Consider the following 113,810-nt stretch of genomic DNA (forward strand, 5'->3'; position numbering starts at 1 on the left):
ACCTGATCCCGCTGCGCTTCGGCATGTCCGAGAACACCCACTACCACGTGCCCCTGCTGCTGTCGCCGTTCGGATACTCGACATATCGCGGCAGCTGATTGGAGCTCGAAAATGGCGCAACCGGGGCCTCGGATGCACCACCTATCGAAGGCACGGACAGGGAAAAGTGTAGCTTAGTTTGCGTTATGCACAACAACCTGCTGGAACGGAATTTCGATGCGATCTTTGGCAAATTGTTCATAGATTGCCTGTGGGAGGGCGTATTTTACGTCGAAGTAATCCGCGCCAGTCACAAAGGGACGCACCAGAAGATCGACGCTGCTGGCCCCCAGGGTCTCGACCTCGACAAACGGGGCGGGGTCACTCAGAACCTGTTTGTTTGCCTTCAGGACCTTCGCGATCGATGCTTTGGCTTTCTTGATGTCGGTGCCATAGCCGACCGACGCGATCATATCGACGCCGCGCACCGCATGGTGTGAATGGTTGGTGATCTTGGTGCCCCAGATTTCCGAGTTCGGGATGATGATCTGCTGGTTGTCAAACGTGATCATGTCGGTGGTAAACAAGGTGACTGCCTCAACCTTCCCAAAGGTGCCCGCGGCCTCGACAAAGTCACCAACCTTGTAGGGCCGGAACAGAATGAGCATCACGCCGGCGGCAAGGCTGGACAGGGTGCCTTGCAGGGCAAGGCCGACGGCCAAACTGGCCGCACCCAGGATTGCGACAAGCGATGTCGTCTGAATGCCGAACCGGTCGAGGATGATGATGCCAGCAAAGATCATGACGCCGTAGCGGGCAATCGATCCCAGGAAATGGAACAGCGTTTCGTCCAGCGAGGGCTGCGATTTTCCGATGCGAAGGATCACAGACTTGACGACGCCTGCGATCCAGTAGGCGATGACGGCGATCACGATGACAAAGAGAATGTTGATCAAGTTGGCCTGAAGCCAGCCAAGTGAGCTTGTAACGTTTTCCATCGTGGTCCCTTTTCATGCAAATGCGATTGTGTCCGAGGGTGCCTGTTTTGGTGTTGCGGGAAATGGGGAAAAACCTGGTGGCTTTCCCAGTGTGACGACCCAAGCCCGCCCGCGCCACGTCAGCGCGAATGGTTTTGCGGCACTGATCTGATGGGAAAAGACAGCCGTGTGTTCGCCTGGGTGAAGCGGGAAACCGCACGGCTAAATCTTGCCGATATCAGGTTCCGAGAGGACCGATTGGAGGCATGCTTGGTGGTTCTGAGCATATCCCCTCGAGCTTATTGGGCACCCAAATGCACCTGTTTTGCGTGATGGTTTCACCTATGCACGACGCCGTTTTCCCAGGGGGACAGGCGTGGCTTGTTCGGGGCGGGCGTGGGTGTTAGACCCCACATGACATTTCTCCTGAAAGCGAGGGCAAACGTGAGCACCCCGACAATTGGCAGCGAAAAGAGTTTTGGCCTGGTTTTCTGCGCCGTTTTCCTGATCATCGCGTTTTACCCGCTTTTGAAGGGCGGTGACCTGCGGCTTTGGGCCTTGATCGTGGCGGGTCTTTTCGGGGCTGTTTCTTTTCTCATGCCCAGGCTCTTGAAGCCACTGAACCATGCGTGGTTTCGCTTCGGGCTTGCCATCAGCGCGGTGATGACGCCGGTCGTGATGGGTATCCTGTTTGCGCTTGTCGTCACCCCGACCGCTTTGTTGATGAAACTGTTTGGCAAAGACCCGTTGAAACGCGGAATTGATCCGACGCTGGACAGCTATTGGGAACCGCGCGATACCCCGCCGGGTCCGATGAAAAACCAATTCTGATACCTGGAAGGCTGACCCGATGTCCATCTTGATCGAACTCGTCCACTTTCTTGTCGCGCGCAAGAAATACTGGCTCTGGCCCATGTTGATCGCGCTGATCCTGATTGGTGGTCTGATCGTGTTGACCCAGGGGTCTGCCATCGCTCCGTTCATCTACACGGTGTTCTGATGGCGGCGATCCTTGGCATTTCGGCCTTCTATCATGATAGTGCCGCAGCCCTTCTGGTGGACGGGGAAATCATCGCGGCAGCGCAGGAAGAGCGGTTTACCCGGCAAAAGCACACGCCCGATTATCCACGCCAGGCGATCGATTATTGTCTGGCCGAGGCGGGGCTTAAGATGGCTGATCTGGATCAGGTCGTGTTCTATGACAAGCCGTTCTTGAAGTTCGAACGCCTACTGGAAACCTATGCCAGTTTCGCGCCGCGCGGCTTTGCCTCGTTTCGCAAGGCGGTGCCGGTCTGGATCAAGGACAAGCTGTTTCAGAAAACGCATTTGCTGGAGGAACTGAACCAGCATGACGGCGGCATGGACGGCAAGACCGAGCTTCTGTTTTCCGAACATCACCTGAGCCACGCGGCCAGCGCCTTTTACCCGTCGCCGTTCGACGAGGCGCTGGTGCTGACCCTGGATGGGGTGGGGGAGCGGGCGACGACCGCCGTGTTCTTGGGAAAGGGCAACCAGCTGACCCCGCTGCGCGAGATCAACTTTCCCCATTCCCTGGGGCTCCTTTATTCCGCCTTCACCTACTACCTCGGGTTCAAGGTCAACAGCGGCGAATACAAGATCATGGGGCTTGCGCCCTATGGTGAGCCGCGGTTTGTCGACCTGATCCTGGACAAGCTGGTGGACCTGAAACCGGACGGGTCATTCCGGCTGGATCAACGCTATTTCAACTACGCTACCGGATTGACGATGACGAACCGGCGCTTTGCGGACCTGTTCGGCCAGCCACGCCGAGAACCGGAAACCGAGGACCTGGCCCAGTTCCACATGGACATGGCCGCGTCGGTTCAGGCGGTGACCGAGCGCATCGTTCTGGCCCTGGTGCAGGACCTGGCCCGCGAATTCGACACTCGCAACCTGTGTCTTGCGGGGGGTGTCGCGCTGAACTGCGTCGCCAACGGGAAGGTGTTGCGCGATGGTGCGTTCGACAGGATCTGGATTCAGCCCGCATCAGGGGACGCGGGCTGTGCCCTGGGGGCGGCACAGGTGGCCTGGCACATGGAACAGGACCAACCACGCCTGCCGCAGGCGGACCGGCCGGGCGGCGACGGGATGAAGGGCTCATACCTGGGGCCGGAATTCGAGCAGGCCGACATCGAGACGCGCTTGCGCGCCGCGGGTGCGGAATTCCATGTGCTGGCGCCCGCCGCGTTGAGCGACCGGGCCGCGACCGACCTGGCGGAAGGCAAGGCCGTGGGCTGGTTCCAGGGCCGGATGGAATTCGGTCCTCGCGCCCTGGGCGGACGCTCGATCCTGGGTGATCCGCGCTCCCCGACAATGCAGAAGACCCTGAACCTGAAGGTCAAGTATCGCGAAAGCTTTCGCCCCTTCGCACCGTCCGTTCTGAAGGAACGTGTGTCCGAGTATTTCGACCTGAACGAACCCAGCCCCTACATGCTGATCGTCGCTGATGTGCAGAAGGCGCGGCGCAAACAGATGAGCGAGGCGGACCAGGCGCTGTTCGGGATCGACAAGCTGAACGTGCAACGCTCGGACATTCCCGCGATCACCCATGTCGATTACTCCGCTCGGGTGCAAAGCGTGGATCACGAGACCAACCCGCGCTACCATGATCTGATTTCACGGTTCGAGGAAAAGACCGGATGCGCGGTGCTGATCAACACCTCGTTCAATGTGCGTGGCGAGCCGATCGTGTGCACGCCCGAGGACGCGTTTCATTGCTTCATGGGCACCGACATGGACACACTGGCGGTCGGAAACTGCTATCTCGTGAAGGGTGAACAGGATCCGGCGCTGGCCGAGGATTACACCTCAAAATACGCGCTGGACTGACACGACGCCGGGAGGGCGGGATGAGAATTTTCGGAAAGATCTGGCGTGGGTTGAAGACGGTCTTCCTGTATACGGTCATGACCCTTGTCTTCGTGGAGATCGGGCTCCAGGTGGTCGTGCGCATGGGGCTTCTGGACATGTCCTTGCCGACCTACAAGGCGTCGAATGCCAGGGGCTACGTCGCTGAGGTCGATCCTGACTACGGCATTTTTCACCTCGCCGGTGTCGAACGCGACCATCTCACCAGCTGTTTTAGGGTGATCAATCGCACCAACAGTTTCGGGATGCGCGACAGGGAAACCACCCTGGAAAGCGATGGATCGCGCGTGGTGGTTCTTGGCGACAGTTTCGCCGAGGGTTTCGGCGTGATGCTGGAGGACACGTTCCATGACAGGTTGGAGCGCATGACCAGCCGCGAACACCTGAGCTTTGGCTCATCCGGTGGGGTCGGGCCGACGCAATACTGGAAGATCTACGAAAAGCTGGGGTCACGGTTCGACCATGACGCGGTGATCGTGATGATCTTGCCGAACAACGATTTCTGGGACGATACGCCCCATTCCGTGCGCCTGTCCTCGGTCGCACCCTGGCGTCCGTTCCTGGTCGGGGAATACCCTGACTATACGGTGACGTATCCCAACAAGGAATTTGAACCGTCTAAGGTGGGCACCCTGACCTTTCTGACCACCCTGGCCAAGCAGAATATCCTGAGCTTCCGGACGCTGGATCACTACTGGCTGATGCTGCGCGCGCGCCTGGTCACCGGCATGTTCGGCGTGGACGAAGGCGATGATCTTACGGAAAGCTCACCCTATTTCAACTACACCAGCGCCGAGTTCGACAGGATGCGATACGCGCTTGAGCGGATCGTGGAGATCGCCAGCCCGCGCCCTGTCGTGATCGCGACCATTCCGCGGCATCTGGATTTCGAGGTTGCCATGACCAAGACCAACCTGCCGCTTGTGAATGCGCTTGAGGATCTGGCGAGTGGCCTGGGGGCGGAATACATCGATCTGACTCGTCCGATGCTGGCGGCCGGGGGCGGCACCTATGAGCAGTTCTTCCACGAATGTGATGGGCATTGGTCCCCGGCAGGCCATGCCGCCGCCGCCGAGATTCTGGCCGGTACGTCGATCTATCGTCCCTGAAGGGGGCAATCACGCATGGCCCTTCGGCCAGGAACACACTACATCATGCAGGGTATGTTCGAAAGGCCCGGCTGATGCAGATGCCCCATCCCCTGACCCGTGACCTGGTGTTTGTTGGCGGTGGCCATGCTCATGCGCTGGCGCTGCGCATGTGGGCGATGGATCCACTGCCGGGGGTGCGGCTGACATTGATCAACCCCGGCCCAACCGCCCCGTATTCCGGCATGCTGCCGGGGCGGATCGCGGGGCACTATGGGCGCGCGGAACTGGACATTGACCTGGTGCGGTTGGCGCGCTTCGCGGGGGCACGACTGATCCTTGCACCGGCGACCGGGATCGATCCGCTGGCCCGAACCGTCACAGTCGAAGGGCGCGGCGCGATCGGCTATGACGTGGCCTCGATCGATGTCGGTATCCACGCCGAGATGCCGGATATCCCGGGCTTTCGCAAACACGGCATCGGGGCCAAGCCGCTCGACGTCTATGACGCGCGCTGGCAGGGCTTTCTGACGGATGTCGCCGCCGGGCAAGCAGCGCCCGAGGTCGTGGTGATCGGCGGCGGTGTGGCCGGGGTCGAACTGGCGTTGGCGATGCGTCATGCGCTGGCGGGGGTCTGCGACGCCCCCCGTGTGACGGTGTTGGAGCGCACGCCCGATATCACCGGCCCTAGTGTTCGCGCTCGCAGCCGGTTGCACCAGGCGATGTCGGCGGCAGGGGTTCAGTTCCGCGGCGGCGTCACCGTGGCGCGGGTTACGGCGGACGCGGTGCAGCTGTCGGACGGCGCCGAAATGCCCTCGGCCTTCACGGTTGGCGCAGCAGGGGCCTTCGCGCATCCCTGGCTGGCGGGCAGTGCGCTGCCCGTGACCGATGAAGGTTTTGTTACCGTTGACGACACACTGCGCGTGACCGGGGTCGACGATCTGTTTGCTGTCGGCGATTGCGCCCACATGCCCCATGCACCGCGCCCAAAGGCGGGCGTGTTCGCGGTGCGCGCGGCCCCGGTCTTGCGCGACAATTTACGCGCGGCCCTGTCTGGCGGCACGCTGCGCCCGTTCCGACCGCAACGCAACTACCTCAAGCTGGTATCGCTGGGCAGCAAGGTGGCGCTGGCGGAGAAGTGGGGTGTTACGGTGCAGGGCGCAGGCCTGTGGCGCTGGAAAGACAGGATCGACCAGAAATTCATGGATCAGTTCCGCGACCTGCCCGCGATGACCGCCCCCGCGCAACCCGCCGTGGTGGCGTTGGGATTGGATGAGGCTGAGGCCAGTGGGGCCAAGGCGCTGTGCGGCGGCTGTGGGTCGAAAGTGGGTGCAGACACGCTGCGCAATGCGCTAAAGGCGTTACCCCCCAGCACCCGTGACGACGTGCTGTCAGGTCCGGGCGACGACGCGGCGGAGCTTGAGATTGGCGGACAACGGCAGGTGATGACGACCGACCACCTGCGCGCTTTCACCCATGATCACGGGCTTTTGGCGCGGATCACGGCGGTGCACGCGTTGGGTGATATCTGGGCGATGGGCGCAGCCCCACAGGCCGCGCTGGTATCGGTGACCCTACCGCATATGACCCCGGCGCTTCAGGAACGCAGCATGGGTGAAATCATGGCCGCCGCGCAGGACGTGCTGGGTGCAGCCGGCGCTGAGATTGTCGGCGGTCATTCCACGATGGGTGCGGAGCTTACGATTGGTTTCAGCCTGACCGGGCTTTGTGACGACGCACCGATCACCAACACAGGTGCGCGGGCAGGGGACGCGCTGATCCTGACCCGCCCGATTGGCACCGGCACGCTCTTGGCCGGGGAAATGGCCGGGCAGGCGGATGGGCGCGACGTGGCGCGAATGCTCACGGTGATGGCGCGGCCACAAGGCGACGCGGCGGCGATCCTTGGCGTGGCCCGTGCGATGACCGATGTCACCGGGTTCGGTCTGGCCGGGCACCTTCTGGCGATCTGCAAAGCGTCCGGTTTGGCCGGGGTTTTGGACCTTGAGGCTGTTCCGACCTATGACGGTGCCCTTGCCCTTACCGACGCCGGCGTTCGGTCAACGATTTTTGCGTCCAACCGGGACGCAGCCCCTGTGGCTGGGGCGACGGGTGCGCGGGGCGATCTGCTGCATGATCCGCAAACGGCGGGCGGTCTGCTTGCGGCGGTGGCGGTGGAGGAGGCCGAGGGTCTGCTGGCACAGCTGCGCGCCGCCGGGCATGACGCTGCCCTGATCGGCCAGCTTGAGGTTGGCCCTGCGACGCTGCGCTGTCGCTAATCGGCGGTTTCGGTGATCCGAGCGGCGGTGTCGGCCAGGGTGGCCTCGGACAGATCCGGCAACTCCAGCTGCATCAGCGGCGGGCCTTTGCGGCGTGACACGCGGGCATAGCGCGGGTCGTAATGTGTGGCCACCAGAGCGCGCGCCAGCGCCTCGTACTGCCCTGCGTCGGCCAGGGATTTCCAAGCGCTCACTTGGTCATGCCCGTGATAGCGCCGCAGCTGGTCCAGGGTTTGCGTCAACCGCGCAGGGTCTTGAAGAAGATCCGGGTAGGCGGTGACAAGGAACCCCGCGCGCGCGGACAGAGGGGCCGACAGGCGGATCTGCTCGGCGCCGATCATCGCGGCCCACAGCGACGGGGGCAGGGTGATGCGGCCGATCTTGTTGCTTTCGGCTTCGATAAACACCGGCCGGGTCGGGTCCAGCGTGGCCATCGCCATCGCCAGCGTGCTTTCAAAGCTTTTCTGCGACGGTTGTCCACCTGCAACGGGGCCGAACAGCGACCCGCGATGGGCTGCCATCGCCTCGAGGTCCAGAACCTGCGCGCCCTGATTTTCCAGATGCTCCAAAAGCCGCGTCTTGGCGGTGCCGGTGCCGCCGTCGATCAAGATCAGGCGGAGCGCCAGCGGCTGCTCATACAGCGTTTCCACCACCAGCCGCCGGAAGGATTTATAGCCGCCATCAATCAGATCGACCCGCCAGCCGACCTGCGCCAGGATCGAGGCGAAGGAGCCAGACCGCTGCCCGCCGCGCCAGCAATAGACCAGCGGACGCCAGCCACCGGTGCGGTCGGCAAGCGGGCCCTCAAGATGGTCAGCGGCGTTGCGCGCGACCAGGGCTGCGCCGACCTTGCGGGCCAGAAACCGGTCCTCCTGCACATAAATCGTGCCAACCCGCGCGCGTTCAGCGTCCGACAGCACCGGCAGGTTGATCGCGCCGGGGATGTGATCCTCGGCGTATTCGGCGGGCGCACGCACATCGATCACCTCATCAAACGGCAGTTTGCTCAGGTCGCGCAGCGATGTCAGAATGTGTGCCATGGGGGCCCCGATGGAAAAACTGCCCCCGTGGTATCGTGCTGGGCAGGCAAGCGCCAGAGGCGGATCAGAGTGCGACCCGCGCCCCGCCCTGCCAGACACCGCAAAGCGCGCCGGTGGTATCCAGATGCACAAGGTCCGCGCGCGCGCCTGGGCGCAGGTGGCCCAGTGAGGTCTGTTGCCCGATCAGGGTCGCGGGCACGGAGGTGGCCATCGCCAACACCTGGGACAGGGGCAGGCCCGTGACCCGCACCACGTTTCGCACGGCCGTAGCCAGGTCCAGATCAGCGCCCGCCAATGTGCCATCCTCCAGCGTCAGGCGGCCGTCCTGGCGGTTGATGCGCCGCCCGTTCAGAGTGAAATGGGTGATCTCGGACCCCGCAGTCGCCATCGCGTCGCTGACCAGATACATCCGCCCCGGTCCGCGTTTCGCGCGCAGAGCTGATGCCAGCGTGGCGGGATGCACGTGGATCAGATCGGCGATCAGCCCCGCCGAAAGCCCAGCCTGATCCAGCGCCGCGCCAACAAGGCCCGGTTCGCGGTTGGTCAGCTGGCTCATCGCGTTGAACAGGTGGGTGACGCAACGCACGCCGTTTTCGGCGGCGGTCACGCAATCCGCGTGGCTCGCGTCACTGTGCCCAAGCGCAAGCAGCACGCCAGCGTCGGCCAACCTGCGCATCTGCACGGGCGTCACGCTTTCAGGCGCAACGGTGACTTTCAGCACCGGCAAGCGGCGCACGGCCTCCAGCAGAAAGGCCAGATCGGCGTCTTCCATCGGGCGGATCAGCGCCGGGTCATGGGCGCCCTTGCGCGCCAGCGAAAGGTGCGGGCCTTCCAGATGCAGCCCGGCAATGCCCGCAACGCCTTCCGCCACTGCTTGTTCTACAGCCTCAACCGCGGCCCGCACATGGGCGGGTGTGTCGGTGATCAGCGTGGGCAGGATCGACGTTGCACCCAGCCGTGCGTGGGCCTTGGCCATGGCGCGCAGGGTGTCGAGCGAGGGCGCATCATTGAACAGGATCCCGCCGCCACCGTTCACCTGAATATCGACAAATCCGGGGGCCAGTGTGCCGCCGTCAATCGCCACCCGCGCGGCGGTTTCGGGTATGTCACCCAAGGGCAAGACGCCCGCCACCTTGCCGCCGTCCAGAACAAGGGCGCGGTTCGTGTGGAGGGCGGTGCCGTCAAAAATGTCTGCGCCTACAAAGGCCTGGGCCGTGTTCGTCATACCGTTTCCGTCACTTTCTTCAGGTGCCGGGGCGTGTCGGGGTCGATGCCGCGCCCGGTCGCCACCTTTTCGACCATGGCATAGAACGAGGTGATCAGGCTGATCGGATCGGTCAGCGGATGATCGGTGCGCCGGTGGGCGATGGTGCGCGCCTGCGTGGCCCGATCCGAGGTCACGAACACATTCGCACCCTTACCCGCGATCTGGTCCGCGATGCCAACCAGCGCGTCCTCGGCGGCATCACCGGCGGCGAAGGCCAGCACCGGAAATCCTTCGTCAACGATCGAAACCGGGCCATGCAGTACCTCGGCCGAGGAATAGCTTTCCGCGTGGATCTGGCAGGTTTCCTTGAACTTCAGCGCCGCTTCGTTCGAGATTGCCCAGGCCGGGCCGCGGCCCAAGGTGAACAGCGATTGTTCGTCACTGATGGCGGCGCGCACGTCGGGCCAGTCGATCGCGGTGGCGTCTTCCAACGCGCGGGGGAGGGCGCGGATCGCGGCGGCAAGCTCGGCGTCGCCCTTCCAGTCAGCCAGCAGCATCAGCCCTGCCACTGCCGAGGTGACGAAGGTCTTGGTGGCCGCAACGCTCAGCTCGGGCCCGGCCTGCATGTTCAACGTGTGATGCGCGGCCTCGGCCAGCGGACTGGCGGCATTGTTGGTGATCGCGACTGACAGTGCATCGCCACGCCGCGCGGCGCGCGCCATTTCCACGATGTCGGGGCTTTGGCCTGATTGCGAGACCGACACGCACAGGCTTCCGGCCAGGCGCAGCGGCGCGCCGTAGATCGAGGCGACCGAGGGGCCGACCGAGGCCACCGGCACGCCCAGCATCAGCTCGGTCGCGTATTTCAGATAGGTGCAGACATGGTCGGAGGACCCGCGCGCCACGGTGATGACATAAGCCGGGTCCAGGGCGCGCACGGCTTCAGCGGCGCGGGCGATGTCGGCGGCACCCAGCGACAGCAGGCGGTCGACCGCCACGGGGATTTCTTCGATCTCGCGGCGCATCTGGGTGGTTTTGGTGGTCATGTCTGGTCCTGTCTGTCGGAAAGGCGCAACTCGGCCACGAAATCGTAGGCATCGCCGCGGTAAATGGAGCGGGTAAACTCGGCGACGCGGCCACCGGGCAGGTAGGATGTGCGTTCGATCTTCAGCCCCGCCGCGCCGGTCGGCACACCCAGAAGGGCGGCGTCCTCGGCGTCCAGATTGATCGCCGAGATCTTCTGGATCGCGCGTTCGGGCCGGTTGCCGTCGCGCCCCAGCACCTCATAGAGCGAGCGGGTGACCCCGGTGGGGTCGGGCAGCAGGTCAGGCGGCAACGAGGCGCGTTCGATCGCCATCGGGCGCCCCCCGGCCACGCGCAGGCGGGCGATGCGGGCGACAGGGGCGTGGGGGTCCAGCGCCAGCGTCACGACCTCCTCGGGCGACGGCATGAACATGCCGCGCTCCAACCACTGCGATTCCGATTTCAGCCCGCGTCGCGCCATGTCCTCGGTGAACGAGGTGAGGCGCGAGAGCGATTGTTCGACCCGTGGCGCGATGTCGGCGATGAAGGACCCAGAGCCCTGTTTCTGAACGATCGCGCCCTGTTCGACCAGCGCCTGCATCGCCTTGCGCACGGTGACACGCGACAGGCCGGTCAGCGCGGCAATCTCACGTTCGGGCGGAAGCGGCGCGTTGGGGGGCAGCAGGTCGGTGCCGATGCCCTCCTCGATCCGTTTTTGCAGGCGGCGATAGCGCGGGCCAGAGCCTTCGTCGAGCCAGCTATCGGGCGTGAGGAAGGCGATGACGCTCATGGCGCGTGCCGGGCTTGGCTGGCGGCCAGGCGTTGAGCCAGCATCACCGCACCGTCCAGCCCGCTGCCTTTGGGCGGTACAACGGCGGCGCGGGTATCGTCGCCCAGAAACGGGGCATAATGCGGGCCGACGCCACCGGTCAGGCACAGGGGCGTGTCCGGAGTCCAACCAACCGCGCGCAAGCCATCTTCGATATAGCGCGCGCCGCGTTCCATCAGGTCCAACCCCGCCGCGTCGCCCTCATTGGCGGCGGCGACCACGCGCGGGGCGAAGGTGCCGAAGTCTTCCGGCGTGGCGCGGGTGGCGAAAGCCACGATGCCGGCGGCGCTGCCGCCCAGCTGGTCAAGGATCGCATCGGTCAGCGGCGTGGCCGGGTACAGGCCATCGACCACGTGCAGGGTGCGGATCAGCGCGCCGCGCCCCAGCCAGGCGCCCGACGCTTCGTCGCCGACACGAAAGCCGTGGCCGCCGATCAGCCGTGTTTCGTCACCGATCCGGCGGGCCAGGAACGACCCGGTGCCGATGCCTGCCACCGCGCCGTCGGCGCCGTCCAGGGCGCCGGTCAAGGTTGGGATCGGGTCCTCGTCGACCTGGGCTGTGTCAAAGGGCAGCGCCTTTGCCACCCGCGCCGCCACCGCGTCATCCAGAACGCCCGCAAGGCCCAGGTAGGCGGGCAGGGCGAACAGGGTGCGGGGCGCGACCTCAAGCTGGTCGGCAAGGCTGTTCACCCCGGCGCAAATGGTCTCGACCGCCCCGGAGAAGTCGCTGTTTACATTGGCGCGACCGGTTTTCAGGCTGGCACGTGCTCCACCCAGAACCACGGCAATCCGGCAGGATGTTCCGCCCCCGTCCACGCCAATGGCGTCGTATGTGTTCGAATCGCGCATATAAATACCTTTATGATACCTTTGGGCGTTAGGGAAGGGTTTCAGCGGCGCATCGGCCAGTTTTGGCCTGCAATTTCAGGACATATTAGAAAATCATGGACAAAAGGTATCACAAAGGTATCATTCGGGTTGAATGGGGGAGAATCACATGGCCTTGCCTCGCACAGAAGCAGCGCACGATGCGGCTGAAGGTCTGGACCTTCGGGCCGATGGTGAGATTCTGTCGGTTCTTCTTGAGGCGCAGCGTCAGGCGCTTGAGGGGCTGGCGGACGCGCATGCGGCGCTTGGGGAAGGCGCGGCTTTGATGGCCGACACCGTGCGCGCGGGCGGGTGTCTGACGTATGTCGCGGCCGGATCGTCGGGCCTGATGGCCTTGGCGGATGCTGCCGAGCTGGGCGGCACTTTCGGGATTCCCGCAGCGCAGGTGCGCATTCTGATGGCCGGTGGTGTGCCGACCTGCGCGAACATGCCCGGCGACACCGAGGACGACGCGCAGGACGCCGCGCGCACGGTCGAAAGCCTTGGTGCCGACGACACCGTGATTGCGGTTACAGCCAGCGGCACCACGCCTTACCCGAATGAAATCGCCCGTCTGGCACACAGCAAAAGTGCGCGGGTGATCTGCATTGCGAACAACCCTGAGGCCGCGATTTTCGACCATGCCGACGTGGCAATCTGCCTGCCCACCCCGCCCGAAGTGATCTCGGGTTCGACCCGGATGGGGGCGGCGACAGCGCAGAAGGTGGCGTTGAATGCGATGTCCACGCTGATGGGCATCCGGCTGGGCCATGTGCATGATGGCATGATGGTGAACCTTGTCGCCGACAACGCCAAACTGCGCGCGCGGGCCGCTGGCATGGTGGCACGGATCGCCGGGGTCGATGCGGCCACGGCACAAAACTGCCTGGGGCAGGCGCAAGGTGCAGTGAAACCGGCGGTGCTGTGTGCGGCCGGGGTCAGCGCGGAGCGCGCGGCCCAGATTTTGACAGAGACAAAAGGACACCTGCGCGCCGCTTTGGCGCGTGTGTAATCCCGGTGAAACCCACCGGACAATGAAGACCAGAAAAGGGAGAGAGACATGAAGACGAAGACATTTGGAATGGCGCTGTTGGCGACCACCATTCTGGGCGGGGCTGCGATGGCCGAAGACGTCACCCTGACGATCGAAAGCTGGCGCAATGACGACCTGACCCTGTGGCAGGACACGATCATTCCCGCGTTTGAAGCCGCCAATCCCGGCATCAAGGTGGTGTTCAGCCCCTCGGCCCCGGCCGAATACAACGCGGTTCTGAACTCCAAGCTGGACGCAGGCTCCGCCGGTGACCTGATCACCTGCCGCCCGTTCGACGCTTCGCTGGCTCTGTATGACGCCGGTCACCTGACCGACCTCAGCGACCTGGGTGGCATGGCCAACTTCTCGGACGTCGCGAAATCCGCGTGGCAGACGGATGATGGCGCGGCCAGCTTCTGTGTGCCGATGGCGTCGGTGATCCACGGCTTCATCTACAACAAGGACGCGTTCAAGGAGCTGGGGCTGGACGCCCCCGTCACCGAAGACGAATTCTTTGCCGTGCTTGAGGCGTTCAAGGCCGATGGCAACTACACCCCGATGGCGATGGGCACCAACGACCAGTGGGAAGCGGCCACGATGGGCTACAACAACATCGGTCCGAACTACTGGAAGGGTGAAGAGGGTCGCCTGGCGCTGATCGCCGGTGAGCAGAAGCTGACCGACGCACAGTGGGTTGCGCCTTATGCGACGCTGGCCAAATGGGCGCCGTATCTGGGCGACGGGTATGAGGCACAGACCTATCCCGACAGCCAGAACATCTTTACCCTTGGCCGCGCCGCGATCTATCCGGCAGGCAGCTGGGAGATCTCGGGCTTCAACGGTCTGGCCGATTTCGAGATGGGCGCGTTCAAGCCGCCGGTCGCCGCCGCAGGTGACGACTGCTACATCTCGGACCACACTGACATCGCGATGGGTCTGAACGCTGCCAGCCCGAACGCGGAAGCAGCACGCACCTTCCTGGACTGGATGGGCACGGCTGAGTTCGCCTCGATCTATGCCAACGCGCTGCCGGGCTTCTTCTCGCTCTCAAGCCATGAGATCGCGATGGAAGATCCGCTGGCCCAGGAATTCGTGTCCTGGCGTGGTGAGTGTAGCTCGACGATCCGGTCCACCTACCAGATCCTGTCGCGCGGCACGCCGAACCTGGAAAACGAGACCTGGGGCGCATCCGCCGCAGCGATCAAGGGCACCAAGACGCCCGAAGAGCTGGGCGCCGAGCTGCAGTCCGGTCTGGCCAGCTGGTACAAGCCGCAGATGTAAGTCGCGGTATCTGACAATTGTCCGGGCGGCGCAGATCGCCCGGACATGACCAACCACCGGGGAGGGTGACATGAGCCAAGCCAACAGGAAACCGCGTTTCAAGTGGCACATCGTCGTGTTTCTGGCGCCTGCGGTGCTGGTCTATACCGCGATCATGATCTTTCCACTGTTCAACACGCTCAGACTGGCGCTGTTTTCGGAAGTGGATCAGGTCCGCGTGTTCACCGGGCTGGACAATTTCCGTACCCTGTTTGGCGACCCGCGCTGGTCCGAAAGCTTTTGGAACGCGCTGGGCAACAATTTCTGGTTCTTCGTGATCCACATGGTCGTGCAGAACCCCATCGGTATCCTTCTGGCCGCCATCCTGTCCCACCCGCGCCTGCGCTTCGCGACGCTTTACCGCTCGGCCATCTTCGTGCCGACGATCCTGAGCTTCGTGATCATCGGCTTCGCCTGGAAACTGATCCTGTCGCCGATCTGGGGCATTGCGCCCGACATGCTGGACGCGATTGGGCTGAAGTTCCTCTATGCCCCGTGGCTGGGCAAAGAAGAATACGCCCTGACCACGCTGGCGCTGGTGTCCGTGTGGCAGTTCGTCGGCATCCCGATGATGCTGATCTATGCGGCGCTTCTGTCGATCCCCGAAGAGGTGCTTGAGGCCGGAGAAATCGACGGCGTCACCGGCGCCTCGGCGTTCTGGAAGATCAAGCTGCCGCTGATCCTACCGTCAATCGGCATCATCTCGATCCTGACGTTCGTGGGCAATTTCAACGCTTTCGACCTGATCTATGCCGCCCAGGGCGCGCTTGCCGGGCCGGATTATTCGACAGACATACTGGGCACTTTCATGTATCGCACGTTCTTTGGCTTCCAGCTGCAACTGGGCGATCCGCATATGGGATCAGCGATTGCGACCGCGATGTTCGGCATCATCCTGATCGGTGTCTGCATCTACCTGTTCGGCATCCAGACGCGCATGCGTCGGTATCAGTTCTGAGAGGCCCGTCATGAACAAAGCCCGCAGAAATCCATTTAACGTCGCAGCGTCCCACGCGATCCTGCTGACTTATACCGTCATCGCGCTGTTCCCGGTCTTCGTGATCCTGATCAACAGCTTCAAGACGCGCAAAGCGATCTTTCGCGAGCCGCTGGCCTTTCCGGACGCCGACAGTTTTTCCCTGATCGGGTACCAGACGGTGATGAAGCAGGGGGATTTTTTCCAATACTTCCAGAACTCGATGATCGTGACCGTCGCGTCGCTGTTTTTCGTGCTGCTGTTCGGTGCGATGGCGGCCTTTGCGCTGGCCGAATACCGCTTCAAGGGCAACACGTTGATGGGGCTTTACCTGGCGCTGGGCATCATGATCCCGATCCGCATCGGCACCGTTGCGATCCTTGAGCTGATGGTCTCGACCGGGCTGGTGAACACGTTGTGGGCGCTGATCCTGGTCTATACAGCGCAAGGCCTGCCGCTGGCTGTGTTCATCCTGTCGGAGTTCATGCGGCAAGTGTCCGATGACCTGAAGAACGCGGGCCGCATCGACGGGCTGAGCGAATACACGATCTTCTTTCGCCTCGTGCTGCCGCTGGTGCGCCCCGCGATGGCCACGGTCGCGGTGTTCAACATGATCCCGATCTGGAACGACCTGTGGTTCCCGTTGATCCTGGCCCCGGCCGAAGAGGTGAAAACCCTCACGCTCGGCTCTCAGGTCTTCATCGGGCAGTTCGTGACCGACTGGAACGCGGTCCTGTCGGCGCTGTCGATGGCGATCCTGCCGGTGATGGTGCTTTACGTCATTTTCTCGCGGCAATTGATCCGCGGCATCACGTCGGGAGCGGTGAAATGACACGTGTTCTGATTGCAGGTCTGGGCAACATGGGGATGAGCCACGCGCTGGCCCATCACCACCACCCCGACGCACAAATCGTCGGCCTGGTGAACCGCTCGGGCACAACCGACCGGGAAGAGCTTCAGGGCTATCCAGTCTTTACCGACTATGCGGCGGCGCTGGCCGAGACGAACCCTGACCTTGTGGTGATCGCCACATATTCTGACAGCCACGCCGATTTCGCCGTGGCCGCGATGCAGGCGGGCGCGCATGTGTTCGTTGAGAAACCGCTGGCGACCAATGTGGCGGATGCCGAACGGGTCGTCGCCAAGGCGATTGAGACCGACCGCAAACTGGTCGTCGGCTACATCCTGCGCCACCATCCCAGCTGGGTGCGGCTGATCGACGAGGCGCGGGGGCTGGGCGGGCCATATGTGTTCCGCCTGAACCTGAACCAGCAAAGCTCGGGTCCTGAATGGGAGACGCACAAGGCGCTGATGCAGACGACATCGCCGATCGTCGATTGCGGCGTGCATTATGTCGACGTGATGTGCCAGATCACCGACGCGGCTCCGGTGCGCGTGCACGGCATGGGCCTGCGTCTGTCCGATGAAATCGCGCCGGAGATGTACAATTACGGCCAGTTCCAGGTGATCTTCGACGACGGATCCATCGGCTGGTACGAGGCTGGCTGGGGCCCGATGATGTCGGAAACCGCCTTTTTCGTGAAGGACATCGTGTCGCCCAATGGCTCGGTTTCAATCACCGACGCCGCCACCTCCGGGTCGTCAGATGTTGAAGGCCACACCAAGGTCGGCGGCATTCTGGTGCACACCCCTGAGGGCGACCGCAAGGTCGATATGCCGGGCGAACCCGGCCATCAGGAGCTTTGTGACGCCGAACAGGCCTTCGTCCTGCGCGCGATCGCCGAAAACATCGACCTGACCCGCCACATGACCGACGCCGTGCAAAGCCTGGCGATCTGTTTGGCCGCGGATGAAAGCATCCGCACCGGCCAGCCCATCGACCTTACAGGAGCGACCGAATGACCGCCCTCAAACTGACCAATGTCTGCAAATCCTTCGGTGCCGTTAAGGTTCTGAAGAACATCGACCTTGAAGTGGAGGAAGGTGAGTTCGTCGTCTTCGTCGGCCCCTCGGGTTGCGGCAAATCCACCCTTTTGCGTGTGATCGCGGGGCTTGAGGACGCGACCGAAGGCACCGTCGAGATCGACGGCGATATCGTGAACCAGACCCCGCCCGCCAAGCGCGGGATCGCGATGGTGTTCCAGTCCTACGCGCTGTATCCGCACCTGACGGTGCACGACAACATGGCGCTGGCCTTGAAACAGGAAAAGCAGCCCAAAGATGAGATCGCAGGGCGGGTCGACAAGGCGTCGAAGATGCTTTCGCTCGACGACTACCTTGACCGGCGCCCCTCCGAATTGTCCGGCGGTCAACGCCAGCGCGTCGCCATCGGCCGTGCCATCGTGCGCGAACCCAAGCTGTTCTTGTTCGACGAACCCTTGTCCAACCTCGACGCAGCCTTGCGCATGAACACGCGGATCGAGATCGCCAACCTGCACAGGTCGCTGGACGCCAGCATGATCTATGTGACCCACGACCAGACCGAGGCGATGACTTTGGCCTCCAAGATCGTGGTGCTGCGCGACGGCATGGTGGTGCAGGTCGGTAGCCCGATGGAGCTTTATAACAACCCCGCCAACCAGTTCGTCGCGGGCTTCCTTGGGGCGCCCTCGATGAATTTCTTTCCCGCGCCCGTGGTGGGCGGCGCGGACGGGATGAGCGTCGGCATCCGCCCCGAACACCTGCGCATCGCCAGCAAAGGCGGACGCCTCAAGGGTGAAGTCGTGCACGTCGAGAAGCTGGGCGGCGACACCAACGTGTTGGTAGACGTGGCCGGGGCCGGGCGCATGACTCTGCGTTTGTTCGGGCAGCACCCGATCGACAATGGCGCAACGCTGGAAATGGACTACGACGACGCGGACAGCTTCCTGTTCGACGCCGCTGGACACAGGGCCTGACGCTCTGTTCGGGGCGAGTGAACAGATCCTCCACCGCCTGGGGTTGGCTGCAGGGTGCGTTTCATGACACTGTAGCGTGAAGCCGCCGGGGACCGGAGGTTTGTGCCTGAAGGAGCCCTCGCGCGTGATCCATCCCCGTAATTCTGTGCGGCGGTCAGGGAACCCGGCTCTGGCCTCTGTCGCGCAAAAGCTATCCCAAGCAGTTTGCCACGCTGACGGGTGACGACACGCTGTTTCAAGTCACCGCGCGGCGTTTGTCCGGCGCGGGTTTCGCGGCACCATTGGTGGTGACCGGAGCCAACTACCGCTTCATTGCACCACAACTGCTGGCTGAGGCGGGCATCGTCGCGGTGCCGTTTTCGCGAGCCTGGTCCGACCTGGGCAGCTGGGATGCGGTCTGGCGCGCGGAAGATACGGATCCTGCCGGGGTGGCAACTTCGATCAAAGCCTGCCCCCTGCTTGAGATTGGCAAGACCGAGGTTTGAGTATACCAACAGGGCAGATGGACACGGAGCGATTTCGCATGAGAATACTGGTCACCGGCACGGCGGGATTTATCGGCTTTCACTTGGCAAAACTGCTGCTGGATGAAGGTCACGTGGTACATGGCTTCGACGCGATGACGGATTACTACGACGTCAATCTGAAGCGTCGCCGCCAGCAGATATTGCTGCAATCCCCCGGATTCGACACGACCGAGGCCTATCTGGAAGAGGGAGACGTGTTTCTTGAGGTCGCCCGCCAGTTCAAGCCAGACGTGATCGTGCACCTCGCCGCCCAGGCCGGCGTGCGCTATTCGTTGGAGAACCCGCGGTCTTATCTGGAAAGCAACATCGTCGGCACCTTCAACGTGATGGAGGCCGCGCGGGAGCTGGAGGTGGATCACCTGCTGATGGCCTCAACCTCGTCGATCTATGGCGCCAACGAAGTGATGCCGTTCACCGAGACCGAGAAGGCCGATCACCAGCTGACGTTCTATGCCGCCACCAAGAAGGCGAATGAAAGCATGGGCCATTCCTATGCCCACTTGTGGAACCTGCCGACGACGATGTTCCGGTTTTTCACCGTGTACGGCCCATGGGGCCGACCCGATCTGGCGTTTTTCAAGTTCACCGACGCGATCCTGAACGACCGCCCGATCGACGTCTACAACCACGGCGACATGTATCGCGATTTCACCTATGTCGAAGATCTGGTGCGCGCCATTCGCCTGCTGATCGACGTGCCTCCGGTACGCCCGGCCACGCCGGAGGATATCGCCCCGGGCGACAGCCTGTCCCCGGTCGCACCCTACCGCGTTGTGAACGTGGGCAATTCCGAGAAGGTGAAGCTTCTCGATTTCGTCGATGCGATCGAAGAAGCACTGGGGCAGAAGGCCAGCCGCAACTATATGGACATGCAGAAAGGCGACGTGCCGGCCACTTGGGCCGATGCCAGCCTGCTGCAATCGCTGACCGGATATCGCCCCGCGACGGACCTGCGCGACGGGATCGCGAAGTTCGTGGCCTGGTACCGGGATTACTACGACAAGTGATGAGATCCGCCTTCGGATTTACACCCAAGAGAATAATAAGCCCCCGTTAAGACAAGTTAAGGTTGTGTCGCCCTTCTGATCGTGTACTCTACCCTCGGTTGCGATCCGGTTTGCGCCGGTCGGAGAGGGGACCATGACGACAATAACGGCAGACACATGCGATTTTACCGCGCGAGTCCAGGAAAGAACGGCGGTCGTCGGCATCCTTGGACTGGGTTATGTTGGTATTCCCCTGGCCCTGTCCGTAGCGCGAGCAGGTTTCAAGGTTGTCGGTTTTGACGTGTTGGAAGCGCGTGTTTCGCAGCTGAACAATGATGAAAGCCCAATCAAGCATATTTCCGGGACCGAAATCGCTGGTTTGCGCGCGGCGGGGTTCGAGGCGACGACGGATTTCGCGCGCAGCGCGGAGTGCGATGCGCTGATCATCTGCGTGCCGACACCGCTGAGCGAACACCGCGAGCCGGATCTCAGTTTTGTCATGGCCACGATGGACAGCATCGCGCCTTACCTTCGGGCGGGCCAACTTCTCAGCCTGGAAAGCACGACCTGGCCAGGCACGACGAAAGAGGTCTTGCTTCCCTATGTCGAAAACGCGGGTTTGAATGTGGGGCAGGATTTCTACCTGGTCTATTCACCCGAACGCGAAGATCCAGGCAATCCGCATTTCTCGAACCAGATGATCCCGAAGGTCGCGGGTGGCCATTCGAAAGCCTGCCTTGAAGCCGCTGTCGCGTTTTATGGCTCCTTCATCGACACCATCGTGCCGGTCAGTTCAACTGAAGCTTCAGAGATGGTGAAGCTGCTGGAAAACATCCACCGCTCGATCAACATTGGCTTGGTGAACGAGATGAAGATCGTCGCCGACCGTATGGGGCTGGACATCTTCGAAGTGATCGACGCGGCCAAGACCAAACCATTTGGCTTTACCGCCTATTACCCCGGTCCGGGGATCGGAGGGCACTGCATACCGATTGACCCGTTCTACCTGACCTGGAAGGCGCGGGAATACGGGCTTCACACGCGCTTTATCGAACTGGCGGGCGAGATCAACGCGGGCATGCCGCAATACGTCGTCAACAAGACAGTGCGCGCGCTGAACGAAGCGGGAAAATCGCTGAACGGCGCCAAGGTGCTGGCGCTGGGCATTGCCTATAAACGTGACGTGGATGATATGCGCGAAAGCCCCTCGGTCTTCGTGATGGAGCTGTTACGCGACTGGGGTGTTGACGTGGCTTATTCGGACCCGAACGTGCCGGTTTTCCCGGAAATGCGTGAACATGATTTCGACCTGTCATCGGTCGATCTCAGCTCGGAAACACTGGCTGGGTTCGACGCTGTGATCCTTCTGACCGACCACAGCGAATTCGACTACGACATGATCAAGGAACATGCGCCGATCCTGGTGGATACGCGCGGGAAGTATCGTGGCGACGATGCAGTTGTGCGCGCCTGAGGAGTTCACGCCATGACCAAGAATTACGCTCTGATCGGTGCGGCCGGATACATCGCGCCCCGTCACCTGAAGGCCATTAAGGAAACCGGCGGCAATCTGGCAGTGGCCTATGACGTGAACGACAGCGTCGGCATCATGGACAGCCATTTCCCCGATGCGGCCTTTTTCACCGAATTCGAACGCTTCGACGCCCATGTCGCCGACCTGCACCGGGCCGGGCAGGGGATCGGCTATGTCGGGATCTGTTCGCCGAACTACCTGCACAAATCGCACATGTCCTTTGCCTTGCGCGCAGGGGCTGACGCGATCTGTGAAAAACCGCTGGTGCTGGCGCCGTCGGACATCGACGACCTTGAGGCGCTTGAGGCGGACACTGGCAAGCGCATCAATTCGATCCTGCAACTGCGTTTACACCAATCCATCATCGCGCTGCGCGACAAGGTCGCCAATGGGCCCAAGGACAAGGTCTATGACGTCGACCTGGGCTACTTCACCTCGCGCGGGGCGTGGTATCATGCGTCCTGGAAGGGGCTGGCGCACAAGTCCGGCGGCATCGCCACCAACATCGGCGTGCATTTCTATGACATGCTCAGCTTCGTCTTCGGCCCGGTGCGCGATAACATCGTGCATCACCGTGGCCCGGACGCAGCAGCGGGATATATCGAGCTGGAGCAAGCGCGGGTGCGCTGGGTGCTGTCGATCAACCGCGATCACCTGCCGCCACATACCCCGGCGGGTCAGACCACGCACCGGTCGATCACCGTCGAAGGCGAAGAGATCGAGTTTTCGGGCGGCTTCACCGACCTGCACACCGCAAGCTATCAGAACGTGTTGGACGGGAACGGCTATGGTCTGGACGTCGTGCGCCCGTCGATCGAGCTGGTCAGCCACATCCGCACCGCGCCGATCGAACTGGGCCGCGGCGAACAGCACCCGGATATCGCAAAGGTTCTGTGCTGATGATCGACCCGACCGCCTTCGTGCATGAAAGCGCCTATGTCGACATGCCGAGCGTGATCGGCGCCGGCAGCAAGATCTGGCATTTCGTGCATGTCCTGCCGGACACGGTGGTTGGGAAGAACTGCGTGCTGGGTCAGAACGTGATGGCCGGGCCGAACGTGACCATCGGCGACGGCTGCAAGGTGCAGAACAACGTCGCGCTTTATAAGGGTGTGACGCTGGAACAGGACGTGTTCTGTGGTCCCTCCTGCGTGTTCACCAACGTGCTCACGCCCCGCGCTCATGTCGAGCGCAAGGACGAGTTCGGCGAGACCTTGGTCAAACGCGGCAGCACGATCGGGGCGAATGCCACCATCGTCTGCGGCAACACGCTGGGGCAATACTGCATGATCGCGGCGGGCGCTGTCGTGACCGCCGACGTGCCCGATTTTGCCCTGATGGCGGGCATCCCGGCGCGCCGGATCGGTTGGGTCAGCCGGGCGGGGGACCGCCTGGGCGCAGACCTGGTCTGCCCGCGCACAGGCGAGCAATACGAAGACGTAAACGGCACACTTCGGATCGTCGGGGGTTAGCCGCATGCAGTTCATCGACCTCGCAGCCCAACAGGATCGATTGCGCCGAGAAATTGAAGGCGGCATTGCCCGCGTTCTGGCGCATGGCAAATACATCCTTGGCCCCGAGGTTGCCGAGCTGGAAGAGAGGCTGGTCGATTATACGGGTGCCGCCCATTGCATCACGGTTGCCAACGGCACCGACGCGCTGCAAATCGCCTTGATGGCGCTGGGCGTGGGGCCGGGGGATGAGGTGATCACGCCGGGGTTTTCCTATATCGCCACCGCCGAAACCGTAGCCCTCCTGGGCGCAAAACCGGTCTATGTTGATATCGACCCGGTGTCCTACAACCTGGACCCAGCTCTGTTGGAGGCCGCGATCACCGACAAGACCCACGCGATCATCCCGGTATCGCTCTATGGCCAATGCGCTGATTTTGATACGATAAATGCAGTTGCGACGCGCCATGATCTGCCGGTGATCGAGGATGGCGCGCAAAGCTTCGGCGCGACCTACAAGGGGCGCAAGTCCTGCAATCTGAGCACCATCGGCTGCACCAGTTTTTTCCCGTCCAAACCGCTTGGCTGCTACGGCGACGGCGGCGCGATCTTCACCAGCGACCCAGAGCTTGCCCTGCGCCTGCGCCAGATCGCCCGCCACGGCCAGGACCGACGCTACCACCACATCCGCGTCGGCGTGAACAGCCGGCTGGACACGATCCAGGCGGCGATCCTGTTGCCCAAACTGGCGATCCTGGACGACGAGATCGAGAAACGCCAGGCGGTCGCGGCCCGCTACATGGATGGGCTTACGGGGCTAAACAGGCTGCAACTGCCCCAGATCGCCGACCACAACATCAGCGCCTGGGCGCAATTCACCGTGCGTGTCAAAGACCGCGCCGGGGTTCAGAAAGCCCTGACCGAAGCCAGCATCCCGACCGCCGTGCACTACCCCCTTCCGCTGAACCGCCAACCCGCGGTCGCGGACGACAATTCTGTGCTGCCACGGGGCGAGATCGCCGCGCAGGAGGTCATGAGCTTGCCGATGCACCCGTATCTGTCGGAGTTTGACCAACACCATATCGTTGCAGCGCTGCGCGCGTCGTGTTGAGTGGCGTGCTCCATAGGCTGACGGATCCGTTCCGTCATGGTTTTGTTCGAGACGTAGGCATTTTGACCGGGGGCACAGTCGCTGCGCAAGCCATCGCTGTTTTGGCCTTGCCGATCCTGACAAGGCTGTATGCACCAGACGATTTCAGCCTTTTCGCGGTATATCTGGCGTTGGTTTCGATTTTTTCGACCATCGGATGTCTGCGTTACAACATTGCTGTTCCGCTGCCCAAGGAAGACACGGACGGAATGAATGTGCTGGTGGTCAGCCTCCTGTCTGCGACCGGGGTCAGCATGATACTGGCCCTTCCGGTGTTGATTGCACCCAGAAGTGTTGCGGAGCTGTTGGGGTTAACTGATCTTGCCCCCCTCCTGTGGTTGGTCCCGATCAGCGTCTGGGCGGCATCGATTTACACGGGATTGCAATACTGGGCCTCTCGGAAAAAGCAATTTGGGTTGATCACGAAAACCCGCATCACCCGGTCTGCGGGGGGCGTTGGGGCTCAGTTGAGCCTTGGCGCGTTCGGCAGCGGTGGTTTGGGTTTGTTGTTCGGTCAGACCCTGAATAACTCTCTGGGAATTGTTGGTCTGGCCCGGTCAATTTTGCGTCGGGATCAAACGGCGTTGCGCGCTGTCAACCGCGAGGGGTTGCGTCGCAACGCACGAACGTACCGGCGTTTTCCACTTTTTTCGGTGCCCGAGGCGCTTTTCAATACCGCTGGCCTACAGGTTCCAATCATGATCATCGCAGCAATTGCTGCCGGCCCCGAGGCGGGGTTCGTGCTTCTGGCGATGCGCGTGATGGGGCTACCGATGGCCTTGATCGGAAGTTCGGTCGCGCAGGTCTTTCTGACCGAGGCTCCGCAAGAGCTGAACAAGGGCAGATTGGGCGACTTCACACGAAAAACCATGAAAAGGCTTCTTGGCATAGGGGCGGCGCCTCTGTGCCTTGTCGGGGCGGTTTCACCTTTCCTGTTCGCACCCCTGTTTGGCGATGAATGGGGCAGGGCCGGGGTGCTGGTCGCATGGATGACGCCGTGGTTCATCCTGCAATTCGTGGCCTCGCCCGTGTCAATGGCGCTGCATGTGACCGGGCAGCAATTCGTCGCGATGTTTTTGCAGGCCTTCGGCCTGGTCTCGCGGGTGGGGGCCGTGCTGTGCGCGATGGCCTATGCCCCCGATTACATTGCGGAGATCTATGCTCTGTCAGGTGCGGTGTTCTACGGGGTGTATCTTTGGATTGTCATTCGGGTGGTGAAAAAATGAGGAACCACAAGACGGCATTTCAAAACGCAAGTTACACGTTCCTATTGCTGTTCATTGTTACAACTGCGGCGTCTCAGGCAACCACAAGTTTTCATTACTCTGTAATGGTTCTTGTTCGGTCTGTCGGCCTTGCCGCACTTACCGTCATTCTTGTTTTATACCTCTTGAAGGCATCACAAACTCTGAGAGTCTCACGGCAAGTGTTCGCTTTGGGAATAGTCTATTCTTTCCTGTTGTTTTGGGGCCTTGGTTTTAGTCTTTTCACGGGTGGGTTTTCATTCTTTGTTGAAGACAGGAACCTACCAGTATTTCTCGCGATATCAGTCGTCTATGGGTTCGCCCTTTTGGCGCTGCTCACCGGTTTTCAGAAACAAGAGGGTGCAACCTCAAACGTAATATCCCCCCTGCTGCTCTACTTTTTTACCTCGTTCCTAACAATGGTCGCGGCTGGTGGTGTCTCTCCAGGATTTCCCCCCAGGATAATGTTCGGGCAGGTGAACGATGTCGCGATTTCGTACTCGCAAGGGTTCTCTGGCTTTTACGCGATGGGGGGGGTTTTTCTCTATTCCCTGGCGAATGATGCAACGCGTGGCGTCAGTTTGTTTTTTTTCACATCCTCGGTTGTTTTCTTCTCACTCTCGATGCTGGGGGGGGCACGAGGAGACTTCTTAGCCGGGATTATCGCGCTCGCCTTTTTCGTTCTACGAAACCCAAGATTTCAAAACATCGTTGTGATCGGCGGGGCCGCTTTGTTGGCCCTCGTATATGTATTTCAGAGCGGAATCTGGGAAGATATAGTTGTTTTCAAGAGGTTGTTGGTCTTGGCGGATGGCAACTTTGGACAACGCGATATTCTGGCGGATCAGGCGATTTCTTTGTTGCGAGAACAGCCAGTTTGTTTGGCATTGGGCTGTGGTTTCAACTTTTTCCAATCCTATTGGGGCTTCGAGTACGGACTTTACCCCCACAACGCATTCCTTGAGGCTGTGGTAACGTTTGGCTTGCCGGTTGGCGGAGGCCTGGTTCTGTTGTCTTTACTGGGGTTGGCAATCTCGTTTCTTGGGTGGGGTGCAAGAAACCCAGTCTTCTACCTTTTGTTGGTGCAATACCTGACAATGCTGAAAAGCGGCAGCTTGCTTGGATTCACAAGTCTACCCTTGCTCGTCGTTTTCGCGATGTTTGGGTTTGACTGGTTGATCCGGCGACCGGGCCTTCCTGTGGAAAACCATTTTCGGCAAACCGCGTCTCCCGCACTCGGCAATGATCACTCATCTTAGGGTCCGACCTGTAATGAACATCATCCATTTCACTACCGTTCACCCCCGAACCGACACGCGTATTCGGCTCAAACAGGCGGTCTCACTGGCGCTAGCCCTTGACGCCGATGTCGCGCTGTTTGTGCAGGATGGAATGGGGGACGAAGCTGATATTGGCCATGGGATACGGATTGTAGACACTGGCCCGCGCCCGCCGGGGCGCCGTATTTCCCGAATGACCCGTGGAGCGTGGAGGATGTACCGTGCCCTACGTCAGGCCAGACCCGATGTGGCCCACTTCCACGATCCCGAATTGATCCCTGTTGGAATCTTGCTGCGCCTTTCCGGGACCAAGGTCATCTATGACGTCCATGAGGACCTGCCCCGGCAGATTTTGAGCAAGCCATACATTCCCGCGCCGCTGCGGCGTCCAATTGCTGGGTTTGCGAGGGCCCTGGAATGGCTCGCGGGGCGCCTGTTGACTGGGATTGTCCCTGCCACACCAGCCATCGCGGAGCACTTTCCGGCAGGTTTGTCGGTTCTGGTGCAGAACTTTCCATTGCCGGGGGAACTGACGGCGCCAGCGTCATCCCACTATGCAAAACGGCCTCCACATTTTGCCTATGTTGGTGGAATTTCGGAAATCCGCGGGACGGGTCAAATGGTCGAGGCGTTACAGATTGCGACAGCGGACGGGATCTGTCTAAGAATGGCTGGCGTTTTCCTACCGGCCGCACATCGTGCTGATGTCGAAGCTTTGCCGGGTTGGCGGAATGTCGATTTCATCGGCTGGGCAGACCGACCGACCGTCGCAACCATGCTTGGTGACGTGCGGGCGGGTCTTGTCCTCTTTGGTCCTTACCCCAACCACATCAGTGCGCAACCCAACAAGCTGTTCGAATACATGGGCGCTGGCCTGCCTGTCATCGCCTCGGATTTTCCGCTCTGGCGTCAGATCGTTGACGGGGCAGGGTGCGGCCTGTTGGTCAACCCCGAAGACCCGAAAGCCATCGCGGAGGCGATGGACTGGTTGTTGAACAATCCGGACGAGGCGGAAGCCATGGGAAAGCGCGGCCAACGTGCTGTTGAAGAGATATTCAACTGGCCCTCGGAGGCTAAAAAACTAGTGGCCTTCTATCACGAACGACTGGGTGTTCCTCTCAAACCTGAGCATTCGAAAGGCATCACATGAAGAGGATACTGACCGTCATTGGCGCCCGCCCGCAATTCATCAAGGCTGCGGCTGTTTCCCGCGCAATCAGTGCCACCAAGGGGGTGAACGAGATCCTTGTGCATACCGGCCAGCACTATGACGCAAACATGTCTGACATTTTTTTCCAGGAAATGGGAATTCCGACGCCCGCTTATCAACTCGATATCTCTGGCGGGTCTCATGGTCAAATGACAGGTCGGATGCTTGAACAGTTGGAGGCCATCATGCTGAAAGAACAGCCTGATGCTGTTCTGGTCTATGGCGACACCAATTCGACGATGGCGGGCGCCTTGGCCGCAGCCAAACTGAACATCCCCTTGGCACATGTTGAGGCCGGCTTGAGATCGTTCAACTGCCGTATGCCTGAGGAGGTAAACCGCGTGTTGACCGATCATTGCGCGTCCCTCCTTCTCACACCCACGGACACGGCCACGCAAAACCTGGCGGAAGAAGGCATTACTGGTGATCAGGTCGTGCAAGTCGGTGATGTGATGTACGATGCGGCGCTGTTTTTTGGGCGTCTCGCTGGCGAACACTCCAACCTTCTTGAAACAAGCGGTGTAGACGTCGGGCGATTTGTGTTGGCGACGATTCATCGCCAGGAGAACACGGATGACCCGGAACGATTGAGAGCCGTTTTCGAAGGCCTTGAAAAGGTTGCCCGCACCTTGCCAGTCGTGGTGCCGCTGCACCCGCGAACCAAAGGGCGGCTGGAAGACGCTGGCATGCTCAACTTAACGGACAATCTCAAAACGGTCGCGCCACTGGGTTACATCGAAATGGTGGCCCATGAGCGTGCTGCGGCAGTGATTGTCACCGATTCAGGTGGCGTGCAGAAAGAAGCGTTTTTCTATGGTGTGCCCTGTGTCACGCTACGCGATGAGACCGAATGGGTCGAGCTGGTCGAGGCAGGCTGGAACCGTCTGGTTCCACCACTGAATGCCGCGATCATTGCACAAGCTGTCTCACAGGCGGTGGGGACCAAGGGTCAGAATGTCACGCCCTACGGGGCGGGCGACGCTTCGGAGAGAATTGTTTCGACCTTGCTACGGTTTTTGCGCAAATGAGCTGCATTTGGATCATCAACCAATATAGCTCGACACCGGAGACCGGCATGGGGGGGCGGCACCACTATTTTTCGCTGGAATTGGCAAGACGTGGACATAGCGTGACATTGGTCGGGGCACAGAGGCATCATCTGTTGCTCGATGGGGCCGACGCGGCGCCGGGGATCGAGATGCGTGACGGATATCGTTTTGTCCGGGTTCCTGTCCCAGGCTATGCGCACGCGCATGACAAGAAGCGAATTCTGAATTGGCTTCTTTTCAGTAAGAGGTTGCGTCATCTGCCGAAACGCTTGGGTGAAATACCTGACACGATCTTGTATTCTTCCCCGTCTCTTCTGGGGTTCCGTGGCGCAGAACGTCTTGCGCGCAAGGTTGGGGCACGCCTTGTGTTCGAAGTCCGGGACATTTGGCCCCTGACCCTACAGGAGGTCGGAGGCAAACCACCGAGCCATCCATTGATCCGCTGGATGCAACGGGTTGAGGATCGTGCCTATCGCGTTTCTGATGCCGTCATCTCAAACCTTCCCAACGCAGTGGACCATATGGAAATGCGTGGCCTGGACCGTGAGAAGTTCACCTGGGTGCCGAACGGCTTTAGCCTTGAGGAAACCTCCAATCCTGAACCGCTTGGCGTCGAAATCTCAGACGCGCTCCCCAAGGGCAAATTCCTGGTTGGGTATGCTGGAACAATCGGAGCGGCCAATGCGCTTGATACGATGCTAGACGCCGCCGCGATGCTCAAGGAACACGAAGACATTGCCTTTGTTGTTGTGGGCAGCGGGCGCGAACGCCGTCGTCTTCAAGCCGAGGCTGAGCGGCGAAAGCTGCGCAATGTGAATTTTTTCGACCCCGTCGCGAAACGCCAGATACAGTCACTCCTGACCCGGTTTGATGCGTGTTTTCTGTTGTGGAACGATACGCCGCTCTACCGCTTCGGCACCTCAGCGAACAAGATGTTCGACTACCTCTTTTCTGGGCGCCCCGTTTTGAACGGATATTCGGGTCAGGCGGACCCGGTGATCGAATATGGCGCTGGGCTGAGTTTCGCAGCAGGGGATGCCCGAGCCTTTTCCGAGGCGGTTCTGACGCTGAAAAACCTGCCCGGCACCGAACGCGCCGCGATGGGCGCGCGGGGGCATGCGGCAGCGCTTGAATATCACGAATATGGGATGCTTGCACAAAAGCTGGAACCCGTTCTCTGCCCTTGGCAAATGCAGGTGAATGACCTGAAACAAAAAGGAAGGGCAAGCTCTTAGCTGCTTCACGTGGGCGCCGGGATCCCGGTGGCTTTCTGGTCCCTTGGCTTCAGCGCCCTGTTCAAATGCGACCCTGATACACCCCGGTGTTACGGCAGCCCAAAACCGAGAGAGATTGCGGAAAGATCATGACACCTCTTAAGCGCATTTTTGACCTGCTCGCTGCCACGTTGTTGGCAATCATGTTGGCCCCCTTTCTGCTAACATGTGCTGTCGTTGTTTTGATCCTGGACGGCCGTCCCGTCCTGTACCTGTCAGAACGCATGAAAACACCAACGCAGGGCTTCACTTTGATCAAGTTTCGCACCATGAGGCCGGACCCATTTGATAGCGGCCCGTCGGGGGGTGACAAAAGCAACCGGATCACGAAAACGGGCGCGCTTTTACGAAAAACCCGGTTTGATGAAGTCCCTCAGCTATGGAACGTGTTGAAAGGTGATATCAGCTTCGTCGGCCCGCGTCCGCCCTTGCGAGAAATCGTAGAGCGATTTCCGAAGCTGTATGCGCAGGTCCTGCGTTCTCGCCCAGGAATTACCGGGTTGGCGTCGGTTTATTTTCACGCCCACGAAGAATGGCTTTTGAAAAACAGTGGCAGCCGAGAGGAAACTGATGCGATCTATTCCCGCGTCTGCGTGCCTCGCAAGGCAAAAATCGACTTGATGTATCAGCGCAATCGCAATTTGTGCTTCGATATGAGCATCATGCTGAAAACTGTTTTCAAGTCGCTCAGGTAGAGGGCGTCTAACACCCTGCGCACCGCCTACGCCTTGTTTCGGAAGCGTGCCGGAAGTCTGCCTGCCTTAACATTGCGGAGTTCCCTTCTGTGTAGAAGTTGATATAGCATTGGCGAACGATGTAAGCGGTCGGGGGGCTGAACGTGCGGTTGAAATTTGGCGGATTGGTTGTCGGTCTTGCAATGTGCAGCCAAGTCTTGCCCGGTGCAGCATGGGCTGAAAGATCGACGCTGTCTGAATCCTACTCGATGTTTGGCATGCCCGGCCTGGTCGAGATGCCGACCGCAGAGGCCGCACCATCGGGGCATTTCTCTTTCACCTACGGAACCTATGGCCCGTTTGGGCGGGGGACGATGGCGTTCCAGGTCACGCCACGGCTTACCGCGAGCTTCCGCTATTCAAGCATCGCGGGCTACCTTCCCGCAGATCCCGATTACGTGAACTATGACCGCAGCTTTGATCTTCGGTTTCGTGTGCTGGATGAAAGCAAGTACTTGCCAGCCGTGTCGATTGGTTTGCAGGACTTCATGGGCACCACGCCGAGTTCAAGTGAATACATTGTCGCGACCAAGTCGATTGGCGACCGCCTGCGTGTGACAGGTGGGATTGGATGGGGGCGCCTTGGCAGCCTGAATGCGATTGGCGCGACCGGGGTGCGCCCCCCGCGACGACCCGGGCCGAGTGGATATCCCAACTACTATCAATGGTTTCAGGGTGATTTCGCGGCTTTCGGCGGGGTGTCGTACAAGGTGAACGACAAAATAACGCTGAAGGCCGAATACAGTTCGGACGCTTATACGCTGGCGGGTGATCGTGGCTACTACACTCGCAATTCCCCGTTCAACTTTGGCGTTGACTACGCCTTGGCACCGGGCTGGAACCTGGCCGCGTATTACATGTACGGCAACCAGATTGGCCTGCAGTTCTCCGTGGCGATGAACCCGAACCGTCCGACCTCGCATTCGGGCACCGAGGAAGCGCCCCATTTCGTGCGCCCGCGTCCGTCGCGCAGCGCTGATCCAGAGGCATGGGGCACGGATTGGGTGAACGAACCTGAGACAGGACCGGGGCTTCAGGCCGCGCTTGCCACGGCGCTGGGCAAGACCGGGATAACCCTGAACGCCATGGCCCTGACGGCCACGCGGGCCGAATTGAGGGTAACCAACAATCGCTATAATTCCGAGGCTCAGGCGCTTGGACGCACCTTCCGGATCATGACGCGAGCCTTCCCTGCCTCGGTCGAGACCTTCGTGGTGACGCTAATGCGCAACGGCACGCCGCTGTCCTCGGTTACGATGAGCCGGTCGGATATAGAACGGCTGGAACACGCCCCGGCGCCGGAAGCCTTCGCGGCTGCACAGATCACCGATGCCGCGGGTCGGCCTGACGGCATGACGTTGACCCCGGGCCTGTATCCGCGGTTCAACTGGTCGCTGGCGCCCTATTTTTCGATCGGCCTGTTTGGCGGGGAACAAGCGGTTTCCGCTGAACTCGGCCTGCGTCTGGCTGGAAGTTACGAGATCACGCCGGGGCTGGTCCTGTCGGCCTCCCTGAAAAAGACGATCCTCAGCAACTTTGTCGAAGCGACTTCACCAAGCGATTCCGTTCTGCCGCATGTGCGCTCGGATGTCGGGCTTTACAACGCGCAGGGCGACCCCAGCCTGGAGCACCTGACCCTGGCCTGGTACGCGCGTCCGGCGCGTGATCTGTATTCACGGGTGACCTTCGGGTATCTCGAACCGATGTTTGCCGGTGTGTCCGCCGAGGTTCTGTGGAAACCGGTTGATAGCCGCCTCGGCCTGGGGGCCGAACTCGCCTATGTGGTGCAGCGTGACTATGACCAATTGCTTGGTTTGCGGGACTACAGCACCGTTACCGGGCACGTATCGGCCTACTACGATTTCGGCAATGGTTTTGAAACCCAGCTGGACGTCGGTCGATACCTTGCCGGTGATTTCGGCGCGACCGTGTCGATTGATCGCACCTTCGCCAACGGGTGGAAAGTCGGGGCCTATGCCACCTTCACAGACGTGTCAGCCGAAGATTTCGGAGAGGGCTCGTTCGACAAAGGGGTTCGCTTCTCGGTGCCGATGGAATGGGCGCTGGGCAAACCGTCCCGGACCAACACGCAAACGACGATCATGTCGCTGGCCCGCGATGGCGGCGCGCAGTTGAGGGTGGAGGGCCGGTTGTTCGACTGGGTCAACGAAGGTCACGGCGATGCCCTTGCAGCGCGCTGGGGACGGTTCTGGAGATGACGATGTCGAAACGTAACCTGTCTTCGCCCCCCTCTTCGCCTTTGGCGCGCGCGGCCGCGCTTTGCGTCTGCCTGGCCTTGGCGGCCTGTGGCACTGACACCTCGAAAACAGCGGGCAGCCGCGCAGCGCTGGGCGCTGTAAAAAGCGTCACCGGACTGTTTGCCGGGGGCGGGGGCAAGGCGCCTGCCAAGGCGGGTCCTGACCTGGCTGACCTGGCAACACGGGCCTTGGCCGCAACCCCTGGGCCGGTCATGTTGGGCGTCGTCGAAAAGTATGAGGCCACCCTGGTCATCGCACCGAATGCCAGCAATGGCGATTACGTCACCTGGAAGACCCCGGACCTCAGAACCTTCAGCTTCAAGCAGGGTGTTTTGACCTCGACGCGGGGCTTTGGTGACGACCTGATGTCCTCGCAAGCGGATGATGCGATTGCGATGATTACCCAGCGCCGAACCGGGAGCGCCACCCGCACCTGGTATTTCCTAAGCGGCGTCGGCAACACCACGGCGCTGAAGATGAATTGCAGCTATGCCACCGGCGACCCGGTTCACCTGAAGATCGGCGCCATCGACGCTCGCACCACGCCGGTTGTCGAAACCTGCCAGCGCGGCGGCGTCAAGGTTCAAAACCTCTATTGGGTCGATCGCGCCGGGAATGTGGTGAAATCCCGCCAGTGGATCAGCGGTGCGATGGGGTATTTCGTGACCCAGATGCTCAGGCAGTAAGCTGAGCCGCCCCCCGTGCGGGGTGACGGCCACGTTCTGTCCGGTATCAGATCTCGGTAACAACACGCGCGGGTGCGACAAGGGTGATCGTTCCGGCATCAAAGTCGCTGTAAGGCACTTTGATCAGTTTGCGTCCTGCATATGCGCCGCTGGCTTCCTCTTTCTGAACTGCATGTGGCTCCGGCACGACGGAGGTGCCGGTGAACCAGACCCGATGCGCGGCGCCGGTGTCGGGGAAGCCTGAATACCCTCCCGAACGGTTCGAGTAGTTCGGAAGCCAGAAGACCTGCACGCGCGATGTGCCCGGCGCGAAATTTGCGCTTTGATTGGTGCCCGACAAGTCGATGCCCCCGGTGTAATTGTTGATGCGATACCAGGTGTCGGTTTGATCCAGCACGGTCGCGCCGAAGAAAGAGTATTTCAGCGCCCCCCCCTTCGACGCATTGGCCAGTGGCGTTCCCACAGGCCAGGTGCCCGATCCGTCGGCCGGATTGCCAAGACTTGCCGGCAGGGGTTGGTTCAGCGTGATGGTGTGGCTCGTCTTATTGACCTGACCCAGATCGAACAAGCCGGTCCCGACAATGCGGCTGTAGTGCGAATAGAGTGCGCCCGCTGCATTTTTATAGCCGAAGATGATAAGGCCGCGATTGTAGCTTTGCGAAGCCGTTTCGTTCCACCCACTGGCATCGACGACCTGTACGGACGTGTCACCGGGCGTCAATGGCGCCGCCAGGGTGGTGAGGCTGTCCGTGCCACTGTGGTGGTAGCGCATATGGTGCTGAGACTCGATTGTGTTGCCGTCCTGATCCTCGCAGGCCAATCCCATGTAGTGCCGATGCCGTTCTTCGTTGGCATAGGCGGACCAGTCGCCGCTCAACCCTTCCTGGCGAACATAGCAATTCAGTCGATAGACTTGGTTGGGGTCGACCGGGATCCGCTCTTGCATCTTGACGACGCCGGGGTAGTGCCCGGAACAGCTGAAACTGGCGGGCAGGTTCGGCGTTTGGATCGGGTCATAAGTGAACTCGGCCGGATGGTTGTAGGCATTGCCAAGCAGTCCGGTCCCGTTGGCGATCAGGTCCACGCCTTTGGCGGCCATGTAATCGGTCGTGATCAGCGACCCATCACCGAAATCCGGCGATGCCAGCCCGTTGATGCCAGAAGGGAACGACACCTCGCCACTGTTTTGGTCAACGGTCATCGCCTGGTGAAAGGTGCTGCCATCCGGGCTCACCTTGATTTCGAAGTCATCGCTGCCGGTCGTGCCCATCTCGGCCCGACCAGACCAGTTGGTCTGGAACAGAAGGCTTGCAGTGTCGCTGTTGGCGGCTTTGTTCAACTTCAGCTGATGCCCGGCCCCGGCATGGGTCAGAAGGGTGGCCGCCGAGGCCACTGAAAGCCGGTTGCTGGCATCCGCTGTGGTCTGAATCCCAACCATGTCCAGGTTCTGAAGTTCCGGCACACCAGCGGCCACGATCCAGTCGGTGCCATCGAACACGCGATGCTCATCAATGTCCTGGACCCAGGCAAACAGCCCTTCGCCCGGTGTGTAAAATACCCAGGTATTGTCCTGGTAGACCGCCAGGTCGGCATCGTGCCCGGCCCAAGCCCCTGCAACGCCGACAGGCAGGATAAAGCCGTCTCCATCGTCAGGGATCGCGGGCGGCGTGGTCTGGCTGGCGGACAGGACGCTGAGCTGTACAAGGCTGTCCAACATGCGCACCGCTTCGTTGTGTGTGACATGTTTCTGCGCCTGCGATGGCTGGATGTAGGGCAGTGAGAGGTTGGCGGATGTGTTGGACATGAAGACCCCCGGTGAATGCGAATTGAAACGTCCGCACACCATCCGGGAATAGCTTTACAGTTCCTTTATACCACCGTGCGCTCGGGTCATGCGACGGCGTCCGCTCAACCGTCGTAGTAGTTAGAATAGGCGCCATAGCTGTCACCATACCCATAGCGTTTCATGCCCCGCATGTTGACCTGGTTCAGCGTCAGACCTGTGACCTTCACGTTTACATCCGAGAAGGATTTCAAACCTTGCTGCACCTGGCGGTGCGTGGTGCTGTCCCACTTCACGCAGTATATGATGGCGTCCGCACGTTGCCCGATCACGCGGGCGTCCGGCACGGCCAACACTGGCGGCGTGTCGATGACGATATAGTCATAGGCCGCGCGCAGCTCGTCCAGAAAGGCACCGAAACGCTCGGACGAAAACACGTCGGCCGCATTGGTCGAGCTGCGTTCACCGATCAGGATGTCGGCCTTCAGGTCCGGGTGGTGGAACACGGCGTCTTCCAGTTTTTCTTCCCCGGACAGAACGGCCAGAAGACCCTTCTTGTCGTGGATGTCGAAATATTCGGAAAACACCCGGCGTCGGATGTCGCCTTCGACCAGCAGAACTCTTTTTCCCAGACCCGACAAATTGTGGGTCAGGGCGATCGACAAGGTGGTCTTGCCTTCGCCAGGGATGGACGAGGTCGCCATGATAACCTGCGGCGGCTTGTCCATGTTCGACATCAGGATCGAGGTGCGCAGGTTGCGAATGGCCTCGACCGCAGCTGACGTCGGCTTGTCGGTCAGATACTTCAACACGTTCTTGCGGCGCCGAGCCGAAATCGACGGGATTTGACCCAGAACCGTGGTGTGTGTCCGCTTTTCCAGCTCCGGGGTTGAACGGAACGTGTTCAAACTCACCTCACGCAGCAGAACCAGGGTCGCCCCTGCCGCGGTCCCAAGCATCATGGATAGAAGCGTGATGACAAGCTTTCGCGGGGCGGACGGTGTGCGCGGCACGATGGCATGGGACAGAACGCGGCTGTCGGCCTGCTGTACGCCTTGCTGCACACTGGTTTCTTTCAGACGTGTCAGGAAATACTCATAAATCTGGCGGCTCGCGGTGGCTTCGCGTTGTAATTGTTGCAGTTGAACAAGGTCGTTGGACTGCTGTTCAATACTCGCGCTCAGCTGATTGATCGTCGTCGACAACGCCTGCACCTGGCTTTTCGCCCGCGACACTTCCAGCCCGGCCCGTGCCAGAACCTGATCGAACCGGGCCGTAAAGGGGCTGAGGTCATTGGATTCCGAGGTTTCCAACCGAAGCAGAATCTGACGCAATATGGCATCGTTTGCGGCTTCGGCCATTGCGGCAGTGTCATTGCCCGCGGCGGTGCTCTGCAGCATCTCCAGACGGGCCGTGGTCTCGGCCAGTGTGGCCTTTCCGGCCGCCAACCGATCGCGCAGGTCTTTGACCTGTCGGTTCTGTGCCACCAGAGCTTCCTGGTTGATCAGGGAGGTGTTTGCGTTGAAATTCTCGACCTCGGCCTCGGCCGTTTCCAGGTCGACCTGTAATTGGGCAACCCGGTCCGTCAACCACTTGGTCGCCGATCGGGTTGCCTGAAACTTTACCTCAAGCTGGTCTTCGATATAGATATCTGCCAAGGAATTCGCCAAAAGAGAAGCCTTTTCAGGGCTTTCCGTGGTTGCGATGATGTTGAATACATAGCTCTGACGCACGTTCGAGATTTTAATGGATGCAAGGACGGCATCCACAACTTGATTCAATACTTCGGTATCAGTGCGTTCGATTCTGGGTCGCGCGGTGCCGATTACCCGGGCAAAACGCCGCATGATGGTGTTGATCGAAAGCCGCTCTTCGCGCAGTGAAACGTTGAACTCCGGGTCCTTGGTCAAGTCCAGTCGGGTCACCAGCTTTTCCGCCAACCCGCGTGATCTCATCACTTCGATTTCGGTGTTGATACTGGTCTGGTCACCGGTCAAGCCTGTCATCACGCTGGTCAGGTCGACCACCTGTTCCTGGCGGCTTTCCAGGGTGACAACAGCTTTGGCCGTATAGACCGGTGTGGCGATGCCATAGGCAAAATAAGCGCCCGCAAAGCCAACCAGGAACAGGCACAGGGCGATCCAGTGCTTGCCACGCCACAATGTGCGCAGGAGCTCCATCAAGTCGATCTCGTCAGTCTCTTGATGTGCGGGCGGGGAAAGACTTGGAGCGTTGGAGTGCACAGCTGGACCCTTTTCGGCAATAGACAGAATGGCGGCCGCGTTCCCCGCCTGCCGAGCGACGGAAACAAGCACTCCCTCAACTCAAGGGTGAGTAAACTGTAGACCCAATCGGTAAGGTTGTATATCGTTTAGGTGATGTAAACCGGCTCTTGTTTGCTGCGATCGCAAGCTGTTGTCTTTGTAACGTGGACTTGGGAAATGAGTCTTGTTCGCCTTCACGCCTTGCCACGTCGCACCAAGCGGCTGATTTTCCTTGTCGCTGATACGGTTCTGATCCCGATCAGCCTGTATGTTGCTTTTGCCCTACGCTATGGCACCGCGCTCCCCTTGCCGCGCATCGGTGACGCCTGGGTTCTTCTGCCGATCATGGCCGGTATCGGGGCGTTTGTTGTGAATGCGCTACGGTTGTCGCAGATCAAACTCAACGCCTTTGAGAACCGGGCGGTGCTGCAGATCGGATTTGCGGCAGGTTTGCTTGCCCTTCTGGTCATGGCGATCAGCTATCTTTTGAACCTGTCGGCGCCACGATCGGTGCCGGTGATCTTCGGGTCCGTCTTCTTTCTGCTGTCTGTCACGCTGCGGGTTCTGGGCCTTCACTTTCTGAATTCAATCACCAGGGCCGAGCGGGGGGCTGTGCATGTGGCGATCTACGGCGCAGGGGCTGCGGGCATTCAACTTGCGTCCGCCCTGCGGCAATCTCACGAAGCTCGCCCGATGGTGTTTCTGGATGACAATCCGAACCTGCATGGCTTGATGGTGGCCGGGCTCCCGGTTCGGTCCCCGGATGAAGCCCTTCCGCTTGTGGCCAGGCACGGCATCAAACGTGTGCTGGTGGCCATGCCGTCGGCACCGCGCGCCCGACGCGACGTGATCATTCAATGCCTTGCTCAACTCGACGTCGAGGTCCAGGTCCTGCCATCCTACATCGACCTGATGGCGGGAAAGGGGCTTGAGGACCAGTTGCGCGCGGTGTCCCCGGATGAGCTTCTGGGGCGCGACAAGGTGGATCTCGACATCCCGGAAATCACCAAGGCCTATGCGGGCCGCGTGGTGATGGTGACGGGGGCAGGGGGTTCTATCGGTTCGGAACTGTGTCGCCAGTTGTTGGAATGCAAACCGGCCCGCATTATCTTGTTCGAGCAGGCGGAATATCAGCTCTATTCAATCGACCAGGAGATGCAGCCGTTGTCCGAAGCCTCCGGCGTGCCCGTGGTCGCGCGTCTTGGATCGGTCACTTCGATGGCACGGGTTGCCAGCGTGATCGCCGAGGAAGGCGTCGAGATCATCTTGCACGCCGCCGCCTACAAACACGTGCCGCTTGTCGAAGGAAACGAGCTTGAAGGCGTGCACAACAACGTGTTTGGCACGATGACCGTCGCCGAAGCCGCGCAGATCGCGGGGTTGGAACGTTGCATTCTAGTCTCCACCGACAAGGCGGTGCGACCGACCAATGTCATGGGGGCCTCCAAGCGGATGGCGGAAATTGTGTTGCAGGATTTGCAGACCCGCAGCGACAAGACCAGCTTTTCAATGGTGCGGTTTGGCAATGTTCTGGGTTCTTCTGGTTCCGTTCTTCCGCTGTTTCAGAAACAGATCGCAGCCGGCGGGCCCGTCACCGTAACCCACCCCGAGGTCACAAGGTATTTCATGACCATTCCCGAAGCCGCGCGTCTGGTCCTTCTGGCCGGTGCGTTCTCAACCCGTGCTGATGTGTTTGTATTGGACATGGGCGCGCCGAAAAAGATCCTCGACCTGGCGCGGCAGATGATCTCCCTGTCAGGCCGCACGGTCAAGGACCCGGCCTCGGGCATAGGGGATATCGCGATTGAAATCAGCGGGATGCGCCCGGGGGAAAAGCTGTATGAGGAGCTTTTGATTGATGACGACAGTCTGGTTCACACGCCGCATCCGAAGATTTTGCGGGCGCAGGAAAAGGGCCTGTCACACACCCAGGTGGCCGCGATGATCAGCGAAGCACAAACGGCGATTGAGCAAGGTGACGTGTCGCGATTGCGCCACGCTATCTGGACTTACATCGACGGCTACCGGCGCGCCGATGGCGACGGTCGTGTTGCACCAAACGCCGAGCTGCTCGAGTCTTCATGATTCCTTAGTCCACGTTCCCTACCCTGTCGGTCTGAAGCTGACAGGGCTGTCCGGACGCGCCTCGCGTCCGAGACAGAGAACGGACAGGGGTACGCAAAGCCATGCATATTGACCAAAGCGCGTTCCAGCGCGCGATTGTTACCCGATCGCGTCGCGCCCGATTGCTGGACATTGCCGTTTCCGTGATGGCGCTGGCTCTGACCGGGCCGCTTCTTGTGATTGCGGCTCTTGGTATCAAGCTGTCGTCTCCGGGGCCCATATTTTTTGTTTCGGACCGGGTTGGGCGTGGTGGGCACGCGTTTCGCATGGTGAAACTACGCACTTTGCATTGTCATGCTCCCGGCTCGTTCCTTGTCGGGGCAGGCGATGCGCGCCTGTTTCCCTTTGGGCGGCTATTGCGCAAGACCCGGCTGGACGAGGTGCCGCAATTCCTGAATGTCTTGCGCGGCGACATGGCTCTGGTCGGGCCACGCCCGCGCGTTCACGAAGTGGCCGACAGGCACTACATTGACTGGATGACATCGATCATGAACTACCTGCCGGGCATGACCAGCCCCGGCACGCTGTACCAGGTGACGATCGAAGACAAGACAATCGTGCGGGCGGGGTGTGAGCGGTTCTACGGCCTGCACATCCTACCGCGTCAGGTGATGATTGATCTGTCCTATCTGGACACCGCCACGCTTCGATCAGACCTTGTGGTGATTGCCACAACCCTGTGGATTTTGGTTCAACACGCGGCTGGGCGGGTGGCACACTTTCCCGAACGCTACCGGGTCGTAAAGGATCGCACGCCGCTGGGTGTGCGTGGTCGGTTCGAAACAAGCGGGGCGGCGGGGCAGGATCATGGTTGTGGATGACGGTCCGGGGCAAGCCTGATATGCCCTTACACAGATGTAACTCTCTTTGTGTGACGCCCCCATGCTCAATCGCCTCAAGTCGGTTTTTTCCAAATCCGCCTCTGCCTCGATGGCCGGGGTGTCAGTCACGGGTCTGCATCCTGACCGCCCGTTTTTCGCAATTGGTGATGTGCACGGTTGTCATACGAAAATGAACACAGTGCTGCACAAGATCGCGGCGGATCGGACGGCCTCCGACCTGGACGAGGCAGCCCTGGTCTTCATGGGCGACTTTGTTGACCGCGGACCAGACAGCGCCAGCGTCCTGCGCGAGGTGCGTGCGGCTCAAGTCGCGGCCCCACAAGATGTCATCTGCTTGATCGGAAACCACGAATTGATGATGCAATCCTTTCTCGAAGACCCGTTGGGGCGCGGTTTGCGCTGGCTCGGGTTCGGCGGGCAGGAGACGCTTCGAAGCTTTGACATTGCACCGGTGTCTGCCAAGGCGGATGGCGAGGCCATTATGGACGCGGCAGACGCGCTTGAAGACTGCCTGACGGTCGAGGGCTTGCTGGACTGGTTGCGTGACCAACCGTTGTCATGGCAGTCGGGCAACGTCTTGTGCGTGCATGCCGGGTTGGACCCGGATCTTTCGCCCGAAAACCACCGACCAAACCACTTTGCCTGGGGCCACAGGGATTTTCTGACCCGGCCGCGCAACGATGGGTTGTGGGTCGTGCATGGGCACACGATCACAAAGCGGCCCAGCTGTTCGGACGGGCGGATCGCAGTGGACACCGGCGCCTTCAAGGGTGGAAAACTGACCGCGGCGGCTGTGTCCAAGGGGAAATGCAGGTTTTTGCAAAGCTGAGGGGCGCACGAAAGAGTGTTGCTCACCTATAGATGCAGCGCCGGTTCGCCCAATCCATCCGACCGGTAAAGTCATTAGGTTTCAATATTCTGATGGGTTCATGTGCCGGTGACGCGTCGAGAGAGATGATGCCGTGTCGGCAGGTAAAAGTTTCGTTTTAGGGAAATGGCGAGGCTAGGGGAAGTTGCTATGACCCGAGCCCACGGAGCAATCGTTTTTTGAGGGTCAGGGGCGTTGTCCCGGTTGCGTGAGCGCGGTTGTTTTCACAACGCAGCCCCGCAATATTGGATGAAACTGTGGGATATTGTGGTCGAACATCAACTTAAGGTTGCGCGCGTGGGCTATTTGCTCGAAAACGGTTGCCAATAGCCCAAGGGGACGTGTCGTGAAAAAGCTTCTGGTCGGATTGGCGTTTGGATTTTTGAGTGCTTGTGGCGCGGCCTATATCTCTCCCTCCGTCGATTTCAGCGATGACAATGTGACCGTGGTTGAGATCACCCAGAACAGTTTAGCCCAGGCGAACGCTTCGGCTTTTACGCCGCGCGCGCTTCCGGCCGTGTTCTTCCAGGACGCAGGTGGGGTTACCGGCATGCGCGGCATCGGCGCAGTGCCCGCGGCCAGCGCAACACCACAAACCCGCCCCACCAGCCTTCAGACCCGCATTCCGCCCGAGGTTCCGGCAGGGCCCTATCGCATCGGCGTCGGGGATGTTGTGCTTCTTGCGACCAAAGGCGCCGGCACCACGGTCGAAGAACTGTCCGGGCTGCTGGCGGCGCAGAACCGGCGGCAGGGCTATACCATTCAGGACGATGGCGCCGCTGCCATCCCGGATGTGGGCCGCATTCGGCTGGCAGGGCTGACCCTGGAGGAGGCCGAAGTTGAGCTGTTCCAGGCACTGGTGGAAAACCAGATCGACCCGTCGTTCAGCCTGGAAATCGCTGAATTCAATTCGCAGAGGGTCTCGGTGGGGGGCGCGGTTCACAAGCCGAAGGTCGCCAAAATCACCCTGACCCCCCTGCACCTGGACGAAGCCATTTTGGCGGCCGGTGGGGTGGACGTCGAAGATCGCGAATACGCGACGATCCGCATCTATCGCGATGGCACCTTGTATCAACTGCCGATGACCGCCTATCTGGAAAACCGCGCCATGCAGCGGATCCGCATGAAGGATGGCGACAGCGTGTTCGTGGATACAGAATACGAATTGTCCAAGGCTCAGGCCTACTTCCAGGAACAGATTACGCTAGGGGACTATCGCCGCTCGGCGCGCACCGCCGCGCTGGATGAACTGCAATCTGCGGTCAATCTGCGACGTGCCGCCCTGGCCGAGCAGCGGGAAAACTTCCAGGCCCGCGTGGCCCTGGCCGCAGTCGAGCGCGATTATGTCTATCTGGTTGGCGAAGTGACCCGGCCGGGCCGGTTCGAAATGCCGTTCGGCCACAAGGCGACGCTGGCGGACGCGCTGTTCTCCGACGGCGGATTCTCCAGCGAAACCGGCAACCCGTCGCAGATCTATCTGCTGCGGGACATGAACGGCGACGGGCAGGTGACCGCCTGGCACCTGAACGCGCGTAACGCGGCGAATTTCCTGCTGGCCACCCGGTTGGAGGTGCGCCCCAATGACGTGGTGTTCATTGCCGAACAGCCGATCACCAAGTGGAACCGCGTGATCCAGCAGTTTGTGCCCAGCCTGATCACCGCCGGGGTGGCGGCGGCCAACTAAGGCGTCATCAATTCCGCGATGCAATGCTCAACGGCTTCCGCCACGGCGGGGGCCATTTGCGTTCCCATGTCGAAACAGGCGCCTTCGATGGCGAAGACCTCGCAGCGGGCGGGCAGCATGTCCAGAGCCCGCGCAAGCTCCACCGCTTCGCCCACGCCATAGCCGTGGCTGGACAGGGGCGACAGGAACGGGGGCAGGGGCGCGTCAAGCGCATCGAACCGGTGGATCGTGCCTGGGGACGCGCCCGAGCGGCAGGCATCGACCAGGATCACGTGATCGCGGGTTTCAAACAGCGGCACCAAGTCGGCGGCCACGCCCGCGCTTTCGACCACCTCTCCGGGAAATCCCGCGTCGCGCAGCCCCTGCGCCACGTGTCGCCCGGCGGCATCATCGCCCGCATAGATGTTGCCAACCCCGATGACCAGCGGGTGGTCAGCCGCGGTCAATATCAAGCTCCAGGAAATGCGTGGCGCAGCTGATACAGGGGTCATAATTGCGGATCGTCTGTTCACACAGCAGCAGGATATCTTCGTCTGGCTGGTCCAGAATGTCACCGATGAAGCTTTGCAGGTCTTCTTCGATCGACGGCTGGTTTTGCGACGTGGGCGGCACGATCAGGGCGGTCTTGATGCTGCCGTCGTCGTTCAGCTCATAGCGGTGGAACAAAAGCCCGCGCGGTGCTTCGGTGGCGGCCATGCCAACGCCCGCGCGCGGCTCATAGGCGACAAAGGGCGCGTCGGGCTCTTCGTAGGCGTCGATGATGCGCAGCGCTTCGTCCACGGCATACAGCCCTTCGATCGCGCGCACGGTGATCGAGCGGTAGGGGTTGCGGTTGTCACGCGGCAGCCCGACCCGTTCGGCGGCGGCCTTGGCCCGGTCCGACAGAAGATCATAGGCGTTGTTGAAGCGCGGCACCGGGCCACAGAGGTAGGAACTGCCGTCCACCATGAAGCCCTGAAGCGCGTTGGAATGGGCCACGTGTTCCTCACGGAAATGCGCGGGCCAATCGGTCACGTCGATGTCCAGACCTTTTGACGACACCACGCGGCCCTCGTTCATCGGGTATTCGTCCGGGTGGGACAGCGACACCATCGTGTAGTCGCGTTCCTTGTCCGGGAAGGTAAAGCTGGCGGTCCAGTCGACGAACTTTTCAGCCAGATCACGTGCCTTCAGCAATTGTTCGCGCAGGGGGGCAAAATCGGTCTTGCGCGGCACTTTGTAAAAGCCGCCGACGCGCACGTTGATCGGGTGGATTTCCCGCCCGCCCACGAAGGTGACAATCGCATTGCCCGCCTTTTTGTATTCCAACGCCAGTTTTACCGCGTCGCCGTGGCCGTCATTCGCCATCTCGATCGCCCCGGCATAGCCAAGGAAATCGGGCGCATGCAGCATCGCGGCGTGCAGGATGTGGCTTTCGATCCATTCGCCACAGTACAGAAGCCGGCGCAGGTCGCGCAGGGGGCCGTCGACCGTGATGCCCAGGGCCATCTCCATCGCGTGCACGCTCGACATCTGATAGGCGACCGGGCAGATACCACAGATGCGCGCGGTGATATCGGGGGCTTCCATGTGGTCGCGGCCTTGCAGGAAGGCTTCGAAAAAGCGCGGCGGCTCGAAAATGCGGAACTCGGTGCCGACGATTTCACCGTCGCGCACCACGACCTTGAAGGCGCCTTCGCCTTCGACCCGGGCCAGCATGTCGACCTTGATGACCTTGTCATTCATGTTTTTCGGCCTCTTTGCGGAATTCGGGGGCGTTGGTGTTGAAGGTGGAAAACAGCCGCGCGATCTGGCGATTGTCGGCACCGTGGTTGGCCAACTGGGCCGCCAAAGCGGCGGTATTGGGTGTTTCTTTCGGCCCGAAACAGCCATAGCAGCCGCGGGCGTATCCGGGGCACAGCGCGCCACAGCCCGCATGGGTCACCGGGCCAAGGCAGGGCGTGCCCTGGCTGACCATCACGCAGACATGACCGGCCAGTTTGCATTCGATGCAGGCGGCATGGGACGGCGTCTGCGGGGTGCGCCCCACCACCGTGGCCGCGACCAGTTCGATCAGGTCGCGTTTCGAGATCGGGCAGCCGCGCAGTTCGAAATCCACCGTCACGTGGTCGGAAATCGGCGTCGCCGTATCCAGCGTGTCGATGTATTCCGGGTGGGCATAGACCGCGTCGATGAAGGCGGCGGTGTCGGCGCCGTTCTTCAGCGCCTGGATGCCGCCCGAGGTGGCACAGGCGCCCAGGGTGATCAGCGCGGTGGAGCGCGCGCGGATGTCCTGGATCATCTCGGCCTCGTGCGGTGTGGTCACGGACCCTTCGATAAAGGCGATGTCGTAGTGCCCCACGTCGTCCGACCGCGTGGCCTCGGGAAAATAGGCGATGTCAATGGCTCCGGCGACAGCAAGCAGCTCATCCTCGCAATCCAGAAGCGACAACTGGCATCCGTCACAGGATGAGAATTTGAAGACGCCAAGGCGGGGTTTGGCCATTGTTACAGCTCCTTCACGCTCATCAGCGGGCGCATTGTGGCCCAGTCGAACACCGGACCATCCTTGCAAACGAAATGCGGGCCCAGCTGGCAATGGCCACACAGGCCGATGCCACATTGCATATTGCGCTCCATCGACAGGAAGATGTCGCGGGTGCCGACCCCGGCGTCGGTCAGGGCGTTGGCGGCAAAGCGCATCATGATCTCGGGTCCGCAGAGGAAGGCGGTGGTGTTGTCGGGGTCGAAATCGGCGCTGGGAAACAGCGTTGTCACCACGCCGACATGGCCGTGCCAGTCGGGCGCGGCGTGGTCCACCGTGACCTCGATATCCAGGTCAAGCTGCGATCGCCACTGGCCAAGCTCTTGCTCAAAAAGAATTTCTTCGGGTCGCCGCGCGCCATACAAAAGCGTCACCTTGCCGTAATCGCCGCGATTGGCCAAAAGGTGGTACAGGATCGGCCGCACCGGGGCCAAGCCCAGCCCGCCAGCGGCGACGATCACGTCGCGCCCCTTGGCGCCTGCGACAGGCCAAGGCGCGCCGAACGGGCCGCGCAGGCCCATCGTGTCGCCCTCCTCCAGCATCGTCAGCGCGTGCGATACCGCGCCCACGTCGCGGATCGTGTGCACGATGCGGTCGGTGTCGTGGCACGACCCCGAGATCGAGATCGCAATCTCGCCCACCCCGAACAGGCTGAGCATGTTGAACTGGCCGGGACCAAAGCCCGTCCAGCCTGGGGCCTCGACCTCGAAGGTGACGACGCCGGGAATTTCCATGTGCTTACGCGTGATCTGCGCCAGCACCGGGACCATCGGATCGGTCTTCATGTCAGCTGGGTGTGCCATAGACGTCCAACATTTGCAGGCGGGTGTTGTGAAGCCGTTCGACAATGGTGGGCATGAAGCGTTTCATCACCTCGTACCCCAGCGCCGGGTCCGCGTCGCATTTGCGCCGCAGGCAGGTGGCGTCCAGCGCGATGGCCCGCACGTCTTTGACCGCGCGCGCGTCATAGGTCCAGCGATAGGGCGGCACCAGCCAGCTGAGGCCGACGACCGACTGGGGGCCTGCGCTTTGAAACGTCATGCGCCCGTGACCGGCGGCGGCGATTTCCAGTCCGACGTGACCCTCGCGGATCAGGTAAAGCGCGGCGGCATCGTCGCCTTCGTGAAACAGGTAATCCCCTGCGGCAAAGCGCACGTTCTTGGCGCAGCCTGACACGGTGGACAGGAAGGCGTCGCCAAGGCCTGCGAACAGGGCGTGGCCGCCTACGATCTTTTCAAGGCCGTCGATGGCCATATCAGCCTCCTTCTCCGCGAATGGCCGCGGCTTCTTCGGTGATGTCGATCCCGACTGGGCACCAGGTAATGCAGCGCCCGCACCCGGTGCAGCCCGAGCTGTCAAACTGGTCCCACCAGGTGCCCAGCTTGTGGGTCATCCACTGGCGATACCGGGCCTTTGCGCCCGGGCGCACCGCGCCGCCGTGCACGTATGAAAACTCGGTGGTGAAACAACTGGCCCAGCGGTTTTCGCGCGAAACCTCGTCGCTGTCCAAGGCGCTGACCTCATCCACCGTCGTGCAGAAACAGGTCGGGCAAACCATCGTGCAATTGGCGCAGTTCAGGCAGGCATCCGCCACCACGCTCCAGCGCGGGTGGTCGGGGTTATCCTTGAGAATATCGGCCAGACCATCGGTGTTCAGCTTGCGCCCCATCTGGCCCTCGGCGTCCTTGATGCCCTGCGCGGCGGCGGCCAGATCCGCCTCGGTCGCCGGGCGTGATGTGAGGGCTGCCAATGCGGCCCCGCCCGCGTCGCTGCCCACCTCGGCCAACAGCCCGCCGTCGATCTCGGTCAGGGCGATGTCATAGCCGGGATTCACCTTCGGCCCGGTGTCCATCGAGGCGCAAAAACAGGTGGCGCCTGCGCGGGTGCAATTGACCGCGACGATGAACAGGTTTTCGCGCCGCGCCGCGTAATGCGGGTCGCGATATGGCCCGTCCATGAACACCTTGTCCTGGACCTGGATCGCGGCCAGTTCACAGCCGCGCACCCCCAGAAAGGCAAAGCGATCCTCGGCGATCGGTTCGGGCGTGATCCCCCCCCCGCCCGCACGCCACAGGGTCTGTTTCGGCGGGTGCAGGAACCGTTTCCACGACGACGGGCCGACGGTATAGCCAAACAGCTTGTCACCCTCGCGCTTCAGGCGGTAATGCCCGCCTTCCTGTTCGTCGATCCAGCCGCGCGGCAGGTCGTCAACACCTTGGATTTCCTCATAAACCACCGCGCCATCCCGGCGCACGGGCCCCATCACCTGGCGATCTTTCGCAAGGGTCTGAACCAACTGATCCAACGCTTTGATATCAATCACGACGGGCAAGGTCATAAAGCATCCGTCCCTGTCAAAAAGGTTGCTTTCATCATGACCCAAAGGGGGCGCAAGTCAAGGTGACACGGGGTCGCCGGGATGGAAATTTAGCCCCGTTATAGCACCCTGAAGCGGGCGGTGGGTCGGGCCGGATTTCAGCAGATGCGGGGCAGCTGTTCCCCGGCGATCCAGTCGACCATGCGCGCGCCGCCCAGTCCGGTGCGCATGCGCACGAAACAGCGCGGATCGTCTATCACCCGCCCGATGATGGCCGCATCGCGCCCCAATGGGTCGGCCTGCATCACCTGCAACAGTGCCTCGGCACGGGCGGGCGGGCAGATCGCCAGCAGCTTGCCTTCGTTGGCGACGTTCAACGGGTCAAGGCCCAACAGCTCGCAGGCGCCGCGCACTTCCGGGCGCAGGGGCAGGGTGGCTTCGTCCAGCTCGATCCCGACGCCCGAGGCTTGTGCAATCTCGTTCACCGCCGCCGCCAGCCCGCCGCGCGTCGGGTCACGCAGGACGCGCATGTCGGGCGCCACGCGCAACATGGCGGCGACCATGTGGTTCAGGCTGGCCGCGTCCGAGGTCAGGTCGGTGCCAAACTCCAGCCCCTCGCGCGACGCCATGATCGCCACCCCGTGATCGCCCAGCGTGCCCGACACCAGCACCGCGTCGCCGACCTGGGCCTGGGCCGGGTCGATCGTGACGCCGTCAGGCACCACGCCGATGCCGGTGGTGTTGATGAACACGCCATCGCCCTTGCCGCGTTCGACCACCTTGGTGTCGCCCGACACGATGGAAACACCAGCAGCGCGGGCGGCCTTGGCCATCGAGGCGACGATGCGCTCCAGATCGGCCAGGGGGAAGCCTTCCTCAAGGATGAAGCCCGCGGTGAGAGCCTGTGGCACACCGCCGCCCATGGCGATGTCGTTGACGGTCCCGTGCACCGCGAGCGATCCGATGTCGCCGCCGGGGAAGAACAGCGGCGAGATGACGAAGCTGTCGGTCGACATCACCACCCGTCCGGGCGGCAGGTCCAACAGCGCCGCGTCGTGGCCCCGCGCCAGCGCCGGGTTGTCGAGCGCTGCGCGAAAAAGATCGTCAATCAGCCGGGCCATCGCCCGCCCGCCGGCGCCGTGGGACATGTCAACTTGGCGCGTCACGACGCAGCCTCGCGCCGGAACCGTCCATAGGTCCAGTCGGCGGCACAGGCGCCTTCCGAACTGACCATGCAGGCGCCCAGCGGGTTTTCCGGCGTGCAGGGATCACCATAAAGCGCGCATTCCACCGGTGTTTTCACCCCGCGCAGCACATCGCCACAGGCGCAGGCCTTGTTCTCGGTCGGGGTGGGCAGCTCCAGCGCAAAGCGCCGTTCGGCGTCGAAGCTGGCAAACGCGTCCGTCAACCGCAGCGCGCTGTGGTCGACCCATCCCAGCCCGCGCCATTCGAACCGGTCGCGCAAGGTAAACACGCGCGCCATCATCTGCTGCGCCACAAGGTTCCCCGCGTCACTGACTGCGCGGGCATATTCGTTCTCGACCTCGATCCGGCCCTCGTTCACCTGCCGCACCAGCTGCAGCACGGCCTGAAGCACGTCCAGCGGTTCAAACCCGGTGATCACCACGGGTTTCGCGTGGTCGCGGGTGAACTCGACATAAGGCCCAGTGCCGATCACCGCCGAGACATGGCTGGGCCCGACAAAGCCATCGATTTCCGTGTCGCCCCCGGCCAGGATCGCCCGCATTGCGGCGGGGGTCAGCACGTGGTTGCAATGGACCGAGAAATTCGTGAGCCCCTCTTTCGCCGCCTGCAAGATCGCCACGGCGGTGGGGGGCGTGGTGGTTTCAAAGCCGATGGCGAAGAACACGACCTCGCGGTCGGGATGGGCGCGGGCCAGCGCCAGCGCGTCCATCACCGAATAAACCATGCGAATGTCCGCCCCCGCCGCCCGCGCTTTGGTGAGCGAGCGAAAGCCCGAGCCGGGCACCCGCATCAGGTCGCCGTAAGTGCACAGGATCACGTCATGCTGCGTGGCCAGCGCAATCGCCGCATCCACCCGCGCGACGGGCAGCACGCAGACCGGGCAGCCCGGCCCGTGGATCATGCGAATGTTGCCTGGCAGCAGATCCTCAAGCCCGAAACGCGCGATCGCATGGGTGTGACCGCCGCAGAACTCCATGAAGCGATAGGTCCGGTCCGGGTCTGCCGCCCGCGCGATTGCGTCGGACAGTCCTTTGGCCAGCGCCGGGTCGCGAAACTCCTCGACGTATTTCACGCCAGCAACCCCGCCTCGGCCATCAGGGCCAGGGTCTTTTCCGCCTCGACCGGGTCCAGCCGTGACAAGGCGAAACCCACGTGCACGATCACGTAATCGCCCACCGCGGCGCCTTCGATCAGCGCCAGGCTGATGTCCTTGGTCACGCCATCAATGGCGACGCGGGCCATGTTGTCAGGCAAGAGATCGGTGATCTTTGTGGGCACGGCCAGGCACATGTCAGGCGCTCCGCGCTTGCGGGGCGCGGCGTTTGGCGATCCAGTCCAGCCAGCCACCCATGCCCGCGCCGCTCAAGGCCGACAGGGTCAGAACCTCGATCCCCGGATTGATCCGGCGGGCGTGGGTGATGCAGGCATCCACGTCGAAGGGCACATAAGGCAACAGGTCGGACTTGTTCAGCACCATCAGGTCGGCCGAGTGGAACATATCGGGGTATTTCAACGGCTTGTCGTCGCCTTCGGTGACTGACAGGATCACCACCCGCGCAGCCTCCCCCAGGTCGAACCCGGCGGGGCAGACCAGATTGCCGACGTTTTCGATGAACAGCGTCGTGCCGGGATCGGGGTCCAGATCGTGCAGCGCGCGGTGCACCATGTCGGCGTCCAGGTGACAGCCCTTGCCGGTATTCACCTGAACGGCCTTGGCGCCGGTTTCGCGGATCCGGTCGGCGTCCAGGCTGGTCTGTTGGTCGCCTTCGATCACCATCGCGGGGCTCTCCATCGCGGTGATGGTCCGCGTCAACAGGGTCGTCTTGCCCGACCCCGGCGACGACACCAGGTTCAGCGCCAGCACATCCGCGCGTTCGAAATGTTCCCGGTTGTGCGCGGCCATGTGGTCGTTGCGCCCCAGGATGTCCTGTTCGATCTGCACCACGCGGGCCTTGTCCATGCCCGGCGCATGCACATGTCCGTCCACATGCACCTCATCATGGCCGCATCCACAGGTCGCACACATCACGTCACCTCCATGTCCACCACGCGAAGCGCATCGCCGGCGGTGAGTTTCAGGTCATATCCGCCGCAATCAGGGCAGGGGTCACCCAGCCCGGAAATCGCGACGTCCTTGGCGCAATCATGACACCAAGCGCGGCCCTCTGCACGGGAAATCGCCAGTTCAGCGCCCTTTGCCACGCCCCCGGCAGCGGCGGCGTCAAAGGCAAAGCGCAGCGCGTTCGCGTCGGCATGGGACAGGGCGCCGATTTCCAGCCGCACCCGTTTTACGCACCCCGCGCCCTCGCGCGCGGCGGCGGCTTCGACGATCTGAACAACGCTTTCGGCCAAGGCCATCTCGTGCATGTTTCTGCGCGCTCCTTCTTTGGTAGTGTCGCGCTGTTTCGTGGTCTGAACAAGCGCATTCGGCGAGGATTTTGCCACGAACATGACCTCGAAACGTGGGGTTAAAGGCAATCTCCGTTCCCGGGTGCCACACCAAGTCACAAAGAATACGGGGGACACAGAGGAGCCAGCTTTGCACAAGGCACGACCAAATGTGACGCCTCGGTGCGCGCCTTTCCGGTGACCCCTCTGCAATTGCCCTACACGGTCGAAGCCGTGGCTCCGGCCGCCTTTGCCGCCCGCCGCGCCACAAGACCCGGCCAAGGTGCTTATTGTCACCGCGCCAAAAGCCAGAGCACCCGGCCAAACCGCCATCGCCCCCACCCCGGACACGTTCAAAGGCAACGACGATTGGGGCGACTTGTGATGCGCCACGCGCATTGACATTTACCCACGCATGTTCGACCCAAAGAACAGGCGGGGGGCATGTGATGCACGACAAACAGTGGGAATTCTGGATCGACCGGGGCGGCACTTTCACCGACGTGGTGGCGCGCCATCCCGACGGGCGGATTGAGACGCGCAAACTGCTGTCGGAAAACCCCGAACTCTATCGCGATGCGGCGGTGCAGGGCATCCGCGACACGATGGGCCTTGCTGATTGTGCGCCAATCCCGCCGGCATCGATCCGGGCCGTGAAGATGGGCACGACCGTGGCCACCAACGCGCTGTTGGAGCGCAAGGGTGAACGCTGCCTTCTGGTCACCACTCGCGGTTTCGCGGATCTGGCCCGGATCGGGTATCAGACCCGGCCCCGGCTGTTTGACCTGAACGTGCGCCGCAGCACGTTGCTGCAAGACCGCGTGGCCGAAGTTGGCGAACGCCTGGCCGCAGGCGGCGCGGTCGTGACCCCGCTGGACGAAGACGAGCTGCGCAAGGTGCTGCGCACGGCCCACGCAGATGGGATCCGCGCGGTTGCAATCGCCTTTCTGTTTTCCCATGAAAACCCGACCCACGAACAACGTGCGGCCCAAATTGCACGCGACATCGGCTTTGAGCAGGTCTCGTGCAGTCACGAGGTATCGCGCCTGGCCCGGTTGGTCGGGCGCAGCGATACCACGGTGGTCGATGCCTACCTGTCGCCGATCCTGCGCCGCTATGTCGATCAGGTCGCGGGGGCGCTTGACCTTGGCCGCGCCTGCCACGCGCTCATGTTCATGCAGTCGAATGGCGGCCTAACCGACGCGCAATTGTTCCAGGGGAAAGACGCAATCCTGTCGGGGCCGGCTGGCGGCATTGTCGGCATGGTCCAGACCGCAGCACCCGCCGGGTTCGACCGCCTGATCGGCTTCGACATGGGGGGCACCTCGACCGACGTCAGTCATTTCGCCGGGCGTTATGAACGCAGTTTTGAGACCGAGGTTGCCGGTGTGCGGATGCGCGCGCCGATGATGGATATCCACACGGTGGCGGCGGGGGGCGGGTCGATTTGCACCTTCCGGGATGGGCGTTTCCAGGTTGGGCCGGAAAGCGCAGGGGCGGACCCCGGACCGGCGTGTTACCGGCGCGGCGGGCCGCTGACCGTTACCGATTGCAACGTGCTTCTGGGCAAACTCAACCCGGATCATTTTCCCGCCGTGTTCGGCGCGGACGGGACGCAACCACTGGACGTGGCCGTGGTGCGCCGCAAGTTCGACACGCTGGCCCACTCGGTCGCCGCGCAAACCGGCGCGCCCGTCGCCACGCCCGAGGACATGGCGACCGGGTTTTTGCAGATCGCGGTCGACAACATGGCCAATGCGATCAAGAAAATCAGCGTTCAGCGCGGGCATGACGTGACCGGGTACACACTGCAATGCTTCGGTGGGGCCGGTGGGCAACATGCCTGCCTGGTGGCCGATGAGTTGGGGATCAGCCGGGTCTTCGTGCACCCATTTGCCGGCGTGCTGTCGGCCTATGGCATGGGCCTGGCTGACATCCGGGCGCAACGTGCGCAGCAATTTGACGCGCCTCTGTCCGACACCGCCGAGGCCGGCGCGCTGCGCGCCGATCTGGCCGAACAGGCGGCGCAAGAGGTCCGGGGCCAGGGGGTGCAGGATCTGCGCTGCGAGGCGCAAGCGCATCTGCGCTATGACGGCTCTCACCAATCGTTGGAGGTGCCGTTTGCCAGCCAGGCGGCGATGAAATCCGCCTTTGAGGCGGCCCACCAGGCGCGGTTCGGCTTCACCTCGCCTGACCGCGACATCCTGTTCGAAGTAATTTCGGTCGAGGCGATCGGCGCCTCCGGGGAAAGCGTCGCGATGCCCGCACCCAGCGGTGACGGGGCGGCGATCGACACGGTTCCTGTCCATGTGGACGCGGCCTGGCAGGACGTATCGCTGTTCGACCGCACCACATTGCCCGCCGGGCAGGTGGTGTCGGGCCCCGCGATCATTCGAGAGCCGACCGGCACCAACATGATCGAAGCGGGCTGGCAGGGTCGAGTGGACGATGCCGGCAACCTGATCCTGGAGCGCAGCCGCGCGCGGGCCCAGGTCCGTGCGGCGGGCACCAAGGCCGATCCGGTCCTGTTGGAGGTGTTCAACAACCTGTTCATGTCAGTGGCCGACCAGATGGGCGCCACGCTGGCCAACACCTCGTGGTCCGTCAACATCAAGGAAAGGCTGGATTTTTCCTGCGCCATTTTTGACGTCGCGGGCGACCTGGTGGCAAATGCCCCGCATGTGCCGGTGCACCTGGGGTCAATGGCAGACAGCATCCGAACGGTGATGCGCGAAAACGCAGGCGCGATCCGGCCCGGCGACGTTTTCATGCTGAATTCGCCCTTCAACGGCGGCACGCACCTGCCGGATGTGACGGTGGTCACGCCGGCCTTCCTGGATGATGAAATCGTGTTCTGGCTGGGATCGCGCGGCCATCATGCCGATATCGGTGGGCGCACGCCGGGGTCGGCCCCGCCTGACAGCACTCATATCGATGAGGAGGGCGTTCTGATCGACAATGTGCGCCTGGTGGATCGGGGGCTGTTTCAGGACGCCACGGCGCGGGCCACGCTTGCGTCGGGGCGCTACCCGTGTCGCAACATCGACCAGAACATGGCCGATCTGAAGGCCCAGGTTGCCGCCAATGAAACCGGACGTCAGGAATTGCTGAAGGTCATCGGCACCTACGGACTGGAGGTCGTGCGTGCCTATATGGGCCATGTGCAGGACAACGCCGAGGAAAGCGTGCGTCGGGTGATTGACCGTTTGAGTGATGGGAGCTTTACCTATCCGATGGATCACGGTGCCGAAATCCGGGTGAACGTGCGGGTCGACCGGGAGGCGCGGTGCGCGGTTATTGACTTCACAGGCACCTCAGACCAGCACAAAGGCAACTATAATGCGCCTCTCTCCATCTCGCGCGCCGTGGTTCTTTATACTTTTCGAACATTGGTGGGGTCCGACATCCCCCTGAACGAAGGCTGCTTGAAACCGCTTGAAATCATCGTGCCAGAAGGCTCGATGCTGAACCCGACCTATCCGGCGGCGGTGATCGCGGGCAATACCGAGGTCAGCCAGGCCGCTTGCAACGCGCTTTACGGGGCGCTGGGGGCCCTGGCCGCCAGTCAGGGCACGATGAACAATTTCATCTGGGGCAACGAGGTGTTTCAGAATTATGAAACCATTGCCGGGGGCACTGGGGCGGGGCCGGGGTTTGAGGGCTGCGACGCGGTTCAAAGCCACATGACGAATACCCGCATGACCGACCCTGAAATCCTGGAACAACGTTTCCCGGTGCGGTTGGAGGAATTTTCGATCCGGCGCGGGTCAGGCGGGGCCGGGCAGTGGCGTGGCGGCGACGGGGTGAAACGGCGGCTCAGGTTCCTGGAGCCGGTGACGGTGACAACCCTGTGCTCCCACCGCGAAGTGCCGCCCTTCGGCGTCGATGGCGGTGCGCCGGGCGCGGTCGGGGTGAACACCGCCGAGCTGCCCGATGGCACGCGTATTCCGATGCGCGGCAACGACGAAATCGCGCTGCCGGCTGGCGGTGTGTTCGAAATGCTCACCCCCGGCGGGGGCGGCTGGGGCAAGGCCTGATTAGGTTTCGTGCGTGACGCTCAACCATCGCAGGCGGCAAAATTCCGGGCGAGGGTCCGCATCATGTCGCCATAAAGCGCGAGGCCCAGCGGCAGGTCGCGGCCCATCGGGTCCAGCGTGCCAATCCCGATGCCGGTGCCTTCGGTCACCACGCGGGCCAGGGCCGGGTCCAACTGCGGTTCGCTGAACACGCAGGTGACATTCTCCGCAACCAATTGGCGGCGCAGGGTCGCGATCCGGGCCGCGCTGGCGGGGGCGGCGTCGCCTTGGGTGATCGCGCCCACGATGTCCCGCCCGAACCGCGACGCAAAATGGCCATAGCCTTGATGGAAGGTCACCACTGGGTGCGCGGGGGTGGGCAACAGGGCGGTGATCTCAGCCTTAAGCGCGACCAAGGCTGCATCGGCGCGCGCCGCGTTCTGCGCGTAGGCCTCGGCGTTTTCCGGGTCGCTCTGCGCCAGGGCGGTGGCGATCTCGGCCAGCCACACACGGGCGTTTTCCGGGTCCAGCCAGGCGTGCGGGTCCAGATCGCCGTGGTCATGATCGTGACCGTCCTCTGCGTGGTGCCCCTCGGGCATGTGCAGCCCCGCCACGTGCAACAGTTCCAGCGAAGTGGCATCGGACAGGCCGCTGACAGCCCGCTCCAACCAAGGGGTCAGCGCCTCACCGACCCAGATCACCAGATCGGCCTGGGCCAGAGCTTGCATCTGGCTGGGCCGCAGCTGCACATGGTGCGGGCTGGCGTCGCGATCGGTCAGAAGCTCGGGCGTGGCGACGCCTTCCATCACCTGCGCCACCAGCGACTGTACCGGCGCGATGTCGGTCACCACACGCGGGGCGTCGGCCAAGACGAGGGTTGGGGTGGCCAGAAGGCCAAGAAAAAGGGCAATGCGGGTCATGGTGGTCCTTGTCGTGTTCGATGTAATGTTATAATATCACTTTCATGTCGAAACAAGAGCAAAACCCCGCCGCCAGCCCGGCCGATGCGTTCCACAGTCACGACCATGCCGCCTGCACGGGCAGCGGGATTGCCCGGGCCGAGTCGATCTGCGCCGAAAAAGGCCTGCGCCTGACCCCTGTACGCCGCCGCACGCTGGAAATCCTGCTGGAAGGACACCGCGCGCTGGGCGCCTATGAGGTGCTGGAACGGCTTGGCGCAGACGGGTTCGGGCACCAGCCGCCCGTCGCCTATCGGGCGCTGGATTTCCTGGTGGAACACGGGCTGGCGCACCGCATCCGCCGCTTGAACGCCTTCACGGCCTGCACCCATCCGGGCGACGCCCACGCGCCGGTCTTCTTCATCTGCCGCGCCTGCGATGCGGTGGCCGAGGCGCCGGGCCGCGCCATCCGCGATGTGGTGGAGCACGGCGCGGACGCTTTGGGCTTTACCATTGAACGCATGAACATCGAGGCATTGGGGCTCTGCCCGGCCTGCAAGGGGGACGCATGAGTCTGATCACAGCGTCAAGCCTGGGCCTGTCGCACGGGGCCGAGGTCATCCTGCGCGACGTGGACTTTGCCATCTCGTCGGGTGAAATCGTGACGCTGGTCGGCCCGAACGGATCGGGGAAATCCACCCTTGTGCGGCTGCTACTGGGCATCCTTTCCCCGACTGCCGGGCGGGTGCGCCGCAGACCGGGACTGCGCATCGGCTATGTGCCGCAAAAGCTGTCGATTGACGCAAGCCTACCGCTGACCGTGGCGCGGTTTTTGGCTCTGCCGGACCGCCATGCCCCAGCGGCCATCTCGCAAGAACTTGAAAACGTGGGAATTCCCGGTTTGGAGCAGCGCCAGCTAACCGCGCTCTCTGGCGGACAGTTCCAACGCGCGCTGCTCGCGCGGGCGCTCCTGACCGCGCCGGATATTCTGGTGCTGGACGAACCCACCCAAGGGTTGGACCAACAGGGCGAGGCCGCGTTCTACCGCCTGATCGACGAGGTGCGCGCGCGTACCGGGGCGGCGGTGCTTCTGGTCAGCCATGACCTGCACGTGGTGATGAGCGCGTCCGACCGGGTGATCTGCCTGAACGGCCATGTCTGTTGCGAAGGCACGCCCCACCTGGTCGCCGACGCGCCGGAATACCGCGCGCTTTTTGGCCACGGCACCCAGGGCGCGCTGGCGCTGTACCCGCATGATCACGACCACTGCCATGACCACAGCCACGGCGAGGGCTGCGACCATGCTTGACGATTTCCTGATCCGGGCCGCGCTGGCCGGTGTCGGCCTGTCGATTGCCGTCGGGCCGCTAGGCAGCTTTGTGGTCTGGCGTCGGATGGCCTATTTCGGTGACGCGACTGCACATGCGGCGATCCTGGGCGTGGCGCTTGCGCTGATCTTCTCGGCACCGGTGACGCTGGGCACGCTGGTCGTGGCGGCCGCGATGGCGTTGGCGGTCAGCTGGCTGTCCACGCGTGGCCACGCGATGGACGCTACTCTTGGCGTGTTGTCGCATTCCGCGTTGGCGCTGGGGCTGGTCGCGATTTCCTTCGTGCCGGGGGTGCGGGTCGACCTGTCGGCCTTCCTGTTCGGCGACATCCTGGCGGTGACGTGGGCGGATCTGGCGGTGATCTGGGGCGGCGCCGGGCTGGTCGCGGCCTTGATCGCCTGGCGCTGGTCGCGGCTGTTGACCGCCACCTTGTCGCGCGACCTGGCCGCCGCGTCCGGCATCAATGCGGATCGCGAGGGGCTGATCCTGACCCTGTCGCTGGCGGTTGTTGTGGCCGTGGCGCTGAAGGTGGTCGGGGCGCTGTTGATCGCCGCGATGCTGATCATACCCGCCGCCGCCGCCCGTGGCCCGGCGCGCGCGCCGGAAACGATGGCGGTTCTGGCCGCGCTGATCGGCGCTTTCGCCTCGCTGGCCGGGCTTGCAGCCTCATACCAGTTCGACACGCCCGCCGGCCCCTCGATTGTTGTGGCGGCGTCCGCGATCTACCTCGTCTCGGCGTTGTTTTCGCGCCTGCTTCCCTCTTGACCCCACGCCCGCATCTGGGTTTCTGGTGCCCATGAACACTCTGGACAAAGCCTTCGACGTCGCCCGTGCGCGGAAACCGCACGTGATCCTGCCCGAGATGGACGACCCCCGCATTGCCAATGCCGCCGCCTATCTTCAGGCAAACGGCCTGGCCATTCCCGTGCCCCTGGCCGCCCCCAGCGGTCGCCAGCTTGAGGCACTGATGGATATGCGTCCGATGAAAGAAGCCCTGGCGATGCGGATGCTGCAAAAGCCGCTGATCCGGGCCGCCGCAATGCTCAGCACCGGTGAGGCCGACGTGATGGTCGCAGGCGCTGTCAGCCCCACCCGTCGGGTGATCGAAGCCGCCGCCATTGCCGTGGGCATGGACGAAGGCGTGTCGACCCCGTCGAGCTTTTTCCTCATGTCCTTCCCGGACGGGCGCGAGATGATCTTTGCCGATTGCGCGGTGAACGTGGCCCCGGATGCGGGTCAACTGGCTGATATCGCGCGCGCCTCGCACCGCTCGGCCACCGCGCTTTTGGGCCATGCGGAGGTGGCGCTTTTGTCATTCTCGACCGGCACGTCGGGCACCGGACCCAGCGTGGAGCGGGTGCGCGAGGTCGCCGCGGCGACCGGGTTCACCGGGCCCATTCAGGCAGATGCCGCGCTGAATTCTGCGATTGCGAAGCAGAAGGGGATCGACAGCGGGCGGGCGAACACGTTGATCTTTCCGTCGCTGGATGCGGGCAACATCGCCTATAAACTGGCGCAGGAACTGGGCGGGGCGCAGGCGATCGGGCCCATCCTGCAAGGGTTCCGTCGCCCGGTCTGTGACCTGTCGCGCGGCGCCAGTGTCGAAGACATCGTGGCGGCCACGGTGATTTCGATCGCGATGAGCCCTGGCTGAACCTAGGCCGCGCCAAGCAGTCCAGCGGCATCACGCGCAATCATCCATTCCTCGCGCGCGGGCACGATCCAGGCACTGACTGGCGATCCGTCCTTGTGCAGTTGCGCACCGTCGCCAGCTCCGATCTCAAGCCCGGTCCATCGCAGCCCTTCCATGATGCGCATCCGCACATCCGCCGCGTTTTCGCCGATCCCACCGGTGAAGGCGATCCCGTCCAGCCCCTGCATCGCTGCCATTAGCGACCCGGCATGGCGCAGCGTCCAATAGACGAAGTGTTCGACCGCAAAACCGGCCTTGGGTGACGGGTCCATCATCAACCGCCGCATGTCGCTTTTTCCCCCCGAAAGGCCCAGCAACCCGCTTTCGTGGTTCAGGATCGCACGGGTGGCTTCAAGCCCGTTGTCCTCAACCAACTTCAGCACCGCGTTGGCGTCGATCCCGCCCGACCGCGTGCCCATCGTCAACCCATCCAGAGGGCTGTAACCCATTGTGGTCGCGACGGATTTTCCGTCACGAATGGCGCAGAGCGAGGCGCCATTGCCCAGGTGGAACGCCAACAATCGGCGGGGCAGGGAGGCTGCGCTGATCTCGGGCAATTGCTCGACCAACCCGGCATAGCTGATGCCATGAAAGCCATAGCGGCGGATGCCCCGTGTTGCGTCGGTTTCCGGGATCGCATAGCGGGTCGCGACGCCGGGGTTGGTCGCGTGAAATGACGTGTCAAAGGATGCAAATTGCACCAGGTCGGGCGCCAGCCGCGCCAGCGCCTCGATCGCCTCAAGGTTATGCGGGTTGTGCAACGGGGCGAGCGGGGAACAGGCGGCGATTTCGGCCAGAACGCCGGCATCAATGCGCATGGGTTGCGTCAGGTTCTCACCGCCGTGCACCACGCGATGCGCCGCCGCCTTCAGGGTTCGGGGGTCGATCCCCCGCGCCCTGAGCGCGCCGAATATGGCATCCAGCGCGGCGGCATGATCCGGCATTGCCACCGCGTCTGCCCCCCCGCCGATCTCCAGCCGCGACGCCCCGCCGATCTCGCTTGCCACCCCCGACAGGACCTCATTCAGCCCGTCGTCGAACAGCGCAAACTTGACCGAGCTGGAGCCCGCGTTGATGACCAGCAGGGCCGCGTCCATCAGGCGCCTTTCTGCGGCTTCATGTCGGCCGCATCGATCCCGGCCACGACCACCGGCTTTTTCATCGCATCGCGGCGGAATGGTTCGCCAAGTTCCTGGTTGATCAGCGCTTCGATCAGCGTGGTGATGCCGTTCTTCTGGTCCTCGACCGCCTGTGTCAGCGCCGCACGCAGCTCATCCATCGTGCGCGCCTGCACGCCCTTCAGGCCACAGGCACTGGCAATCCCGGCATAGCTGACCTGCTCGTCCAGTTCGGTGCCGACGAAGTTGTCGTCATACCACAGCGTCGAATTGCGCTTCTCCGCGCCCCATTGGTAGTTGCGGAACACCACCTGCGTGATTGCGGGCCATTCCTCGCGCCCTATGGCGGTCAGTTCGGTCACTGCGATGCCAAAGGCTCCGTCGCCCGAGAAGCCAACAACCGGGGTGTCGGGGCAACCGATCTTGGCGCCGATCACCGCGGGCAGGCCATAGCCGCAGGGGCCGAACAGGCCCGGCGCCAAGTATTTGCGGCCCGCTTCAAACTCGGGATACGCGTTGCCGATGGCGCAGTTGTTGCCGATGTCGGAGGAGATGATCGCCTCTTTCGGCAGCGCGGACTGGATCGCGCGCCACGCCATACGCGGGCTCATCCACTCGGGCTTGTCGGCGCGGGCGCGTTCGTTCCAGCTGGTGCCGGGATCGTCGTCCTCGTGGTCCATCGAGGCCAGCTGCTGCGCCCAGGTGGATTTCGTCGTGGCGATGCGGTTCTGGCGTTCTTCGCGCCCGTCGTCCCCTGCGTCCGCCGACAATTGTTCCAGGATCGACGTCGCGACCTTCTTGGCGTCCCCCACGATGCCGACGCTGACCTTTTTGGTCAGGCCGATGCGGTCGGGGTTGATGTCGACCTGGATGATCTTGGCGTCCGCCGGCCAGTAATCCATGCCGTAGCCGGGCAGGGTCGAAAACGGGTTCAGCCGGGTGCCCAGGCACAGAACCACGTCGGCCTGCGCGATCAGCTCCATGCCCGCCTTGTTGCCGTTATAGCCCAGCGGGCCCGCGAACAGCGGGTGCGAGCCGGGGAAGGCGTCGTTGTGCTGATACCCACAGCAGACCGGCGCGGTCAGACGCTCGGCCAGGTCCATCGAGGCAGGGATCGCGCCTGCCAGCACCACGCCAGCACCGTTCAGGATCACCGGGTTCTTGGCACTGGACAGAAGCGCGGCGGCCTCGGCAATCGCCTGTTCGCCGCCGCCCGGGCGCTCGAATTCAACGACAGCGGGCATGGCCACGTCGATCACCTGGGTGAACATGTCGCGCGGAATGTTCAGCTGCGCGGGGGCGGAATAGCGGTGCGCGTTCATGATGACGCGGTTCAGCACTTCGGGGATGCGCGACGCATCGCGGACCTCTTCCTGGTAACAGACGCAATCGGCAAACAGGTTCATCTGTTCCATCTCCTGGAACCCGCCCTGGCCGATCGTCTTGTTTGCCGCCTGCGGCGTGACCAGAAGCAGCGGCGTGTGGTTCCAATACGCGGTTTTCACGGCGGTGACGAAGTTGGTGATGCCGGGGCCGTTCTGGGCGATCATCATCGACATCTTGCCGGTGGCGCGGGTGTAGCCGTCGGCCATCATCCCGCCCGAGCCTTCGTGCGCGCAATCCCAAAACGTGATGCCCGCCTGCGGGAACAGGTCGCTAATCGGCATGAAGGCCGAGCCGATGATGCCAAAGGCATGTTCGATCCCGTGCATCTGGAGGGTTTTGACGAAGGCTTCTTCGGTGGTCATCTTCATGGGGCGGTTCCTTGTTGGCAGGCGTGATTGCGCCCCGAGTGGCGGGCGCCTTGGGTCCAGTCTTATGGGGCAAGGCGGGGTGCCAATAGGGCCAGATGGTAGGCCAGTTTAAGTCCAGACGTGGGGCGCGTTGCACCCGCCGCGCGCGATGGGGAGTTTAAACAGATTAAAGACCGGTCTCTGGGGTGGGTTTAAACTGTTTCAATAACTACGGCGCGGTCAGGCTGATCGCATCGCCCGAATTTCATCCGAAATCAACCGAATTCCCGGTTCGATCCGTGCGGGCGTGATCGAGGAATAGGCCAGGCGATAGTGGTTTTGGTGCTGGTCCGGCTTGGCGAAAAACGGGGCGCCGGGTTCGATTAGAACCCCATGATCACGCAGGCGTTCGGCCAGACGCCCGGTGTCGACTTGCGCCGGGGCCTGCATCCAGAAAGACGATCCGCCGAAGCTTCCGGCGCCGGCAACACGCAGGCCGCAATCGGTGATCGCCTGGTCCATCACCCGGCGGCGTTCCTGATAGGCCGCGCCCATGCGTCGGATCAACGCGTCGTAGTGCCCCAGCGACAGGAAATGCGCCACGGTGCGTTGGATCAGGCCGGGCGGGTGGCGCAGAACGGTCGAGCGCAGCGCGCGGGCCTCGCGAATAAAATGTTCAGATCCAACGAGATAACCAAGGCGTAGGCCGGGGAACAGCGACTTGGAGAAACTGCCGACATAGATCACGCGCCCTTCGCGATCCAGGCTTTTCAGGGCCGGGGATGGCGGGCCAAGAAACGACATTTCGAACTCGTAATCGTCCTCAACGATCAGCGCGTCCAGGTCGCGGGCACGCGCCAAAAGCGCCTGGCGCCGCTCCAGCGGCATGGTCGATGTGGTCGGGCATTGGTGGCTGGGCGTGGTAAAGATCACGTCGGTCTGATCGGGCAAGAGATCGGGTGGTAAACCGTCCTGATCGACCGGGATCGCGGCGGTGTGGCACCGACTTTGGGTCAGGATATCGCGCAGGGTGTGGTAGCAGGGATCTTCGATCGCGGCGGTGCGCCTTTGCGTCAAAAGGACCTGCGCTGAAAGCCACAAAGCATTTTGTGCTCCAAGGGTTACAAGGATTTCTTCAGGTGCTGCATGAATGCCCCGACGGGGTAGAATATGGCGCGCGATGAAGGCAACAAGCTCGGGATCGTCGCGGTCGTAATAATCCTGCGTCATCGCCACGTGGTCCTTTTGACCCAGCGCTTTCAAGGCGCACAGGCGCCAGGAATTGTGGTCAAACAGCGCGGCGTCGGATTGGCCATAGGTGAACGGATAGCGATAGCTGCGCCAGTCCAGCGGCTTGTCCGGTGTCACACCTTCGCTGAACCGGGCACCGATGGCGCGGTGCCAATCCACCTTGTCCTCGCGCCGCCGTGGCGGGTGGAAAGATGGGGGTTCCGGAGCGTTTTCAGAGACATAGAAACCGCTCCTTCCACGAGATGACAGGTAATCATTGGCCTGAAGCTCGGTATAGGCCAGGGTCACAGTGATCCGACTGACCCCCAGATGGCTGGCCAGCTTCCGGGTTGAGGGCAGCTTTTCCCCGCGGGGCAAACGACCCGACAGGATCGCCTCGGCGATCATCTGCTGGATCTGCGCCTGCAAAGTGCCCTGGGCGTCGGGGTCCAGGAAGAAGGTTTCAACGGGGGCGGCCATTGGATGACACTATCCTGGACTTATCGCCAGGGCAATCTGGACTGATGGAGGCGTGACTGGAAACAAGCCCGCCCGGCGTTTACCTGTTGGCGTCGATCCAGCGCGACATCATGCCGGCATCGCGAAAGCATTCATCGGGGATGGCGCGCCGTTTCGCCCGCGCGATGCGTTCGGCAAAGGCGACCTGGCGTGACGTGGCACCGGGCGCGCGCGCGGTGGACTTGGCTTTGTGCCGGTCGATCCATTCCGACAAACTGCGCCGGTCAGACGCTTGGTCGGGCGGGATTACCAGCTTCAACCGCGCCGCGATGGCGCGGGCATAATCCACCTGTTTCGGGGTCGGGGGCAGTTGGTACTGGGCGGCAAGCATGGTGTTCTCCTTCGATCAGGAATGAGAACAAATATAGAACATTCACTTTGTTTGTCGAGTCCCCGCCGGTCACGACATCGTGTCAGCCCCGGGGACGCTCCAGCTGAAAGGTCAGGTTTGCCTTCACCGCGGGCCATTCGTGCGGCAAGATGGAGTAGACTGCGGTGTCGCGCATCGTGCCGTTGGCCATGACCATGTGGTTGCGCAGGATGCCATCCAGTTTCGCCCCCAGCCGTTCGATCGCGCGACGCGATTGCAGGTTGATGAAATGGGTGCGGAACTCGACCGCGATGCAGTCCAGCGCCTCAAACGCATGGGTCAGCATCATCAGCTTGACCTCGGTGTTCATCGGGCCGCGCTGAACGGATTTGCGATACCAGGTTGACCCGATCTCGACCCGCCGCTGACCTGCGTCAATGTTCATGTAAGTGGTCATGCCGACCGCTTTTCCGCCCCGATCAAGGATCGCAAAGGGCAGCATGTCGGGCAGGGCATTGCGCCGGTCGATCTCACCGGTGATGCCGTCGGGCGGCGGGATCATTGTGTACCACAGCCGGTGCAGGTCGCCGTCGGCGGTGGCCTCTTGCAAGTCGGCGCAATGGTCCTGCGTCAGGGGGGCGAGGGTGGCGTGCTGGCCGGTGAGGGTCACGGGGACGGGCCACATGGCGTGTCCTTTCGGGAAAGAAAAAGGTGGCCCTGATCCGGGCCACCTTGTCGTGTTTCAGCGAACGGGAGGGGTCAGCCGAAAACCTTGCTCAGTGCCTTGTCAACGGCTTCGCAAATCTCGTCGATGTCATCGGCGGTTGAGATCAGCGCGGGGCTGAAGCACAGCGTGTTGTTGAAGCCGGGGACCGAGCGGTTGGTGGCGCCGATGATGACACCCTGAGCGCCGCAATCGCCAACAACCTGGCCGACCTGCGCTTCGCTGACTGGTTCCTTGGTGGCGCGATCACTGACCAGCTCGGCGCCAATGAACAGCCCCTTGCCGCGCACGTCGCCGATGACTTTGTGTTTCTCCATAAGACCTTGCAGGTTGGACTTCATCCGGTCGCCCATCGCAGTGGTGTTGGCCAACAGGTCCTCGTCCTCGATGATGCGGATGTTTTCCAGCGCCGCCGCCGGGCCTGCGGTGCAGCCCCCGAAGGTCGAGATGTCGCGGAAGTAGTTCAGCGGATCGCTGGCGTCGTCCTTGAACATGTCGAACACGCGCTCGGACGTCACGCAGCAGGCAATCGCGGCATAGCCCGAGGCCACGCCCTTCGCCATGGTGACGAAGTCAGGCTCGATGCCATAGTGCTGGTAGCCGAACCATTCGGTGCCGGTGCGCCCCACACCGCAGACGACCTCGTCGATGTGCAACAGGATGTCGTATTTGCGGCAGATCTCCTGCACCCGCGGCCAGTAGCCGTTGGGTGCTTCGATCACGCCGCCGCCTGCGGTCACCGGCTCCAGGCACAGCGCGCCGACCGTTTCGGGCCCCTCGCGCAGGATCACCTCTTCGATCAGGTTGGCCGCGTATTCGCCGTAGCTTTCGGCGCTTTCGTCCCAACCCTGCTGGGCGCGGTATTCCATGCAGTGCGGCACACGCACGAAGTCCGGCACGAAGGGGCCGTATTGCATGTTGCGTTCATCCTGGCCGCCCGCCGACATCGCGGCGATGGAGGATCCGTGGTAGTCGCGGTCGCGATACAGGATCTTGGATTTCTTGCCGCCATACAGTTTGTGCGAGATCTGGCGCACCATCTTGAAGGCCTTTTCATTGGCCTCGGTTCCGGAATTGGTCTGATAGACGCGGGTCATGCCCGGCATCTTGGAAATCAGCTTTTCGGCGAACAGCGCACCCGGGATCGACCCGGCGGAGCCTGCGAAATAGTTCAGTTTGATCAGCTGGTCGCGCACCGCATTGGCGATGCTTTCGCGGCCATAGCCGACGTTCACAGTCCAGACACCGCCGGACACGGCGTCCAGGTATTCCTTGCCGTTCTGGTCCCACACGCGCATGCCCTTGCCTTCGACAATCACGCGCGGGTCCGAAGTTTCGAACGGCTTGTGTTGCGTCAAGTGGTGCCAAACGTGGGCTTTGTCGGCTTCAACAACATGGCTTAGATCGTTCGGGCTGCCGTCCATGGGGGTCTCCGATCATGGTGAGGGTGCGGGTCGCGTAGAGAAACCCAGTTTATGATCATATTAAGACACGGAATCGGGGCATTGGCGATAGGGCCAGTTCTGTTTCTTGATTGAGTCCAGTCGGCGGATATTTACGCGCGGCGTTTTTCATCCTGTTTTGTTCAAGTAACTGACAAATAAAGAAGGTTTCTGGGTGGAGTCGAGAAAGAACAAGGGGGAAGCAGCATTTTCTCTACCGGGGTCAGGCAGAAAATCGTTGATCCGTTGACGCTTTGCCATACGCTTTCCCTCAGTGACCGGGCAAATCCGGCAAACGCGAACCCGGGTCAAACCGGGGTCTTGAGACTTCAACAGGGAGAAACGCATGAAACTGAAATCCAAACTTCTGGGTGCTGCAGCGCTCGCACTTCTGGGCAATGCTGCCGCGGCCGAGGACATCACCGTGGCCTATTTCCTGGAATGGCCGATGCCGTTCCAATATGCCAAGGTCAAAGGCATGTATGACGAAGCCCTGGGCGGGACCGTCACCTGGCGCGCCTTCGGGTCGGGCACGGAAATGTCGGCGGCGATGGCGTCGGGCGACGTGCACCTTTCGGTCAGCCAGGGCGTTCCGCCCTTCGTGGTGGCCGTGTCTGGTGGGCAGGACCTGCAGATCGTCGACGTGGCGGTCAGCTATTCCGAAAACGACAACTGCGTCGTGGCCGAAGCGCTTGAGATCGACAAGGACAGCGCAGGCGACCTGGCCGGCAAGAAAGTGGCCGTGCCGCTGGGTACCGCTGCGCATTATGGTTTCCTGAGCCAGATGAACCACTTTGGCGTGGACATCGGCGGGCTGGACATCGTCAACATGAACCCGCCGGAAGGCGCGGCTGCGCTGGCGCAGGGTGCGGTTGACATGGCCTGTGGCTGGGGTGGTTCGCTGCGCCGGATGAAGGAACACGGCAATGTGCTTCTGACCGGGGCCGAGAAGGAAGAGCTGGGCATCCTGGTGTTCGACGCCACCACCGCGTCGGCCTCTTATGTCGCCGAGAACTCGGAAACCGTGGCCAAGTTCCTGGCCGTGACCGCCAAGGCAAACGCGATGTGGGCCGATGCGGCCAACCGCGATGAAATGCTGCCGGTGATCGCACAGGATGCGGGCATGGACATGGAGGCCACTGCCGCCACGATTGACACCTTCGCCTTCCCGACGGTGGAAGAGCAGCTGGGCGGAGCCTGGTTGGGTGGCACGGCGCAGAGCTTCATGAAGGGCGTCGCGGACGTCTTTGTTGGCGCAGGCTCGATCGACTCGGCGCTGGACAGCTATGACGCTGCGGTCAACACCGGCCCGCTTGAGGCCGCTGGCAGCATGTAAGCTGCGCGACCAAGACATGTCCGGCGGCGGATCCCTGCCGCCGGGCCCCCACGCCCCGTTTCCTCAAATTACGAAAGGAGAGCCCGATGAGCGGGATTTCCATCCAAGGCATCTCGATGCGCTTCGACCTTCCGAATGGTGGGCATGTGCAGGCGCTGGAAGACGTATCGCTTGACCTGAAAGAAGGCGAGCTGATGAGCGTGCTGGGCCCGTCGGGCTGCGGCAAGACCACGCTTTTGAACATCGTTGCGGGCTTTCTGGCCCCCACTGGCGGGCAGATCGAGCTGAACGGCCACCTGGTGACCGGCCCCGACGCCGAACGCGGCATGGTGTTTCAGCAAGGCGCCCTGTTCGAATGGATGAGCGTGCGCGAGAACGTCAGCTTCGGCCCGCGGATGCGCGGCCAGAAAGAGGCCCAGTGGGCCGAACATGTCGACCATTTGCTGGATGTGACCGGCCTGGGCGATTTCAAGGAAAAGAGCGTTTACGAATTGTCCGGCGGGATGCAACAGCGTGTGGCCCTGGCCCGCTGTCTGGCCAACGACCCCGACGTCATCTTGATGGACGAACCGCTGGGCGCGCTTGACGCGCTGACGCGCGAAAAGATGCAAGGCCTGGTGCTGAAGCTGTGGAAAGAGACCGGCAAGACGATCATCCTGATCACCCACTCGGTCGAAGAGGCACTGCTGCTGGGCGAACGCCTGTTGGTGATGGCGCCGCGCCCCGGCCGCATCCACAAGGAATACAACTTGCCATTTGCTGACATGGGCGTCGACATGGACTTGCGGGACGTGAAAAAAGACCCCGACTTCGGTGAGAAACGCGAAGAGATCCTGTCGATGATCTGGGACATGGAAGAGGAAATCATGGGCCGCTCGGAGGACGCAGCATGATTATCCTTCTGATTTACATTGCGATTTTTGTGGTCGCCTATTTCGTGGTCAAGGCTGTGGCGGCCAAAATGACCGCGCGCCACGATTTCACCTCGTTGAAAACGGTGACCTTCGGCGATGAAACCGCCGTGCGCGCCAATCGGGCGGCGTCGATCATCTCGGTTCTCACGATCTTTCTGATCTGGGGCGCTTTCACCGGCTCCAGCATCGTGCCGGTCCACGCGCCGGGACCGTTTGAGGGCGAAACCTCGTTCACCTATACGGTGTCGGATGGGTCGCAATCGGATGATGCAACGGTGTTCGTTTCGGTGCAGCGTCCGGGGGTCGAGGTAGACCTTGCCGAGATCGCGCCGGGCGACGGGTTTGCCAAGGACGACCGGGCCGAGATTGGCACCTGGCGCTCGGGCTTGATCCGTGTCGACAAGAACGACGATTTGGGTCGTGATGCCGGGATGGCTGTCATTGCCGTCGATGGCCAGCCGATTGCGCCGGGGGAAAGCGTGCGCGTTGGTGATGGCACGGTGACGATGACCACCAAGGGCACGCTGTCCTTCGCCCCCGCAAAGGGCTGGCAGATGGAGCCGATCTGGCTGCCTTCGCCCGAAGCGGTGGTGAAACGCACCATCGACATTGCCAAGAATGGGTATCAGAACTTCACCTTGTGGGAGCATCTGGGCTGGTCGCTGATCCGCGTGATCGCGGGATTCATCTTTGGCGCGCTGATCGGCATCCCGCTGGGCTATGCGATGGGGCTGAGCGACTGGTTCCGTGGCTGGTTCGACCCGATTGTCGAGTTCATGCGCCCGGTGCCACCGCTCGCGCTGATCCCGCTGATCATCATTTGGTTCGGCATCGGCGAGACCGGCAAGATCATCCTGCTGTTCCTGGCCGCGCTTTGGATCATGACGATCGCCGCGCGGGCCGGGGTGAGCGGCGTGAACATCACCAAGGTGCACGCGGCCTATTCGCTGGGCGCGTCCAAACGCCAGTTGATGATGCACGTGATCGTGCCCAACTCGCTGCCCGAGATCTTCACCGGCGCACGGGTTGCGATGGGCGTGTGCTGGGGCACGGTTGTGGCCGCCGAACTTGTGGCTGCGGAAAAGGGCGCGGGCATGATGATCATGGTCGCCGCGCGGTTCCAGCTGACCGATATCGTGATCATGGGCATCATCCTGATCGGGGTGATCGGCTATGGCATCGACATTCTGATGCGCAAGGCTGAGAAAATTCTCGTGCCGTGGAAAGGCAAGCACTGATCTTACGCCAAGAGACTTGCCCGGGCGGCTGCGCCCGGGTTAACTGCCCCCCATGGCAGGACAGACAGATACACTCCTCACAACCATTCTGGACGGCATCGACAAGGGCGAGCTGAACCCGGGCGATGCGATCGACGAACCTGCGTTGATGGCGCGCTACGGCGTGTCGCGCACGCCGCTGCGCGAGGCGCTTTTGCGGTTGGAGGCGATGGGGCTGGTGCAGCGCCAGCCGCGCAAGGGGGCGACGCTGTTTCGCCCCACGCTGGAAGAGTTCCTGGCGATCCTCGAAGTGCATGCCAAGCTGGAAGGCCAGGCCGCAGGGCTTGCCGCGCGGCGCATGTCGGCGGCGGATGCGCTGCGTCTGGAAGAGGTCGTTGCGGCCTGCGAAACCCATGCCGAAGAGAAGGGCGACAGCGACCCGGACGGGTATTATCAGCTGAACCTTCAGTTTCACAAAGTGGTGGCCGAAGCGTCGGGCAATCCGTTTCTGCTTGAGATGATCAAGATGAATGCGCGCAAGCTGCTGGCCTACTACCGCGCGCGCTATCACTATGCGGGCGCAATTGCCGACAGCGCGCGCGAACACCGGGAACTGGCCCGTCTGATCACCTCGCGCCAGGCGGCGGCGGCCGAGAATTACATGGCGCGGCACGTGCAGTTCGACCGGGTAACGGTGATGGACCTTCTGGCGGCGCTTTAGGCCGAGCGTCGCGAGGCCACCGGATACCATGGCGAGCGAAGCGAGCTTGCCGCGACGCCGAAGAGCGCGCGTTAGCGCGTGATGAGGCGGTGCAACCCCTGTCAGGCGCGGCGCAGGAAATCCATGATCCAGCCGGCAAAGCGTTGATTGTCCGCCCCCGACGGCAGTGATGCGCGGGCATGCGCGATTACTTCGGGTGGTTTCTGATCCGCAAGTTCCTCGATCAGGGCGGCGATGAAATCGGTACTCATTTCCGGGTGGTATTGCGTGGTGAACACGTGATCGCCAATGACAAAGCCGCCGATCGGACAGTCGGCATTTTCCATCGTGATCGTCGCGCCGTTGGGCAACTGTGTGACCTGCTCCACATGCGCCGCGTATTGGCGCAGGGGGCCAGGGTGCATCCAAGGGGCGGGTGCGTGCACGTGGGTTTCAGTTGAGCCGAAGACCCAGCCGTTCGGGTTCGGCGCCACTGCGCCCCCCAGGGCTAGGGCGATGGCCTGGTGCCCGAAACAGGCGCCGAACAGCGGTGTTTTGCGCGCCACGATCCGGCGGATCAGCGCGAACAGCTGTTCCAGCCAGGGGTCCAGGTCATGCACCGAGGCCGGGCTGCCGGTGATGATCCAGCCGTCGTATTCTGTCTCATCCACGGGAAATTCCCTGTCCTTCACCGAATAGACGCTGAAGGTGCAGTCAGGGCAGAGCGGGGACAACAGCGCCTGCCACTTGTCCCCGTCCTTCGGATGCGTCTGGGCAAAGGCGCTTTCATCGGTATTCGACATCAGAATGGCAAGGCGCATGATTTCTCCGCTTTACATATTTAACTTGTTATATAAAATATTTTCGAACGCGCAAACAATACTCAACTGAAAAACAGGGAGGCGCGCATGACCGTCTGGGCACCAACGGACGATGGACAGGCAGATCTGTCCAGCCACGACACGTTCGTGAACGGGGTACCGCACAACACGTTCAAACGGTTGCGCGATGAAGATCCGTTGCACTGGACTGACTGGGACGGCGGTAAAGGGTTCTGGAGCGTCACCCGGCACGAAGACATCACCGCGCTGAACGTGGATTACAGGTTGATGTCCTCCGCACGCGGCATCCGAATGGAAGACCAGACCTATGAGGAATACCTGGCGCGCCGCACCTTTCAGGAAACCGACCCACCCGAGCATCTGAAAACCCGGATGCAGGTGGGCAAAGCGTTCTCCCGCCCCGTCGTGGCCGGGTTCGAGGGTCAAATTCGCGACCTTTGCGGCCCTATCCTGGATCAGGCGCTTGAGATGGGCGAATTTGACGCGACCAAAATCATCGCACGGCAATTGCCGATGTTGATGCTGGGTCAGATCCTTGGCACGCCCAAGGAAGACCTGCCGTGGCTGGTCGAAAAAGGCGATGCGCTGATTGCCAACACCGATCCGGATTTCACCGACCATGTGCTGGATAAGTTGGAGACTGATGCCTACCGAATGATGCCGTTCAACAGCCCGGCGGGGGCCGAGCTGTTCGACTATGCCAAAGAGTTGATGGCGAAAAAGAACCGCGAAGGCGACACGGACGGGGTGCTGCACATGATCCTGCAACCCAACCGCGACGGGCATGTAATGCCCGAGCAGGAGTTCCGCAACTTCTTCTGTCTGTTGGTGGCGGCGGGCAATGACACCACGCGATACTCGATCGCGGCAGGCATTCAGGCGCTGGCGCATCAGCCCGAGCTTTTGGGGCAGTTGCAGGCGGGCGGAGAGATTTGGGGCACGATGGCCGATGAAATCATCCGCTGGGCTACGCCCGCGCTGTATTTCCGCCGCACCGCGACGCGTGACCACGAAATGCACGGCAAGACGATCCGCGAGGGCGACAAGGTGCTGTTCTGGTGGGCCTCGGCAAACCGCGATGAGCGCGTGTTTGACGACCCTTTCCGGGTGGACCTGACCCGCAGTCCGAACAAGCACATGTCCTTTGGCCAGGGCGGCCCGCATGTCTGTCTGGGCATGCACCTGGCCCGGCTGGAAGTGCGGGTATTGTTTGAAGAACTGGCGAAACGCGTCAAACTGGTCGAGCCGAACGGCGACCACAAGTTCCTGCGCTCAAACTTCGTGGGCGGGATCAAGGAATTGCCGGTGCGCATGACGCGTCTGTAATTTGCGAACAGGGAGAGAGACATGAAAGACCGGCTGCGCGCCATGTGGTGCGATCACCTGAGCATCATGCGGGGGAAATACCTGCCCAATGGCAAGATCGGCGATGGCGACACGCGGTTCTGCCGCTCGACCTATGGGGTGCATTACGACAAGGACCTGCTGGACGCTCCGGGTGCGATGATGATGCAGGGCCTGCCGGACATGGAACTGCGCTGGCGCGATGAAGACATCCGCGACGGCTGGGAACGGGCGACCAAGGTGGTGCTGGGCGATCTTTACGACGCGGATGGTGAACCATTGGCGCTGGACGGACGCGGGGCACTGAAACGCGCCTGCGCGGCCTGGGGTGCGCGCGGGCTGGTGCCCAAGGTGGGGATCGAGCTGGAATGTTATGCTCTGGTCGGCAATGAACAGGGGCGGTTGGTGCCTTACGATGCGCCGGGCGGCGTGGTTTATGGCACCGGACCGTTCACGGACCCCTTGCGCTTTACCGATGACATCTGGGAGCGCGCCGATGACCTGGGTTTCAACGTCGACATGATCACGGCGGAATATGACAGCCCGCAGTTCGAGATGACGCTGACCTTTGATGAGGCTGTGAAGGCGGTGGATGACATCGTGCTGTTTCGCCAGATGGCGCGTGAGGTCGCGCTGGAACATGGTGTGGTGCTGACCTTCCTCCCGAAACCGATTGCCGAGGCCGGTGGGTCGGGCATGCACATCAACTTCTCGTTTGGAGATGAGGCCGGGAACAACGCGTTGGACAACGGTCCCGTGGGTGGGCCTGAGCACATGAACGATCTGGCGCGTGGCTGCATCGCGGGCCTGATGCAGCACCACAAGGGGTTGGCTGGATTGCTGGCGCCGACCGCGAATTCGTATCAGCGTATGCAGCCGGGAATCCTGTCGGGATACTGGCGCAATTGGGGCGGCGATCATCGCTGTGTCACCACGCGCATTTCCGGTGAGGGGGGTGCAAAATCCCGGTTGGAACACCGGATGGCGGATGCCTCGGCGAACCCGTATACGGCGGTCGCGGCGGTGCTTCAGGCAGCACTTCTGGGGGTCGAGAACGGTTACGCGCTTGGCCCGATGGAAACTGGCGACGGGTTCGAACGCACGGACGCGAAAGAAGGCACCGCTGTCGATCTTAAGCGCGCGATGAACGACCTTGAGGCCGATACGGTGCTGGGCGATGCGGTTGGGCGACTTCTGGTCGACAACCACATTTTCATGAAGCGTAAGGAAGTCATCAAAACCCGCGACCTTGAAGGCGACGGGCTGCGGGATTTCTACGTCTACTTCGTGTGATCCGAAGGGGCGCCTGCGGCGCGCAGGGCGTTTGGTAAAACCCCCTCCCTGACCCTCCCCCTGAAGGGGAAGGGGAGATGGGGTCAGCCGACCCCGCGCTTTTGGCCTCAGAGCGCGTCGAAGCCTTTGCGCAGGGCTGTGAGAATGACTTGCACATCGTCCGAGGTCAGAACCAGCGGCGGTGACAGGATCACGTTCGGGCCGGACACGCGCACCATAGCGCCGTTTTGATAGGTGACCTCTTGCAGCGTGCCGATGCTTTTCTTGTCGATGGACGCCTTGGTGACGCGGTCCGACACAAGCTCCATCGCGCACATCAGCCCGTGTCCGCCGCGGACGTCGCCGATGACGTCGAAATCCTGTTGTAGAGCCAGAAGGCCTGCGTGCAGCTCGGCGCCACGGGACGCGGCATTCTCGTTTACTTTCAGGCGCTTGGTTTCAGCCAGGCAGGCCAGCGCGGCGGCGGCCCCCACAGGGTGACCGGAATAGGTATAGCCGTGGCCGATCGCCGCTTTTCCAGTTGTGTCCTGTTCGAACACCTCGACCACCTTGTCCGCGATCATCACCGCGCCGAACGGGAAATAGCCGTTGGTGATGGCCTTGGCGGTGCACATCATGTCGGGCTGCACGCCCCAGTGGCGCGACCCGGACCAGGACCCGGTGCGACCGAAGGCGGTGATGACCTCATCGGCGATCAGCAGGATGCCGTTGCGGTCACAGATTTCACGCACGCCGGGCATGAAGCTTTCGTGCGGCGGGATGACGCCGCCCGCACCCAGGACCGGTTCCATGATGAAAGCGGCGATGGTGCCCGCGTCCTGAAAGGCAATCTCGTCCTCCAGCGCGGCCAGGCACAGTTGCGCCAGCTTTTCCGGGTCGGTTTCGTTGAACGGGTTGCGGTAGGTGTAGGGCGCAGGGATATGGTGGCAGCCAGCCAAAAGCGGCTCATAGGCGGTGCGGAAATTGGCGTTGCCATTCACGGATGCGCCGCCGAAATGGGTGCCGTGATAGCCCTTCTTCAAGCTCAGGAACTTGGTGCGGGCTGGTTCGCCGCGCACCTTGTGGTATTGCCGTGCCAGCCGCAGTGCGGTTTCGACGCTGTCGCTGCCGCCCGAGGTAAAGAAGGCGCGGGAAAGTCCATCCGGGGCGAAGAAATCGCGCAGCTCTTCGGCCAGCTCGATCACCGCATCATTGCTGGTGCCGCGGAAAGTGGAATAATAGGGCAGGGCGTCCAGCTGGGCCGCTATTGCGTCTTTTACCGGTTGGCAGGAAAAGCCCAGGTTCACGTTCCATAAACCACCAACGCCATCGACGGTTTCGTGTCCGTCCACATCGACGATTCGCACCCCTGAGGCGCCGGTGACGATGGTGGGCGGGTTGGCCAGGCTGTCGGCCGGGTGGGCCATCGGGTGCCAGAGTGATTTGGCATTCTTTTCCTTGAGGAAGTTCGAATCCTTCATGTCAGGCGCCTTTCTGCAGGGTGACCTGCGGTTCAAATGTTGGAAAAGTGGAAGGCAGAAAGCCCCCGAGAAGTCGTGTCAGATGTGTTGTCCGGGTCAGGAGTTCAGCCTGAATGCTGTCGCGCAAGGCGTTGGTCATACGTGACACCGGGGCCGCGACAGCCACCGCGCCAATGCAACGGCTTTGTGCATCGAACACCGGGGCGGCGTGGGAATGTACGTCCTCTTCGAAACCACCGACCGAGGTGGCAAAGCCGCGCGCGCGAATGCCGGGCAGCAAGGCGCGGATCGCCGCCGGGTCGGTTTCCGTGTGTCGTGTGCGCGCGGCAAGCGGGCGCGCCAGGGCTTGGTCAACGAAGCCGGGGTCGGAAAAAGCCAGAACCGCAAGCCCAGAGCCGGTGGCGTGAAGGGTCAGAACCTCGGCGTCCTCCATCATCACCATTGTGCCATGGGCATGGGCATAGGTATAGGCGATCGAGGACAGCACGTCGCCCGACAGCACCGACATATGCGCGGTTTCGCCCGTCGCCGCGCTGAGATCGGTCAACACCTGCATTGCCATGTCGCGCATCGGGACGGTGTTTTCACGCAGGGCCGCAAGGCGTAGGACGGCCGGGCCAAGCCTGTATTCGCGCCCCGTTCCGGTCTGTTCGACGAATCCTTGATCCGCCAGTTCCGACAGCAACCGGTGCGCAGTCGCCTTGTTCATCCCCGACAGGCGCGCCATATCGCTGAGCCCGATTGAGGCGCGCGCGCGGCTAAAAAAGCTGAGCAAAGACAGGGCTTTGGACGTTGTTCCCATGGGATCTTTCAGGTCGGTCTCAGGGCGTGGGCGGGCCGGACCGCGCGCCGTTTCGTTTCACATGTTAATTTTGTTGACAGACTCGGCCCGGCTCTGTCAATCTATTTTAGAACCGACGGTTCAAATAATGAACCGCACACAAGACGTGACGAAACAGGGAGATTGTCATGACCAAGACCAAACTTCTGGGTGGCGCGATGGCGCTGACCATGGCCGCGCTGGCCGGACCCGCCGCGGCGGATTACCCCGAAAAGCCGGTAAGCTTCATCGTGCCGTGGCCCCCCGGTGACCTGGAGGACGTGCTGACGCGGATGATCGCCGAGGATTTTCAGACGGAATACGGTGTATCGGCGGCGGTGGTGAACAAGCCCGGTGGCGGCGGTGGCCCGTTCCCCGGTGCCATCGACGTGGCGACCGCGCCGGCTGATGGCTATACCATCGGCTCGTTCGTGCCCGCTGTTCCGGTGATCGGGCATGAGATCGGCATCGACGAACTGGCCGACGAAGTCTTTGAGCCGATTGGAATTTTCCTGACCTATCCCTTCGTGATCGCCACCTCGGGCGACGCGCCCTATTCCACGATGGAAGAGCTGGCGGCACATGCGAAAGACAACGACGTGGCGCTGGGCCATTTCGGTGACGTGCTGACGCCGACCCAGGTGACCAAGGCCTATGCGGTGAACGCGGGTTTCGAATGGGGCTCGGACGCGGCGTTTGATGCGCTGGATTGCAACACGCTGGCCTCGGGCGATGCGGATGTGATCAACACGACGCTGCAGCTGATCCTGCCCTGCTTGGACAGCGTGAAAGTCCTGACCGCGATCACCGACACGCGCATCAGCCTGGTGCCTGACACGCCGACGATCGGCGAGCTGGACGAGAGCCTGGATATCGCGCTGTGGAACGGTCTGTTTGTGCACAAGGACACGCCGCAGGACGTGCGTGACAAGATTGCCGCCGTTGCCGAGAAAACGGTGATGAGCGACCGCGCGCAGGCCGTCGCCACGGAAACCGGCGCGCTGGTCTACTGGATGGATGCCGAAGCCTCGGCCGCCCGGATCGAGGGCGACAAGGCCACCGGCGCCGTGATCGGCGGCATCCTGGGCAACTAACCCAAAAGCGGGGCCGGGTATGACCTGGCCCCGCGTTTTCAAGGCGCTGGTATGAGCGAGATTTCCGACGACCCGAAGCTGCCCAAGCGGGGCCAGGTGCTGTTCGCAGCGCTTTTCCTCATTTGTGCAACGTTGCTTCTGGCGGCTATTGGCGATCAGACGAAGTGGCTGAAAGGTAAGGACTTCTTCGCCCAGCCACGGTTCTGGCCGGGGATCGGGGTCGGCGGCATGGTGCTGTTCACCGCGCTGCATTACTGGAACCTGCCGCGCCGCGAACGCCGCTTGCCGCGCTGGATGCGTGAAGCCGATTGGCTGCAATGGGCCGAAAGCCTGGCCTGGGCGGTGATCGCAGGGGGGCTGGCCCTGTGGCTGGGCCCGGTTCTGGCTGCCCCTTTCGTGTTCTTGCTGGCAACGCTGCGTATCAGTTACCTCTATCTGCACAAGATGGACTGGAAAGAGGCCAAGGCCTGGCTGTCGGTGCTGGAATGGGCCGGGTGGTTCCTGGCCTATGTCTTTCTGGTGCCGCTGATCGGCTATCTGCCGGTGACGCTGGTCTTTGCCCCGCTGCTGACCTGGCGCATCGGCTATCGCTCGCGTTTGCTGTTGTGGTCGTCGGTGGTGTTCGGCTTTGTCGTCGTCGTGGTGTTCAAAAGCTTCTTGCAGGTGAAGATCCCCGGCGCGGCGCTGTATGAATACCTGCCCGGCGCGCTGCGCAACTTCTTCATCCTGAATTTCTGAGGCGCGCATGGACCTGATCCTCGACTTCTTCGCCCAGATGCACTCCAGCGCCGGTATCCTCATGCGCTGGGACGTGGTGCTGGCGCTTTTGGTCGGCTCGGTCGGCGGGGTGCTGATTGGCGCCATTCCCGGCGTCGGCCCGGCGGTGGCGATTGCGATCCTGTTGCCCGCAACCTTCAGCATGGACCCGATTGTCGGGCTGACGGTGCTTTTGGGCATCTATGGCAGCTCGATGTATGGCGGCTCGATCCCCGCGATCCTGATCAATACGCCGGGCACGGCGGTGAACGCGCTGACCACCTATGACGGTTACCCAATGACCACGCGGGGCGAGGCGCGGCGCGCGCTGTCGCTGGCGTATTCCGCGTCCTTTTTCGGCGGCATTTTCAGCGTCATCTGCCTGATCTTCTTTGCCCCGGTGCTGGCCAAGGTCGCGCCCATGTTCGGGTCGCGCGAGATCTTTCTGGCCGCCCTTCTGGGCATCATCCTGGTCGTCACTGCGCACCGTAAACACACGTTGATCGCGGCGGCGATGGCCTGTTTCGGCATCTGGCTGAACACGATCGGCCTGCACCCGGCAAGTTACTCGAAACGTTATACATTCGATCAAAGCTGGTTGTCGGGTGGGGTGAACCTGATCGTCGTCGTGCTGGGGCTTTTCGCGCTGTCGCAGGCTTTCATCCTGCTGCATGGCGACGACGAAAAAATCCGGCTGACCAAGATGAAAGGTTCCTTCTTTCAAGGCTTTCGCGAACTGGCCCGTCACCCGCGCATCGCGGGCGCCTCGGCCAGTTTCGGCGTGATCATGGGGATGATCCCCGGCGTGGGGGAGTTCACCGCGCAATTCATGTCCTACACCTATGCCGCCAAAACCTCGAAACGGCCCGAGGATTTCGGGCATGGGTCCAGTGAAGGTCTGATCGCTGCCGAGACGGCGAACAACGCGGTGCCCGCCGCCGCGATGGTGCCGCTTCTGGCGCTGGGCATCCCCGGCGAGGCTCTGACGGCGATGATGCTGAGCGTGTTCTACGTGCACAACGTGATCCCCGGCCCGCAGCTGTTCCAGAACGACATGGACTTTGTCGTGGCGCTCTACATCGCGCTTCTGGTCCTGAACGTGCTGGTGGTGATCTTCCTGCTGATCGCCACCAACCATTTGATAAAAGTCGTCAAAATTCCCAACAAGTTCCTCGGTGTCTGCATCCTGACCCTGTCCTTCGTCGGCGTCTATTCGCTGCGCAACTCGGTCACCGATTGCGTGCTGGCGGCGGGGTTCGGCGTGCTGGGCTTCGTCCTGAAACGCCTGAACCTGCCCATTGTGCCGATCATCCTGGGCATGGTCCTGGGTGGTATCATGGAGGTGAAGCTGCGCAGCGCAATGGCGCGGGTAAAGACGCCCTATGACTTCATTGATCGTCCCATCGCGATGATCCTGTTTCTGATGATTCTGTTCGTGCTGGCACTGCATTTGCGCCGTGTCATGCTTGACCGCAAAGAAAGAAAGGCCAACGAATGGTCGACCAGTCACGCATCGATAAGCTTCGAAACCAACCTGTCGCGCCGCAAGGACTTTTTGTTGACGGAGCGTGGCAAAAAGGTGCGGGAGAGACGCTCGACGTTCTCTCGCCGATCGACGGACAAACGCTGACAACGATTGAACGGGCGTCTGCCGCAGATGTGGACCGCGCGGTGGCTGCGGCGCGACGTGCGTTCGACGATGGGCGCTGGTCGCGCATGGCGCCGGCGGGGCGCAAGAAGGTGTTGCATCGGCTTGCTGATCTGATCGAGAAAAACGCGCTGGAGCTGGCGGTTCTGGGCGTGCGCGACAACGGGACCGAGATCGGCATGGCGCTGAAGGCCGAACCGGGCTCGGCGGCGGGCACGTTCCGGTATTACGCCGAGGCGCTCGACAAGGTTTACGGCGAAATCGCCCCGACGGCGGGCGACGTTCTGGGCCTTGTGCACAAAGCGCCGGTCGGCGTTGTCGGGGCCATCGTGCCGTGGAACTTCCCTCTGATGATTGGGTCTTGGAAACTGGCGCCCGCGCTGGCGGCGGGCAATTCAGTGGTGTTGAAACCGGCCGAGACCGCGTCGCTGACCCTGTTGCGTCTGGCCGAGCTGGCGTCTGAGGCCGGGATGCCGGACGGCGTGTTTAACGTGGTGACCGGGCAGGGGTCCGTCGCGGGCGAGGCGCTGGCGATGTCGATGGATGTGGACGTGCTTGTCTTCACCGGCTCGGGCGGGGTCGGGCGGCGGCTGTTGCAGTATTCAGCGGCCTCGAACCTGAAGCGCTGTTACCTGGAGCTGGGCGGCAAATCCCCCAACATCGTATTCGCCGACGCGCCGGATCTGGCGCAGGCGGCAAAGGTCTCGGCGGCGGGGATCTTCCGCAACGCGGGCCAGGTCTGCGTCGCGGGGTCACGCCTGTTGGTCGAAGACAGCATTCACGATGATTTCGTGGCCGAGCTGTCCAAGCACGCTGGCGCGATGACGGTGGGCAACCCATTGGATTTGAATACCAATATCGGCGCGGTGAACAACCTTCCGCAGTTGGAGGGTAACCTGGGCTTCGTGACGAAGGCCGTCGAGGAGGGTGCCGAGATCGCGCTGGGCGGCGGGCGCGTCATGGAAGAAACCGGCGGCTATTACATGGAGCCCACGGTGCTGACCGGGGTTCAACCGCAGCACAACGTGGCGCAGAACGAGGTGTTCGGCCCGGTGCTGGCGGTAACGCGGTTCAAGACGGACGATGAGGCAGTTCAGATCGCCAATTCCACCCAATACGGGCTGGCGGCGGGCGTCTGGACCAGTGGCCTTTCCCGCGCGCACCGCATGGTGCGCGACGTGCAGGCGGGCGTGGTGCATGTGAATACCTATGGCGGCGCGGACGGCACGGTTCCCCTGGGCGGCGTCAAGCAATCGGGCAACGGGCATGACAAAAGCCTGCATGCCTTCGACAAGTATTTCGACCTGAAAACCGCGTGGATGCAGCTATGAGCGACAAGACAATTTTGGTCGTCGGGACCTATGACACCAAGGATGATGAGCTGAATTACCTGGCGGATGTGATCCGGGGGCAGGGCGGCGACGTGGTGACGATGGATGTGTCGGTGCTGGGGGATCCCTCGGCCCCTTGTGACCATTCGAAACACGATGTGGCCGAGGCTGGTGGATCGTCGATCCAGACCGCGATTGATGGCGGCGATGAGAACCTGGCGATGCAAATCATGGCGCAGGGGGCCGCCGCGCTGGCGCTTCGGCTATACCGCGACGGGGTGTTTGACGGGGTGATCGTGCTGGGCGGCTCGATGGGCACGGATCTGGCGTTGGACCTATGCCAGGCTTTGCCGGTGGGGGTGCCGAAATATGTCGTTTCGACGGTCAGTTTCAGCCCGCTGATCCCGCCCGAACGCCTTGCGGCGGATATCCAGATGATCCTCTGGGCGGGCGGGCTTTTCGGCTTGAATTCGGTCTGCAAGGCGTCGCTGTCACAGGCCGCAGGGGCGGTTCTGGGTGCGGCACGCGCGGTGGAAAAACCGAAAGCTGACAAGCCCTTGATCGGCATGACCTCGTTCGGCAAGACCGTGCTGCGCTATATGGTCAGCCTGAAACCGGCGCTTGAGGCGCGCGGCTTTGAGGTCGCGGTGTTCCACGCCACTGGCATGGGCGGGCGGGCATTCGAAAGCCTGGCCGCCGAGGGCGCCTTTGCCGCGGTGATGGATTTTGCCCCACAGGAGCTGGGCAATCACATCATGGGTTCGTCGATTTCCGCGGGGCCCGACCGGATGACCAACGCGGGCGCGTCCGGCATTCCACAAATCGTCTCGATCGGCTGCTACGACCTGGTGGATTTCGTGGGCTGGCAAGAGGCGCCGGCAAAACTGCAGGGGCAGGAGTTGCACGCGCACAACCGGCTCTTGTCCTCGGTCATGATGAACGCCGACCAGCGCCGTGAAATGGCGCGCGCAATGTGCACCCAGCTGGCGCAGGCACGCGGTCCGGTGGTGTTTCTGTTGCCGACGCAGGGGGGCAACGAATGGGACCGACCGGGCGGCCCGCTGCAGGACGCGGACGCGTTTGACGCGTTCAAATCCGAGCTGCGCAAATGCTGCCCTGACAACGTCACGCTGGTCGAGCTGAACGCCCATATCAACGATCCGGCCTTTTCGGACGCCGCATTGAGTGTGTTCGATGGCTGGCTGGACGATGGCACCATACCGCGACCTTAAACCCGGTTCCCCCCCCTTCGTGAACGGGTTAAACTTCGCGGTGAAAAGGGGAAGCCGATGCCACATCTGAGCTTTGAATACAGTGCCGGGCTGCGCAATCACGCGGATTTGGACGCGTTGGCGGTGACCATGCGTGACGCGCTGATCTCAACCGGGGAATGCGCGGTCGGCGGCATTCGCGTGCGCGGGTATCGCGCCGATGTGAATGCGGTTGGTGACGGCAGCGGGGAATACCATTTCCTCGACATGGTGCTGCGGCTGGGGCAGGGGCGCGATGAGGCAACGCGGTCGGCCATCGCCGATCAGCTTTACGCCAACGTCGAGGCCGCGCTGCGCCCGCAGCTGGGCGATATGCCCTTCATCCTGTCGCTGGAAGTGCAGGAAATCCAAAGCCGGTTCAGCCGCAAAAGCTGGTCCACCATCCATGCCGCGATCGCGAAAGGCACATCATGAAAGAACTTGACCGGGCGCTGCCCATCGCGCTGCTCCATGCGCGCGAGGCGACGCTGAAACCGTTTCGCCAGCAACTCGACAAGATCGGCCTGACGGTCCAGCAATGGCGCGTGATCCGGGTGCTGGGCGAGGGCAAACCGCGCACCGCAAGCGAGCTGGCCGAGCTGTGCGTGCTGATGCCGCCGTCGCTGAGCCGGATCCTGAAGAACCTGAGCGAACGCGGGTTGATCGAACGTGTCGAAGACGCCGACGCGCGCCGCCGCAAGGTGCAGATCACCGCGGCGGGCCGAAAGGCTTATGATGCCCATGCCGGGCGGGCGGCGGATATCTACAAACGGCTGGAAACCGCGTTTGGTGAGGAGAAGATGGAGCTGCTGCTCGACCTGCTGACCGAATTGCGCGACGTGGCCCAGACGGAGGACGAGGCATGAGTGACAAACCGGACCGTGCGGCGATCCTGCGCACATTGGCGATGCCGAAAGACACCAACGTGGCGGGCGACATTTTCGGCGGCTGGGTGCTGAGCCAGATGGACATCGCCGGCGGCGTCCTGGCGGCCGAACGCGCCGGCGGGCGGGTGGCCACGGTGGCGATCAACGCAATGACGTTCATCTCGCCGGTGCAAGTGGGCGACGTGCTGTCGATCTACGGCGAAGTCGCGCGAGTCGGGAATACGTCCATGTCCATCGCGCTGGAGGCCTGGTCCGAACGCGACCGGGGCCGGTCTGCCCACAAGGTCACCGAAGGGGTGTTCGTGTTCGTGGCGCTGGATGAGGGAGGGAAGCCGGTTCAGATTCCAGACAAGACCTGACGGCATGTCCCGCCCAGGGTCGGGCGCTTTCCTAGAAACTCGCGCGTATCAAGTTCAAACTGAGTTCGGAAATTGAAAGTGCTTCAATTGCGGGGCGCCCGCGAATCCCTCGATTCAACGTCGTCGGTCTCCGGATTGTTGAAGATCGATTTGCCCCAGTCGCGATTGCGCGACGTAAACTGTCTAATTCTGCCGGTGTGATTGCAGAATGCACGCCGCGCGTGGGGAGCAGGTAGAACTCCCATTGGGTTGGGTCCCGGTGATCGGATGTAGTGAAGTCCTCTTCGGCATGGTGGCAGAGGATGAAGAGATCACACATGAAGCCTTCGGTTTCGCACTGGACATTCGGGAAGTCGCGATCAAAGTAGTCCGGTTTTTTTCGCCAATCCAGTTTGAACGATGTTTCGGACAATCGTTGTGTTCGAGTGTTCCAGGGTTGGGTTTTTGCGCTGTTCTTTACTTGAATGCGAATTCTTTCCGGAAAACTGGCGGTCGCCTTTCCGATTTGCAGATCCCACAAGTTCCAGCCAAGCCCGACTGTTTGGCACTCTTGACCAAGGGCTTCAGCCAACATGTATTCGCACCAAAAGCCCCGTAAGGTGTTGTCCATCAATCGTGAGCCAAACGCCTCGGAAAGGAACCTTTCTTTGATCTGCCCTATGGTAACCAAGCCATCTCCTTGCGCCTATCAACGCCCGCGGATTTTCTTTCGAAAACCCGCTTTCGCGCTTGCAAAAGTTTGGCAGGGCCAAACAGTTACCTCGTAAACTTCTTATACTTCAACCGCTTCGGCTCCAGTGCATCTGCCCCCAACCGGCGTTTCTTGTCCTCTTCGTAATCCTCGAAGTTGCCTTCGAACCATTCCACGTGGGCGTCGCCTTCGAAGGCGAGCATGTGGGTGCAGATGCGGTCGAGGAAGAAGCGGTCGTGGGAGATGACGACGGCGCAGCCGGCGAAATCCACCAGCGCGTCTTCGAGCGCACGCAAGGTTTCGACGTCGAGGTCGTTGGTGGGTTCGTCAAGCAGCAGCACGTTGCCGCCCTCTTTCAGAAGCCGCGCCATGTGCACGCGGTTGCGTTCGCCGCCCGACAGCAGCCCGACCTTTTTCTGCTGGTCGCCGCCTTTGAAGTTGAAGGACGAGCAATAGGCGCGGGAGTTCACCTGCGCGTCGCCCAGGGCGATGATCTCGGCGCCGCCGGTGATCGCCTCCCATACGGTGGCGTCTGCTGCCAGGTCGTCGCGCGACTGGTCGACGTAAGACAGCTGCACCGTGTCGCCGTATTCGATCGTGCCGGCATCGGGTGTCTCCTGCCCGGTCAGCATTTTGAACAGGGTGGATTTACCCGCGCCGTTGGGGCCGATCACGCCGACGATGCCGCCCGGCGGCAGGCTGAAGGACAGGTCCTCGACCAGAAGCTTGTCGCCCATGTGTTTTTTCAGGCCCTCAACCTCGATGACTTTGGAGCCAAGGCGGGGGCCGTTGGGGATGACGATCTGGGCGCGGCCGACCTTTTCGCGCTCGGACTGGTTGGCCAGGTCGTTATAGGCGCTGATCCGGGCCTTGGATTTCGCCTGCCGGGCCTTGGCGCCCTGACGCATCCATTCCAGTTCGCGCTCCAGCGTTTTCTGCTTGGACTTGTCCTCGCGGGCCTCGTGCTCCAGCCGCTTGGCTTTCTGTTCCAACCAGGCCGAGTAATTGCCTTCGTAGGGCATGCCGCGACCGCGGTCGAGCTCCAGGATCCAGCCGGTGATGTCATCCAGGAAATAGCGGTCGTGGGTGACGATCAGGATCGTGCCTTTGTATTCGATCAGGTGCTGTTGCAGCCAGGCGATGGTTTCCGCGTCCAGGTGGTTGGTCGGTTCGTCCAAAAGCAGCATGTCGGGCTGCTCCAGCAGCAGCTTGCACAGCGCCACGCGGCGTTTTTCACCGCCCGACAGCGAGCTGACGTCGGCGTCGTCCGGGGGGCAGCGCAGCGCCTCCATCGACACGTCGATCTGGGCGTCGAGGTCCCACAGGTTCTCGGCGTCGATCTTGTCCTGCAGCTCGGCCATCTCCTCGGCGGTTTCATCCGAGTAATTCATCGCCAGCTCGTTATAACGGTCCAGGATGTCCTTTTTCGCCTTCACGCCCAGCATCACGTTGCCGCGCACGTCCAGCGTCGGGTCCAGTTCCGGTTCCTGCGGCAGGTAGCCCACCTTGGCGCCTTCAGCCGCCCAGGCTTCGCCGGTGAAATCCTTGTCGATCCCGGCCATGATGCGCATGAGGGTCGATTTACCGGTGCCGTTGACGCCGACGACGCCGATTTTCACACCGGGCAGGAAAGACAGGCGAATGTTTTCAAAGCATTTCTTGCCACCTGGATAGGTCTTGGACACACCGTCCATGTGATAGACGTATTGATAGGCTGCCATTTGAGATGCTCCGTGATGCGTGTTTCAAGCGGTGATAGCGATTTCGCTGGACGAGGGCAATTGCCGCGCTTTAAGGGATTTGACCCAGAGGGAGAGCGCAGATGCGCCATGACATTCCATACGCGCGGCCCGGGCAGGTCGTGGGTCTGCTGGGCGGGTCGTTTGATCCGGCCCATGCGGGGCATGTGCATGTCACCCACGAGGCTTTGCGCCGTTTCAGGTTGGACCGGGTCTGGTGGCTGGTCAGCCCCGGAAACCCGTTGAAAGAGCATGGCCCTGCGCCGATGGCGGCCCGCATGACGCGCGCACGCCGGGTGATGGTTCATCCCGCGGTCGAGGTCACGGATCTCGAGGCAAAAACTGCGACGCGGTATACCGCCGAGACGCTGGAGGCGCTGTTTGGCCTTTATCCCGGTGTGCGGTTCGTCTGGCTGATGGGGGCTGACAACCTGGCTGAATTTCACCATTGGGAACGCTGGGACTGGATCATGCAGAACGTGCCGGTGGGCGTGATTGCCCGGCCGGGGGATCGCGGGGCTGCCCGCAGTTCCATCGCGGCGCAGCGGTTCCGGCGGTTTCAACTGAGCGGTCGTGAAGCGGCGCGGCTGTCGGAGGTGGACGCCCCGGCCTGGTGCCTGGTGAACGTGCCGATGATGGATCATTCTTCTTCGGCCATTCGGGCGCGCGGCGATTGGGGGTGTGATCCAGCGGACTGCGCTGACGCGCAGGCTTGATTGTGGATTGGCGCCGGGATGCGGCGTTGCATCCGGTTTTCCGGGCTTGTCACACGGGCGCGGGGACGGTTAACTCACCGTCATGACATACGAAATCTCACGGCGGGTTCTGTTGGGTGGTCTGGGCGCAGCCCTGGCCAGCCCGGCGTTGGCCGAGGCGCCGTTGACCTCTCCTTTCCCGCAACGTCGCGCAGCGGATTTCGCCAAGCGGGCGGTGGCCGGGGCCGAAGGGCTGATCGCGCAGGCGCAGCTGGGCGGGAAGGTCGGATTCGTCGTGGCCAATGCGCGAACAGGTCAGGTGCTTGAGACCCACAACCCGCTGCTTCCGCTGCCGCCCGCCAGTGTCGCCAAGGCGATGACCGCGGTTTATGGGCTGAGCGCGCTGGGCACGACGCATCGCTTTGCCACGCGGCTGGTGGCAACGGGGCCGGTGCAGGGCGGGGTGATCCAAGGCGATCTGGTGTTGACCGGCGGCGGTGATCCGGTGCTGGACACCGATGCACTGGCCGCGATGGCCGGGCAGTTGAAGGCGCTGGGTGTGGTCGGCGTCACCGGCAAGTTCCAGGTGCATGATGGGGCGCTGCCCTATCAGCGGGTGATCGATGACGATCAGCCTGACCATTTGGGATATAATCCGTCCGTGTCGGGGCTGAACCTGAATTACAATCGGGTGCATTTTGAATGGAAGCGGGCCAACACCGGGTACACGGTCGCAATGGACGCGCGCAGTGAAAAGCATCGACCCGAGGTTGCGATGGCGCAGATGCGCGTCGTGGCGCGAACCACGCCGGTTTATACTTATTCGGCTGGCAAGGGCGGCGTGGATGAATGGACCGTGGCGCAGGGCGCGCTTGGCAATGGCGGGTCGCGTTGGCTTCCGGTACGCAACCCGGCGCTTTATGCCGGTGAGGTGTTTCAAGCTCTGGCGCGGGCACACGGGGTGCGCCTGCCCAAGGTCAGAGAATCCCGCAAGACGCCCACCGGATCGGTGCTGGTGTCACACGACAGCCCTGATCTGGCGACGATCACGCGCGGCATGTTGAAATACTCGACCAACCTGACCGCCGAGGTGATCGGTCTGTCGGCCAGCCAAGAACGTGGCGCCAAGCCCGGATCGCTACGCGCTTCGGCCAGTGCGATGAGCAAATGGGCCAAGGCGGACCTGGGTGCGAAACACGCGAAATTTCTGGATCATAGCGGGCTGAACGATGGGTCGCGGGTGTCGGCCAGCGACATGGCGAAAGCGCTGGTCAAGGTGGGCCCAGACGGCGCGCTTCACAATTTGATGAAAGAAATCAGGCCGTTGGATGCGCAGGGAAAACCCTTTGCCAACCCGCGCCACGCGATCCGGGCCAAGACCGGAACGCTGAACTTCGTCAGCTCTCTGGCCGGATACGTGGACGCGCCGGATGGCTCGAAACTGGCCTTTGCGATCTTCACCGGCGATGTCGAGCGACGTAACCGGATCAAGCGGTCAGACCGCGAGCGGCCCGAGGGGGCGTCGGGCTGGGCCCGACGATCACGTTGGTTGCAGCAACAACTGATCAGCCGCTGGGCGGTGCTTTACGGCAGCTGACTGCGCTGGCGCTCAGGGGCGCGCAGGCACGTTCACCGCAACCTTCGACGCCGGGCGATTGGCGCAGGTTTCATACCAGCGCATCACCTCGGGCACGTCGTCAAGCTCCAGCAAATCATAGGCGTCGTAATGTGTCATCAGCACGCGGACCCAGGGCCAGATGGCGATGTCGGCAATGGTATATTCGTCGCCCATGACGAAGCTTTTGCCGACAAGGTGGTCGTTCAGAACGTCCAATAGGCGCTGGGTCTCTTCCTTGTAGCGGGTCACCGGGCGGGGGTCTTCGATCTCTTTCCCGGCGAAGGCGTGGAAGAAGCCAAACTGCCCGAACATCGGCCCGACACCGCCCATTTGCCACATCAGCCATTGCAGCGTTTGATACCGGCGCACCGGGTCGATGGGCAGAAACTTACCCGTCTTTTCAGCTAGGTAGATCAGGATCGCGCCGGTTTCGAACAGACCCATCGGTTTGCCGTTCGGCCCATCGGGGTCGATGATCGCGGGGATCTTGTTGTTGGGGTTGAGCGACAGAAACTCGGGCGAGAACTGGTCGCCCTCCATGATGTTCACCAGATGCGGTTCATAAGCCAACCCGCATTCTTCCAGCATGGCCGAGACCTTGATGCCGTTGGGCGTGGGCAGGGAATAGAGCTGGATTGCGTCCGGTTTGGTGGCGGGCCAGCGTTTGGTGATGTCGAATTGGTCAAGCATGAGAATCCCCTGATGTTTAAACCCTTTAAAGGTCAAATCGGCCAAAGTTTAAACTCTTTAAAGGTCAGTTGAGCTGTCATATGGCCGGGCGCGCGTCCGGTTTCAAGTCGCTTTCAGATCCAAGATCAGCGTGCCAAGCTTGTGTGGGAAGGACACCCGATGCCGAACGACCATCCTTTGTTTCGCGATCACCCTACCACCGGATCGGTGACGGTTTCGACCGGAGCCGAACCCGTGCCCTACCGGGCGGAAGATGGCGAAGGGCTGATGCTGATCGGCCGGGGCAATCTGGAAACGGTCACGCAGGCGATGGGCAGCGAGGGGGTGCATCCGGTGGTCACGGCGTCGGGCCATGCCGCGATGGGGATCATTCTGAGCGATTTTCGCAAAGCGAGCCACGGCGCGCATCGTGAGATCCAGGTCTTCGCGCTGTGTTCGAAGACGCCCGGAGAGGTCATTGGCGACGACGCGATGGCGCTTCCGGTGGCGATGACCACCCGCTCTGATCTGGGCACCCTGTGCCTGCACCTGTGGAATGACACGGCCAGGGTTGTGGCCTTCAACACGGAATACCTGGGTCTGAACGCGCGGCTGGCCGCTTGTGAGTTTTTCCCCCGTGACGGAGACGCCGTGACATTTGCCTGTGCGGACAAGGAAACCGGCCCGATCCTGCGGGGACAGATCGGATTTCAAAAACGGCCGAGCCTTGCCACCTTGTGGGAGGTTCTGCGGATCGCCGGGTGGCGGGCGTTTGTGCATCTTGGCCGGTCCCCCTATGCCGGGGCCTTCGTTGTGAACAAACGGTCCGATGTTCTGCCCGAGAACCGCTTTGCCCCGACCTTCACCGGGGCGGATAAAATGGTCACCCGCCATTGGAATGATGGGCGGGATGATGGGCGGGACAGGTTGGAGCTGTTGCATCCGGACTTGCAGCCCTATGGGTTTGAGCCGATCGCGGTCGAACATATGTGGCCGTTTCGCTTCGTCTATCATCACCCGGATCATAAGGGCGGCTAGGGGTCAGGCCCTGCGCGCCAGCAGCCAATAGGTAAGGCCGGCCGCGAGGGCCACGGCGACCGCGCCGTGCTGAGCCTCGGCTGAGAAAGTGGTGAGCAGGAAGCCCGTGAAAAGCGGGCCGCAGGCGGCGCCGAAATCGCGCCAGGCCTGCATCCGGGCCAGCGGACCAATCACATCTTCGTCGTCAGATAGGGATTGCGCGATGACGGCGGGGCCAAGTGAGGCCAGCGCGCCGCGAAACAGCAGCATCACCAGCGCGCCGATCACGGTGACGCCACTGGCCACCAGGATAAATCCGACAAGGGTCAGAAGGGCTGCGGTGACGAACACTCGGCGCGCGCCGAACTTGTCGGCGATCCAGCCAAACAGCGGCGCCGCGATCGCCTCGCCAAAGTGGCGCATGGCCAGAAGCGCGCTGCCGCTCATCACGGCCTGGGACAGATCGGCCTCGCGCGCGAAGATCAGCGTGATGGTGACGGCGAACACCCCGTCAACGCCATAGCCTTGCAGGAAGAACAGCAGGTCGATGGGTTTCGGGCGTGACAGGGCCGCGGGCTTGGCGCGTTTCGGGTCCGACAGCCCGCTTTTGGGCAGGGCAAGCGCGATGGGGAGGGCAAGGGCCGTGGGCACCGCCAGAAGCGCGAAGGCCATGTTCGGCCCGACCACGCCGACCAGCCAGGCGCCGCCAAACAGCGCCAGGATCGGCCCGATCCGCTGAATCGCCTGTCCCACGCCGACGCGGGTACCAACGCGGGCGCGAAACTCCATCGCATAGGTCAGCGTTGCCAGCACCAGCGCCCCATAGGTCAGCCCCCAGAGGATGCGCGCGGTCAGGATCGCGGCCGGCCCCTGACCGAAGCCATACAGCGCAGTGGACACGGTCGCGGTGCATGCGGCACCGATGCACATGTTGCGCACGCCCAGCTTGTGGGTCAGCCGCGCAATCGTACCATAGGCAAAAACACGCACGAAGCGATTGGCCGACAACATCACGCCGACCCAGGGCAGGGTCAGGCCGAAATCGGCGGCATAGGCGGGCAGAACAGCATACAGCAGCGCATCCCCCAACAGCGCCAGGGACATGATGAAGGACGACCCGATGATGGCCCGCCAGCCGGTATCTGTCTGCTGCGTCACACCCATTCCCTTACGCCAAAGGGGCGTTCAGGCAGCAACGCATATCACCACAGGCAAGTCCAGCGTTGCGAAATCACACCGTCATGTGCCGCGCGCGGGCGCCGCGTTCGATGGCGGCGGCGTGTAGGCGGTCGATCGACAGCTCATAGCGGATCTCTTCCAAGAGGCGCAGTTCGGTGTCGTTCAGCTCACCGTCTGCGGCCGCCACGTCGCAGGCCAGCGCGTAAGCTGTTTCCCACAGCGTTTCGGGTAGGTTGTCGCGCACCAGGCCAAACAGCGCGTCCAGCCCGTCCTCGACCCCAAAAAGGTCATAGACCGTCTGCGACACGGTCTTGATCCGGTCCATGTCATAGCCCGCAAAAACCGGCAGGTGGTTCACGATGCCTTCGATGGTGACCAGTTCCGAGGTGTGCATCTGCTCATCCGAGGCGGCGACGGCGACCATGACGGCGACCAGGCTGTCTTCGGCGGTAAGGGAATGGGGCAGTTCGGGCACAGTGTGGCCTCCTGAAAAGGGTATGTTGCGGTGCAGAATATTGACGCGAAGGGGTTCGCGCAATAGGAAGCAACACCCGCCGGGTATTGGGCCCGGGGACCGAAGGATGAAAACATGTCTGATCTGCGCGAAACCGCGATGTCGTCGAAAGCCTGGCCCTTTGAAGAAGCACGCCGGGTGCTGAAACGGTATGCCAAGGGCGCGCCGGAGAAGGGGTTCGTGTTGTTCGAGACGGGATACGGCCCCTCGGGTCTGCCGCATATCGGCACTTTTGGCGAGGTTGCGCGCACCACGATGATCAAACGCGCGTTTGAGGCGATCAGCGACATTCCCACGAAACTGGTGTGTTTTTCCGACGATCTGGACGGGATGCGCAAGGTGCCGGGCAATGTGCCGAACTCGGAAAGCCTGCACGATCACCTGCAAAAGCCGCTGACCTCGGTGCCGGACCCGTTCGGCACGCATGACAGTTTTGGAGATCACAACAACGCGATGCTGCGCCGGTTCCTGGACACGTTCGGGTTTGAATATGACTTCATCTCGGCCACCGAGTTCTATCGCTCGGGCCAGTTTGACGAGGTGCTGAAGCGCGCCGTTGAAAAGTATGATGACATCATGGCCGTCATGCTGAAATCTTTGCGCGAAGAGCGGCGCCAGACCTATTCGATCTTTCTGCCGATCCACCCGGAGACCGGGCGGGTGCTCTATGTGCCGATGAAAGAGGTCAACGCGACCGATCACACGATCACCTTTGACGACGCAGAGGGCCGTGAATGGACGCTGCCGGTCACTGGCGGCAACGTGAAACTGCAGTGGAAGCCGGATTTTGGCGCGCGCTGGGCCGCGCTGGGTGTCGATTTTGAGATGTACGGCAAGGATCACAGCACCAACACGCCGATCTATGACAAGATCTGCCGCATCCTGGGTCATCCCGCGCCGGATCACTTCACCTATGAGCTGTTTCTGGATGCCAATGGCCAGAAGATTTCCAAGACCTCGGGCAACGGGATTTCGATCGACGAATGGCTGACCTATGCCAGCTCGCAAAGCCTGTCGTATTTCATGTACATGAAGCCCAAGACGGCGAAGCGGATGCATTTCGACGTGATCCCCAAGGCGATGGACGAATATCACCAGCAGCTGCGCGCCTATCACGGTCAGGATGTGGCGGCACAGTTGAACAACCCGGTCTGGCACATCCACGGCGGGGACGTGCCGCAGTCGAACATGGTTGTGCCGTTCTCGATGCTTCTGAACCTGGCAAGCGTGGCGCATGCGCATGACAAAAGCGCGCTGTGGGGCTTCATCCAGCGTTACGCGCCGGACGCCTCGCCGGAAACCCATCCGGATTTGGATGCGGCGGCAGGTTATGCGGTGAAATACTACGAGGACTTCGTCGAGCCCGCCAAGGTGTTCCGCCTGCCCAGCGATGTGGAGCGCGAAGCGCTCGAAGAACTGCGCGACACGCTGCGGGCCTATGACGGGGCCGTGGACGGTGACGCATTGCAGTCGGTTGTGTTCGGCGTGGGGCGCGAGCGGTTCGATCCGATGCGCGATTGGTTCAAAGCACTTTACGAGGTGCTTTTGGGCGCCAGCCAAGGCCCACGGTTCGGCGGCTTCATTGCGCTGTATGGCGTCGAGGAAACCGCCGCCCTGATCGACCGCGCGCTTGCGGGTGAGCTGGCGAAGTAATCCGGCAGCGCCCCCGAACGCAAACACGCCGTTTTTCTCGAAAAACTCAATTTATGGGGGCATTGCCTGCCTCGACACACAGGATATAGTGTGCCCGAAGGGGTGTGTCGGCATGTATGAGGGAAATTTCACCGCAATCTTGTGTTCGCTGCTGTTGGGCGGCGAAACCGAGGTGCGCCATCCCTACAACGTCGGCTATGACCTGCATTTCATCCGTGTGGATTGCGAGAACGACAGCCATGTGCTGGAGGTCGGGTTGGATAAGCGATCGTCGCTGGACAGCGTGCAGCAGGCGCTGTTTGCCGCCAGCCGCACCGGCAAGGCGCCGATGGTGGTGATGATCGACACCGACGGGCGCGAAGATCAGTATGAATACCGCGTGCGCACGGCGGCGAAGATGGCCGGGGTCGAATACCGTGTCTATGACAAGGATTTCCTGATCCGCTGGCAGATGACCGATTACCTGCGCAATGCCGCAAGGACGGGGATGTGAGCGAGGGTTTCGCGCCACTGAACGTTCCCAAAGCAATCACGGATGATCTGTGGTTGATCGACGGGCCAGCGATCCGGTTCTATGGCATGCCCTTTTCCACCCGCGCCACCATAGTGCGTCTGGCTGATGGCGGGCTGTGGGTGCATTCGCCCACGGCCCTGGTCGACGGGCTGGCCGAGAAGGTGGCAGCGCTGGGCCCGGTGCGCCACCTGGTGGCGCCGAACTGGATTCATTATGCCTTTGTCGCCGATTGGCAGGCGGCATTTCCAGACGCGCAAAGCTGGGCCGCGCCGGGGGTGCAGGATCGCGCCGCGTTGCGCGGGATGGCATTGCGCTTTGACCATGATCTGACGCCGGCCCCGCCCGGAGATTGGGTGGATGAGATCGACCAGATGATTGTGCGCGGCAGTCGCATCCACCGCGAGGCGGTGTTCTTTCATCGCGCCAGCCGGACCTTGATCCTGACCGACCTGATCGAGAATTTCGAGCCCGCGCATCTGCCTTGGTGGATGCGCATCGCAACAAGACTGGGTGGCATTCAAGCGCCGCACGGGGGCATGCCGCGCGACATGCGGATGACCTTTCGACAAAAGCGTGCCGTGCTGCGCGAAGACGTCCGGCGCATGATCGACTGGGGCCCTGAGCGGGTGATCCTGTCGCATGGGGCGTGGTTCGAGTCCGACGGCGCGGCGCGTCTGGCGCGCGCGTTCAGCTGGCTGCTTTAGGCTTGTTTCTGTCCCGATCGATGACCGGCCTTTCCCGCCCCTAGGACAGGATTTGGTCCAGGAACTTCTTCGTCCGCTCGGACTCGGGATTTTTGAAGAACTCGACCGGCTCGCCGCTTTCGATAATCCGCCCTTCGTCCATGAAGACCACCCGGTCCGCCACCGCCTTGGCAAAGCCCATTTCGTGGGTGACGCAGACCATGGTCACACCCGTGCCTGCAAGGTCCTCCATCGTCTCCAACACCTCCGACACCATTTCCGGGTCAAGCGCCGAGGTCGGTTCGTCAAACAGCAGCACCTTGGGCTCCATGCACAGCGACCGGGCGATGGCGACGCGCTGCTGCTGCCCCCCTGACAGCTGCGAGGGGTACTTTTCGGCCTGTTCCGAGATTTTCACACGCTCAAGATAGCGGCGGGCGGTGTCCTCGGCCTCGGCCCTGGGCAATTTCTTCACCCACATCGGACCCGCGGTCAGGTTTTCCAGAACTGTCATGTGGGGAAACAAGTTGAAGTGTTGGAACACCATGCCGACCTCTTGCCGCACGATGTCGATGTTGCGCATGTCTTCGTGCAGTTCGATCCCGTCCACGTGGATCGTACCCTTCTGGTGCCCCTCAAGCCGGTTGATGCAGCGGATCATCGTCGATTTACCCGACCCGGAGGGGCCGCAGACGACGATTTTTTCGCCCAGGTGCACGGTCAGGTTGATGTCCTTCAGCGCATGAAAGTTCCCGTACCATTTGTGCATGTCGCGGATCGCGATGATTTCACTGCCGACCGCGTTGGTGTCTTCATGTGTCATGTCAGGCTCCTGCCCATGTGCTGCCTTAGCGTCGATGGTGTTTTTGGAAATAGGATTCGATCCGGCCCTGGACGATCTCGAAGACGATCGTCATGACCCAATAGATGATTGCCACGGTCAGCAGCATTTCCAGGTGGCGGAATTCGCGTTGGCCCAGGGTGCGGGCCAGGTACATCAGTTCCCAGACCCCCAGGACCGAGACAAGCGAGCTGTCCTTCAGCATCGCGATGAACTGGTTGCCCAGCGGCGGGACGATGATCGGCACAGCCTGCGGCAGGATCACCCGGCGCATGGTCAGGCCGAATTTGAAGCCGATCGAACGCGCGGCCTCCCACTGGCCTTTGTCGATGCTCATGATCCCGGCGCGGAAGATCTCGGTCATGTAGGCGCCATAGCACAGCGACAGCGCGATCACACCTGCGGGCACCGCGTCGACGAAGATGCCGAGCTGGGGCAGGCCGAGGTAGATCAGGTAGATCTGCACCAGGAGCGGCAGCCCCCGGAACATCGAGGTGTAGAAGCTGGCGATGGCGAAGGCGAAGCCGTTGCTGGAAAGCTTTGCGATCGCCCCGAAGATTGCCAGCACGGTCGCGATCGTGATCGAGATGGCCGAAACGTAAAGCGTGGTGAACACGCCCTGGGTCAACAGAAACGGCAGCTTTGTCAGAATGAAGGGAAAGTTCAGGTCAAACGCGAAAAAGAAAATGAGAAAACACATGAAAAGCTCGGCCCAGACCACAAAGATCTGCAGCCGGAGCCTCAGGCGGGAGATAAGCAAGATGTTGAGCGTGAACAGACCCGCAACAACAAGTGTGGCGATGCCTTGGGTGACAAGCCCGTGTTCCTCGGGTTGTGGCAGAAAGGGCAGGGCAAGCAACGTGTGGTGCAAGCCCACGAGGGCAAATACCACGCAGGAAACCGCGAAAATGATGGCGATCAGCACCGGTTGTTCTGACAGGCTTCGGTTCCTGACCGTATCCGCGTAGAGCATGTTGTCCCCTCTCCCCAAAGACAAGTTCCGGCGACCCGTTGGGTCGCCGGAACAAGGTGTTTACGACTTAGTTTGTGTTGGCAAAGTCGAAGTCGTACCACTTTTCAGAGAGCTCGGCCAAAGTGCCGTCTTCGCGAAGGGCTTCGACGATTTCACCGACTTTCGCGCTGAATTCTTCGTCGCCAAGATCCACGGCCACTGCCAGCGGTTCAAAGAACAGCGGCTCGCCCAGAACCCGGATCGGGTAGCCGTTCTTGATCGCGTCCAGGAAGTTCGGCAGGCTGCCGATCATCGCATTGATGCGAACGCCGTCACCCAACCGCAGTTCGTCAATCACGGGAATGTCGGTGCCATAGGTCTTGATCTCTCCCGGGTCGATTTCATAATCAAATTCCGGCACGCCGACCGCGTCAATCACCAGGTCATGACGCAGGTATTGTTCCCAGGTCGAGGCCGCGCTGACGCCGATGGTGCGACCATTCAGGTCGGAATGAGCCTGTGCATCGCTGTCGTTATGCACCGCGACCGAAGCCGGCACATAGTAGTAGATCGCCGGAAAGCTCAGCACTTCGGCGCGTTCCTTGGTCGGCGTCATGGAACCAACCGAGATATCCCAGCGGCCGGCCCAGTTACCTGCGGTGATCAGGCTCCAATCCGGGGTGACGAATGCGGCCTCGACGCCCAGCTTGGCGGCAATGGCGCGAGCGACGTCAACGTCGAACCCATCCATTTCGTTGTTTTCATCCAGAAAGCTCTGGGGTGGCCAGGCCGGGTCGGTTGAGATGCGCAGGACGCCGTCGGCCATCACCTTGTCCAACACGTCGCCTGCCTGTAGCGCCCCGGCGCTCATGGTTAGGGCGACCGCAACCGCGGCCAATTTTTTGAAAGTATTCATTTTTTCCTCCTCTGTATGAATTCAGCTTGGCATTTGGTTTTGCGAATTGCGAACCAAATCTGAGAATCCTCGGTTTTTTGGGAATCAACGCTCTTTGCGCCGATGCGCGAAATTTGATGCGGCGCAGATGGTGTCGGCAACGATTGCCCCTGCGAAGCTTCCATTCCAGCGCAGGCCATACGGGGCAAAAAGCTCGTGCCGCTTCCCGTTTTCGGCGATTGTTTCGGCCAGCACTTTGCCCAGGGCAGGACCCGTGTTCAGACCGTGGCCCCCCAGCGCAGTCGCGGTCCAGACTTCAGGCTGCACCTCTTGCAGATAGGGCATCTTGTGGCGCGCATATCCCATCAGCCCGGTCCACGCGACGTCGACCTCGACATCGGCGATCTGTGGGAAAACCTCGACCACGCGGGCTTTCATCATCTCAGTAAGGTTCTCAGGCTCTTTTGCCATCGCCGACATGCCACCACCCCACAAAAGCTCTCCGGTCGGGGTGACACGGAAATAGTCACAGCTGAGCCGTGTGTCAGCAACGGCGGCAGGGGTGGCCATGATGTCCCCGATGCGGTCACCCAGACCACGGGTGCTGATCACATAGGTCGCGATTGGCAAGACCGCGTGGTGCACCCTGCCAAACTCGTGCCCCCCATAGCCGCTGCCGCACAGCACCAGATGTCTGGCCTTTACTGTTCCGTTTTCCGTCTTCACGACCTTTTCCGTGCCGGACGTGTTCATCGCGGTCATGGAGGAGTTTTCAAAGACTTGCCCACCTGACGCCACAAGGTTTTCGGCAAGGCCAAGGCAATAGTTCAGCGGGTGGATATGATATCCGTCCGGGTCGTACATGCCGTCGAAATAGCGTTCGGATTTCACCAGCTCACGCATTTTGTCCGGGGGCAGATAGTCCAGGTTTTCGCCCAGGACATCGTTGGCCTCGCGCTGCCAGGCCTTCAAACCCTCGGTATCGGGGTGGCGCGAGGCAAGGATGACCCCGGCGATTGGATCGACTCCGGGAAGCGCCAGGTTACGGGTGTTGTCCAGAACAGCCCGGATGCCTTCGTGCGACAGGTCATGCAACGCGCGCGCGGCTTTTTGGCCCGATCGGGCGCGGATCGACCCGGTGGAGGCAGCAAACCCCGAGCTCAAAAGCCCGCCGTTGCGTCCGCTGGCGCCCCAGGCGATGCGTTTGGCCTCCAACAGCACAACGGATTTGCCGCGCTGCGCCAGTTCCCAGGCCGCGCTGACCCCGGCAATGCCACCCCCGACAACGCAGACGTCGGCCTCGACCAGACCCTTCAGCGGCGCGCGCGCGGGTTGTGCCTGACTGGTACGGGTGTAGTAGCTGTCGATGTAACCGGCCACATTTTCCGACGGCAGATTGGTCTGCGTCATGATCTGGGTTCCTCGTCGGAAAGACTGGTGCGTTCAAACCTGAGCGGCATGTCCGGGTCGACCGGATTGTCGAGCGTCCGGGCATAGCGGTGGCCGGCATAATTGGCGGTTGCGATGATTCCCGGCGCCTCGCAATCCCCAATCCGCGTCAGGCTGAAGGGCAGGGGCTCTGCGTGGGCCCGTGCCATCAACTCGTGGTACAATGCGTCGTTGGGTTGGCGTTGCGTGACCATGACCAGACCGGTCACGGAAAGCGGTCGTTTCCGGTCGGTATAGGCACAGGTCATCTGCGCGGTTTGCCCGTCGAAGGATGACAGGGCGTGAGAGACCAGGGGTTCCACCCCCATCTCCATCAACCGCGTGCGGGCGCGCCAACGCTCTTCGGTGTTTGAGGCCCAGGCTGAGATGGAATCAGAAGGTGTTGCCAGGGTCACCGGCAATCCTGCTGCGCGTAGCTTTTCGGCAATCACGCCGCCCAGGTAATAACCGTTTTCATCATACACCAGCGTCGCCCCGGTGGGCAGTTTGCCGACCATAATGTCATCTGCGGTCAACACGTCGACGTCGTCGGCGGCAACACTGACATAGTTTTCGCCATCAAATCGGTCGCGCCGCCAGCGCGCACCGGTTGCGATTGCGACGTGATCGGCGCCAAAGCCCAGCACGTCCTCGGCGTTCAATTCGCTGTCGCGGTAGATCTCGACATTGGCCATTTCGCCCAATTGCTGTTCACGGTAATTGCGCACGCGGGCGTATTCGCTGAGTCCGGGAAGCGCGCTTTCCAGTGTCACCCGCCCGCCCAGGACCTTGCGCGCCTCGGCAAGGGTTACGTGATACCCGCGCTGGCCAAGGGCGCGCGCGGCCTCCAGCCCGGCGGGGCCAGCGCCGACGATCAGGATTTTGCTGTCCGACCCTTTGGCCGCGATGTTTTCCGGGTGCCACCCTTTGCGCCATTCCTCACCCATCGTCGGGTTCTGTGTGCAGCGGATCGGCACGCCGGTGTTGTCGCCCGCATAGCAGACGTTGCAGCCAATGCATTCGCGGATCGCATCAACCTCACCGGTCTTGATCTTTTGCGGCAGAAATGGATCGGCGATCGAGGGCCGGGCGGCGCCGATAAAGTCGGTGATGCCGCGTTTGACCTGGCTCAGCATCGTATCGGGCGAGGTGAATCGCCCGACCGTGACCACCGGCTTGTTCGTCACCGATTTGACCCAGTTCATATAGGGTTCCAGCGGCGCCTCGCTTGCGAAGCGCGACACCCCCATTTCAAGGGAGTAATCCTGGATATTGATGTCCCAAAGATCGGGCAGGTCGCTGAGCATCTCGAACATCTCGCGCCGTTCACCCAGCACCGGTTGACCGTCCTCGCCGATGGTTTCATCGGCCGCAAATCGGACCGCAACCGCACAGGTGTCGCCCACCGCATCTTTGGTTTCCTCGATCAACTCGCGGATCAGCCGGATGCGGTTTTCCAATGACCCGCCGTATTCGTCGCTGCGGGAGTTGCGTTGCGGGTCGAGGAAGTGCGACAGTAGATATTCATGGGTTGCATAGACATAAACGATGTCGAACCCGGCCTTTTTGGCGCGGAGCGCCGCGTTGCGGTGCCAGCGGCGGAAATCGCGGATATCGGTCTTGTCCATTGCCCGTGTCTGGATTGGGTTGCCACCTTTTTCGGGAAAGCTTCCCAAGTCAATCGGCACCTCCCGCGTCAGGGCGTTGGCCACGCCCGATCCACCATGCCACAACTCCACCCCGGCCAACGCCCCGTGAGCGTGCACCTTGTCTGTCATCAGGCGGTGGGCGTGAATGTCGTGGTCGTCCCACAGCGCAGAGGAGACATAAGGCAGGTTGTCAGAATTGGGGTGGATCGAGCAATACTCGGTATTCACCACGCCCCAGCCACCCTCGGCTTTGACCCCGCGCATCTCGGCAACGGATTTGGGTCTCAACCAGCCCATGCCAGTGCAATGTGGCACCTGATAGAAACGGTTTGGGGCCGTCACCGGGCCGATTTTCACCGGTTCGAACAGGATGTCGTATCTTGGGTCACGCGGCATCGTCGGCTCCTTGGTCAGTCGTCGGCCAGGGCGGGCAGTTCGCGCCGGAACGGCACTCCGTCCGGGATCGGCTCGCCCAACTCACGGGCGAAGCGGTGGCCGGAATAAGTGGCGGCGGCAATTGTGCCTGGGGCCAGGCAATCGCCGATCCTGGTAAGCGATTTCGGCGCTTGCGCCATCGCCGAGAGGTCCGTGAACAGGTCGTCAATAGCGTCGCGCATGGTGACCAGAACCGCCGCGCCACAGGGCAGGCTCTGGCGTTTGTCGCTGTAAATGCAGGCCAGTTCAGCCATGTCTCCGGTGATTGCCAGCAGATTGTGCAGCGGCACAATGTTGACGCCCAGGTCGATCAGACGACTTTGAATGCGGCCCTGCTCCATGGTGTTGTGGGTCCAGTGCGACACATCCGCGGCGGGGGTGACATAGGTCACCTCGTGTCCTTCAAGACGCAGTTTCTCGGCCATGAGACCACCAATATAGTAATAATCGTCGTCAAACACGATCACCGGTCCACGGGGGATGGCCCCGGCGCTGATGTCGTCGGGCGTGAGCACCTGCGCGTCTGGAGCGGTCGGAATGCCATGCGGGTTTGACCGTCCTTTGCCCGAGGCGGACCATTTTGAGCCTGTTGCGATCACCACGTGGTCGGCCTCAAACTCCAGCACCTGCTCGGCGGTCAGCCTGCTTTGGCAATAGACGGCGACGTTGGCCATCTGGCTTATCTGATATTGCCGGTAATCCGCCACACGCCCCCATTCGGCCAGGCCGGGCAGGCGGCTTTCCACCGCCACGCGTCCCCCTGTTTCGGCCTCGGCCTCGGCCAGGGTCACCTGGTATCCACGCTGACCCAGGGCGCGCGCGGCCTCAAGTCCCGAGGGGCCACCACCAACTACCAGCACGCTTTCGACGGCCTTGGCCGGGGGGATGCGTTCCGGGTGCCAGCCCCGCCGCCATTCTTCGCCCATGGTTGGATTTTGCGTGCAGCGCAGTGGCGTGGCCAGGAAATCGCCGGTGACACACATGTTGCAGCCAATGCATTCGCGAATGTCTTCGATCCGGCCTTCGCTGATCTTGTTGGGCAGAAACGGGTCGGCAATCGACGGACGTGCCGCGCCGATCAGGTCGATCACGCCGTTCTTGACGAGGGATACCATCGCATCGGGCGAAGTGTAACGCCCGACCCCGACCACCGGTTTGCCGGTGGCCTGTTTCACGAAGGCAAGATGGCTGTCCTGATAGCCCTGAGGTTCAAACCGCGAGGTCGAGCTGTCAAACGGCCAATCGCCGACCTGCATGTCCCACAGGTCCACAAGGTCGGACATCATGTGGATCACGTCGCGGCCTTCTTCGTTGCACACAGGTCCGTTCGCACGCTCTTCCAGCAACAACCCCATACGGATTGCCACTGCTGATCGGTCGCCGACCGCGTCGCGCACGTCGCTCAGAACCTCGCGCAACAGGCGTGCGCGGTTTTCCAGCGATCCACCGTATTCATCGCCACGTTCGTTGTGCTGGCGCGACAGGAACTGGGTGAAGGTGGTCATCGAGTGGCCACAGTAGAGGTAGATGATATCAAACCCGACCTTTTTGCACCGCAGCGCCGCATCCACGTGCATCTTGCGCAGCGCCTTGATGTCGGTCTTGTCCATCGGGCGGACATGGATCGGGTCAAGCAAATCGACGGGACGCGCGCTTGGCCCGACCGGGATTTCCCGACTGTAGTGGTTCGAAGCCCCACCGCCCAAATGTGCCAGCTCGGCCCCGGCCAGCGCCCCGTGGGCATGCACCCCGTCCACCATCTTTTGCAGGATTGGCATGTCCTGATCGTCCCACAGCCGCGCCTCGGGGATCGGGCTCAGTTCGGACATATGCGAGACTTCCATCTCTTCCGTATTCACCACGCCCCAGCCGCCCTCAGCCTTGATCCGCCGCATCTCGGCCATCGAGGACGGGTAGCGGTAGCCCATGCCGTTGCAATGAGGCACCTGATAGAACCGGTTTGGCGCCGTTACCGGGCCGATTTTCACTGGTTCGAACAGGATGTCATATCGTGGGTCACGGGTCATGGCTTCGACCTTTTTCTGTTTGCTGCGTCAGGCGCTTGTGAATGCTTGAAATGGTCGGGAAAGTTCTGAGCAAGATAGGTCTCGACCCGCCGCATCGCGTCGTGGCGAGAGAATTTTCCGGGATACATCAGTATGTTGAGCCAGAAGCCATCGTATAGCCCCTCAAGGGTGAAGGCGATGTCTTCGGGATCGAGCCCCTCATACCCGCCGTCGGCAATGATCTGGCGACAAAGTGTCGTGGACAGCTCGCGGCGTTCACTATCGATCTTGTTGACGATATCGCGGTAATGGCTGCGCGATCCCGCTTCGCCGAAAAACCCGTACCAGGTCGCGATCTTCTTGCGACTGCAGATGTGCGGATGAAAATGCGATGCGGCGATGGCGCGCAACTTGGTTTGCGGGCTGAGGTCGGCTTTTTCATACCCGGCTTTCCAGTGTGCGTGGTGCTCTTCAGCAAGAAAACGCAGGGTTTCCTCAAGCAGCTTTTCCTTGGTCTCGAAGTAAAAGTTCGCCTGTCCGACCGACAGCCCGGCAAGACCGGTGATCCGGCCCATTGTGGTGCCCGATATCCCGTGTTTCCGGATGCAATCGATTGTCGCATCAATCAGCTGCTGCCGCCGCCGCACCCGGGTTGTGGTGCGCTTGCCGGTTGTGGATCCGGGTCCCTCGTGCAAAACGCTTTCTTTCGGCATTTTGATTAGAGGCCTCATAACATTGGAAATTACAGAATATTTCGAACGATCATTCGATTGAAGGTTAGGGCGGCATCAAATCCGAGTCAAGCCGCCCCCCCCAGTGACCGACGCCCCAGCGACACTTGGGGAGCCCTTCCCGGCTTGGCTATGCCGCCGCCCACCGTACGCCGGCCTTAACGCGCGTTAATCACCTTTTGATACCCCTTTCAGCGTTGTGGACCACGTGTCCGCCCCCCGTGCGACCGGCCGTCCATTCAGACGGCGCGGATGGTGTGCGCCATCTGCCGAACCCCGGGGGGGCATGCATGACTTTGTGACCTGAAAGGGAATTGAATGAACAAGGCAATTACCGAGGGGCTGGTCCTGATGCCGCCCCCCTTCGTCGATGGGCTGGACGTCTGGTCGAGCGAGAACGGAACTCTGGGCTCGGCGACCTATGACAATTCCGCCAACGCGGCCTTTGTGCCCACGGACCAGGATTTCGCCGGCTGTCTCGAGCTTTTGAAAACCCAGACCACGCAGAAACTGCGCTGGATGGGGCAGACGCCGCTTCTGCCGGGCTGTTACCTGCGCATCCGCACCAAGGTGAAGGCTCTGGCGGGGGCGTTGCCGTCGGTGCGCATCGCGGGCTATCCGATGCTGGCCAACGACACCCATGCCAGCGGCTATGTCGAGGTCGGCCCGACCAAGGTGATCGAGAATTACGGCGAGATTGTCGAGATCGAGGCGATCGTTGGCACCGGCGAGCGCGGCGGTGTGGACATGGTCTGGGGCCCCGATGTGGACTATGCCCATTTCGGTCTGGACCTGACCGGGTCGAACGGCGGTGTGGTCCGGGTCGAGGATTTCATCATTGAGGACATCACCGCGGCCTTCCTGCGTGACATGATGGACTGGGTCGATGTGCGCGATTTCGGCGCCAAGGGCGACGGTGTGACCGACGACAAGGCGGCGTTCGAGGCCGCAGATGATGCCGCCAACGGGCGCAGTGTTCTGGTCGGCGCGGGCACCTACAAGATCGGATCGAACCTGACGATCGACAACGCGATCCGGTTCGAGGGGACTGTCACGATGGCGGACAATGTGCGCCTGTCGCTGATCCGCAATTTCGACCTGCCGACCTATATCGACGCGTTCGGCGACGAGGTGCTGGCCTTCAAGAAGGCGTTCCAGGCGCTGTTGAACTATACCGACCATGACGCGCTGGACATGGGCGGACGCCGGATCGAGCTGGATCGCCCGATCGACATGCAGGGGGCGGTGGACAACCACAGCTCGTTCCTGATCCGCCGGGTGATCCGCAATGGTCAGTTCTATGCTATCGACAGCCCGCATTGGGACCCGGATGTGGTCAGCTCAACCGGCAGCTACAACGCCGCGAACCCGTATCAGATGACCAACGTGGCCAATATCGCCAACATCCAGCCCGGCAGCCTGGTCACCGGCAACGGCGTGGGGCGCGAGGTCTATGTGCAATACGTGAACGTCGGCGCGGGCAGCCTGACGTTGAGCCAGCCACTTTATGGCCCGGCAGCCAGCCAGAGCTATACTTTCACCCGGTTCAAATACATGCTGGATTTCAGTGGGTTCACCCAGATCAACCGGATGACGATCAGCAATGTGGAGTTCCAGAACAACGGGTCTTCCTCGACGCTTCTGCTGTCGCCCACGGGCGAGAACTTCATCGTGCAGGACTGCTTTGTCATCAAGCCCAGCCATCGTGGCATCACCAGCCCCGGGCGCGGCTGCCAGGATCTGCACATCGACCGGACCCAGTTCATTTCCGATGAACAAAGCACCCCGGCGACGGACCGGATCTCGGTCGCGTTCAACGTCAATGCCAATGACGCCAAGATCCGCGACAACCGGTTCCAGCGTATGGGGCTGACTGGGGTGATGCATGGCGAAAGCCACCTGATTGTCGGCAACCACTGGTTCCAGGGCGACGAAGTCACCGACGGTCCGCGCGTGGCCGGCATGGTGTTCACCTATGAAAACGTCTCGACCGTGATGATCGGCAATTACATCGACAATTGTTTTATCGAATGGACCAACGAACATGACGAGAACCCCGATTATGCGTCAGAGTTCAGCTTCGGCGGCCTGACCATCACCGGCAACGTGTTTCGCGCGATGGACGTGGCGTCGTGGTCCAATTTCCTTGTCATCAAACCCTATGGCGCCGGGCATTCGATCTCGGACCTGCACGTGAACAACAACACGTTCAAGTCGATCCAGGGCAACATCGACCGGATCGAGGCTGTGGATGACAGCATCGCGCCGCTGGATTACTGGCGCACGCGCAATGTCACCTTCGAGGGCAACACATTCGCGGGAGTCACCCAGCGCACGGTCAGCCCGGTGACGCTGGAGTTCGAGCAAAACACCGACGCAACCACCTGGACAATGGACCCCAGCGCCTATCTGCCGTTTGGCGGCAATGCGCGCACGGTTACCTCGGTTGTGGCCAAGGGAGACATCCTGAACGGGGTGGGGGACAAGGTGCATCAGCAGCCGTCGACGGTTCCAAATGCCGGGACGCAGTTCAAATACGTGCAACTGAAGTGGCCCGAGGCTGTGCGCGGCAAGGTGCTTGTCACGCTGCGGGTCGACAATCCGATTTGATTTACCCTGCGAAACAGCAAAACGCCCCGGCCTTTCGGCACGGGGCGTTTTCGAATGAATGTCGCGGTGTGCCGCTTGGCTCAGACCTCTTCGCCCGAGCGGACCAGCCAGCCGTTCGGTCCGGCGATGGTGTCGGGCAGGAACGCAATCATCGCTTCGCGCAGGGCGATTGTAGCCATCAGACTGATGAGGATCTGGTCGAAGCTGACGTTGGCGAAGAGCGACATGGCGTATCCTTTCAAATTCGTGTTGAACCTGATTTGCCCCTCGATTGGGGCGGGAACGTGGCACAGAAGGGGTAAAAAAACCGTGTTGATCCCGCGATGGGAACAATGGTCTGGGACGGGAGCGACTGTTCGTGGTTGACGTACAAGTAAGCTTAACGCGCCAAGGTGACCCTTCGGCACCTTACTGCCGGTGATTCTATTGATGCGGATCAAAGAATGCGGTGGTGGGATTCGTTAGAATGCTTCCAACATTCAGGACAGGAGAAATGTGCATGGTAGCTGCAACCCCCCGGAATACTCCGGCCAAGAAACCCGCCGCGAAACCTGCGGCTGCGAAGGCGCCTGCGCCGCAGTTCCCGCAGGTCAGCAAGGACAAGATCCGCCAGACCTTTGAAAACGGCAAGTATCCCTATTCGACCAAGCTGGGGCGCCGTGAATACGAACGACAAAAGGCCGAGCTTCAGGCCGAGCTTTTGAAGGTTCAGAAATGGGTCGGTGAGACCGGTCAGAAATTTGTTCTGCTGTTTGAAGGTCGCGACGCGGCCGGCAAGGGCGGCACGATCAAACGCTTCATGGAGCACCTGAACCCGCGTGAGGCGCGGGTGGTCGCGTTGAACAAGCCGACTGATGCCGAGCGCGGCCAGTGGTTCTTCCAGCGTTATATCTCGAACCTGCCGACGACGGGCGAAATGGTCTTCTATGACCGCTCCTGGTACAACCGTGCGGGCGTTGAGCGTGTGATGGGCTTTTGTAGCCCGAACGAGTACTTGGAATTCATGCGCCAGACGCCGGAATACGAACGCATGCTTACGCGCTCCGGCATCCGGCTTTACAAATACTGGTTCTCGGTCACCCGCGAAGAGCAGAAGCGCCGTTTTGACAGCCGTCAGGATGACCCGCTGAAGCGGTGGAAGCTGAGCCCGGTGGATATTGCGTCCCTGTCGAAATGGGATGACTACACCGAGGCGAAAGAGGCGATGTTCTTCTACACCGACACCGCTGATGCGCCCTGGACCATCGTGAAGTCGAACGACAAGAAACGCGCCCGTCTTGAAACGATGCGCCACTTCCTGTCGACGATCGATTACCCGGATAAGGACGAAACCATCGCCCATGCGCCTGATCCGCTGATCATTGGCCATGCCAGCCAGGTGATCCACGGGTCGGACCACATCCTGGGGGCAAGCCTGCACCCGGATCATCGCCGGGGTTGAGATCGGCAGATATGAGTTGAGAAGGGCGGTGCGACGGTGCCGCCCTTTTTCTATGCGGGTCACTGCGCTAGGCTGACAGGGTCAAGTAAGGGGTGTGGGCATGGTGATGACACGACGCGAATTGGTTGCGGGGCTGTCTGCCCTTGGTGTGGTCGGGTGTGACACCGGTGGTGTCGCCCCTGCGGTGCCAAAACCACCCCGCCCGGCGGACCCGCCGTTGGCCGCCGCGCCGAACGCGGGGTTCGATGCCTGGGTGGCGGGGTTCAAGGGCCGGGCGCGGGCGCGTGGCCTGTCAGGAGCGACGCTGACGCGCGCGTTCGCCAATGCGGGTTACCTTCCCGGTGTGGTCACCCGCGACCGCAGCCAGTTCCAGACCCGCCGCACGCTTGAGGATTACCTGGCCATCTCGGCCAGCGACGACCGCGTGGCGACGGGCCGCGCCGCGATGCGCAGACACGCGGCCACGCTGTCGCAGATCGAGGCGCGCTATGGCGTCGAGGCTAAGGTTCTGGGCGCGATCTGGGGGATGGAAAGCCGCTATGGCGCGCGGCGCGGGAATACGCCGGTGGTCTCGGCGCTGGCCACACTGGCCTATGCCGGACGGCGCGGTGCGTTTTTTGAAAGCCAGTTGATCGCCGCGCTGAAGATCCTTGAGCGTGGCGACATCACGCCCGAACGGATGACCGGAAGCTGGGCCGGCGCGATGGGGCACACCCAGTTCATTCCCACCACCTATCAGGCCTATGCGGTCGATTTCGACGGCGACGGGCGGCGCGATGTCTGGGGCGCGGACCCCACCGACGCGCTGGCCTCGGCGGCGCACTACCTAAAGAAATCCGGCTGGCGCACCGGGCGCCCCTGGGGGCTGGAAGTGCGCCTGCCCAACGGTTTTTCCGCCGCCACCGGGCGCAGCAACCGCCGCAATGTCGCGGCCTGGCATGCGCTGGGTCTGCGCGACATGGATGGCGGGCGTCTGCCAGATCATGGCGCGGCGGCGGTGTTGCGACTGGCGGGCGCCACAGGCCCGGCCTTCCTGGTGTTTCACAACTTCGACGTGCTGCTGCGCTACAACAATACGCAGAAGTATGGTCTGGCAGTGGGGCATCTGTCCGACCGGCTGGCCGGCGGAGGACCGGTGCGCGGGGAATTCGGCGTCGATGCCAATGGCATGACGCTGGTGCAGCGCAAGGAGTTGCAACGCCGTTTGAGTGCGAAGGGCTTTGACGCGGGCGACCCTGACGGTGTGATCGGCAAGGCCACTATCGCCGCAATCCGCGCCTATCAGGCCGCAAAGGGTATGGCGGTGGACGGCACCCCCACGCTGGCACTGCTGCGCCATTTGGGTGGATAGGCCCCAGTCCGATCGGGGCCCTTGTCCTTGGGCGCACGGCCCCTTAGCTGTCAGGTGAACACAGAGGTGCAGAACAGAGGGGCAGACATGTGGGACAAGCGGTTTCAAGGCGAAGAATATCTGTTCGGCACCGATCCGGCGACGTTTCTGGTTGATCAGGTCCGACACCTGACACCGGGCGCGCGCGCCTTGGCGGTGGCTGACGGCGAGGGGCGCAATTCCGTCTTTCTGGCCGAGCGCGGCCTAGAGGTACTCGCGATGGATGCCAGCCCCGTGGGGGTCGAGAAAGCCCGCAAGCTGGCGCAGGACCGCGGTGTCGAGGTCGATTTCCGCGTGGCCGACATAACGCAGTGGGATTGGGACGCCGAACAGCACGACCTGATCGTCGCGGTGTTCATCCAGTTCATGGGCCCCGCGCTGCGCGACGCGGTGTTTGCCGGCATGAAACGCGCGTTAAGGCCTGGCGGCACGCTTTTGCTGCACGGCTATACGCCCGAACAGCTGGGCCATGGCACCGGCGGGCCGGGGCAGGTCGAAAATCTTTATACCGAGGCGCTTCTGGCTGACGCCTTCGCTGATTTCCGGATCGAACGGCTCACCGCCTATGAACGGCATATGGACGAGGGCCGGGGGCATTCGGGCCTGTCGGCCCTGATCGACCTGGTGGCGCACAAACCGGTTTGAACGCTGGACGCCGCAGAGCGCGTGGCCTATCGGTTATGGGATGCGCCAGGACCTGACATATCGCGGACATTTGAAGGCGGCCCTGGCCTTGGGCCTGCCCCTGATCGGCAGCCATCTGGCGCAGTTCATGGTGCATGTCGTCGATACGCTGATGTTGGGCTGGTACGGGGTGCAGGAGCTGGCGGCGGTGACGCTGGCGGGCACGTTCTTTTTCATCCTCTTCATCATGGGATCAGGCTTTGCCTGGGCGGTGATGCCGATGGTCGCCGCGGCCAGCGAGGCCGGGGACGACACCCGCGTGCGGCGTGTGACGCGCATGGGGATGTGGATTTCCGTGGGCGTGGGCATCGCGGTGTTCCCGCTCCTGTTCTTCTCGGCCCCGATCCTGACCGCAATGGGACAGGACCCCGAGCTGTCGGAGATCGCGCAACAGTATTTGCGCATCGCGGGCTGGGGGCTGTTCCCGGCGCTCATCGTGATGGTGCTGAAAAGCTACCTTGCGGCGCTGGAGCGTGCGCGGGTGGTGTTGTGGACCACGCTGGTGGCCGCGCTGTTGAATGGCGTTCTGAACTATGCGCTGATCTTCGGCCATTGGGGTGCACCGGAGCTGGGCGTGCGCGGCGCGGCGATCGCCTCGGTCGTCCTGCAGCTGGTCAGCATGGTTGCGCTGGCGATCTATGCGGTGCGCGTGCTGCCGCAACACGGGCTGTTTACCCGCATCTGGCGCCCGGATTGGGAAGCGCTGGGCGAAGTCGCGCGCATGGGCGCGCAAATCGGCCTGACCTCGCTGGCCGAGGCGGGGCTGTTTTCCGCCTCGACGGTAATCATGGGCTGGATCGGCACGCTGGAGCTCGCGGCCCATGGCATTGCGATCCAGATCGTATCGCTGTTTTTCATGGTGCATGTGGGCCTGTCCAACGCGGCCACCGTGCGCGCGGGGCGCGCGCTGGGGCGGGGCGATGAGCTTGGGCTCAGGCGCGGGGCAGGGACAATCATCGCGCTGTCACTGGTCTTTGCCCTGGTGGCGGTGGTGTTGTTCCTGGCGATACCCGGCCCGATGATGGGGGTGTTCCTGGACCCAGATGAACCCCTGCGCGACGCAATCCTGACCGTGGGCGCGAGCCTTCTGGCGGTGGCGGCGCTGTTCCAGTTTGCCGATGCAGCACAGGTGATGGCGCTGGGCCTGTTGCGCGGGGTGCAGGACACGCGCGTGCCGATGGTGATTGCCGCGGTCAGCTATTGGATCGTTGGCGTGCCCCTGTCCTATGCGATGGGCATCACCTGGGGCTGGGGTGGTGTGGGTGTCTGGATGGGACTGGTGATGGGGCTGCTGCTGGCCGGCATCCTGATGATGACCCGGTTCTGGCGCAAATCGTCCCGGATCGCAGGCTGACCCTTTGCCCCCGGGCAACGCCCACCCACCCACCCCGTTGCCCGGGGCAAAGGGTCATGGCGGCACAATCGTGGCGTTTCATCTTTCCTGGAATATCCCCGCCGGAGGCCTGAAATCCCGCCGCGCAGCGGCGCCCGGCCCAACAAGAGGCAACCTGCCGAAGGCAGGCAACGATTGGCGGGAGTGCCCCGTCCGCGGGGTCAGCCCTTCATCAGCCGATCTGCCTTCTTGCGCACCAGAACGCTGCGCAGGTCGTGCATGGCCAGAAGCAACGCGTCGGTGACCGTTTCCAAATCCTCGTCCAAGGCGCGCGATTGTGCCCAATGCGTGGTCAGGTTCAGGTGATCCACCGTGCGCAGGATGTCATCGATATCGCGCGCGGCCAGCACCGCGCGGCGGTCCTCCATCCAACCCAATATCGCGGTCTTGTCCGCTTCGGACAGGATGCGGTCGCCATGCGGCTTCACCTCGCCGTTCTTGATGTTCACCACCGCGATCTGGTCCATGTCGATGCGACGCTGGCGGTTCTCGGTGTCCACGCGGAACACGAAGGCGCCGTTTTCGCGAACGCGGAAGTAATATTCGGGAAGGTCGGTGCTCATCAGGCAGGCCCGTTCTGGAAGCGCAGTGTTTGCCCGACCCTAACAGGGCCGGGCTGTTCAGGCCAGCCTCAGCTCAAAGTTGTGCAGAAATCCTGGATGCGTGTGCAGGCTTCCTTGAGGGCATTGTCCGAGGTTGCATAGCTGACCCTGAAGTTCGGGCTGAGTCCGAAGGCCGAGCCGAACACAACGGCCACGCCCTTTTCCTCCAGCAGCGCCTTGGCGAAGGTCTCATCATTGTCGATCACAACACCCCCCGCGCTGGTCTTGCCGATGCAGCCCTGGATTGACGGATAGACATAAAACGCCCCGTCCGGCACCGGGCATTCCAGACCCTCGGCGGCGTTCAGCATGTCCACGACCAGGTCACGGCGGCGCACGAACATCTCGTTGTTCGACGCGATGAAATCCTGCGGCCCGTTCAGGGCCTCAACCGCCGCCCATTGGCTGACCGAACAGGGGTTCGAGGTCGATTGCGACTGGATCTTGCGCATTGCCGAGATCAGCTCGACCGGCCCGCCAGCATAGCCGATGCGCCAGCCGGTCATTGCATAGGCCTTGGACACGCCATTGCAGGTGAGGGTCCGGTCATACAGGCCCGGCTCCACCTGCGCCGGGGTGCAGAATTCAAAATCGTCATAGGCCAGGTGTTCGTACATGTCGTCGGTCATCACCCAGACATGCGGGTGGCGCATCAGCACATCCGTCAGCGCCTTGAGCTGATCGCGGCTATAGCCTGCGCCAGTCGGGTTCGAGGGCGAATTGAAGATCAGCCACTTGGTCTTGGGCGTGATCGCCGCCTCCAGCTGCTCCGGCGTCATGCGAAACCCGGTCTCCAGCGGGCATTCGACCACCACAGGTTCGCCGCCGGCCAGCAGCACCATGTCCGGGTAGCTGACCCAGTAAGGCGCGGGGATGATCACCTCGTCCCCCGGGTTCAGCGTGGCCATCAGGGCGTTATACAGAATCTGTTTGCCGCCGGTGCCGACCGAAATCTGGTTGGGCGCATAGCTCAGCCCGTTTTCGCGCGTGAACTTGTCACAGATCGCCTGTTTCAGCTCGGGCATCCCGTCGGGCGCGGTGTATTTCGTCTTGCCCGCATCAATCGCCGCCTTGCCCGCGTCCTTGATGTTTTGCGGCGTGTCAAAGTCCGGCTCCCCCGCGCCCAGGCCAATCACATCACGCCCGGCTGCTTTCAGCTCGGCCGCCAGGGTCGAAACGGCGATCGTCGGCGATGGTTTCACACGCTCAAGTGTCGCAGATAGGAAAGTCATGGTTCGCCCCTGTTTGTAACTGTGTCATGAAAGTTCTAGGGTGCGCCGCGAAGGCGATCAAGCAGGATTGGAAGCGATATGGACGACGACGGCTGGTATTCCAACGACACGGCAACTTTTGGCGACCGGGTGGCCGGGGCGCGCGAGGCCGAGGGGATGAGCCAGGAGGCATTGGCGCGCCGTCTGGGGGTAAAGCTCAAGACCGTGAAGGGCTGGGAGGACGACCTGGCCGAACCCCGCGCCAACAAGCTTCAGATGCTGTCGGGCGTGCTGGGCGTGTCGCTGATGTGGCTGTTGACCGGCGAAGGGGACGGCGTCGACGAACCCGAAGAGGTCCGGGCTCTGACGCCTGAGGTCAAGGACATCCTGCTGGAGGTGCGCAGTCTGAAGACCCAGATCACGGCCAGTGCCGACAAGCTGGGGCGCCTGGAGAAGGCCCTGCGTAAAACTCTTGAGAGGGGCGCGCTGTGAGTGCTGGGTCCGAAACCCACGAACACCGCCTGAAACGCCTGGCGATGCGCTCGATGCGGCGTGGGATC

General features: G+C 62.1%; 105 protein-coding genes and 1 pseudogene (1 of these 106 running past the window's edge). 62 read left to right on the forward strand and 44 right to left on the reverse strand.

Annotated features, from left to right (window positions below):
- A partial coding sequence (locus MN188_RS00005) for a hydroxyisourate hydrolase (RefSeq protein WP_242107296.1) occupies positions 1 to 98 on the forward strand: 98 nt, incomplete at its 5' end.
- Positions 99 to 173: 75 nt separating this feature from the next.
- Here MN188_RS00005 and MN188_RS00010 read toward each other — a convergent pair.
- Positions 174 to 977, reverse strand: coding sequence for a mechanosensitive ion channel family protein (locus MN188_RS00010; protein ID WP_242104742.1), 804 nt, complete (start codon positions 975 to 977; stop codon positions 174 to 176).
- Between the two features lie 423 nt (positions 978 to 1,400).
- On the opposite strand from MN188_RS00010, the gene MN188_RS00015 reads away from it, so the two are divergent.
- The 5 genes from MN188_RS00015 (at position 1,401) to selD (ending at position 7,212) form a co-directional block, all read left to right on the forward strand.
- The gene (locus tag MN188_RS00015; RefSeq protein ID WP_242104743.1) at positions 1,401 to 1,787 is read left to right on the forward strand and encodes an SxtJ family membrane protein; all 387 of its coding nucleotides are present in this window, start codon (positions 1,401 to 1,403) and stop codon (positions 1,785 to 1,787) included.
- Between the two features lie 19 nt (positions 1,788 to 1,806).
- A complete protein-coding gene (locus MN188_RS00020) occupies positions 1,807 to 1,956 on the forward strand; it encodes a DUF5989 family protein (RefSeq protein ID WP_242104744.1) in 150 nt (49 codons plus the stop codon).
- Positions 1,956 to 3,806, forward strand: a complete 1,851-nt coding sequence (locus MN188_RS00025; RefSeq protein WP_242104745.1) for a carbamoyltransferase family protein — start codon at positions 1,956 to 1,958, stop codon at positions 3,804 to 3,806. Before MN188_RS00020 ends, MN188_RS00025 begins: the two co-directional genes overlap by 1 nt.
- Before the next feature lie 20 nt (positions 3,807 to 3,826).
- The gene (locus MN188_RS00030; RefSeq protein WP_242104746.1) at positions 3,827 to 4,954 is read left to right on the forward strand and encodes an SGNH/GDSL hydrolase family protein; all 1,128 of its coding nucleotides are present in this window, start codon (positions 3,827 to 3,829) and stop codon (positions 4,952 to 4,954) included.
- Between the two features lie 80 nt (positions 4,955 to 5,034).
- Positions 5,035 to 7,212 carry a selenide, water dikinase SelD gene (gene selD / locus MN188_RS00035; RefSeq protein WP_338023214.1) on the forward strand — a complete coding sequence of 726 codons (2,178 nt, stop codon included), beginning with the start codon at positions 5,035 to 5,037 and terminating at the stop codon, positions 7,210 to 7,212.
- Here selD and mnmH read toward each other — a convergent pair.
- The 5 genes from mnmH to MN188_RS00060 all read right to left on the reverse strand — a co-directional run bounded on the left by mnmH (position 7,209) and on the right by MN188_RS00060 (position 12,159).
- Positions 7,209 to 8,252, reverse strand: coding sequence for a tRNA 2-selenouridine(34) synthase MnmH (gene mnmH, locus MN188_RS00040; protein WP_242104748.1), 1,044 nt, complete (start codon positions 8,250 to 8,252; stop codon positions 7,209 to 7,211). The two genes, selD and mnmH, sit on opposite strands and share 4 nt — an antisense overlap.
- A 64-nt stretch (positions 8,253 to 8,316) precedes the next feature.
- On the reverse strand, positions 8,317 to 9,477 hold the full coding sequence (nagA, locus tag MN188_RS00045; RefSeq protein ID WP_242104749.1) for an N-acetylglucosamine-6-phosphate deacetylase: 1,161 nt from the start codon (positions 9,475 to 9,477) through the stop codon (positions 8,317 to 8,319).
- Positions 9,474 to 10,505 (reverse strand): SIS domain-containing protein, encoded by a 1,032-nt coding sequence (locus MN188_RS00050; RefSeq protein WP_242104750.1) that lies wholly within the window; start codon positions 10,503 to 10,505, stop codon positions 9,474 to 9,476. The genes nagA and MN188_RS00050 overlap by 4 nt, the downstream gene beginning before the upstream one ends.
- Positions 10,502 to 11,272 (reverse strand): GntR family transcriptional regulator, encoded by a 771-nt coding sequence (locus MN188_RS00055; protein WP_242104751.1) that lies wholly within the window; start codon positions 11,270 to 11,272, stop codon positions 10,502 to 10,504. Before MN188_RS00055 ends, MN188_RS00050 begins: the two co-directional genes overlap by 4 nt.
- Positions 11,269 to 12,159 carry a glucosamine kinase nucleotide-binding domain-containing protein gene (locus tag MN188_RS00060; protein ID WP_242104752.1) on the reverse strand — a complete coding sequence of 297 codons (891 nt, stop codon included), beginning with the start codon at positions 12,157 to 12,159 and terminating at the stop codon, positions 11,269 to 11,271. Before MN188_RS00060 ends, MN188_RS00055 begins: the two co-directional genes overlap by 4 nt.
- Positions 12,160 to 12,307: 148 nt before the next feature.
- On the opposite strand from MN188_RS00060, the gene MN188_RS00065 reads away from it, so the two are divergent.
- From MN188_RS00065 to MN188_RS00165, 20 genes and pseudogenes are all read left to right on the forward strand, one after another.
- Complete coding sequence (locus MN188_RS00065; protein WP_242104753.1) at positions 12,308 to 13,189, forward strand: N-acetylmuramic acid 6-phosphate etherase; 882 nt, start codon at positions 12,308 to 12,310, stop codon at positions 13,187 to 13,189.
- Positions 13,190 to 13,237: 48 nt separating this feature from the next.
- Positions 13,238 to 14,491 (forward strand): ABC transporter substrate-binding protein, encoded by a 1,254-nt coding sequence (locus tag MN188_RS00070; protein WP_242104754.1) that lies wholly within the window; start codon positions 13,238 to 13,240, stop codon positions 14,489 to 14,491.
- Between the two features lie 70 nt (positions 14,492 to 14,561).
- Positions 14,562 to 15,488, forward strand: a complete 927-nt coding sequence (locus MN188_RS00075) for a carbohydrate ABC transporter permease (RefSeq protein ID WP_242104755.1) — start codon at positions 14,562 to 14,564, stop codon at positions 15,486 to 15,488.
- 10 nt (positions 15,489 to 15,498) lie between these two features.
- A complete protein-coding gene (locus MN188_RS00080; protein ID WP_242104756.1) occupies positions 15,499 to 16,338 on the forward strand; it encodes a carbohydrate ABC transporter permease in 840 nt (279 codons plus the stop codon).
- Positions 16,335 to 17,369 carry a Gfo/Idh/MocA family protein gene (locus tag MN188_RS00085; RefSeq protein ID WP_242104757.1) on the forward strand — a complete coding sequence of 345 codons (1,035 nt, stop codon included), beginning with the start codon at positions 16,335 to 16,337 and terminating at the stop codon, positions 17,367 to 17,369. Before MN188_RS00080 ends, MN188_RS00085 begins: the two co-directional genes overlap by 4 nt.
- Positions 17,366 to 18,364, forward strand: coding sequence for an ABC transporter ATP-binding protein (locus tag MN188_RS00090; RefSeq protein ID WP_242104758.1), 999 nt, complete (start codon positions 17,366 to 17,368; stop codon positions 18,362 to 18,364). The genes MN188_RS00085 and MN188_RS00090 overlap by 4 nt, the downstream gene beginning before the upstream one ends.
- Positions 18,365 to 18,495: 131 nt before the next feature.
- Positions 18,496 to 18,696: pseudogene (locus MN188_RS00095) on the forward strand (sugar phosphate nucleotidyltransferase); the annotation flags it as partial.
- Positions 18,697 to 18,887: 191 nt separating this feature from the next.
- Positions 18,888 to 19,898 (forward strand): NAD-dependent epimerase/dehydratase family protein, encoded by a 1,011-nt coding sequence (locus tag MN188_RS00105; protein ID WP_242104760.1) that lies wholly within the window; start codon positions 18,888 to 18,890, stop codon positions 19,896 to 19,898.
- 133 nt (positions 19,899 to 20,031) lie between these two features.
- Positions 20,032 to 21,351 (forward strand): nucleotide sugar dehydrogenase, encoded by a 1,320-nt coding sequence (locus MN188_RS00110; protein ID WP_242104761.1) that lies wholly within the window; start codon positions 20,032 to 20,034, stop codon positions 21,349 to 21,351.
- Between the two features lie 12 nt (positions 21,352 to 21,363).
- The gene (locus MN188_RS00115) at positions 21,364 to 22,311 is read left to right on the forward strand and encodes a Gfo/Idh/MocA family protein (protein ID WP_242104762.1); all 948 of its coding nucleotides are present in this window, start codon (positions 21,364 to 21,366) and stop codon (positions 22,309 to 22,311) included.
- Positions 22,311 to 22,883, forward strand: a complete 573-nt coding sequence (locus MN188_RS00120; RefSeq protein ID WP_242104763.1) for an acyltransferase — start codon at positions 22,311 to 22,313, stop codon at positions 22,881 to 22,883. Before MN188_RS00115 ends, MN188_RS00120 begins: the two co-directional genes overlap by 1 nt.
- A 4-nt stretch (positions 22,884 to 22,887) precedes the next feature.
- Entirely contained in the window at positions 22,888 to 23,973 is a 1,086-nt protein-coding gene (locus MN188_RS00125; RefSeq protein WP_242104764.1) for a DegT/DnrJ/EryC1/StrS family aminotransferase, read from the forward strand.
- Positions 23,967 to 25,238 (forward strand): lipopolysaccharide biosynthesis protein, encoded by a 1,272-nt coding sequence (locus MN188_RS00130; protein ID WP_242104765.1) that lies wholly within the window; start codon positions 23,967 to 23,969, stop codon positions 25,236 to 25,238. Before MN188_RS00125 ends, MN188_RS00130 begins: the two co-directional genes overlap by 7 nt.
- Positions 25,235 to 26,515 (forward strand): hypothetical protein, encoded by a 1,281-nt coding sequence (locus MN188_RS00135; protein WP_242104766.1) that lies wholly within the window; start codon positions 25,235 to 25,237, stop codon positions 26,513 to 26,515. The genes MN188_RS00130 and MN188_RS00135 overlap by 4 nt, the downstream gene beginning before the upstream one ends.
- A 13-nt stretch (positions 26,516 to 26,528) precedes the next feature.
- Complete coding sequence (locus tag MN188_RS00140; RefSeq protein ID WP_242104767.1) at positions 26,529 to 27,686, forward strand: glycosyltransferase family 4 protein; 1,158 nt, start codon at positions 26,529 to 26,531, stop codon at positions 27,684 to 27,686.
- Entirely contained in the window at positions 27,683 to 28,774 is a 1,092-nt protein-coding gene (gene wecB, locus MN188_RS00145; RefSeq protein ID WP_242104768.1) for a non-hydrolyzing UDP-N-acetylglucosamine 2-epimerase, read from the forward strand. The genes MN188_RS00140 and wecB overlap by 4 nt, the downstream gene beginning before the upstream one ends.
- A gap of 47 nt (positions 28,775 to 28,821) precedes the next feature.
- The gene (locus MN188_RS00150; RefSeq protein WP_242107299.1) at positions 28,822 to 30,030 is read left to right on the forward strand and encodes a glycosyltransferase family 4 protein; all 1,209 of its coding nucleotides are present in this window, start codon (positions 28,822 to 28,824) and stop codon (positions 30,028 to 30,030) included.
- Between the two features lie 128 nt (positions 30,031 to 30,158).
- The gene (locus MN188_RS00155; RefSeq protein WP_242104769.1) at positions 30,159 to 30,764 is read left to right on the forward strand and encodes a sugar transferase; all 606 of its coding nucleotides are present in this window, start codon (positions 30,159 to 30,161) and stop codon (positions 30,762 to 30,764) included.
- A 248-nt stretch (positions 30,765 to 31,012) separates the two neighbouring features.
- A complete protein-coding gene (locus MN188_RS00160; RefSeq protein ID WP_242104770.1) occupies positions 31,013 to 33,022 on the forward strand; it encodes a YjbH domain-containing protein in 2,010 nt (669 codons plus the stop codon).
- Positions 33,023 to 33,024: 2 nt separating this feature from the next.
- The gene (locus MN188_RS00165) at positions 33,025 to 33,747 is read left to right on the forward strand and encodes a YjbF family lipoprotein (protein WP_242104771.1); all 723 of its coding nucleotides are present in this window, start codon (positions 33,025 to 33,027) and stop codon (positions 33,745 to 33,747) included.
- A 46-nt stretch (positions 33,748 to 33,793) separates the two neighbouring features.
- Here the strand turns inward: MN188_RS00165 and MN188_RS00170 are convergent, their stop codons facing one another.
- The gene (locus MN188_RS00170; RefSeq protein ID WP_242104772.1) at positions 33,794 to 35,551 is read right to left on the reverse strand and encodes a DUF2793 domain-containing protein; all 1,758 of its coding nucleotides are present in this window, start codon (positions 35,549 to 35,551) and stop codon (positions 33,794 to 33,796) included.
- A gap of 104 nt (positions 35,552 to 35,655) precedes the next feature.
- Positions 35,656 to 37,713 carry a GumC family protein gene (locus MN188_RS00175; RefSeq protein WP_275116063.1) on the reverse strand — a complete coding sequence of 686 codons (2,058 nt, stop codon included), beginning with the start codon at positions 37,711 to 37,713 and terminating at the stop codon, positions 35,656 to 35,658.
- 258 nt (positions 37,714 to 37,971) lie between these two features.
- On the opposite strand from MN188_RS00175, the gene MN188_RS00180 reads away from it, so the two are divergent.
- From MN188_RS00180 to MN188_RS00195, 4 genes are all read left to right on the forward strand, one after another.
- Positions 37,972 to 39,879: a polysaccharide biosynthesis protein gene (locus MN188_RS00180; protein WP_242104773.1), complete on the forward strand. Its 1,908-nt coding sequence runs from the start codon at positions 37,972 to 37,974 to the stop codon at positions 39,877 to 39,879.
- Between the two features lie 101 nt (positions 39,880 to 39,980).
- Entirely contained in the window at positions 39,981 to 40,739 is a 759-nt protein-coding gene (locus tag MN188_RS00185) for a sugar transferase (protein ID WP_242104774.1), read from the forward strand.
- Between the two features lie 61 nt (positions 40,740 to 40,800).
- Positions 40,801 to 41,589: a metallophosphoesterase family protein gene (locus tag MN188_RS00190; protein WP_242104775.1), complete on the forward strand. Its 789-nt coding sequence runs from the start codon at positions 40,801 to 40,803 to the stop codon at positions 41,587 to 41,589.
- Positions 41,590 to 41,974: 385 nt separating this feature from the next.
- Positions 41,975 to 43,312, forward strand: a complete 1,338-nt coding sequence (locus MN188_RS00195) for a polysaccharide biosynthesis/export family protein (RefSeq protein ID WP_242104776.1) — start codon at positions 41,975 to 41,977, stop codon at positions 43,310 to 43,312.
- Here the strand turns inward: MN188_RS00195 and MN188_RS00200 are convergent.
- From MN188_RS00200 to hypA, 11 genes are all read right to left on the reverse strand, one after another.
- Positions 43,309 to 43,758: a hydrogenase maturation protease gene (locus MN188_RS00200; protein WP_242104777.1), complete on the reverse strand. Its 450-nt coding sequence runs from the start codon at positions 43,756 to 43,758 to the stop codon at positions 43,309 to 43,311. The genes MN188_RS00195 and MN188_RS00200 overlap by 4 nt on opposite strands.
- Positions 43,745 to 45,037: a Ni/Fe hydrogenase subunit alpha gene (locus MN188_RS00205; protein ID WP_242104778.1), complete on the reverse strand. Its 1,293-nt coding sequence runs from the start codon at positions 45,035 to 45,037 to the stop codon at positions 43,745 to 43,747. Before MN188_RS00205 ends, MN188_RS00200 begins: the two co-directional genes overlap by 14 nt.
- The gene (locus tag MN188_RS00210; RefSeq protein WP_242104779.1) at positions 45,030 to 45,797 is read right to left on the reverse strand and encodes an NADH-quinone oxidoreductase subunit B family protein; all 768 of its coding nucleotides are present in this window, start codon (positions 45,795 to 45,797) and stop codon (positions 45,030 to 45,032) included. Before MN188_RS00210 ends, MN188_RS00205 begins: the two co-directional genes overlap by 8 nt.
- Positions 45,798 to 45,799: 2 nt before the next feature.
- Positions 45,800 to 46,621 (reverse strand): FAD/NAD(P)-binding protein, encoded by an 822-nt coding sequence (locus MN188_RS00215; RefSeq protein ID WP_242104780.1) that lies wholly within the window; start codon positions 46,619 to 46,621, stop codon positions 45,800 to 45,802.
- A gap of 1 nt (position 46,622) precedes the next feature.
- Complete coding sequence (locus tag MN188_RS00220; RefSeq protein WP_242104781.1) at positions 46,623 to 47,090, reverse strand: cyclic nucleotide-binding domain-containing protein; 468 nt, start codon at positions 47,088 to 47,090, stop codon at positions 46,623 to 46,625.
- Between the two features lies 1 nt (position 47,091).
- Positions 47,092 to 48,159: a 4Fe-4S dicluster domain-containing protein gene (locus MN188_RS17655; protein ID WP_242104782.1), complete on the reverse strand. Its 1,068-nt coding sequence runs from the start codon at positions 48,157 to 48,159 to the stop codon at positions 47,092 to 47,094.
- 152 nt (positions 48,160 to 48,311) lie between these two features.
- Positions 48,312 to 49,301 (reverse strand): hydrogenase expression/formation protein HypE, encoded by a 990-nt coding sequence (gene hypE, locus MN188_RS00230; protein ID WP_242107303.1) that lies wholly within the window; start codon positions 49,299 to 49,301, stop codon positions 48,312 to 48,314.
- A 14-nt stretch (positions 49,302 to 49,315) separates the two neighbouring features.
- Positions 49,316 to 50,431 (reverse strand): hydrogenase formation protein HypD, encoded by a 1,116-nt coding sequence (gene hypD, locus MN188_RS00235; protein WP_242104783.1) that lies wholly within the window; start codon positions 50,429 to 50,431, stop codon positions 49,316 to 49,318.
- Positions 50,428 to 50,649 (reverse strand): HypC/HybG/HupF family hydrogenase formation chaperone, encoded by a 222-nt coding sequence (locus tag MN188_RS00240; protein WP_242104784.1) that lies wholly within the window; start codon positions 50,647 to 50,649, stop codon positions 50,428 to 50,430. Before MN188_RS00240 ends, hypD begins: the two co-directional genes overlap by 4 nt.
- 1 nt (position 50,650) lies before the next feature.
- A complete protein-coding gene (hypB, locus tag MN188_RS00245; protein WP_242104785.1) occupies positions 50,651 to 51,385 on the reverse strand; it encodes a hydrogenase nickel incorporation protein HypB in 735 nt (244 codons plus the stop codon).
- Entirely contained in the window at positions 51,385 to 51,726 is a 342-nt protein-coding gene (gene hypA, locus MN188_RS00250; RefSeq protein WP_242104786.1) for a hydrogenase maturation nickel metallochaperone HypA, read from the reverse strand. The genes hypB and hypA overlap by 1 nt, the downstream gene beginning before the upstream one ends.
- Before the next feature lie 470 nt (positions 51,727 to 52,196).
- Here hypA and MN188_RS00255 point away from each other — a divergent pair, with 470 nt between their 5' ends.
- Complete coding sequence (locus MN188_RS00255) at positions 52,197 to 55,784, forward strand: hydantoinase B/oxoprolinase family protein (RefSeq protein WP_242104787.1); 3,588 nt, start codon at positions 52,197 to 52,199, stop codon at positions 55,782 to 55,784.
- Positions 55,785 to 55,804: 20 nt separating this feature from the next.
- On the opposite strand, the gene MN188_RS00260 is transcribed toward MN188_RS00255, so the two are convergent.
- A complete protein-coding gene (locus tag MN188_RS00260) occupies positions 55,805 to 56,683 on the reverse strand; it encodes a zinc ABC transporter substrate-binding protein (RefSeq protein WP_242104788.1) in 879 nt (292 codons plus the stop codon).
- Positions 56,684 to 56,727: 44 nt separating this feature from the next.
- On the opposite strand from MN188_RS00260, the gene MN188_RS00265 reads away from it, so the two are divergent.
- The 4 genes from MN188_RS00265 to MN188_RS00280 are packed head-to-tail and all read left to right on the forward strand — an operon-like array spanning position 56,728 to position 59,644.
- Positions 56,728 to 57,234, forward strand: a complete 507-nt coding sequence (locus tag MN188_RS00265; RefSeq protein WP_242104789.1) for a Fur family transcriptional regulator — start codon at positions 56,728 to 56,730, stop codon at positions 57,232 to 57,234.
- Positions 57,231 to 57,971, forward strand: coding sequence for an ATP-binding cassette domain-containing protein (locus MN188_RS00270; RefSeq protein ID WP_242104790.1), 741 nt, complete (start codon positions 57,231 to 57,233; stop codon positions 57,969 to 57,971). Before MN188_RS00265 ends, MN188_RS00270 begins: the two co-directional genes overlap by 4 nt.
- The gene (locus tag MN188_RS00275) at positions 57,964 to 58,755 is read left to right on the forward strand and encodes a metal ABC transporter permease (RefSeq protein ID WP_242107305.1); all 792 of its coding nucleotides are present in this window, start codon (positions 57,964 to 57,966) and stop codon (positions 58,753 to 58,755) included. Before MN188_RS00270 ends, MN188_RS00275 begins: the two co-directional genes overlap by 8 nt.
- A 31-nt stretch (positions 58,756 to 58,786) precedes the next feature.
- Complete coding sequence (locus MN188_RS00280) at positions 58,787 to 59,644, forward strand: phosphate acyltransferase (RefSeq protein ID WP_242104791.1); 858 nt, start codon at positions 58,787 to 58,789, stop codon at positions 59,642 to 59,644.
- Positions 59,645 to 59,646: 2 nt separating this feature from the next.
- Here the strand turns inward: MN188_RS00280 and MN188_RS00285 are convergent, their stop codons facing one another.
- From MN188_RS00285 to MN188_RS00310, 6 genes are all read right to left on the reverse strand, one after another.
- Positions 59,647 to 60,780, reverse strand: a complete 1,134-nt coding sequence (locus tag MN188_RS00285) for an acetate/propionate family kinase (RefSeq protein WP_242104792.1) — start codon at positions 60,778 to 60,780, stop codon at positions 59,647 to 59,649.
- Positions 60,780 to 62,555: a sulfoacetaldehyde acetyltransferase gene (xsc, locus tag MN188_RS00290; RefSeq protein ID WP_242104793.1), complete on the reverse strand. Its 1,776-nt coding sequence runs from the start codon at positions 62,553 to 62,555 to the stop codon at positions 60,780 to 60,782. Before xsc ends, MN188_RS00285 begins: the two co-directional genes overlap by 1 nt.
- A gap of 219 nt (positions 62,556 to 62,774) precedes the next feature.
- Positions 62,775 to 64,244: a MocR-like pyridoxine biosynthesis transcription factor PdxR gene (gene pdxR / locus MN188_RS00295; RefSeq protein ID WP_242104794.1), complete on the reverse strand. Its 1,470-nt coding sequence runs from the start codon at positions 64,242 to 64,244 to the stop codon at positions 62,775 to 62,777.
- A gap of 79 nt (positions 64,245 to 64,323) precedes the next feature.
- Entirely contained in the window at positions 64,324 to 64,614 is a 291-nt protein-coding gene (locus MN188_RS00300) for a hypothetical protein (RefSeq protein WP_242104795.1), read from the reverse strand.
- 82 nt (positions 64,615 to 64,696) lie between these two features.
- The gene (locus MN188_RS00305) at positions 64,697 to 65,278 is read right to left on the reverse strand and encodes a GNAT family N-acetyltransferase (protein WP_242104796.1); all 582 of its coding nucleotides are present in this window, start codon (positions 65,276 to 65,278) and stop codon (positions 64,697 to 64,699) included.
- A 74-nt stretch (positions 65,279 to 65,352) separates the two neighbouring features.
- On the reverse strand, positions 65,353 to 66,741 hold the full coding sequence (locus tag MN188_RS00310; protein ID WP_242104797.1) for an aminotransferase family protein: 1,389 nt from the start codon (positions 66,739 to 66,741) through the stop codon (positions 65,353 to 65,355).
- A 364-nt stretch (positions 66,742 to 67,105) separates the two neighbouring features.
- On the opposite strand from MN188_RS00310, the gene MN188_RS00315 reads away from it, so the two are divergent.
- The 4 genes from MN188_RS00315 (at position 67,106) to MN188_RS00330 (ending at position 70,947) form a co-directional block, all read left to right on the forward strand.
- Positions 67,106 to 68,095: a taurine ABC transporter substrate-binding protein gene (locus MN188_RS00315; RefSeq protein WP_242104798.1), complete on the forward strand. Its 990-nt coding sequence runs from the start codon at positions 67,106 to 67,108 to the stop codon at positions 68,093 to 68,095.
- An 86-nt stretch (positions 68,096 to 68,181) separates the two neighbouring features.
- Entirely contained in the window at positions 68,182 to 68,988 is an 807-nt protein-coding gene (locus tag MN188_RS00320) for a taurine ABC transporter ATP-binding protein (protein WP_242104799.1), read from the forward strand.
- The gene (locus MN188_RS00325) at positions 68,985 to 70,247 is read left to right on the forward strand and encodes an ABC transporter permease subunit (protein WP_242104800.1); all 1,263 of its coding nucleotides are present in this window, start codon (positions 68,985 to 68,987) and stop codon (positions 70,245 to 70,247) included. Before MN188_RS00320 ends, MN188_RS00325 begins: the two co-directional genes overlap by 4 nt.
- Positions 70,248 to 70,299: 52 nt before the next feature.
- Complete coding sequence (locus tag MN188_RS00330) at positions 70,300 to 70,947, forward strand: GntR family transcriptional regulator (protein ID WP_242104801.1); 648 nt, start codon at positions 70,300 to 70,302, stop codon at positions 70,945 to 70,947.
- Between the two features lie 101 nt (positions 70,948 to 71,048).
- Here the strand turns inward: MN188_RS00330 and MN188_RS00335 are convergent, their stop codons facing one another.
- Entirely contained in the window at positions 71,049 to 71,747 is a 699-nt protein-coding gene (locus tag MN188_RS00335; protein ID WP_242104802.1) for a type 1 glutamine amidotransferase, read from the reverse strand.
- 87 nt (positions 71,748 to 71,834) lie between these two features.
- Between MN188_RS00335 and MN188_RS00340 the strand changes: the two genes are divergently transcribed.
- Both MN188_RS00340 and MN188_RS00345 read left to right on the forward strand, forming a co-directional pair.
- Positions 71,835 to 73,094: a cytochrome P450 gene (locus MN188_RS00340; RefSeq protein WP_242104803.1), complete on the forward strand. Its 1,260-nt coding sequence runs from the start codon at positions 71,835 to 71,837 to the stop codon at positions 73,092 to 73,094.
- A gap of 21 nt (positions 73,095 to 73,115) precedes the next feature.
- The gene (locus MN188_RS00345; RefSeq protein ID WP_242104804.1) at positions 73,116 to 74,405 is read left to right on the forward strand and encodes a type I glutamate--ammonia ligase; all 1,290 of its coding nucleotides are present in this window, start codon (positions 73,116 to 73,118) and stop codon (positions 74,403 to 74,405) included.
- A gap of 107 nt (positions 74,406 to 74,512) precedes the next feature.
- Here MN188_RS00345 and MN188_RS00350 read toward each other — a convergent pair whose 3' ends face one another.
- Together MN188_RS00350 and MN188_RS00355 are read right to left on the reverse strand one after the other, a co-directional pair.
- The gene (locus tag MN188_RS00350; RefSeq protein WP_242104805.1) at positions 74,513 to 75,865 is read right to left on the reverse strand and encodes an aspartate aminotransferase family protein; all 1,353 of its coding nucleotides are present in this window, start codon (positions 75,863 to 75,865) and stop codon (positions 74,513 to 74,515) included.
- 1 nt (position 75,866) lies between these two features.
- Positions 75,867 to 76,667, reverse strand: a complete 801-nt coding sequence (locus MN188_RS00355; protein WP_242104806.1) for an IclR family transcriptional regulator — start codon at positions 76,665 to 76,667, stop codon at positions 75,867 to 75,869.
- A gap of 167 nt (positions 76,668 to 76,834) precedes the next feature.
- Between MN188_RS00355 and MN188_RS00360 the strand changes: the two genes are divergently transcribed.
- Genes MN188_RS00360 through MN188_RS00395 form a run of 8 tightly spaced genes read left to right on the forward strand, consistent with a single transcriptional unit; the run spans position 76,835 to position 84,010 of the window.
- Positions 76,835 to 77,779, forward strand: a complete 945-nt coding sequence (locus MN188_RS00360; RefSeq protein WP_242104807.1) for a tripartite tricarboxylate transporter substrate-binding protein — start codon at positions 76,835 to 76,837, stop codon at positions 77,777 to 77,779.
- A gap of 51 nt (positions 77,780 to 77,830) precedes the next feature.
- Positions 77,831 to 78,517 (forward strand): tripartite tricarboxylate transporter TctB family protein, encoded by a 687-nt coding sequence (locus MN188_RS00365; RefSeq protein ID WP_242104808.1) that lies wholly within the window; start codon positions 77,831 to 77,833, stop codon positions 78,515 to 78,517.
- Between the two features lie 7 nt (positions 78,518 to 78,524).
- Complete coding sequence (locus MN188_RS00370; protein ID WP_242104809.1) at positions 78,525 to 80,165, forward strand: tripartite tricarboxylate transporter permease; 1,641 nt, start codon at positions 78,525 to 78,527, stop codon at positions 80,163 to 80,165.
- Positions 80,147 to 81,514, forward strand: coding sequence for an aldehyde dehydrogenase family protein (locus MN188_RS00375; RefSeq protein ID WP_242107306.1), 1,368 nt, complete (start codon positions 80,147 to 80,149; stop codon positions 81,512 to 81,514). Before MN188_RS00370 ends, MN188_RS00375 begins: the two co-directional genes overlap by 19 nt.
- Entirely contained in the window at positions 81,511 to 82,746 is a 1,236-nt protein-coding gene (locus tag MN188_RS00380) for a Tm-1-like ATP-binding domain-containing protein (RefSeq protein WP_242104810.1), read from the forward strand. The genes MN188_RS00375 and MN188_RS00380 overlap by 4 nt, the downstream gene beginning before the upstream one ends.
- A gap of 57 nt (positions 82,747 to 82,803) precedes the next feature.
- Complete coding sequence (locus MN188_RS00385; protein ID WP_242104811.1) at positions 82,804 to 83,199, forward strand: 5-carboxymethyl-2-hydroxymuconate Delta-isomerase; 396 nt, start codon at positions 82,804 to 82,806, stop codon at positions 83,197 to 83,199.
- On the forward strand, positions 83,196 to 83,630 hold the full coding sequence (locus MN188_RS00390) for a MarR family transcriptional regulator (protein ID WP_242104812.1): 435 nt from the start codon (positions 83,196 to 83,198) through the stop codon (positions 83,628 to 83,630). The genes MN188_RS00385 and MN188_RS00390 overlap by 4 nt, the downstream gene beginning before the upstream one ends.
- A complete protein-coding gene (locus MN188_RS00395) occupies positions 83,627 to 84,010 on the forward strand; it encodes an acyl-CoA thioesterase (protein ID WP_242104813.1) in 384 nt (127 codons plus the stop codon). Before MN188_RS00390 ends, MN188_RS00395 begins: the two co-directional genes overlap by 4 nt.
- 31 nt (positions 84,011 to 84,041) lie before the next feature.
- Here the strand turns inward: MN188_RS00395 and MN188_RS00400 are convergent, their stop codons facing one another.
- Together MN188_RS00400 and ettA are read right to left on the reverse strand one after the other, a co-directional pair.
- Positions 84,042 to 84,584, reverse strand: coding sequence for a hypothetical protein (locus tag MN188_RS00400; protein WP_242104814.1), 543 nt, complete (start codon positions 84,582 to 84,584; stop codon positions 84,042 to 84,044).
- A 182-nt stretch (positions 84,585 to 84,766) separates the two neighbouring features.
- Positions 84,767 to 86,422, reverse strand: a complete 1,656-nt coding sequence (gene ettA, locus MN188_RS00405) for an energy-dependent translational throttle protein EttA (RefSeq protein WP_242104815.1) — start codon at positions 86,420 to 86,422, stop codon at positions 84,767 to 84,769.
- A 101-nt stretch (positions 86,423 to 86,523) separates the two neighbouring features.
- On the opposite strand from ettA, the gene MN188_RS00410 reads away from it, so the two are divergent.
- Entirely contained in the window at positions 86,524 to 87,156 is a 633-nt protein-coding gene (locus MN188_RS00410) for a nicotinate-nucleotide adenylyltransferase (RefSeq protein WP_242104816.1), read from the forward strand.
- A gap of 82 nt (positions 87,157 to 87,238) precedes the next feature.
- On the forward strand, positions 87,239 to 88,732 hold the full coding sequence (dacB, locus tag MN188_RS00415; protein WP_242104817.1) for a D-alanyl-D-alanine carboxypeptidase/D-alanyl-D-alanine endopeptidase: 1,494 nt from the start codon (positions 87,239 to 87,241) through the stop codon (positions 88,730 to 88,732).
- Positions 88,733 to 88,744: 12 nt separating this feature from the next.
- On the opposite strand, the gene MN188_RS00420 is transcribed toward dacB, so the two are convergent.
- On the reverse strand, positions 88,745 to 89,443 hold the full coding sequence (locus MN188_RS00420; RefSeq protein WP_242104818.1) for a glutathione binding-like protein: 699 nt from the start codon (positions 89,441 to 89,443) through the stop codon (positions 88,745 to 88,747).
- 159 nt (positions 89,444 to 89,602) lie between these two features.
- Between MN188_RS00420 and MN188_RS00425 the strand changes: the two genes are divergently transcribed.
- Positions 89,603 to 90,460, forward strand: a complete 858-nt coding sequence (locus MN188_RS00425) for a hypothetical protein (RefSeq protein WP_242104819.1) — start codon at positions 89,603 to 89,605, stop codon at positions 90,458 to 90,460.
- 3 nt (positions 90,461 to 90,463) lie between these two features.
- Here the strand turns inward: MN188_RS00425 and MN188_RS17660 are convergent, their stop codons facing one another.
- Both MN188_RS17660 and MN188_RS00435 read right to left on the reverse strand, forming a co-directional pair.
- Positions 90,464 to 91,597 (reverse strand): MFS transporter, encoded by a 1,134-nt coding sequence (locus tag MN188_RS17660; protein ID WP_242104820.1) that lies wholly within the window; start codon positions 91,595 to 91,597, stop codon positions 90,464 to 90,466.
- A gap of 73 nt (positions 91,598 to 91,670) precedes the next feature.
- Entirely contained in the window at positions 91,671 to 92,093 is a 423-nt protein-coding gene (locus MN188_RS00435) for a tellurite resistance TerB family protein (protein ID WP_242104821.1), read from the reverse strand.
- Between the two features lie 114 nt (positions 92,094 to 92,207).
- On the opposite strand from MN188_RS00435, the gene MN188_RS00440 reads away from it, so the two are divergent.
- The 3 genes from MN188_RS00440 to MN188_RS00450 all read left to right on the forward strand — a co-directional run bounded on the left by MN188_RS00440 (position 92,208) and on the right by MN188_RS00450 (position 95,003).
- Positions 92,208 to 93,785, forward strand: a complete 1,578-nt coding sequence (locus tag MN188_RS00440) for a lysine--tRNA ligase (RefSeq protein ID WP_242104822.1) — start codon at positions 92,208 to 92,210, stop codon at positions 93,783 to 93,785.
- A gap of 112 nt (positions 93,786 to 93,897) precedes the next feature.
- Positions 93,898 to 94,278 (forward strand): hypothetical protein, encoded by a 381-nt coding sequence (locus tag MN188_RS00445; protein ID WP_242104823.1) that lies wholly within the window; start codon positions 93,898 to 93,900, stop codon positions 94,276 to 94,278.
- Complete coding sequence (locus MN188_RS00450; protein ID WP_242104824.1) at positions 94,275 to 95,003, forward strand: DUF4336 domain-containing protein; 729 nt, start codon at positions 94,275 to 94,277, stop codon at positions 95,001 to 95,003. Before MN188_RS00445 ends, MN188_RS00450 begins: the two co-directional genes overlap by 4 nt.
- A gap of 40 nt (positions 95,004 to 95,043) precedes the next feature.
- On the opposite strand, the gene MN188_RS00455 is transcribed toward MN188_RS00450, so the two are convergent.
- The 7 genes from MN188_RS00455 to MN188_RS00485 form a co-directional block, all read right to left on the reverse strand.
- Entirely contained in the window at positions 95,044 to 95,805 is a 762-nt protein-coding gene (locus MN188_RS00455; RefSeq protein ID WP_275116065.1) for an amino acid ABC transporter ATP-binding protein, read from the reverse strand.
- 25 nt (positions 95,806 to 95,830) lie between these two features.
- Positions 95,831 to 96,796, reverse strand: a complete 966-nt coding sequence (locus MN188_RS00460; RefSeq protein ID WP_242104825.1) for an amino acid ABC transporter permease — start codon at positions 96,794 to 96,796, stop codon at positions 95,831 to 95,833.
- Between the two features lie 67 nt (positions 96,797 to 96,863).
- A complete protein-coding gene (locus MN188_RS00465; protein ID WP_242104826.1) occupies positions 96,864 to 97,691 on the reverse strand; it encodes a transporter substrate-binding domain-containing protein in 828 nt (275 codons plus the stop codon).
- Positions 97,692 to 97,775: 84 nt separating this feature from the next.
- Positions 97,776 to 99,080, reverse strand: coding sequence for an NAD(P)/FAD-dependent oxidoreductase (locus MN188_RS00470; protein WP_242104827.1), 1,305 nt, complete (start codon positions 99,078 to 99,080; stop codon positions 97,776 to 97,778).
- Complete coding sequence (locus tag MN188_RS00475) at positions 99,077 to 101,143, reverse strand: oxidoreductase (protein ID WP_242104828.1); 2,067 nt, start codon at positions 101,141 to 101,143, stop codon at positions 99,077 to 99,079. The genes MN188_RS00470 and MN188_RS00475 overlap by 4 nt, the downstream gene beginning before the upstream one ends.
- Before the next feature lie 14 nt (positions 101,144 to 101,157).
- On the reverse strand, positions 101,158 to 103,209 hold the full coding sequence (locus tag MN188_RS00480) for an oxidoreductase (protein ID WP_242104829.1): 2,052 nt from the start codon (positions 103,207 to 103,209) through the stop codon (positions 101,158 to 101,160).
- On the reverse strand, positions 103,206 to 103,901 hold the full coding sequence (locus tag MN188_RS00485) for a TetR family transcriptional regulator C-terminal domain-containing protein (protein WP_242104830.1): 696 nt from the start codon (positions 103,899 to 103,901) through the stop codon (positions 103,206 to 103,208). The genes MN188_RS00480 and MN188_RS00485 overlap by 4 nt, the downstream gene beginning before the upstream one ends.
- Before the next feature lie 336 nt (positions 103,902 to 104,237).
- Here MN188_RS00485 and MN188_RS00490 point away from each other — a divergent pair, with 336 nt between their 5' ends.
- The gene (locus tag MN188_RS00490) at positions 104,238 to 106,529 is read left to right on the forward strand and encodes a glycosyl hydrolase family 28-related protein (protein ID WP_242104831.1); all 2,292 of its coding nucleotides are present in this window, start codon (positions 104,238 to 104,240) and stop codon (positions 106,527 to 106,529) included.
- Between the two features lie 80 nt (positions 106,530 to 106,609).
- On the opposite strand, the gene MN188_RS00495 is transcribed toward MN188_RS00490, so the two are convergent.
- Positions 106,610 to 106,756: a hypothetical protein gene (locus tag MN188_RS00495; protein ID WP_242104832.1), complete on the reverse strand. Its 147-nt coding sequence runs from the start codon at positions 106,754 to 106,756 to the stop codon at positions 106,610 to 106,612.
- Between the two features lie 272 nt (positions 106,757 to 107,028).
- Between MN188_RS00495 and ppk2 the strand changes: the two genes are divergently transcribed.
- The 4 genes from ppk2 (at position 107,029) to MN188_RS00515 (ending at position 111,398) form a co-directional block, all read left to right on the forward strand.
- Positions 107,029 to 107,970 (forward strand): polyphosphate kinase 2, encoded by a 942-nt coding sequence (gene ppk2, locus MN188_RS00500; protein ID WP_242104833.1) that lies wholly within the window; start codon positions 107,029 to 107,031, stop codon positions 107,968 to 107,970.
- Positions 107,971 to 108,070: 100 nt separating this feature from the next.
- A complete protein-coding gene (locus MN188_RS00505; RefSeq protein ID WP_242104834.1) occupies positions 108,071 to 109,321 on the forward strand; it encodes a lytic murein transglycosylase in 1,251 nt (416 codons plus the stop codon).
- 87 nt (positions 109,322 to 109,408) lie between these two features.
- On the forward strand, positions 109,409 to 110,005 hold the full coding sequence (locus tag MN188_RS00510) for an SAM-dependent methyltransferase (protein WP_242104835.1): 597 nt from the start codon (positions 109,409 to 109,411) through the stop codon (positions 110,003 to 110,005).
- Positions 110,006 to 110,045: 40 nt separating this feature from the next.
- A complete protein-coding gene (locus MN188_RS00515) occupies positions 110,046 to 111,398 on the forward strand; it encodes an MATE family efflux transporter (RefSeq protein WP_242104836.1) in 1,353 nt (450 codons plus the stop codon).
- 200 nt (positions 111,399 to 111,598) lie between these two features.
- Here MN188_RS00515 and MN188_RS00520 read toward each other — a convergent pair whose 3' ends face one another.
- On the reverse strand, positions 111,599 to 112,000 hold the full coding sequence (locus MN188_RS00520; protein WP_242104837.1) for a hypothetical protein: 402 nt from the start codon (positions 111,998 to 112,000) through the stop codon (positions 111,599 to 111,601).
- Positions 112,001 to 112,068: 68 nt separating this feature from the next.
- Positions 112,069 to 113,271, reverse strand: a complete 1,203-nt coding sequence (locus MN188_RS00525; RefSeq protein WP_242104838.1) for a pyridoxal phosphate-dependent aminotransferase — start codon at positions 113,269 to 113,271, stop codon at positions 112,069 to 112,071.
- 78 nt (positions 113,272 to 113,349) lie between these two features.
- On the opposite strand from MN188_RS00525, the gene MN188_RS00530 reads away from it, so the two are divergent.
- A complete protein-coding gene (locus MN188_RS00530) occupies positions 113,350 to 113,742 on the forward strand; it encodes a helix-turn-helix domain-containing protein (RefSeq protein WP_242104839.1) in 393 nt (130 codons plus the stop codon).
- Between the two features lie 44 nt (positions 113,743 to 113,786).
- On the forward strand, positions 113,787 to 113,810 hold the 5' portion of the coding sequence (locus MN188_RS00535) for a succinate dehydrogenase assembly factor 2 (RefSeq protein ID WP_242107310.1). Its footprint extends 198 nt past the window's final position; the window shows 24 of its 222 coding nt (coding positions 1-24); the start codon lies at positions 113,787 to 113,789; the stop codon falls past the right edge of the window.

It is taken from the genome of Aliiroseovarius subalbicans (assembly GCF_022678625.1).
Classification (GTDB): Bacteria; Pseudomonadota; Alphaproteobacteria; order Rhodobacterales; family Rhodobacteraceae; genus Aliiroseovarius_A; species Aliiroseovarius_A subalbicans.

What these genes read in the sequence shown, in the direction of transcription:
- MN188_RS00160 (WP_242104770.1), top strand. Translation starts at nt 31,013, where the DNA reads ATGTTTGGCATGCCCGGCCTGGTCGAGATGCCGACCGCAGAGGCCGCA.
- MN188_RS00340 (WP_242104803.1), top strand. Translation starts at nt 71,835, where the DNA reads ATGACCGTCTGGGCACCAACGGACGATGGACAGGCAGATCTGTCCAGC.
- MN188_RS00185 (WP_242104774.1), top strand. Translation starts at nt 39,981, where the DNA reads ATGCATATTGACCAAAGCGCGTTCCAGCGCGCGATTGTTACCCGATCG.
- MN188_RS00140 (WP_242104767.1), top strand. Translation starts at nt 26,529, where the DNA reads ATGAACATCATCCATTTCACTACCGTTCACCCCCGAACCGACACGCGT.
- MN188_RS00075 (WP_242104755.1), top strand. Translation starts at nt 14,562, where the DNA reads ATGAGCCAAGCCAACAGGAAACCGCGTTTCAAGTGGCACATCGTCGTG.
- MN188_RS00465 (WP_242104826.1), bottom strand. Translation starts at nt 97,691, where the DNA reads ATGAATACTTTCAAAAAATTGGCCGCGGTTGCGGTCGCCCTAACCATG.
- MN188_RS00210 (WP_242104779.1), bottom strand. Translation starts at nt 45,797, where the DNA reads ATGGCCAAACCCCGCCTTGGCGTCTTCAAATTCTCATCCTGTGACGGA.
- MN188_RS00220 (WP_242104781.1), bottom strand. Translation starts at nt 47,090, where the DNA reads ATGGCCATCGACGGCCTTGAAAAGATCGTAGGCGGCCACGCCCTGTTC.
- MN188_RS00460 (WP_242104825.1), bottom strand. Translation starts at nt 96,796, where the DNA reads ATGCTCTACGCGGATACGGTCAGGAACCGAAGCCTGTCAGAACAACCG.
- MN188_RS00085 (WP_242104757.1), top strand. Translation starts at nt 16,335, where the DNA reads ATGACACGTGTTCTGATTGCAGGTCTGGGCAACATGGGGATGAGCCAC.
- MN188_RS00335 (WP_242104802.1), bottom strand. Translation starts at nt 71,747, where the DNA reads ATGCGCCTTGCCATTCTGATGTCGAATACCGATGAAAGCGCCTTTGCC.
- MN188_RS00425 (WP_242104819.1), top strand. Translation starts at nt 89,603, where the DNA reads ATGCCGAACGACCATCCTTTGTTTCGCGATCACCCTACCACCGGATCG.
- MN188_RS00525 (WP_242104838.1), bottom strand. Translation starts at nt 113,271, where the DNA reads ATGACTTTCCTATCTGCGACACTTGAGCGTGTGAAACCATCGCCGACG.
- MN188_RS00205 (WP_242104778.1), bottom strand. Translation starts at nt 45,037, where the DNA reads ATGAATGACAAGGTCATCAAGGTCGACATGCTGGCCCGGGTCGAAGGC.
- MN188_RS00060 (WP_242104752.1), bottom strand. Translation starts at nt 12,159, where the DNA reads ATGCGCGATTCGAACACATACGACGCCATTGGCGTGGACGGGGGCGGA.
- MN188_RS00125 (WP_242104764.1), top strand. Translation starts at nt 22,888, where the DNA reads ATGCAGTTCATCGACCTCGCAGCCCAACAGGATCGATTGCGCCGAGAA.
- MN188_RS00030 (WP_242104746.1), top strand. Translation starts at nt 3,827, where the DNA reads ATGAGAATTTTCGGAAAGATCTGGCGTGGGTTGAAGACGGTCTTCCTG.
- hypE (WP_242107303.1), bottom strand. Translation starts at nt 49,301, where the DNA reads ATGTCCCACGGCGCCGGCGGGCGGGCGATGGCCCGGCTGATTGACGAT.
- MN188_RS00190 (WP_242104775.1), top strand. Translation starts at nt 40,801, where the DNA reads ATGCTCAATCGCCTCAAGTCGGTTTTTTCCAAATCCGCCTCTGCCTCG.
- MN188_RS00285 (WP_242104792.1), bottom strand. Translation starts at nt 60,780, where the DNA reads ATGGACGCGGCCCTGCTGGTCATCAACGCGGGCTCCAGCTCGGTCAAG.
- MN188_RS00010 (WP_242104742.1), bottom strand. Translation starts at nt 977, where the DNA reads ATGGAAAACGTTACAAGCTCACTTGGCTGGCTTCAGGCCAACTTGATC.
- MN188_RS00395 (WP_242104813.1), top strand. Translation starts at nt 83,627, where the DNA reads ATGAGTGACAAACCGGACCGTGCGGCGATCCTGCGCACATTGGCGATG.
- MN188_RS00400 (WP_242104814.1), bottom strand. Translation starts at nt 84,584, where the DNA reads ATGTTGGCTGAAGCCCTTGGTCAAGAGTGCCAAACAGTCGGGCTTGGC.
- MN188_RS00025 (WP_242104745.1), top strand. Translation starts at nt 1,956, where the DNA reads ATGGCGGCGATCCTTGGCATTTCGGCCTTCTATCATGATAGTGCCGCA.
- MN188_RS00480 (WP_242104829.1), bottom strand. Translation starts at nt 103,209, where the DNA reads ATGACCCGTGACCCACGATATGACATCCTGTTCGAACCAGTGAAAATC.
- wecB (WP_242104768.1), top strand. Translation starts at nt 27,683, where the DNA reads ATGAAGAGGATACTGACCGTCATTGGCGCCCGCCCGCAATTCATCAAG.
- MN188_RS00325 (WP_242104800.1), top strand. Translation starts at nt 68,985, where the DNA reads ATGATTATCCTTCTGATTTACATTGCGATTTTTGTGGTCGCCTATTTC.
- MN188_RS00390 (WP_242104812.1), top strand. Translation starts at nt 83,196, where the DNA reads ATGAAAGAACTTGACCGGGCGCTGCCCATCGCGCTGCTCCATGCGCGC.
- MN188_RS00445 (WP_242104823.1), top strand. Translation starts at nt 93,898, where the DNA reads ATGTATGAGGGAAATTTCACCGCAATCTTGTGTTCGCTGCTGTTGGGC.
- MN188_RS00495 (WP_242104832.1), bottom strand. Translation starts at nt 106,756, where the DNA reads ATGTCGCTCTTCGCCAACGTCAGCTTCGACCAGATCCTCATCAGTCTG.
- MN188_RS00530 (WP_242104839.1), top strand. Translation starts at nt 113,350, where the DNA reads ATGGACGACGACGGCTGGTATTCCAACGACACGGCAACTTTTGGCGAC.
- MN188_RS00360 (WP_242104807.1), top strand. Translation starts at nt 76,835, where the DNA reads ATGACCAAGACCAAACTTCTGGGTGGCGCGATGGCGCTGACCATGGCC.
- MN188_RS00410 (WP_242104816.1), top strand. Translation starts at nt 86,524, where the DNA reads ATGCGCCATGACATTCCATACGCGCGGCCCGGGCAGGTCGTGGGTCTG.
- MN188_RS00105 (WP_242104760.1), top strand. Translation starts at nt 18,888, where the DNA reads ATGAGAATACTGGTCACCGGCACGGCGGGATTTATCGGCTTTCACTTG.
- hypB (WP_242104785.1), bottom strand. Translation starts at nt 51,385, where the DNA reads ATGTGTGCGACCTGTGGATGCGGCCATGATGAGGTGCATGTGGACGGA.
- nagA (WP_242104749.1), bottom strand. Translation starts at nt 9,477, where the DNA reads ATGACGAACACGGCCCAGGCCTTTGTAGGCGCAGACATTTTTGACGGC.
- MN188_RS00150 (WP_242107299.1), top strand. Translation starts at nt 28,822, where the DNA reads ATGGGGGGGCGGCACCACTATTTTTCGCTGGAATTGGCAAGACGTGGA.
- MN188_RS00470 (WP_242104827.1), bottom strand. Translation starts at nt 99,080, where the DNA reads ATGACGCAGACCAATCTGCCGTCGGAAAATGTGGCCGGTTACATCGAC.
- mnmH (WP_242104748.1), bottom strand. Translation starts at nt 8,252, where the DNA reads ATGGCACACATTCTGACATCGCTGCGCGACCTGAGCAAACTGCCGTTT.
- MN188_RS00260 (WP_242104788.1), bottom strand. Translation starts at nt 56,683, where the DNA reads ATGACCCGCATTGCCCTTTTTCTTGGCCTTCTGGCCACCCCAACCCTC.
- MN188_RS00280 (WP_242104791.1), top strand. Translation starts at nt 58,787, where the DNA reads ATGAACACTCTGGACAAAGCCTTCGACGTCGCCCGTGCGCGGAAACCG.
- MN188_RS00370 (WP_242104809.1), top strand. Translation starts at nt 78,525, where the DNA reads ATGGACCTGATCCTCGACTTCTTCGCCCAGATGCACTCCAGCGCCGGT.
- MN188_RS00485 (WP_242104830.1), bottom strand. Translation starts at nt 103,901, where the DNA reads ATGCCGAAAGAAAGCGTTTTGCACGAGGGACCCGGATCCACAACCGGC.
- selD (WP_338023214.1), top strand. Translation starts at nt 5,035, where the DNA reads ATGCCCCATCCCCTGACCCGTGACCTGGTGTTTGTTGGCGGTGGCCAT.
- MN188_RS00165 (WP_242104771.1), top strand. Translation starts at nt 33,025, where the DNA reads ATGTCGAAACGTAACCTGTCTTCGCCCCCCTCTTCGCCTTTGGCGCGC.
- MN188_RS00265 (WP_242104789.1), top strand. Translation starts at nt 56,728, where the DNA reads ATGTCGAAACAAGAGCAAAACCCCGCCGCCAGCCCGGCCGATGCGTTC.
- dacB (WP_242104817.1), top strand. Translation starts at nt 87,239, where the DNA reads ATGACATACGAAATCTCACGGCGGGTTCTGTTGGGTGGTCTGGGCGCA.
- MN188_RS00385 (WP_242104811.1), top strand. Translation starts at nt 82,804, where the DNA reads ATGCCACATCTGAGCTTTGAATACAGTGCCGGGCTGCGCAATCACGCG.
- MN188_RS00315 (WP_242104798.1), top strand. Translation starts at nt 67,106, where the DNA reads ATGAAACTGAAATCCAAACTTCTGGGTGCTGCAGCGCTCGCACTTCTG.
- MN188_RS00505 (WP_242104834.1), top strand. Translation starts at nt 108,071, where the DNA reads ATGGTGATGACACGACGCGAATTGGTTGCGGGGCTGTCTGCCCTTGGT.
- ettA (WP_242104815.1), bottom strand. Translation starts at nt 86,422, where the DNA reads ATGGCAGCCTATCAATACGTCTATCACATGGACGGTGTGTCCAAGACC.
- MN188_RS00320 (WP_242104799.1), top strand. Translation starts at nt 68,182, where the DNA reads ATGAGCGGGATTTCCATCCAAGGCATCTCGATGCGCTTCGACCTTCCG.
- MN188_RS00520 (WP_242104837.1), bottom strand. Translation starts at nt 112,000, where the DNA reads ATGAGCACCGACCTTCCCGAATATTACTTCCGCGTTCGCGAAAACGGC.
- MN188_RS00440 (WP_242104822.1), top strand. Translation starts at nt 92,208, where the DNA reads ATGTCTGATCTGCGCGAAACCGCGATGTCGTCGAAAGCCTGGCCCTTT.
- MN188_RS00080 (WP_242104756.1), top strand. Translation starts at nt 15,499, where the DNA reads ATGAACAAAGCCCGCAGAAATCCATTTAACGTCGCAGCGTCCCACGCG.
- MN188_RS00420 (WP_242104818.1), bottom strand. Translation starts at nt 89,443, where the DNA reads ATGCTTGACCAATTCGACATCACCAAACGCTGGCCCGCCACCAAACCG.
- MN188_RS00270 (WP_242104790.1), top strand. Translation starts at nt 57,231, where the DNA reads ATGAGTCTGATCACAGCGTCAAGCCTGGGCCTGTCGCACGGGGCCGAG.
- MN188_RS00310 (WP_242104797.1), bottom strand. Translation starts at nt 66,741, where the DNA reads ATGGACGGCAGCCCGAACGATCTAAGCCATGTTGTTGAAGCCGACAAA.
- xsc (WP_242104793.1), bottom strand. Translation starts at nt 62,555, where the DNA reads ATGAAGATGACCACCGAAGAAGCCTTCGTCAAAACCCTCCAGATGCAC.
- MN188_RS00355 (WP_242104806.1), bottom strand. Translation starts at nt 76,667, where the DNA reads ATGGGAACAACGTCCAAAGCCCTGTCTTTGCTCAGCTTTTTTAGCCGC.
- MN188_RS00275 (WP_242107305.1), top strand. Translation starts at nt 57,964, where the DNA reads ATGCTTGACGATTTCCTGATCCGGGCCGCGCTGGCCGGTGTCGGCCTG.
- MN188_RS00155 (WP_242104769.1), top strand. Translation starts at nt 30,159, where the DNA reads ATGACACCTCTTAAGCGCATTTTTGACCTGCTCGCTGCCACGTTGTTG.
- MN188_RS00180 (WP_242104773.1), top strand. Translation starts at nt 37,972, where the DNA reads ATGAGTCTTGTTCGCCTTCACGCCTTGCCACGTCGCACCAAGCGGCTG.
- pdxR (WP_242104794.1), bottom strand. Translation starts at nt 64,244, where the DNA reads ATGGCCGCCCCCGTTGAAACCTTCTTCCTGGACCCCGACGCCCAGGGC.
- MN188_RS00365 (WP_242104808.1), top strand. Translation starts at nt 77,831, where the DNA reads ATGAGCGAGATTTCCGACGACCCGAAGCTGCCCAAGCGGGGCCAGGTG.
- MN188_RS00255 (WP_242104787.1), top strand. Translation starts at nt 52,197, where the DNA reads ATGCACGACAAACAGTGGGAATTCTGGATCGACCGGGGCGGCACTTTC.
- MN188_RS00300 (WP_242104795.1), bottom strand. Translation starts at nt 64,614, where the DNA reads ATGCTTGCCGCCCAGTACCAACTGCCCCCGACCCCGAAACAGGTGGAT.
- MN188_RS00020 (WP_242104744.1), top strand. Translation starts at nt 1,807, where the DNA reads ATGTCCATCTTGATCGAACTCGTCCACTTTCTTGTCGCGCGCAAGAAA.
- MN188_RS00120 (WP_242104763.1), top strand. Translation starts at nt 22,311, where the DNA reads ATGATCGACCCGACCGCCTTCGTGCATGAAAGCGCCTATGTCGACATG.
- MN188_RS00510 (WP_242104835.1), top strand. Translation starts at nt 109,409, where the DNA reads ATGTGGGACAAGCGGTTTCAAGGCGAAGAATATCTGTTCGGCACCGAT.
- MN188_RS00065 (WP_242104753.1), top strand. Translation starts at nt 12,308, where the DNA reads ATGGCCTTGCCTCGCACAGAAGCAGCGCACGATGCGGCTGAAGGTCTG.
- MN188_RS00070 (WP_242104754.1), top strand. Translation starts at nt 13,238, where the DNA reads ATGAAGACGAAGACATTTGGAATGGCGCTGTTGGCGACCACCATTCTG.
- MN188_RS00215 (WP_242104780.1), bottom strand. Translation starts at nt 46,621, where the DNA reads ATGAAGACCGATCCGATGGTCCCGGTGCTGGCGCAGATCACGCGTAAG.
- MN188_RS00380 (WP_242104810.1), top strand. Translation starts at nt 81,511, where the DNA reads ATGAGCGACAAGACAATTTTGGTCGTCGGGACCTATGACACCAAGGAT.
- MN188_RS00115 (WP_242104762.1), top strand. Translation starts at nt 21,364, where the DNA reads ATGACCAAGAATTACGCTCTGATCGGTGCGGCCGGATACATCGCGCCC.
- MN188_RS00240 (WP_242104784.1), bottom strand. Translation starts at nt 50,649, where the DNA reads ATGTGCCTGGCCGTGCCCACAAAGATCACCGATCTCTTGCCTGACAAC.
- MN188_RS00090 (WP_242104758.1), top strand. Translation starts at nt 17,366, where the DNA reads ATGACCGCCCTCAAACTGACCAATGTCTGCAAATCCTTCGGTGCCGTT.
- MN188_RS00135 (WP_242104766.1), top strand. Translation starts at nt 25,235, where the DNA reads ATGAGGAACCACAAGACGGCATTTCAAAACGCAAGTTACACGTTCCTA.
- MN188_RS00050 (WP_242104750.1), bottom strand. Translation starts at nt 10,505, where the DNA reads ATGACCACCAAAACCACCCAGATGCGCCGCGAGATCGAAGAAATCCCC.
- MN188_RS00455 (WP_275116065.1), bottom strand. Translation starts at nt 95,805, where the DNA reads ATGACACATGAAGACACCAACGCGGTCGGCAGTGAAATCATCGCGATC.
- MN188_RS00345 (WP_242104804.1), top strand. Translation starts at nt 73,116, where the DNA reads ATGAAAGACCGGCTGCGCGCCATGTGGTGCGATCACCTGAGCATCATG.
- MN188_RS00170 (WP_242104772.1), bottom strand. Translation starts at nt 35,551, where the DNA reads ATGTCCAACACATCCGCCAACCTCTCACTGCCCTACATCCAGCCATCG.
- hypA (WP_242104786.1), bottom strand. Translation starts at nt 51,726, where the DNA reads ATGCACGAGATGGCCTTGGCCGAAAGCGTTGTTCAGATCGTCGAAGCC.
- MN188_RS00305 (WP_242104796.1), bottom strand. Translation starts at nt 65,278, where the DNA reads ATGTGGCCCGTCCCCGTGACCCTCACCGGCCAGCACGCCACCCTCGCC.
- MN188_RS00515 (WP_242104836.1), top strand. Translation starts at nt 110,046, where the DNA reads ATGCGCCAGGACCTGACATATCGCGGACATTTGAAGGCGGCCCTGGCC.
- MN188_RS00330 (WP_242104801.1), top strand. Translation starts at nt 70,300, where the DNA reads ATGGCAGGACAGACAGATACACTCCTCACAACCATTCTGGACGGCATC.
- ppk2 (WP_242104833.1), top strand. Translation starts at nt 107,029, where the DNA reads ATGGTAGCTGCAACCCCCCGGAATACTCCGGCCAAGAAACCCGCCGCG.
- MN188_RS00490 (WP_242104831.1), top strand. Translation starts at nt 104,238, where the DNA reads ATGAACAAGGCAATTACCGAGGGGCTGGTCCTGATGCCGCCCCCCTTC.
- MN188_RS00110 (WP_242104761.1), top strand. Translation starts at nt 20,032, where the DNA reads ATGACGACAATAACGGCAGACACATGCGATTTTACCGCGCGAGTCCAG.
- MN188_RS00475 (WP_242104828.1), bottom strand. Translation starts at nt 101,143, where the DNA reads ATGCCGCGTGACCCAAGATACGACATCCTGTTCGAACCGGTGAAAATC.
- MN188_RS00055 (WP_242104751.1), bottom strand. Translation starts at nt 11,272, where the DNA reads ATGAGCGTCATCGCCTTCCTCACGCCCGATAGCTGGCTCGACGAAGGC.
- MN188_RS00350 (WP_242104805.1), bottom strand. Translation starts at nt 75,865, where the DNA reads ATGAAGGATTCGAACTTCCTCAAGGAAAAGAATGCCAAATCACTCTGG.